The 115343-nt window shown below is 51.2% G+C and carries 108 protein-coding genes, 1 other RNA gene, 2 CRISPR repeat arrays and 1 riboswitch (2 of these 112 running past the window's edge); of the genes, 26 read left to right on the plus strand and 83 right to left on the minus strand.

From position 1 onward, the window contains the following. The 7 genes from ACEPST_RS12825 to ACEPST_RS12855 form a co-directional block, all read right to left on the minus strand. Positions 1–476, minus strand: partial view of a cysteine hydrolase family protein gene (locus ACEPST_RS12825; RefSeq protein ID WP_204120727.1) — the 5' portion only. It extends 22 nt beyond the left edge of the window; the window shows 476 of its 498 coding nt (coding positions 1–476); its start codon is at positions 474–476; its stop codon lies off the left edge, out of view. 155 nt (positions 477–631) lie between these two features. Continuing rightward, entirely contained in the window at positions 632–1282 is a 651-nt protein-coding gene (locus ACEPST_RS12830; protein WP_204120728.1) for an endonuclease III domain-containing protein, read from the minus strand. A gap of 183 nt (positions 1283–1465) precedes the next feature. Beyond that, entirely contained in the window at positions 1466–1825 is a 360-nt protein-coding gene (locus ACEPST_RS12835) for a hypothetical protein (RefSeq protein WP_204120729.1), read from the minus strand. Positions 1826–1957: 132 nt separating this feature from the next. Further along, positions 1958–2140, minus strand: a complete 183-nt coding sequence (locus tag ACEPST_RS12840) for a hypothetical protein (RefSeq protein ID WP_203638253.1) — start codon at positions 2138–2140, stop codon at positions 1958–1960. Continuing rightward, on the minus strand, positions 2140–2520 hold the full coding sequence (locus ACEPST_RS12845; protein ID WP_204120730.1) for a hypothetical protein: 381 nt from the start codon (positions 2518–2520) through the stop codon (positions 2140–2142). The genes ACEPST_RS12840 and ACEPST_RS12845 overlap by 1 nt, the downstream gene beginning before the upstream one ends. A gap of 15 nt (positions 2521–2535) precedes the next feature. Further along, a complete protein-coding gene (locus tag ACEPST_RS12850; protein ID WP_204120731.1) occupies positions 2536–3300 on the minus strand; it encodes a hypothetical protein in 765 nt (254 codons plus the stop codon). Next, on the minus strand, positions 3284–4216 hold the full coding sequence (locus ACEPST_RS12855; RefSeq protein ID WP_204120882.1) for an ABC transporter ATP-binding protein: 933 nt from the start codon (positions 4214–4216) through the stop codon (positions 3284–3286). Before ACEPST_RS12855 ends, ACEPST_RS12850 begins: the two co-directional genes overlap by 17 nt. 151 nt (positions 4217–4367) lie before the next feature. Here ACEPST_RS12855 and ACEPST_RS12860 point away from each other — a divergent pair, with 151 nt between their 5' ends. After that, on the plus strand, positions 4368–5042 hold the full coding sequence (locus ACEPST_RS12860; protein ID WP_204120732.1) for a response regulator transcription factor: 675 nt from the start codon (positions 4368–4370) through the stop codon (positions 5040–5042). A gap of 13 nt (positions 5043–5055) precedes the next feature. Beyond that, positions 5056–5958 (plus strand): sensor histidine kinase, encoded by a 903-nt coding sequence (locus tag ACEPST_RS12865; protein ID WP_204120733.1) that lies wholly within the window; start codon positions 5056–5058, stop codon positions 5956–5958. A gap of 58 nt (positions 5959–6016) precedes the next feature. Here the strand turns inward: ACEPST_RS12865 and ACEPST_RS12870 are convergent, their stop codons facing one another. From ACEPST_RS12870 to ACEPST_RS12900, 7 genes are all read right to left on the minus strand, one after another. Beyond that, complete coding sequence (locus tag ACEPST_RS12870) at positions 6017–7540, minus strand: endonuclease MutS2 (protein WP_204120734.1); 1524 nt, start codon at positions 7538–7540, stop codon at positions 6017–6019. A 381-nt stretch (positions 7541–7921) separates the two neighbouring features. Continuing rightward, on the minus strand, positions 7922–8539 hold the full coding sequence (locus ACEPST_RS12875) for a hypothetical protein (protein WP_204120735.1): 618 nt from the start codon (positions 8537–8539) through the stop codon (positions 7922–7924). After that, on the minus strand, positions 8536–9345 hold the full coding sequence (locus ACEPST_RS12880; RefSeq protein WP_204120736.1) for an ImmA/IrrE family metallo-endopeptidase: 810 nt from the start codon (positions 9343–9345) through the stop codon (positions 8536–8538). Before ACEPST_RS12880 ends, ACEPST_RS12875 begins: the two co-directional genes overlap by 4 nt. After that, a complete protein-coding gene (locus ACEPST_RS12885; protein ID WP_204120737.1) occupies positions 9335–9676 on the minus strand; it encodes a helix-turn-helix domain-containing protein in 342 nt (113 codons plus the stop codon). Before ACEPST_RS12885 ends, ACEPST_RS12880 begins: the two co-directional genes overlap by 11 nt. Positions 9677–9930: 254 nt before the next feature. After that, positions 9931–10446, minus strand: a complete 516-nt coding sequence (locus ACEPST_RS12890; protein WP_204120738.1) for a hypothetical protein — start codon at positions 10444–10446, stop codon at positions 9931–9933. Then, on the minus strand, positions 10443–10799 hold the full coding sequence (locus tag ACEPST_RS12895) for a hypothetical protein (RefSeq protein ID WP_204120739.1): 357 nt from the start codon (positions 10797–10799) through the stop codon (positions 10443–10445). Before ACEPST_RS12895 ends, ACEPST_RS12890 begins: the two co-directional genes overlap by 4 nt. 85 nt (positions 10800–10884) lie before the next feature. Beyond that, positions 10885–11442, minus strand: a complete 558-nt coding sequence (locus ACEPST_RS12900) for a TetR/AcrR family transcriptional regulator (protein ID WP_395390980.1) — start codon at positions 11440–11442, stop codon at positions 10885–10887. Positions 11443–11700: 258 nt separating this feature from the next. On the opposite strand from ACEPST_RS12900, the gene ACEPST_RS12905 reads away from it, so the two are divergent. Further along, on the plus strand, positions 11701–13095 hold the full coding sequence (locus ACEPST_RS12905; protein ID WP_395390982.1) for a YhgE/Pip family protein: 1395 nt from the start codon (positions 11701–11703) through the stop codon (positions 13093–13095). A gap of 356 nt (positions 13096–13451) precedes the next feature. After that, positions 13452–13964 (plus strand): VanZ family protein, encoded by a 513-nt coding sequence (locus tag ACEPST_RS12910; RefSeq protein ID WP_204120742.1) that lies wholly within the window; start codon positions 13452–13454, stop codon positions 13962–13964. Positions 13965–14165: 201 nt separating this feature from the next. Here the strand turns inward: ACEPST_RS12910 and ACEPST_RS12915 are convergent, their stop codons facing one another. Further along, a complete protein-coding gene (locus ACEPST_RS12915; protein WP_204120743.1) occupies positions 14166–15302 on the minus strand; it encodes an alpha/beta hydrolase in 1137 nt (378 codons plus the stop codon). A gap of 136 nt (positions 15303–15438) precedes the next feature. On the opposite strand from ACEPST_RS12915, the gene ACEPST_RS12920 reads away from it, so the two are divergent. Then, positions 15439–16074 (plus strand): TetR/AcrR family transcriptional regulator, encoded by a 636-nt coding sequence (locus tag ACEPST_RS12920; protein WP_204120744.1) that lies wholly within the window; start codon positions 15439–15441, stop codon positions 16072–16074. Positions 16075–16169: 95 nt separating this feature from the next. Here ACEPST_RS12920 and ACEPST_RS12925 read toward each other — a convergent pair whose 3' ends face one another. The 8 genes from ACEPST_RS12925 to ACEPST_RS12960 all read right to left on the minus strand — a co-directional run bounded on the left by ACEPST_RS12925 (position 16170) and on the right by ACEPST_RS12960 (position 22395). Next, positions 16170–16604: a GtrA family protein gene (locus ACEPST_RS12925; protein WP_204120745.1), complete on the minus strand. Its 435-nt coding sequence runs from the start codon at positions 16602–16604 to the stop codon at positions 16170–16172. Positions 16605–16889: 285 nt separating this feature from the next. Beyond that, positions 16890–17432, minus strand: coding sequence for a folate family ECF transporter S component (locus ACEPST_RS12930; RefSeq protein ID WP_203638275.1), 543 nt, complete (start codon positions 17430–17432; stop codon positions 16890–16892). A gap of 24 nt (positions 17433–17456) precedes the next feature. Further along, a riboswitch (THF riboswitch) is annotated at positions 17457–17554 on the minus strand. Between the two features lie 50 nt (positions 17555–17604). Then, complete coding sequence (locus ACEPST_RS12935; RefSeq protein ID WP_203644972.1) at positions 17605–18471, minus strand: DegV family protein; 867 nt, start codon at positions 18469–18471, stop codon at positions 17605–17607. Between the two features lie 291 nt (positions 18472–18762). Beyond that, positions 18763–19026 (minus strand): Txe/YoeB family addiction module toxin, encoded by a 264-nt coding sequence (locus ACEPST_RS12940; RefSeq protein WP_204120746.1) that lies wholly within the window; start codon positions 19024–19026, stop codon positions 18763–18765. Further along, positions 19019–19288, minus strand: a complete 270-nt coding sequence (locus tag ACEPST_RS12945; RefSeq protein WP_239064484.1) for a type II toxin-antitoxin system Phd/YefM family antitoxin — start codon at positions 19286–19288, stop codon at positions 19019–19021. Before ACEPST_RS12945 ends, ACEPST_RS12940 begins: the two co-directional genes overlap by 8 nt. A 120-nt stretch (positions 19289–19408) precedes the next feature. Further along, positions 19409–20662: an MFS transporter gene (locus ACEPST_RS12950; RefSeq protein ID WP_204120748.1), complete on the minus strand. Its 1254-nt coding sequence runs from the start codon at positions 20660–20662 to the stop codon at positions 19409–19411. Beyond that, a complete protein-coding gene (locus tag ACEPST_RS12955; protein WP_204120749.1) occupies positions 20646–21959 on the minus strand; it encodes an alkaline phosphatase family protein in 1314 nt (437 codons plus the stop codon). Before ACEPST_RS12955 ends, ACEPST_RS12950 begins: the two co-directional genes overlap by 17 nt. Positions 21960–21966: 7 nt before the next feature. Then, on the minus strand, positions 21967–22395 hold the full coding sequence (locus ACEPST_RS12960; RefSeq protein ID WP_204120750.1) for a MarR family winged helix-turn-helix transcriptional regulator: 429 nt from the start codon (positions 22393–22395) through the stop codon (positions 21967–21969). A gap of 199 nt (positions 22396–22594) precedes the next feature. On the opposite strand from ACEPST_RS12960, the gene ACEPST_RS12965 reads away from it, so the two are divergent. After that, positions 22595–24301 carry an NFACT RNA binding domain-containing protein gene (locus ACEPST_RS12965; protein ID WP_204120751.1) on the plus strand — a complete coding sequence of 569 codons (1707 nt, stop codon included), beginning with the start codon at positions 22595–22597 and terminating at the stop codon, positions 24299–24301. 696 nt (positions 24302–24997) lie between these two features. Here ACEPST_RS12965 and ACEPST_RS12970 read toward each other — a convergent pair. From ACEPST_RS12970 to ACEPST_RS13010, 9 genes are all read right to left on the minus strand, one after another. Beyond that, a complete protein-coding gene (locus ACEPST_RS12970) occupies positions 24998–27571 on the minus strand; it encodes an ATP-grasp domain-containing protein (protein WP_204120752.1) in 2574 nt (857 codons plus the stop codon). A gap of 2 nt (positions 27572–27573) precedes the next feature. Further along, positions 27574–28653, minus strand: coding sequence for a carbamoyl phosphate synthase small subunit (locus ACEPST_RS12975; protein WP_125762521.1), 1080 nt, complete (start codon positions 28651–28653; stop codon positions 27574–27576). Between the two features lie 22 nt (positions 28654–28675). Further along, the gene (pyrR, locus tag ACEPST_RS12980; RefSeq protein WP_203638285.1) at positions 28676–29209 is read right to left on the minus strand and encodes a bifunctional pyr operon transcriptional regulator/uracil phosphoribosyltransferase PyrR; all 534 of its coding nucleotides are present in this window, start codon (positions 29207–29209) and stop codon (positions 28676–28678) included. A 137-nt stretch (positions 29210–29346) separates the two neighbouring features. After that, positions 29347–30270 (minus strand): RluA family pseudouridine synthase, encoded by a 924-nt coding sequence (locus tag ACEPST_RS12985; RefSeq protein WP_203644983.1) that lies wholly within the window; start codon positions 30268–30270, stop codon positions 29347–29349. Next, on the minus strand, positions 30270–30734 hold the full coding sequence (lspA, locus tag ACEPST_RS12990; RefSeq protein WP_125762514.1) for a signal peptidase II: 465 nt from the start codon (positions 30732–30734) through the stop codon (positions 30270–30272). The genes ACEPST_RS12985 and lspA overlap by 1 nt, the downstream gene beginning before the upstream one ends. A 606-nt stretch (positions 30735–31340) precedes the next feature. Next, on the minus strand, positions 31341–31514 hold the full coding sequence (locus tag ACEPST_RS12995) for a hypothetical protein (protein WP_395425074.1): 174 nt from the start codon (positions 31512–31514) through the stop codon (positions 31341–31343). Between the two features lie 286 nt (positions 31515–31800). Continuing rightward, a complete protein-coding gene (locus tag ACEPST_RS13000; protein ID WP_204120755.1) occupies positions 31801–33375 on the minus strand; it encodes an ATP-binding cassette domain-containing protein in 1575 nt (524 codons plus the stop codon). Positions 33376–34098: 723 nt separating this feature from the next. Beyond that, positions 34099–35754: a formate--tetrahydrofolate ligase gene (locus tag ACEPST_RS13005; RefSeq protein WP_204120756.1), complete on the minus strand. Its 1656-nt coding sequence runs from the start codon at positions 35752–35754 to the stop codon at positions 34099–34101. After that, entirely contained in the window at positions 35754–36170 is a 417-nt protein-coding gene (locus ACEPST_RS13010; RefSeq protein WP_204120757.1) for an EbsA family protein, read from the minus strand. The genes ACEPST_RS13005 and ACEPST_RS13010 overlap by 1 nt, the downstream gene beginning before the upstream one ends. Positions 36171–36207: 37 nt before the next feature. On the opposite strand from ACEPST_RS13010, the gene ACEPST_RS13015 reads away from it, so the two are divergent. Continuing rightward, positions 36208–36612: a ribonuclease HI family protein gene (locus ACEPST_RS13015; RefSeq protein WP_203638299.1), complete on the plus strand. Its 405-nt coding sequence runs from the start codon at positions 36208–36210 to the stop codon at positions 36610–36612. Here the strand turns inward: ACEPST_RS13015 and ACEPST_RS13020 are convergent. The 4 genes from ACEPST_RS13020 to ACEPST_RS13035 all read right to left on the minus strand — a co-directional run bounded on the left by ACEPST_RS13020 (position 36588) and on the right by ACEPST_RS13035 (position 41377). After that, positions 36588–37712 carry an NAD(P)/FAD-dependent oxidoreductase gene (locus ACEPST_RS13020; RefSeq protein ID WP_204120758.1) on the minus strand — a complete coding sequence of 375 codons (1125 nt, stop codon included), beginning with the start codon at positions 37710–37712 and terminating at the stop codon, positions 36588–36590. The two genes, ACEPST_RS13015 and ACEPST_RS13020, sit on opposite strands and share 25 nt — an antisense overlap. A 736-nt stretch (positions 37713–38448) precedes the next feature. Next, positions 38449–39051, minus strand: coding sequence for a nitroreductase family protein (locus ACEPST_RS13025; protein WP_204120759.1), 603 nt, complete (start codon positions 39049–39051; stop codon positions 38449–38451). Positions 39052–39154: 103 nt separating this feature from the next. Continuing rightward, positions 39155–40660 (minus strand): carboxypeptidase M32, encoded by a 1506-nt coding sequence (locus tag ACEPST_RS13030; RefSeq protein ID WP_204120760.1) that lies wholly within the window; start codon positions 40658–40660, stop codon positions 39155–39157. Positions 40661–40858: 198 nt separating this feature from the next. Further along, on the minus strand, positions 40859–41377 hold the full coding sequence (locus tag ACEPST_RS13035; protein WP_204120761.1) for a TetR/AcrR family transcriptional regulator: 519 nt from the start codon (positions 41375–41377) through the stop codon (positions 40859–40861). A gap of 199 nt (positions 41378–41576) precedes the next feature. On the opposite strand from ACEPST_RS13035, the gene ACEPST_RS13040 reads away from it, so the two are divergent. Together ACEPST_RS13040 and ACEPST_RS13045 are read left to right on the plus strand one after the other, a co-directional pair. Continuing rightward, a complete protein-coding gene (locus ACEPST_RS13040) occupies positions 41577–42248 on the plus strand; it encodes a CPBP family intramembrane glutamic endopeptidase (protein ID WP_204120762.1) in 672 nt (223 codons plus the stop codon). 431 nt (positions 42249–42679) lie between these two features. Then, on the plus strand, positions 42680–42781 hold the full coding sequence (locus ACEPST_RS13045) for an IS3 family transposase (protein ID WP_204120763.1): 102 nt from the start codon (positions 42680–42682) through the stop codon (positions 42779–42781). Positions 42782–43141: 360 nt separating this feature from the next. Here ACEPST_RS13045 and ACEPST_RS13050 read toward each other — a convergent pair whose 3' ends face one another. Next, the gene (locus ACEPST_RS13050) at positions 43142–43813 is read right to left on the minus strand and encodes a glycine zipper domain-containing protein (RefSeq protein WP_395409159.1); all 672 of its coding nucleotides are present in this window, start codon (positions 43811–43813) and stop codon (positions 43142–43144) included. Positions 43814–44093: 280 nt separating this feature from the next. On the opposite strand from ACEPST_RS13050, the gene ACEPST_RS13055 reads away from it, so the two are divergent. Beyond that, positions 44094–44420, plus strand: a complete 327-nt coding sequence (locus tag ACEPST_RS13055) for a helix-turn-helix domain-containing protein (protein ID WP_204120764.1) — start codon at positions 44094–44096, stop codon at positions 44418–44420. Positions 44421–44642: 222 nt separating this feature from the next. Here the strand turns inward: ACEPST_RS13055 and ACEPST_RS13060 are convergent, their stop codons facing one another. The 10 genes from ACEPST_RS13060 to ACEPST_RS13105 form a co-directional block, all read right to left on the minus strand. Continuing rightward, complete coding sequence (locus ACEPST_RS13060) at positions 44643–44987, minus strand: hypothetical protein (RefSeq protein ID WP_125762493.1); 345 nt, start codon at positions 44985–44987, stop codon at positions 44643–44645. 233 nt (positions 44988–45220) lie between these two features. After that, positions 45221–45700, minus strand: coding sequence for an 8-oxo-dGTP diphosphatase (locus ACEPST_RS13065; RefSeq protein ID WP_275404327.1), 480 nt, complete (start codon positions 45698–45700; stop codon positions 45221–45223). Beyond that, the gene (locus ACEPST_RS13070) at positions 45697–46782 is read right to left on the minus strand and encodes an acyltransferase (protein WP_204120766.1); all 1086 of its coding nucleotides are present in this window, start codon (positions 46780–46782) and stop codon (positions 45697–45699) included. The genes ACEPST_RS13065 and ACEPST_RS13070 overlap by 4 nt, the downstream gene beginning before the upstream one ends. Before the next feature lie 308 nt (positions 46783–47090). After that, the gene (locus tag ACEPST_RS13075) at positions 47091–47285 is read right to left on the minus strand and encodes a hypothetical protein (RefSeq protein WP_125762487.1); all 195 of its coding nucleotides are present in this window, start codon (positions 47283–47285) and stop codon (positions 47091–47093) included. Positions 47286–47459: 174 nt separating this feature from the next. Then, positions 47460–48770: an ammonium transporter gene (locus ACEPST_RS13080; protein ID WP_204120767.1), complete on the minus strand. Its 1311-nt coding sequence runs from the start codon at positions 48768–48770 to the stop codon at positions 47460–47462. A gap of 610 nt (positions 48771–49380) precedes the next feature. Next, positions 49381–49773 (minus strand): HIT family protein, encoded by a 393-nt coding sequence (locus ACEPST_RS13085; protein ID WP_204120768.1) that lies wholly within the window; start codon positions 49771–49773, stop codon positions 49381–49383. Positions 49774–49776: 3 nt separating this feature from the next. Beyond that, positions 49777–50919: a THUMP domain-containing class I SAM-dependent RNA methyltransferase gene (locus ACEPST_RS13090; RefSeq protein WP_204120769.1), complete on the minus strand. Its 1143-nt coding sequence runs from the start codon at positions 50917–50919 to the stop codon at positions 49777–49779. A gap of 122 nt (positions 50920–51041) precedes the next feature. Next, positions 51042–51421, minus strand: an RNA gene (rnpB, locus tag ACEPST_RS13095) — RNase P RNA component class B. A 19-nt stretch (positions 51422–51440) separates the two neighbouring features. Beyond that, on the minus strand, positions 51441–51794 hold the full coding sequence (gpsB, locus tag ACEPST_RS13100; protein ID WP_125762477.1) for a cell division regulator GpsB: 354 nt from the start codon (positions 51792–51794) through the stop codon (positions 51441–51443). A 55-nt stretch (positions 51795–51849) separates the two neighbouring features. Next, positions 51850–52419, minus strand: a complete 570-nt coding sequence (locus ACEPST_RS13105; RefSeq protein ID WP_203638320.1) for a DUF1273 domain-containing protein — start codon at positions 52417–52419, stop codon at positions 51850–51852. 1507 nt (positions 52420–53926) lie between these two features. Here ACEPST_RS13105 and recU point away from each other — a divergent pair. Beyond that, a complete protein-coding gene (gene recU, locus ACEPST_RS13110) occupies positions 53927–54529 on the plus strand; it encodes a Holliday junction resolvase RecU (protein WP_125762473.1) in 603 nt (200 codons plus the stop codon). 45 nt (positions 54530–54574) lie between these two features. Beyond that, positions 54575–56899 (plus strand): transglycosylase domain-containing protein, encoded by a 2325-nt coding sequence (locus ACEPST_RS13115; RefSeq protein WP_395390434.1) that lies wholly within the window; start codon positions 54575–54577, stop codon positions 56897–56899. A 64-nt stretch (positions 56900–56963) separates the two neighbouring features. On the opposite strand, the gene ACEPST_RS13120 is transcribed toward ACEPST_RS13115, so the two are convergent. From ACEPST_RS13120 to ACEPST_RS13145, 6 genes are all read right to left on the minus strand, one after another. Beyond that, entirely contained in the window at positions 56964–57896 is a 933-nt protein-coding gene (locus ACEPST_RS13120; protein ID WP_204120771.1) for a LacI family DNA-binding transcriptional regulator, read from the minus strand. A gap of 24 nt (positions 57897–57920) precedes the next feature. Continuing rightward, the gene (locus tag ACEPST_RS13125; RefSeq protein WP_204120772.1) at positions 57921–58724 is read right to left on the minus strand and encodes a Cof-type HAD-IIB family hydrolase; all 804 of its coding nucleotides are present in this window, start codon (positions 58722–58724) and stop codon (positions 57921–57923) included. Between the two features lie 734 nt (positions 58725–59458). Beyond that, positions 59459–60163, minus strand: coding sequence for a DnaD domain-containing protein (locus tag ACEPST_RS13130; protein ID WP_204120773.1), 705 nt, complete (start codon positions 60161–60163; stop codon positions 59459–59461). Positions 60164–60239: 76 nt separating this feature from the next. Then, the gene (locus ACEPST_RS13135; RefSeq protein ID WP_395390435.1) at positions 60240–61418 is read right to left on the minus strand and encodes a pyridoxal phosphate-dependent aminotransferase; all 1179 of its coding nucleotides are present in this window, start codon (positions 61416–61418) and stop codon (positions 60240–60242) included. Positions 61419–61442: 24 nt separating this feature from the next. Next, complete coding sequence (locus ACEPST_RS13140; RefSeq protein WP_203638342.1) at positions 61443–61946, minus strand: DUF5590 domain-containing protein; 504 nt, start codon at positions 61944–61946, stop codon at positions 61443–61445. Positions 61947–61995: 49 nt separating this feature from the next. After that, complete coding sequence (locus ACEPST_RS13145) at positions 61996–64836, minus strand: helicase C-terminal domain-containing protein (protein WP_395390436.1); 2841 nt, start codon at positions 64834–64836, stop codon at positions 61996–61998. 939 nt (positions 64837–65775) lie between these two features. Here ACEPST_RS13145 and mvk point away from each other — a divergent pair. From mvk to fni, 4 genes are all read left to right on the plus strand, one after another. After that, the gene (gene mvk, locus ACEPST_RS13150; protein WP_204120776.1) at positions 65776–66723 is read left to right on the plus strand and encodes a mevalonate kinase; all 948 of its coding nucleotides are present in this window, start codon (positions 65776–65778) and stop codon (positions 66721–66723) included. After that, positions 66720–67691, plus strand: a complete 972-nt coding sequence (mvaD, locus tag ACEPST_RS13155; protein WP_204120777.1) for a diphosphomevalonate decarboxylase — start codon at positions 66720–66722, stop codon at positions 67689–67691. The genes mvk and mvaD overlap by 4 nt, the downstream gene beginning before the upstream one ends. Before the next feature lie 411 nt (positions 67692–68102). Next, the gene (locus tag ACEPST_RS13160) at positions 68103–69176 is read left to right on the plus strand and encodes a phosphomevalonate kinase (protein WP_125762458.1); all 1074 of its coding nucleotides are present in this window, start codon (positions 68103–68105) and stop codon (positions 69174–69176) included. Positions 69177–69189: 13 nt separating this feature from the next. Then, positions 69190–70227 carry a type 2 isopentenyl-diphosphate Delta-isomerase gene (gene fni / locus ACEPST_RS13165; RefSeq protein ID WP_204120778.1) on the plus strand — a complete coding sequence of 346 codons (1038 nt, stop codon included), beginning with the start codon at positions 69190–69192 and terminating at the stop codon, positions 70225–70227. Positions 70228–70352: 125 nt separating this feature from the next. Here the strand turns inward: fni and ACEPST_RS13170 are convergent, their stop codons facing one another. Then, positions 70353–71717, minus strand: a complete 1365-nt coding sequence (locus ACEPST_RS13170; protein WP_204120779.1) for an RsmF rRNA methyltransferase first C-terminal domain-containing protein — start codon at positions 71715–71717, stop codon at positions 70353–70355. Between the two features lie 223 nt (positions 71718–71940). Between ACEPST_RS13170 and ACEPST_RS13175 the strand changes: the two genes are divergently transcribed. Beyond that, the gene (locus ACEPST_RS13175) at positions 71941–72753 is read left to right on the plus strand and encodes a Cof-type HAD-IIB family hydrolase (protein WP_204120780.1); all 813 of its coding nucleotides are present in this window, start codon (positions 71941–71943) and stop codon (positions 72751–72753) included. Between the two features lie 59 nt (positions 72754–72812). On the opposite strand, the gene ACEPST_RS13180 is transcribed toward ACEPST_RS13175, so the two are convergent. Beyond that, complete coding sequence (locus ACEPST_RS13180; RefSeq protein ID WP_204120781.1) at positions 72813–73970, minus strand: ArgE/DapE family deacylase; 1158 nt, start codon at positions 73968–73970, stop codon at positions 72813–72815. Positions 73971–74155: 185 nt separating this feature from the next. On the opposite strand from ACEPST_RS13180, the gene ACEPST_RS13185 reads away from it, so the two are divergent. Continuing rightward, complete coding sequence (locus ACEPST_RS13185; RefSeq protein WP_204120782.1) at positions 74156–74683, plus strand: hypothetical protein; 528 nt, start codon at positions 74156–74158, stop codon at positions 74681–74683. Here the strand turns inward: ACEPST_RS13185 and ACEPST_RS13190 are convergent. The 4 genes from ACEPST_RS13190 to ACEPST_RS13205 form a co-directional block, all read right to left on the minus strand. Further along, positions 74680–75054: a hypothetical protein gene (locus ACEPST_RS13190; RefSeq protein WP_204120783.1), complete on the minus strand. Its 375-nt coding sequence runs from the start codon at positions 75052–75054 to the stop codon at positions 74680–74682. The two genes, ACEPST_RS13185 and ACEPST_RS13190, sit on opposite strands and share 4 nt — an antisense overlap. A gap of 90 nt (positions 75055–75144) precedes the next feature. Then, positions 75145–76647, minus strand: coding sequence for a glycerol kinase GlpK (gene glpK / locus ACEPST_RS13195; RefSeq protein WP_204120784.1), 1503 nt, complete (start codon positions 76645–76647; stop codon positions 75145–75147). Positions 76648–76822: 175 nt separating this feature from the next. Beyond that, entirely contained in the window at positions 76823–77011 is a 189-nt protein-coding gene (locus tag ACEPST_RS13200; protein ID WP_011667624.1) for a 2-hydroxymuconate tautomerase, read from the minus strand. Positions 77012–77082: 71 nt separating this feature from the next. Then, on the minus strand, positions 77083–77979 hold the full coding sequence (locus tag ACEPST_RS13205; RefSeq protein WP_204120785.1) for a YitT family protein: 897 nt from the start codon (positions 77977–77979) through the stop codon (positions 77083–77085). 258 nt (positions 77980–78237) lie between these two features. Here ACEPST_RS13205 and ACEPST_RS13210 point away from each other — a divergent pair, with 258 nt between their 5' ends. Both ACEPST_RS13210 and yjeM read left to right on the plus strand, forming a co-directional pair. After that, on the plus strand, positions 78238–79653 hold the full coding sequence (locus tag ACEPST_RS13210) for a C69 family dipeptidase (RefSeq protein WP_204120786.1): 1416 nt from the start codon (positions 78238–78240) through the stop codon (positions 79651–79653). A 45-nt stretch (positions 79654–79698) separates the two neighbouring features. Continuing rightward, the gene (yjeM, locus tag ACEPST_RS13215) at positions 79699–81210 is read left to right on the plus strand and encodes a glutamate/gamma-aminobutyrate family transporter YjeM (RefSeq protein ID WP_203645091.1); all 1512 of its coding nucleotides are present in this window, start codon (positions 79699–79701) and stop codon (positions 81208–81210) included. 411 nt (positions 81211–81621) lie between these two features. Beyond that, positions 81622–82625: a CRISPR direct-repeat array (repeat unit 28 nt; unit sequence GGATCACCCCCACATCCGTGGGGAATAC). A 35-nt stretch (positions 82626–82660) separates the two neighbouring features. On the opposite strand, the gene cas2e is transcribed toward yjeM, so the two are convergent. The 9 genes from cas2e to ACEPST_RS13260 all read right to left on the minus strand — a co-directional run bounded on the left by cas2e (position 82661) and on the right by ACEPST_RS13260 (position 95978). Continuing rightward, positions 82661–83545 carry a type I-E CRISPR-associated endoribonuclease Cas2e gene (gene cas2e / locus ACEPST_RS13220; RefSeq protein WP_204120787.1) on the minus strand — a complete coding sequence of 295 codons (885 nt, stop codon included), beginning with the start codon at positions 83543–83545 and terminating at the stop codon, positions 82661–82663. Then, the gene (gene cas1e / locus ACEPST_RS13225) at positions 83542–84501 is read right to left on the minus strand and encodes a type I-E CRISPR-associated endonuclease Cas1e (protein WP_395390437.1); all 960 of its coding nucleotides are present in this window, start codon (positions 84499–84501) and stop codon (positions 83542–83544) included. Before cas1e ends, cas2e begins: the two co-directional genes overlap by 4 nt. Before the next feature lie 2 nt (positions 84502–84503). Continuing rightward, positions 84504–85178: a type I-E CRISPR-associated protein Cas6/Cse3/CasE gene (gene cas6e, locus ACEPST_RS13230; protein WP_204120789.1), complete on the minus strand. Its 675-nt coding sequence runs from the start codon at positions 85176–85178 to the stop codon at positions 84504–84506. Positions 85179–85180: 2 nt separating this feature from the next. Then, positions 85181–85891: a type I-E CRISPR-associated protein Cas5/CasD gene (cas5e, locus tag ACEPST_RS13235; protein WP_204120790.1), complete on the minus strand. Its 711-nt coding sequence runs from the start codon at positions 85889–85891 to the stop codon at positions 85181–85183. After that, positions 85872–86981, minus strand: coding sequence for a type I-E CRISPR-associated protein Cas7/Cse4/CasC (cas7e, locus tag ACEPST_RS13240; protein WP_204120791.1), 1110 nt, complete (start codon positions 86979–86981; stop codon positions 85872–85874). Before cas7e ends, cas5e begins: the two co-directional genes overlap by 20 nt. Beyond that, a complete protein-coding gene (casB, locus tag ACEPST_RS13245) occupies positions 86974–87570 on the minus strand; it encodes a type I-E CRISPR-associated protein Cse2/CasB (RefSeq protein WP_204120792.1) in 597 nt (198 codons plus the stop codon). Before casB ends, cas7e begins: the two co-directional genes overlap by 8 nt. 10 nt (positions 87571–87580) lie before the next feature. Next, positions 87581–89332: a type I-E CRISPR-associated protein Cse1/CasA gene (locus tag ACEPST_RS13250; protein ID WP_204120793.1), complete on the minus strand. Its 1752-nt coding sequence runs from the start codon at positions 89330–89332 to the stop codon at positions 87581–87583. Next, positions 89325–92126: a CRISPR-associated helicase Cas3' gene (gene cas3, locus ACEPST_RS13255; protein ID WP_395390438.1), complete on the minus strand. Its 2802-nt coding sequence runs from the start codon at positions 92124–92126 to the stop codon at positions 89325–89327. The genes ACEPST_RS13250 and cas3 overlap by 8 nt, the downstream gene beginning before the upstream one ends. A 403-nt stretch (positions 92127–92529) precedes the next feature. Beyond that, positions 92530–93777: direct repeats of the CRISPR family, unit length 28 nt; unit sequence GGATCACCCCCACATCCGTGGGGAATAC. Between the two features lie 197 nt (positions 93778–93974). Beyond that, positions 93975–95978: a KUP/HAK/KT family potassium transporter gene (locus tag ACEPST_RS13260; RefSeq protein ID WP_204120795.1), complete on the minus strand. Its 2004-nt coding sequence runs from the start codon at positions 95976–95978 to the stop codon at positions 93975–93977. A 463-nt stretch (positions 95979–96441) separates the two neighbouring features. Between ACEPST_RS13260 and ACEPST_RS13265 the strand changes: the two genes are divergently transcribed. From ACEPST_RS13265 to ACEPST_RS13285, 5 genes are all read left to right on the plus strand, one after another. Further along, positions 96442–97146, plus strand: a complete 705-nt coding sequence (locus ACEPST_RS13265) for an MFS transporter (protein ID WP_204120796.1) — start codon at positions 96442–96444, stop codon at positions 97144–97146. A 1-nt stretch (position 97147) separates the two neighbouring features. Beyond that, a complete protein-coding gene (locus tag ACEPST_RS13270; protein ID WP_204120797.1) occupies positions 97148–97489 on the plus strand; it encodes an MFS transporter in 342 nt (113 codons plus the stop codon). An 82-nt stretch (positions 97490–97571) separates the two neighbouring features. After that, complete coding sequence (locus ACEPST_RS13275; protein ID WP_204120798.1) at positions 97572–97925, plus strand: YrdB family protein; 354 nt, start codon at positions 97572–97574, stop codon at positions 97923–97925. Positions 97926–98244: 319 nt separating this feature from the next. After that, positions 98245–98409, plus strand: a complete 165-nt coding sequence (locus ACEPST_RS13280) for a hypothetical protein (protein WP_204120799.1) — start codon at positions 98245–98247, stop codon at positions 98407–98409. A 166-nt stretch (positions 98410–98575) separates the two neighbouring features. Further along, on the plus strand, positions 98576–99115 hold the full coding sequence (locus ACEPST_RS13285) for a hypothetical protein (RefSeq protein ID WP_204120800.1): 540 nt from the start codon (positions 98576–98578) through the stop codon (positions 99113–99115). A gap of 56 nt (positions 99116–99171) precedes the next feature. Here the strand turns inward: ACEPST_RS13285 and ACEPST_RS13290 are convergent, their stop codons facing one another. Further along, positions 99172–99654, minus strand: a complete 483-nt coding sequence (locus tag ACEPST_RS13290) for a hypothetical protein (RefSeq protein WP_204120801.1) — start codon at positions 99652–99654, stop codon at positions 99172–99174. Between the two features lie 115 nt (positions 99655–99769). Next, the gene (locus ACEPST_RS13295) at positions 99770–100372 is read right to left on the minus strand and encodes a DJ-1/PfpI family protein (RefSeq protein WP_204120802.1); all 603 of its coding nucleotides are present in this window, start codon (positions 100370–100372) and stop codon (positions 99770–99772) included. A 487-nt stretch (positions 100373–100859) separates the two neighbouring features. Here ACEPST_RS13295 and ACEPST_RS13300 point away from each other — a divergent pair, with 487 nt between their 5' ends. Beyond that, positions 100860–101942 carry an acyltransferase family protein gene (locus tag ACEPST_RS13300; RefSeq protein WP_204120803.1) on the plus strand — a complete coding sequence of 361 codons (1083 nt, stop codon included), beginning with the start codon at positions 100860–100862 and terminating at the stop codon, positions 101940–101942. 621 nt (positions 101943–102563) lie between these two features. Here ACEPST_RS13300 and ACEPST_RS13305 read toward each other — a convergent pair. The 13 genes from ACEPST_RS13305 to ftsY all read right to left on the minus strand — a co-directional run. Then, positions 102564–102818 (minus strand): AbrB family transcriptional regulator, encoded by a 255-nt coding sequence (locus ACEPST_RS13305; RefSeq protein WP_204120804.1) that lies wholly within the window; start codon positions 102816–102818, stop codon positions 102564–102566. A gap of 175 nt (positions 102819–102993) precedes the next feature. Beyond that, the gene (gene rplS / locus ACEPST_RS13310) at positions 102994–103350 is read right to left on the minus strand and encodes a 50S ribosomal protein L19 (RefSeq protein ID WP_048736156.1); all 357 of its coding nucleotides are present in this window, start codon (positions 103348–103350) and stop codon (positions 102994–102996) included. A 128-nt stretch (positions 103351–103478) separates the two neighbouring features. Beyond that, positions 103479–104243, minus strand: coding sequence for a tRNA (guanosine(37)-N1)-methyltransferase TrmD (trmD, locus tag ACEPST_RS13315; RefSeq protein WP_125762415.1), 765 nt, complete (start codon positions 104241–104243; stop codon positions 103479–103481). Beyond that, entirely contained in the window at positions 104243–104761 is a 519-nt protein-coding gene (gene rimM, locus ACEPST_RS13320; RefSeq protein ID WP_203645126.1) for a ribosome maturation factor RimM, read from the minus strand. Before rimM ends, trmD begins: the two co-directional genes overlap by 1 nt. An 88-nt stretch (positions 104762–104849) precedes the next feature. After that, on the minus strand, positions 104850–105110 hold the full coding sequence (locus ACEPST_RS13325; protein WP_125762411.1) for a KH domain-containing protein: 261 nt from the start codon (positions 105108–105110) through the stop codon (positions 104850–104852). 9 nt (positions 105111–105119) lie between these two features. Then, entirely contained in the window at positions 105120–105395 is a 276-nt protein-coding gene (gene rpsP, locus ACEPST_RS13330; RefSeq protein ID WP_020088982.1) for a 30S ribosomal protein S16, read from the minus strand. 87 nt (positions 105396–105482) lie between these two features. Further along, entirely contained in the window at positions 105483–105770 is a 288-nt protein-coding gene (locus ACEPST_RS13335; protein ID WP_239064486.1) for a hypothetical protein, read from the minus strand. Then, positions 105770–107083: a VWA-like domain-containing protein gene (locus ACEPST_RS13340; RefSeq protein WP_204120806.1), complete on the minus strand. Its 1314-nt coding sequence runs from the start codon at positions 107081–107083 to the stop codon at positions 105770–105772. Before ACEPST_RS13340 ends, ACEPST_RS13335 begins: the two co-directional genes overlap by 1 nt. A gap of 3 nt (positions 107084–107086) precedes the next feature. Then, positions 107087–108259, minus strand: coding sequence for an ATP-binding protein (locus ACEPST_RS13345; RefSeq protein WP_204120807.1), 1173 nt, complete (start codon positions 108257–108259; stop codon positions 107087–107089). A gap of 395 nt (positions 108260–108654) precedes the next feature. Further along, entirely contained in the window at positions 108655–111303 is a 2649-nt protein-coding gene (locus ACEPST_RS13350; protein WP_204120808.1) for a cation-translocating P-type ATPase, read from the minus strand. 583 nt (positions 111304–111886) lie between these two features. Next, positions 111887–113344 (minus strand): signal recognition particle protein, encoded by a 1458-nt coding sequence (gene ffh, locus ACEPST_RS13355; RefSeq protein ID WP_203638696.1) that lies wholly within the window; start codon positions 113342–113344, stop codon positions 111887–111889. Positions 113345–113363: 19 nt separating this feature from the next. Next, positions 113364–113705, minus strand: coding sequence for a putative DNA-binding protein (locus ACEPST_RS13360; RefSeq protein WP_203638697.1), 342 nt, complete (start codon positions 113703–113705; stop codon positions 113364–113366). 159 nt (positions 113706–113864) lie between these two features. Beyond that, positions 113865–115343, minus strand: the 3' portion of a protein-coding gene (gene ftsY / locus ACEPST_RS13365) for a signal recognition particle-docking protein FtsY (RefSeq protein WP_395409160.1). It continues 105 nt past the right edge of the window; the window shows 1479 of its 1584 coding nt (coding positions 106–1584); its start codon lies beyond the right edge, outside the window — the gene reads right to left on this strand; it ends in the stop codon at positions 113865–113867.

Below are 115343 nucleotides of genomic sequence, written 5' to 3' on the forward strand. Positions count from 1 at the left end.
AAGCGCTTATCCCAAATGCCCTCAAAGAAGGCAATGGTTTGTTCAGCCGTCATGAATTGGTTGTCCACGGTCGTTGTTAACCCCCGCGTCATTTCCAAGTCATACCCGATACCGTGAGCCACCTTAACCGTGGTGTCGACACAGTATTCCGTTTGGGCCCCACAAATTTCCAATGACTCCGCGGCAAATCCGGTCAGGACGCGCCGTAAATTGGTGTGGTAAAAGGCATTGGCGTGCGTTTTGCTGACAACGGGATCCGTGTCCCGGTAAACCAACTCGGGAATGAATTCCCAATCGTGCGTGCCCTTGACCAGGTCTGCGTCCGTGTGTTGGACGAAAACGATGGGCTTTTTCGCTTGCCGGTACGCCGCAATTCGTGCGTTAACACCAGCGATAACTTGGGGCAAGTTCACAGCGGTTTCGTCGCCGTAACAAACACCATTTTGAAGATCTATGACTAATAAGACATCTGCCATGTTGATGGCCTCCTTCAGGGATCTTTTGCTCACTGTCTATCATAGCGTATTCGACCCCGCAAGTCTCTAAAAATTTATGCAGGTACCATAAATATTATTCATAGCAATTAAGCTAGCAAATTGCCAACAATCTAGACCATCAATCCTAAGATACTCTAGACTTCAGCCTCATTTTCCTCATTCAACTTATCACAATCAATAATCAACTGACAAACTTCCTTGTCTGGCGTCAGCTTCATCGAGTATTTCCGGCCAAACTCGATCATGGTGTGGTGGGCGCGATGTAACTCTTCTGGTTGGAGCACGCTCACGATTTTATTTTCGACCTGTAAGGGGGATGCCGATTGGTCCACAAAATGCAGCCGCTTGGAGATGGCCGAAACGTGGGTATCCACCGCAAAGGTTGGCTGAGCAAAGACATCGCTCAAGACCACGTTGGCCGTCTTCCGCCCCGCCCCTGGCAAGGCCATGATCCCCTTCCGGTCGGTTGGCACCACGTCGTTGAGCTCCTCGTGTACGATGCGTGCCGTCTTGATGATGTTGCGTGCCTTGTTGTGAAAGAGCCCGACACTCTTGATAATCAGTTCAACGTCGGTCACGTTGGCTGCCATTAAATCTTTGGGTTCGGGATACTTGGCAAATAGCGTGGGGGTAACCTTATTCACCGACACATCGGTCGCCTGCGCACTCAGAATCACTGAGACTAAATATTGAAAGGGTGTCCGCGAATCCAAGGATGGCCCAACCGGTCCCATTTCCTCTTCCATTTGGTGAATGGCCCACACAATCTGTTTGTCCGTTAACATACGACTCCCTCGATTTCTTCAACGTATTTGGTGTTTACTTGCTAACTTAAGTTTACCGCAAAATAGGAGCTAGACCGACTAATTCGATGAGAATCTAGCGGTGAGCCAATGCGCGTAAAAAAATTGGCCTCAGAAATCGTTAAATTTCTAAGGCCAATTTTTGTTTTTCAATGTAACCCTGTACTAACCAATTTCGACCTGCAAAAATTTGATCTTATCATCTTGATCAAACTCATAGTTATCAAATCCGTGATAGGCAAACAGCTCGCCACTACGCTTACGGCCCGCGACAACCCATTCAGCCTTGTAAGCGCCATTATCCATCACAACATGACACAGATGGTGTAGCTCTTGATTGTCTTGAAAGAAATGCGTAAAGAAACTCGCGATTGTTACTGGCGTGTTGGCGACAAAACTATTGGCACCTTTAACAACGGCTTTAGCTGAAAAGAGCCCAATTATTTCATGCAGAGCATGCTCATCAGCCGATGCTAAATCTGAAAGCTCAAAATACTTACGGATGATGACTGCTTTCTTGTCCATAGTGGTTCCCTCCTCAATCAATTGTTTAGTCTAAGCGATACCATTGAGAAACAAAACAATCTAATCCCCAGAAATCACAAATAGTTCAGTCAACGACCTATGCCATTGACTGAACTATCGTTTCGAGCTTATCTATTTACCGACACCCGTTAAAAAACAATCGGCAAGATCACCTTCCAACCCAGGACACCAACTAACAGAAAGACTATCAGAACAACCCAAAATAAGTGGAAAAATAATCTGAACATCAGTAATCCCATTCGCAACAAAAATAAAGGTAACTCTAGCAAAAATAGCATTTTCTTTGCCTCCCATCAATCGATTCTGATCAATCGAATGTCCTGCTGCCCCCGATGCCCCTTTTCCGGAACCAGTTTATAATCAATCGTATCCATTTTCATGGCGTACCGGCCCCTAAGACGGCCACTTCTGATGCTTAACACCTGATTATAATCATCAACTGAGTAACGATAGTGATGACTAGAATGGGCGTGGGTGATTTCCATCATTGACTTAGAAAACTTAGCAATTCCGACAGAACCCTGTTTCGTGTTTACATGCCAACTGAATCGTTGCAAAATTTGCTGAGTCGTTAAATGATGTGGCATTCGGGCTATCTTGACGGCTTCAACACCTAAGAACACAACAATTAGGACGGCGATTAACCCTTTCACCTTAACCTTATACTTACTCATCTACCGATATCTCCCCTATAATTCTTTATGCTGTAACATCATCGCCGAAGCCCCACCTGCGGCAATAATAATGGCCAAACACACGACTACGTATGGAACCAGACTAGTGATCTTCAACGTTCCCAAAGCTAGCTTCTGAACAACATCGGTAAAATCAATGTACGTCAGCCACCGCCAACCCAACACGTCCGAACAGGTTGCAATTAAGACCGGCCACAGCGTAATAAATAGCGCGGCGGTCACGATTGAATCGGTCAAAATCAAGACGATGACGCCCATACTGAGAATTGCGTCGGTAAAAAGCAAAATCATCAGTAACATCATGCCCAGCGTCTGTACCAGAGTGAGCAGTGGTGCTCCCGCCGACCAACCGGTTAATCCGCCAACTAGAATAACAACCCCGTAGTAACTAAGTGTCAGGACAAGTACATCGACCAGCAGAGTAATCAGCTTGCTAATCATAAAAGCCAGTCGTGAAATCCCCGAGACTAAGGTGTTTTTATAAACCCTCTTAGAAAATTCCTGACCCATCACCAGCACAAACAAGGCAATCGCTAAGTACAGTAGAATCGTTGCCGATAACGTCGCACTCCTCAGGCCGGTCAACGCCGACCAATTGGCTGCCCCCAGGCGACGCATGGTGGTCGAGCTGACCATGATACCGTAGAAACTGCCATTAAGCGTAATCATGCCACCTAAGAGGATGGCGGCAGCGAGCGTGAAATAACTCCCCCGACTATGAATTTGACGATAAGCATCCGCCTTAATCTGATTCAACATCCACCTGGTCCTCCTCAGCAATCAATTTGGTATAGTACTGTTCCAACGAGCTTTCACGCTGAACGACCGCCGAAACGGCAACCCCATTTTCGACCAGTGCCCGGTTAATCGCTGCGGCCGACAGTGTAGTCCGCTGAACGATGAGATGATGATCATCGAGAATCGCAAATTTGCCGATGGCCGCCTGGTCTAAGACCTGACCTGCGAGTGTTACCCGGTCTACCGTCATCTCCAGACCAGACTGATTGAACACGTCTAACTCCGTCTTGGTCAGCTCCTTGATCAATCGGCCGTGATGAATAATCCCAAATCGGTTAGCGACCTGATACAGTTCCGACAAAATATGACTCGCCATCAGAATGGTTGTGTGGCGCTCTTCATTCAGCCGCTTGATTAATTGACGGAATTCGATAATCCCGCTTGGATCAAGACCATTGATGGGCTCGTCCAGAATCAAAAAATCCGGGCGGGGTAGGATGGCTAGGGCAAGGCCCAGTCGTTGTCGTTGCCCCAGCGATAATTGGCTGGCCTTGGTTGCCTGTTTAGCCGTAAGGTCCACAAACGCTAGTGCTTCCGGAATCAATTGTGGTTCGGCAAGGCCGTGTTGAATCGCACACAGCTTCAAATTTTGTTTAACGGTCAGATTGGGAAAGGCAACGGGATTCTCAATGATGGCCCCCGTTCGCCGTAGCGCATGGCGATAGTGACCCACTGATTCGCCCAACAAGGTAATTTTTCCTGCAGTTAAATGGGATAACCCCGTAATCAACCGCATCAACGTGGTCTTCCCCGCCCCATTTTCACCAATTAAACCGTAAATATCCCCCGCCTTGACGGTCATGCTAATGTCAGTCAGCGCCTGAAATTCCCCGAATTGCTTACTGACATGCTTGACGACTAAAACATTCTCACTAATAATGAATTCCCCCCTCAGCGTTCTCAACACTGATTAATGTACGGTAGCTTTCTAAAGCTCCGGTATAAATAAACCTTAATTTAATCTAAATTGTGACGATGAACCGATTCGACTATAATTGAAACGTACCTTAAGGAGACTTATAAAAACGATGCAAAAAATTCTAATCGTGGAAGACCATACCGATATTCAGGACCTCCTGCACGATGTCCTCAGCCCCACCTACCAAATTTTAACTGCCTTAGATGGCATCAGTGCCTTACAGATTTTTAATGATCAGCAACCTGACTTAATCATTCTAGACCTGATGTTGCCGAACATTACTGGTGAAAGCGTCCTGAAGACGATTCGTAAAACCTCTAGTGTGCCCATTCTGGTCCTGACCGCCATTCAGTCGAAGACCAAAACGGTGGCCTTACTTCAAGCAGGGGCCAACGATTACCTGACCAAACCGTTCGACATCGATGAACTGTTGGCCCGTATTCAAGTTCAACTACGCGCGTTGCCCTCGGCGATTCAGCCAGCGCCTGACGTCCTAAAGTTTAACGAAATTTGCTTGGATAGCAATACCCATCATATCACGGTTGCTAACCAGCCCTTAGTCTTACCTAAAAAGGAATTCAACCTGCTGAAATTGCTCCTCAAGGAACCCCACCAGGTCTTTGAAAAGGCTCAGCTGTACGAAGCGGTCTGGGGTGAACCCTATCAAAATGCCGAGAACACCCTCAACGTTCATCTTAGTAATCTTCGGATCAAACTAAATGAGTTGGCTGAACAGCCACACTATATCGTCTCCGTCTGGGGAATCGGCGTCCGACTGGCTTGATAAGGAGGGACTCATGTTAACTTTTATCATCGGCGTCTTAGTCTTGGTGGTCCTGGTTCTTGTGATTATCCTGAGTCAACTGCTCAGCGCACTACATCGCATCACAACGGATCTCACCTATATCAATACCCACACCACCAACGCCGGCATCACAAGTAATTTTCATTTTGGCGGCATCCAACGACTGGCCTTGGCCCTGAATCACATGCTTAGCCAAACCCAGAACCTCCAGCAAACGGAATACCAGCGTGAACATCACCTGGAGCGAATGCTGCTTAACCTCACGCACGACATCAAAACACCGCTGACCGTGGCTACTGGCTACGTCCAGTTGATTCAGCAAAAACCAACGGCCGCCACCCCAATCAACCTGCAACGCGTGCTAGACAACCTGGCGTCCGTCAACTACTACTTACGCTACTTGATGGATTTTAATTTAGTGCGTACCAAAGCGAATCATTTAAATCTGGAATCGGTGAACGTGTCCCATTTTCTGGAGCAGGAACTGTTTGGCTTCTTTGATGATTTGACTGCAAAACAGATTACTGTGACTCCCCAGATTACACCTAATATCACACTCACGACCGACCAGCTTTTACTCCAAAGAATCGTTCAAAATCTGGTCGGTAACTGGCTCAAATACGCACAGAACTCAGCCACTGTCAGCCTGAAACCGCTGGATGATCAGCATATCTGTCTCGAATTTCAAAATGAAACCGCGGTAACTTCAGTGGAAAATTCCATGACGACTGAGCAGTTCTACACCACCGATGATCACTCCACAGAAAGTCTCGGGTTGGGATTGAACATTGTGCAATCCCTGGTGACTGCCTTGGGCGGGAAACTAGCCATCAAGACCGGCAACCAGCAGTTCACGGTGCGCTTAACTTTCAGGACAACCCGCCCACTAGACTAATTTCCACAGTAAAAGACGGCAACCAGCTCATAGCGGTTACCGCCTTTTTTCGTGATTTTTACTGAGCTTCCTTCGCTGCGAGTCGCTGCCGGGTGTCGGCTAAGATAGCCGGAGACAAGCCCAACCGCTCAGCTAACCACACGGCCTCACTCGCCCCCACCTGGTTAAGTAACAGGTGATACGTGGGCTCCAGCGTTTTCGGATCAAAGGCCATGGTGGCCGTCATAAACGTCGGACAGTCGACCGCGTATTCCTTGATGGCACTGAAGTGGGTCGTCGCAATGATGGTTGCCTTTTTCTGGCGAAGATACTCAATGATAGCAATGCTCAGGGCAGACCCCTCTTCTGGATCGGTCCCGCTCCCAATTTCATCAAGCAAGACCAACGCATTATCCTGAATGTGATCGGTCATGTCGACCAGCGTCGTCATCTCAGCCGCAAAGGTACTGAGCTGCGCCGTGATGCTTTGGTTATCGCCAATGTCGACCCAGAACTGGCTGAAGACGGGCATCTGCGTCCCGGCATCAACTGGCAATTCCAAGCCAAACTGAATCATCAAGGCAAATAGCGCAATTGTCTTCAAAACGACCGTCTTGCCCCCGGAGTTGGCACCAGTGATCATCAGACCCTGTTGCGGCGTCAATTCGATATCGAGGGGCACCGCGTGCTTTAACAAAGGATGACGGCCAGCGACAATCTTAACGTGCTGGTCCGTATTCAGCGTGGGCAGCTGACTGCCGGTTTCCAAACCGTACTGGCCGCGCGCCATAATCTGGTCGAATCGACTGAGGAGGGTTTGGTTCTCGGTCAGGGCGTCCCAATTATCTAAGACGTCTCCCGTTAAGGTCACTAGTAATTGGTAAACTTCAGCGCTCTCGTCCGCAATCACCCCAGCGAGAACGGCGCCCTTCTTCGCCACCGTTGCCGGTTCAAAGAAGACCGTTGACCCAGTCGATGACTGATCAATGATTTGGCCCTTAAACTTGTTTTTCTCGCCAGCCTTCAGCTGGACACAGACCCGGTCGTTGCGGGTAATCAGGCGTTTGCTTTGGACGGAATGGGGATGCTTCTGGACAAACTGCGTCAGCGCTGTCTGCACCTGTTGCCGTTGCTTAACGATTTTTTGGCGAATCTCAGCCAACTCCGGCGTGGCATCATCCGCCACCTGGCCGTGCACGATGACGTGTTCCAAGCGTTGTTGGAGCCCGGTGAGCTGCGTCGATGATGCCAATAGTTCCGTTAGCTGGGTGGCCTGTTGCTGGTTAGCCTGCAGGGTCGTTTTCAAGCGACGTAGGTTAATCAAAAAGTGATTGACGAGGTCCAATTGTGGGGCGTTTAACATCAGCCCTTGATCCAGCTTCGTCTGTAGTGCGTCCATCTGGTCCAAGTCGAAGTAAGTAAAGACCACGTTGTTGGCCAATAGCTGGTGGGCTTCCGCCGTCAGCGCTAGTTCTTTGCGAACGCTAGCGATGGCCGTCTGATTGGTCGCGGTTTGAATGGCCGTAGCCGCCCGGGTACTGTGAGTAAACGAGGCCACCTTTGCCAAGATTTGATCTAATTGGGTAATTTCTTTTAAATTCATTTTCTCTCCTTGCAGCGAACAGCCTGGAGAAACGCTTCATCGGTTCATTGAATTGTTGTCGTGCTGCTTGCTAATCTGTGTACGCGTTCTTGCCGGACATGTCACAGCAACCTGCCACACTCATTAACGTCACTCCTCATTTTTCCGTAGACTCTAACCGTAACATACGGGGTGATTTTGAGCAAACTCAGGCCGGAAAATAGCCCCCGGTGCAGGCCAGCCATCAGTAACGTGGTCATTTCCGCCGTGAAAATTAAACGAAACAAGGGTGGCCATCCTCTCTGTTCTGAGAAGATGGCCTCCTTTGTTTCGTATCGCGTAGCATAAGTTCCTTATCGCACCGCTTTTCGAAAGACTATATTAACTCTCTTTGGAGCGAATTTACTCTCCAAAGCGATCATCTAACGCCGCCAGCTTGTACGCACGAGTAGTTGTATCTTCAAACAAGGTTTTGTAGAAGTGGCGTACCTTTGATTTCGCAACGCCAGCTTCGGTCACGCAATAAACACAAAAATCTTCAGCCGAATCTTGAGCAATCAAATGTTGCGCCCCATCCGTATCAATGTAAGAATAGTGCTCTTGTCTAACAACCGTTTGAATATCCGCGTCATCGCTACAAATAAGTTGAGCATCCTCGAGTAAACAAACGGCTAACGTGGCAATCTCGCCAATATCAGCGGTATTCTTCGCCCGTTTTCCTTGAGCCGCACGCGTTAAGTTCATCTGGCGAAAAGCATTTTTAATTTCAGCCACATAACTGGCGTAAATAACCTTTTCGTTTGCGGTTAGCTTGCTGGTGTCAAAGATCTGCCAATTACGCTGCCGTCTTTCACGTTCCACAATTGCTCGACCTTGTAATAACTCTGCTAGCACATCCATGTGGATCCAGACGTTGCCGTACAGTAAATCAATCCATTCAAAAACATTTTCCTTGTGGTACTGCATAGCAAAAATCAACATATTTGTGTCGATAAATACACGTGCTTTTCGTCTATTCACGCATCGTCCTCACTGAGTCGGTCAACTTGTTCTTGCCGTCTATTCAAAAGGTCAACCGCCAACTGAGGTTCCGTATGTGCCGCCAAGCTTGCGGCTTCCGTCAAGGTGATTTGCTGTTTCGCCACCAACTGGTTAATGAGTTCGGCCATTCCGGCAAATTTTTTAAAATGGACAGCCTGATCTAATGAACTGGGTGGAAAATTTGAGTGGCGGACGTAATCACGCCAGTCGCTTTCCGACAACTTCACTAAGCTTTTGCTTAAGAGAAGTCCTAGCTCTTTCAACCGTCGAGCAACCGCCACATAGGGCATTGATGAAATATTTGCGATACGCACAATACCGGCCTGAGCAACTTGTTTGTCAGGCGATGGTTGTAACCCCACATATTTTGACCAGGTTGCCAGCATGGCTTCCTTAGGCATCATCACTGCAGCAGCAAAATGATCCGCCGCACGTTCCATATCAAATAAGGGCAATTGTACCTGCGCCATAATTTTTTTGTTTTCAGGACCAAAGAGTTCCGCTTTCAGGGCCAAGTGCCATAGTTCATGAGCCGCACTATAATACCGTGCACGTAGTGGCTGCCAAGTGTTTAAGACAACAAAATTTTGCTGACGAAACGAAATTGCCGCACCAGAATATTCTGAATCGTCAACGTCCTGATAAATTACCTGGGCTCTAGCTGATAGGACACTTTCAATATCGGCACCCATGAAGATATCTAGACCAAAGTTCTCCGTAAGAAACGCATTGGCCGCAATCTCGGCAATGTTTTCAGAAAACACGGTCCTAACATCATCTGCCATTAGCACTATCCTCTAGTTCAACGTATCGTTCGATGTCCCAAAGTAACTGATCAAAGGCTTGCTTCGAACTTTCATTTGACAACGATCCGCGTAACTGATAACTAGGTGCCTGCAAATTCCGTTCTGCCTGGCTCATGGTCAGCTCCTCCAAAGGAACGTTAATGACAGTCGCAATGTTAATCAGTTGTTTCGTCTGTAACTTACGCTTACCACTTAAAATTTGACTCATTAATCCCGGGGTAACAGCAATTTGCTCGGCCAACCACTTCTGCGACCGGTTATTAGCCTTTAACCAATCTTGAACATTATTAATCACGACAGCGTTATTCATTTTATTGTCCTCCGTAGACGTTCTTTAACAGTTAGATTCATTCTATCAGATTTGTAAATATTAACAAGAAAAGAATCTTATTTGTTAATTTATAGTTTTAATCGTAACGTTAAGGCCCTGACAGACAAAGGTGCCTATCCTCTCAAACATTTCTGAGAAGATGGACACCTTTTGTTTGGTATTTAACCACCGGCGTTTCAAATGGCGGTAGTTCCCTATCACGTTAATATTTAGGCTTAAAATCTTTAGCCCTACTAATCCACCCGCTGCCCAATCGCAAACGCGTAGAACTTTTCTGCATTCGGACCATTATCAATAGAAGGCTTTCCCTTAACATTTTCCTCGATGTTTAAGCCAATTTCATAATTTTTAAGCTTTCCCAGTTTAGCAGCCGTATAGCCGTAATCGTTGGCCCAAATCTGTTTAACCTTTTTGACCCGTTTCGTCGTGCTGACGGCGTTGCTCGTTGCCAGATATTCGGTCACTTTAGGGAAATAGGTCACGTGCTGATACTTATTTGGTTTCAGCACGCTCTTCTTAACCATTGGCAGTGCTGGATCCTCGTTACCCAGTTTCTGACCAAATTCATACGCAGCGATATTAGTTAAATCATAGGTTAATTTCATGTTAGGTAACGATTTGGCTATCGCCCGGGTAATGCCCTGAGTTGGCGAAAGCTTGAGGTAGTCTTGGTAGTCCCGATTGTTCGTGAACCACCCCATTGGCACGTAACGGCTCTTCAGCCGGTCCAGCGCCAACCCCTGCGTCACGTACCCCCGCCAAACGTAGCCGGCCGTCGCTTTCGGATGGGCCTTGGTCCCACCCGCAACGAGGAGTAGTAAACGGCTTTCGTCTGACCATGCTTTAAAACGACGGTTGAGGCCCGAGCAAAGGTCGTATTCGGTCTATCCGTCAAGTAACCGTGCCGTTTCGTGTGTTTCTTATTCCACATGGCCACCTTTTTATTGGGTGTCTTGGCCCGACAAGTTGGTCGCTGAGTCGGCCACTTTTCTGAAACCACCGTGTACTTCTGCGAAGCCTGCGCGGTCTGAGCCGAAGCTAGCCCCAGTGTCACGCCGACGGTTAATCCCAGAACAATCCCGACTGCCTGTCGTAATTTCATAGTCTCCACCCCTTTGGCACCATCATATCATGGATTGCTGTTCTTTAAAACGCTTACACAACAATATGGTGATCACCTCGTAGACTCACTCGGTGCCTCCTAACAGCTGTTGTGGCGACAGGCTTTTGGTCTGCTTAAAAATCGTGTAAGCCTGCTCTGGCGATGGCACGGGCTCCTGCCCTAACCAATTACCCACAAAATCAAGAATACCTTGCGCCACCAATTCGCGCGCGATAGCTGGTGAAATGGGCGAGGCCGTGGCTGGACCAATAACGGTCAAAATCAGCGTCTTGACCCGCCCACGCAACTGCGACGCCGGGCTATTTAGCAGGACCACGGCCAACTGCCGCTGACGGTACAGGTAGGTGAACAACTGCCCAAAGGCATCCGTCGTAGTGGGTCCCGTCCCTGGCTTTGGATACCGCTGAAAAATCTCCTGGACCTGCGTCACTAGGTCATTTTCTAAATGGGTTAACAGGTCGTACTTGTCTAAGTAATGGAGGTAAAAGGTTCCCCGGTTGATTTGCGCTGCCTGACTCAACCGCTGAACAGTCAGCCGATCAAACCCAACCGTCGTCACCAACTGGATAAAGGCCCGCTGAATTTTGACCTCCGTGGCCAATCTTTTCGCATCCGTTTCCATGATGCACCTCCCTGAACAGATTGTTTAGTCGGCTCCCATTAAAAAACTTTTGAACGTCACCGTCAATCAACATCACCGGCCACAGTGTCGCTGGTTAAGTCAGCTGATTTGATAAGGTTTCGCAAAGAAACGACAGTCGCCCGCTGGTCTGAGTAACTCAACAATTGGTACCAAGATGTTGATTGTCTGAACATTTTCGTGCTGTTATGCTAGCCCCGTTCAATCAACAAGCTGTTAATTTGAAAGGGGCGGTTGCTCATGCTCAAAGCCGAATGGACCTACCTACGCCAACACAAAATGATGTTGGTCGTCTTGTTAATGATTGCGTTGATTCCCGCAATTTACTGTTACTTTTACCTCTCCTCTATGTGGAACACGTACGGCCACTCAGCTGATATCCCGGTTGCCGTGGTCAATCACGACCAGCCCGTTACCGATCAGGGGCACCGCGTCGCTATTGGTCAACAGCTGACCCGTAACCTGGACAAATCCGCGGCGTTAGACTTTCACCACTTGAGTGCTACCACGGCACAACGTCGACTCAAAGCTGGCAAGCTCTATCTGGTAGTCACGATTCCGGCCAGTTTCTCCCGCAACGCGACAACGCTTCTGACTGACACGCCCCACCAACTTCAGCTACACTATGATCTGAACTCAGGCGCCAACTTCATCGTCTCTAAAATGACGACCGGTGCGGCTAACACCATCACGACGAAAGTTAGCCACAACGTCACGCAGTTGGAGACCCAGGTGCTGTTGCAGGCACTCCATGGTGCCGCTGCCGGAATGACGCGGGCAGCAGCCGGGAGTCGGCTGCTCACTAGCGGCACCCAGCGCCTGCAAGCAGGCAACCGTTCCCTGCAAGTCGCCACACAAACGGTCAAGCAACCCGCCCTGATTGCTGGCTTAACCGCCACGCAACAAGGCCTGACGCAACTTCACACCGGCAGTCAATCGCTAGGAACCAGCTTGGCTGTTGGAGGTCAACGGCTGGCGACCCTGGCAACCCGGCCCGCTAACGCTCGGGTCCTCGCTCAACCCGTAATTGCTCACAGCCATGATGTAGCGAGTGTACCCAACAACGGCACTGGTATGGCGCCATTTGCGATTGCCATTGGGCTCTATGTCGGCGGCATTGCCCTCGGTACCATGTACGACGGCCGCCGAACCTACCGTCGGCCACGTAACGCCCTCACCTGGTGGGCCAGCAAGGCCGTCATCATCGGCACGGTCGCCCTGGGGCAAAGTGGTCTGCTCTACGCGACCCTGCGCCAAGCCAATACCTTGACTGTCCAGTCCCGTCTGATGCTCTTCAGTGCCATTTTCGTCGGGTCGCTGCTCTTTCTATCCCTCATTTTCTGCTTACGACTCCTACTAGGCGGCTTCGGAACCTGGCTGATTTCCATCGTCCTGGTCCTGCAGCTGGCCAGTTCCGGTGGTCTTTACCCGCTCCCCTTAGTGAGTCCGCTGGCCCAAGCCCTCAATCCCTGGTTACCGATGACCTACCTGATTCAGGTGCTACGGGCGGCCATTTCTACCAATCTGGCTTTACCTGGCGCCTGGTGGACGATGTTGCTGATGATCATCGGGTTAAATGGCCTGATCATTGCCCGTTTCCAGTTGGATTTGAAACGAAACGCACTCGCTGACTGAATTGAGAGTGGGACAAAAGGCGGTTAGCCGGCGAGCATTAAGGCTGATAACCGAATAATCCTGGTTTTGGGATTGTTTGGTTATCAGTTTTAAGCGGAACCGGCTGCTTTTTGTCGCACGTTTCGACCATATAAACTAGCATAGAAAAAGGGCCTGGGCGTTTTTGTCGGCCGCGCGCTAACCACAAATCCCCGAAAAACTGTGATGTTTCTTTGACCAAGTCCTTACGATTTTCCTAAAGGACCCAAGAAACCTTAAAACTCCGGTCAAAGTTCCCCGTAACTGAGAATTCTGTTGTAGTCTAGGAACATGTTAACGGACACGACAGACACACAAAAATTCATGGAGGTGGTTCGATGCGTTGGGAACCCTTATTACTCATTATCTTAATGGCTGGACTAAGCGGCCTGCTCATCGTCGCAACCGGTGGTAAACATCGCTGGTTCGCCCTCTTAGTGCTAAGCTACTTAACGGGTTTAGCCGCGATTCTTTTTACCCCGATTTCATTTGATGGTACTGGTATCTACATCATGCCGATTGGCATTGGGCGGGTCAATCTGACCAACCTAGACGTCTTCAACCTCGGTTTCTTGGAAAATATCATCTTAACAATTCCACTGGGTCTCCTGCTGAAATGGGCGCTTCCTAAGTTGTCTATCTTCGGCGTCGGCTTCTGCGGGCTCTTCGTTGGCAGCAGTGTCGAGACCATCCAATACGTACTCTCCCACCACTGGCTGATCAACCGGAGCAGCGATATCAATGACGTCCTAGCCAATGCGCTGGGCATCGTCATTGGTGGCCTGGCCGTCGCCGCCTTTTACCGGCTTACGGCTAATCACCGGCAACGTCCGGAACGAGTTGCGGCTTAACACCCGGTAACCACCTGAGCTCTAAGCTATTCACAAATACTCAAAAATCCCATCTAGTTTCTAACGACTGTTAGAAGCTAGATGGGATTTTAGGTTACGGACATAACTTGAAACCTACTGATGATTGAAAGAATCAAGATATTCTGCGCATAACCGGTTTCCTTATTTGAGTAAGTCTTCCACCAAATAGCTGTCAGCGTCTTACCGATTTAGCATTCGTTTACCCATCCAATCGGCCGCTAAAGCACTGGCCGTGTCGTTTTGGTCATTAACACAATGCGTATTACCGGGAAAATCAGCGTAATATTTATCCGTTGATGAACACAGATTATAGATACGTTTAGCACCTGCCACACCCAAGATTGGATCTTCGTGGGAATGAATGATTAGTAGTGGCACAGTGATCTTATACAGGTCATCTGTGATATCTTGGGCTGATGACATTTTTGAACACGTCTCCAAGTCATCGACATTGAATTTCCGTAAAAAACCACTGAGGTAGAAGTTTTCTTGCCCGGCCCAAGGATGTTTCGTCAGCGTATCAGTCTTGTCCGTCCCACCGCGGGAGATAACCCCACAAATGTCATCATTCAAGGCACAGGCCGCTTGCGTTGCTAAGAAGCCACCGTAACTAATCCCGTGAAGGGCAACCTTATCCCCAACCCGATCATCGGCACGAACAAAATCAATGACATTTTTAACAGCGCTTACATAGTTGTCAACGCCTAAGTACATTTGTTTAAAGTACAACGAAGTCCCTTGCCCTGGCCCATCGAAAATAATGAACGGAATGCCTCTGTCATAAAAGTAATGGGCAATGAAATAGTTCTCTTCCTTGAAGCCCGTGGCACCCGGAATGAAGACTAAGACCGGCGTATCTGGCTTGCAATTGTCTGGAATACCGTAATAGCCTTCCATTGTTTTGTCTTCAAATGGGATATTAATCACGGAAACGTTGTCCGGTCCCAGACGTAAATAATTTTGAAATGATGAAACCAATTTTTTGTAGACAGCCAATTTTTCATCCGTAATACCAGGCAACCCGTAATCGGCAACCCGATAGCAGGCACTGGCACGCAGATAGAAATTTGCAGCAGTGACTAAATTATCTTCGCTTTCCATTTGCTTAGCATACTTAAGACGCCGGTCACCAATTTCAGTGGCGACATCGACAAAGTCTTCTCGCTGACTCTCGGGTGTCAATTCATAGGTTGTCCCAACACAGGTGCAGTCGCACTCGGTTCGCTTCGTTAATTCCAAAAAGTCTTCAATATCCATCTTGGAACTGATCATGCGCCCTGGGTTCTGAGCGGCAGGTCGTACTCTAATTGTCGTCATAATCGTTAACCTCACTTTTATTTTTAGTACGCCGTACGGTATCTTTATAGTACACTGTACTATAAAAGCTGTCAAGGGGACTTTGGGTGTTTAACCCCCTAATTATTTGGTAAACTAGGCTTATGGAGATGATTCTTTGAAGAAAACGAAAGATAATATCAGTAGAACCGCTTCTGAATTATTTAATGAAAAAGGCTATAACAATGTTACCTTACGAGAAATTGCGACCGCAGCGGGAACGACCATCGGTAACCTAACCTACTATTTCCCCCAGAAAGATGATTTGTTGGCTTCGCTTCAAGAACAAGCAGAAAGCCATTTTCTATCTGAAATTGATCTAACTGCCGAACCCCAAAAGGTTTTGACCTTATTACTGCAATCATTTTTTGAGGCCAAACAGAACGAAACTGATAATCCTTATTACTATGAAAATATTTCAGCTTTTTATCAGGACTCCGAAAAGGCCCGCACGAACATTGATCGGTTTAGAGAGCACGTGCTTGCGAAATACAGTCAAATATTTGACTATTTAAAAGCTAACGGCGTCTTGAATTCTGAATACACGGCTAAGTCTTACCAAAATTTAGCCTACCTTTGCGTCCTGGCACCCACTTTCTGGGTCTCAAAAGCTGCGCCCTTTTACGCGACGACTTTCCCCAAAGTTACCCTCACGGAATCGGCCTACGAACTGCTTAAGCCTTACATCACTCACGACTATCTGGATACGTATAACCAGATATACGAGCAATTACTTCAAGAAAATGCTAAATAAGCGTTTGTCGTTCAATAAGGGGCTGTAAGCTAATTAGCTCTTTGGCAAAAAAACAAGGCACGCAAACCAATTTTGGCTTGCGTACCTTGTTTTTGTTAATCGTCCACTGAAGACGCTTTGTTTTTCTTAAACACGAACCATTTACTAAAGAAGTAATTTGCCAGCACAACCACCACTTGGTCGACCAGCTTCGTCAGCATTTCATTTTGCTGTAACATCGACACCCCTAACCACATGATGGCCATGTCCATGATCAACGTCGCCCCTCTGGCTAGGAAAAACGAGACGACCTCGTTGACCAAGGCCTTGAACGTTGTGAAGTGGGAATGGAAGACCCACACCCGGTTGGTCAGGTAGGCAAATAGCACGGATAGGAACCAGGCCCAGACGTTGCCGACCTGGTAGTTCCAGCCCCACAGGGTTGCCGTGACGTAGAAAACGACCAAGTTGACCAGCGTCGTTAGGCCCCCGAAAATCAGGTACGCCAAGATATCCTGATATTTAGTATAGAGTTGTAATAGTCGTTTCACGTTGTTCGTCCTCCCTGAATTCTGCTCATCTTATCTTCTCCCGTTATAGTCGAAATCGGTTACCGGCGCAAGCACCCACCCTGATTTCATAGAAAAAGTTAAGGGTTGGGCCGGTGACCTGATTTTTTCGCTAGTGACGGGAGCTGTTTGTTAGTTGGTTTGTGTGATGTCATGGGTGTGGTGGTCAGGTTTGTTATTATAAGTTAAAGTAATTAGTTTATCGCTCTCGCTATAACGGCATTTAAAAACACCGTCCTGGCTTTAACCAAAACGGTGCTCAGATCACTATCGATTTAAACGTTCCTGAATCGTTTGAATCACGCGACTCTGCAACAACAGGTAAACTAACACAATTTGAATTGGCGTCACAATCAGTTGCTTAACCAGCCGAACTGGCAGTAAACCCCAGAATGGTGTGTGGTACATGATGGTTACCCACAAGGTGTTCAACAAAGCGTTGACCAACAAGGAGATAAGCACCGAGGCCAGAATCACCCGGGTCCATGTCACCGGTTTCTGGTAGAGAAAGACCGCGTAAATCAGTGACCCTAGGATTGCTGACACGGTAAAGCCGATAAAGAACGGCCCACCCGTCATTAGGGTCCCCACTACGTCGACGACAGCTGCCGTCATCATCCCCCACCAGGGACCAAACCATTTGGCCAACAACGCCACGATCAGAAAGGTAAAACTGACCTTGATAAAACTGTTGCCGACCGAGAACCGACTGATTACTAATTGCAAAGCCATCAGTAGTCCCATCGTTACCAAACTCAAAGTGTCCAGCTTTGGCAGCTGGGTTTTTGCCATCGTCTTCAATTCAGACATCTCCTAAGGGAGTTGCCACATTGCTGCGGTCAATGCGGAAATAAGATCGCGGGACACATTCCCTTCGTCCGGTGTTCACATTGCGTTCCACCAGCACTTGACGCCTTACTTCCTACTCCGTAAATTTAATTACAGGAGATAGCATACCATATTCATTGCCGACTTGCACGACTTATGCGCGATCAAAATCCTTGATCCAGGCTAAGGCCAAGGCCTTCTCCCCTAAGTGCGCACCAATCACGGGACCGAAGTAAGATTGCTCAACCGGAATTTCCGGATACTGCGTAGCAATCTTGGTGGCCCAGGTCTGACCGCCCTCGGGATCGTTGGCGTTAATTACCAAGGCCCGTAATGGATAATCCACCTGGGCTTGGGCCTCAACGAAGAGGTCCTCGACCCGGGCAAGCGCCTTTTTACGGGACCGAACCTTTTCAAAGGCCACGATTTCGTGAGTCTCATCATCAAACGTCAGTAATGGCTTGATCCGTAATACGCTGCCAATAAAGCCGGATGCGTTAGACAACCGCCCGCCCCGTACCAGGTTCTGTAGGTCATCGACGACGAAGTATTCGCCAATCGTGGACCGCAAGTCGTCTAAGCGCGCGATGATAGCTTCGGGGGTACTTCCCTCAGTAGCCATTCGGGAGGCCTCAATGGCCAAATAACCCATCAATTTAACGGTGATTTGGGAGTCGTACGGAATCACCCGAATATTTTCAATCGTGGGGGCAATATTTTTCAATTGGTTCACAAAGCCAGAAATGGTGCTGGCCAGATGAATACTGATGACGGCGTCGTAGCCCTCATCGGCTAATTGGTTATATAAATTGATCATTTCACCCAGCGGTGGTTGTGACGTGCTGGGGAATGATTTGGAATTGCGTAATTTCTCGTAGAATTCACTGGTGGAGATATCAACATCTTCATCGTAGGAGCGACCATCCATGATCACCGGAATCGGGACAACGTGAATGTGATACCGCTCAACTTCTTCTGCGGACAAATAGCTGGTACTATCGGTGACCACAGCAATCTTCATCTTTACACCTACTTTATCTTTTCATTCGTTTACCTAGAATAACATTTTTCCGGAACGATGGAAACCAACGATTCTAAAAAGCCCCAGTAACAGGCATTCTTAAAATTCCCTTAACCCCCTGTTCGTCACGGTCAAAACTAATTAAAAAGGCCGGTGCATCCCCACAGAAATGAGATGTAGCCGTCCTTTTTGACTCTTACGCTATTTTCCTTAAAGCTGTATTTGCGTGCTAACGGTATTTTGCTTGATATAAAGCTCTTTCAAAAGCCCTTAATGCCATGAGCTTTCTTACTATCTATCGTTATAGTGTGTCCGGCAAGCTAATATGGTAATTACTTCGTCTGCCACTTTGTAGATTAACCGGTCTTTTTCATTAACACGCCTTGACCAATAACCAGCAAGGTTTTCATGTAATGGTTCAGGTTTACCAACACTGGTGAAGGGTGTTCTTGAAACATCCTTCAGCAACATATTAACCCTCTTTAAAGCGCGCTTATCGTTCTTTAGAAGCCACATATAATCTTGCCAAGCATTTTCGGTAAACATTTTATTCATTATCGGCGCCCGGCTCTACCAAATCATGCTTAACTACCTGACCACGCTTTGCCTGATCCAATGAGGTCTGTAGCCATTCACGATTAGCTGGATTATCTAAAATGTACCGGTTCTCAATCATATTGTTATATTCTTCCTCTGAAATAAGCACAGCATTTTGCTGATTCTTACGAGTGATTGTAATCGGTTCAAAATCACCAGTGGCTTTATCCATATATCTCTTCAGATCTTTACGAAAATCCGTGTACGTGGTAGCTTGCATGTCTATCGCTCCTTTCATGCATTTGATACTGCACATCTAATTGATACAATTGTACCATATTAAGTACAGGAGAACAATTTTCAAGACCTAAACGTGAGGCTGACCGACCCAGAGATTCATTCATTTTGAAGTTTCAGTCGCTGATTTAGGAATCGCCCAGAAAATAACGAGCCCCAGGATAAACAGGATCGACAGCGAGGCCGCCCCAATGCGCGACTGTCCGGTCCACTGCGTCACGACCCCCACTAAGATGGGACCCAACACGGCGGAGAACTTGCCCAAAATGTTGTAGAAACCGAAGAATTCACTCGAACGCTCCTTGGGGACTAGTCGACCAAAGTACGACCGGGAAAGCGCCTGAATGCCACCCTGACTGGTACCCACCAGCACGGCCAGCAACCAGAAGCTGCCGACCGTCTTCAAGTTGAGAGCAGCCACACAAATCAACAGGTACATCACAATGGCAATCAGGATGCCCAAACGCGTGCTGGTCTTCTCCGCTAACCACCCATAGAGAATCGAGAACGGAAAGGCCACCAGCTGGACCACCAGGAGCACCACAATCAAGGTGGTACTGGTAATGCCAATGTCTAACCCGATTGAGGTCGCCATGGTAAAGATGGTATCGACGCCATCGATGTAACAGAAGTAGGCCACCAGAAACCAGGCCAGGTATTTGTGCTGGCGAATGTGACTGAGCGTGACCCACACCCGCTGCCAACTCTGCTTGAGCGGTGCCTGAGTCACGGCCAGAGCATGGCGCTGGTGAACGTGACGTTGAATCGGGATAAAGAAGACGACCCACCAGACGGCGGCGAGGACAAAGCCCCACCGAGCCACAGCCGTACTCGAGAGCTGACCGAAGCCGTGGGTAAGCTGCAGGATCATAAATAAAATAAAGGCAATCACGCCACCCAGATAGCCAAAGCCATAACCGACGCTGGAGATACGGTCCATTTGCTGGTCGTCACTCACGTCCGTCAGGAAGCTATCGTAGAACAGGTTCCCGCCGGAATAACCCAAAACGGAGAGAATATAGACGACTAGGAGCCATTGCCACTGGGTTGCGGGCAAGAGGGCCAGCCCCACCGTCATCAGCATCCCCAACGAGGCAAACCCCGTCAGTAAGCGTTTCTTAAATCCCTGGTAATCCGCTAGGGCGCCCAGAAATGGGGCTAAGATGGCCACGAGTAACGTCCCCAAGCTATTGGCATAACCCCAATAGGCCGTGGCGTTGGCCGCCGTGACCCCACTGGCCTCCGCGATGCCCTTGAAGTAGATGGGCAAGACGGCGGTCGTGACGATGATGCCGTAACCGGAGTTGGCCCAATCGTAGAAGACCCAGCTCCATTGTTCCTTATTTAGTCGGCGCATCGGGCACCCCCTTGAAGGCAGCCGTCAGTGCGTGACCGGGCAAGGGTTCGGGAAACTGGAGCCCCAACAGTTTGGCAAACGTCGGCGCCTCATCGATCAACCGTGCTTGGTCGATCGTCTGATTTTCTTTCACGGCCGGTCCGTTCAAGACCAGCGTGGTGAAGTAATCCGGCTTATCGGGATCGTACCCGTGCACGCCATGGTAACGGTCAGGCTGACCCAGACTAGCCGGGTCAACGGCCTCGACCACGGCGGGCCGGTTGGTCTCATCGGTAAAGTAATACCCGGCCTGTGCCTCGACCATGAAGCGACAATGCGGGTCGGCCCCGCGTTCGGTAGCCGCTGGTCCATCAATCACGACCGTGACCCCTTGGGTTGCTTCTAACAGCTCCCGTAAGTTCTTCGTATCCGCAAAATTACGGGTATACACATAGGTACTCCCATCACAGGACTTCGCCAAAACGTGCCAATCATTCTTGACGGTCCCATTCGCGGTCGGCGTTAACCAACCCCGCTGGGCAAAGGCCTGATTCAGGTGGATCATGTGGTCGACGTTGATCTGGTAATGGTCCCCCAGAATGGCAAAATTCGTTTCGGCAAAGGTCCCCGCCGCAATCGTCGCGTCGATCAGCTGACCGACCCGTTTATCCAGGCGCTTCAACGCCACCATGGCCTCAGCCGAGCGCACGCCGTAACGGTGGCGCATGCTGTCCATGTCGACCAGATGAATCAGCGTTAACCACGGTTGCTTATGGGTCAACGTGTCGACCGCACAGGCCGTGATGAAGTCATCGAGTTCGGGCTGCTGAATGCCCCGGCGTAAATGCCCGTACTTTTGGTTCATCCGCAACAAGAAGGCCGGACTACTAGCCTTGAGTGAGACCAACACCTGATTAGTCCAGATGCGGTTGGGGAAGATCTCCGCTAAATTATAGGTAATCTTACTGCCGGCCGTTACGGGCCACAGAAAGGCCGCCGTCTGCTTATGTTGCTGGCGAACCAGATCGTACAACGTCGGTACCTTGACGTCGCGCTGGTACCAGTACCAGTCCGGTGACTGCCGTTGCGGCTGTAATTTGGTATTGTTGACGATGCCGTGGACCCGCGGGTACTGGCCCGTGATAATGGTCGTGTGCGAGGGATACGTCAGCGTGGGATAAATGCCCCGTACCTGGCGGACCCGCGTCCCAGTGACGACCAATCGATGTAAATTGGGCAACTCATCTAAATGCTCATCCAAATCGCGACTGCCCAGCGCGTCCAAAGAAATAACCACTAATCTCTGTTGAATAATCACTCACTCCTTAGTTCTCGACCGACCGGCGACGATCCATACTTTTATCTAACCGGTTCAATAAAATCTGTAATAAATTGCGTTCATCTGTGGACCAGTGTTCAAAAACTTGGTCGGATAGGGCCTCAAAGGCCGTGTTGATCTCTTCGGCGGTATTCTCGCCCTGTTGCGTTATTGTATATACCAACTGACGTTTATCCCGGCCAATGGCCTTCTTGGTCACCATTTCCTTAGCCACCAACCCCTTGAGCTGGCGACTCAGAGTCGAGGTATCCAGCTTGGTTTGTTGCGCCAAGATTTCTTGGGTGTTCTCCCCGCCACCAATGTGGTCGAGTAACTGCCATTCGGAAACGGTCAGGTGATGTTGCTTGGTCATCCGTTGGAGCAACGTTTGTTGAACTTTGTTGATTGCCATCAACGCTGCTAGACTTGATTTCATAAGACCCTCACTCCTTTTGCTTGTATTGTACAACGATTTGGTTGGTGACCACAAGGCCCAGTTGTGGGAAAATTTGTCCCCTCCCGAATAATTCCGAACAATCTTCTTTGCACTTCGGCGGCGAGGCCGTTATACTTTAACTTGTGCCGTTTTTTCGAATTCAAAAATAAATTTATTTAATAGAAAGGTGTGTGCCGCAATGTCTTTTGATGGTTCATTCACCCACGCCATGGTCCACGAGCTGAGTCAGACGCTCACGACCGGTCGCGTTAGTAAAATCAATCAGCCCTACGCCAACGAAATTGTCCTGACGATTCGGGCCAACAGCCACAACTATCCCATCCTTTTGTCGGCCAACCCGACCTACGCGCGGATCCAAGTGACGCAGATTCCTTACGTCAATCCCCCCGTTCCGACCAACTTTACCATGATTCTGCGGAAGTACCTGCAAGGCGCTATCTTAAAGGACGTCAGCCAAGTCGCTAACGACCGGGTCGTCCACCTGCACTTCACCTCCCGTAACGAATTGGGTGACCAACAGGAACTGCTTTTAATCATTGAAATCATGGCCCGTCACAGTAACGTCATCCTCGTCGACGGTGCCTCCATGAAAATCTTAGACGCCATCAAGCACGTCGGCTCCGATCAAAACCGTTACCGGCTCCTGCTTCCGGGTGCGCAATACATCATGCCCCCTAAGCAGGACCTAGATGATCCGTTTGCCGGCGTCCGTGATGACCTGGACCAAACGATTCGGGATTACCCGAACCAGGAAGTCCTCGCCCAAACGCTCCAACACCAATATCAGGGGCTGGGTAAGGATACGGCAGCGGCTCTGGCGGCGACGCTTCACGAGACCGGCAATCACGCCGAACAGTTCCAACGGTTCTTTGCCGGCTTCGATAACCCGCAGCCTACGCTAGAAATCTCACCGAAGAACAAGACCAGCTTCACGGCCTTTCCGTACCCTACGGCGGGGACCCAACAGGCTTCGGCCACGCTTAGCGAGTTACTGGACACCTACTACCAGGACAAGGCTGAACGTGACCGGGTCCAGCAACAAGGCAGTGTCCTGATTCGCGTCGTCCGTAACGAGTTGAAGAAGAACCGTACCAAGCTCAAGAAACTTCAGCGGACCCTGGCCGAGACCGAAAACGCCGACGAGTATCGGATCAAGGGAGAAATCCTCACGACCTACCTGAACCAGGTCACCCGCGGCGAAACCGAGGTCACCCTGCCAAACTTCTACGACGAAAACCGGGACCTAAAGATTCAACTGTCGAACCAGTTGTCCCCTAACCAAAACGCCCAGAAATACTTCAAGCGGTACCAAAAGGCCAAGAACGCGGTCATCTACGTCAACGAACAACTAAAGATCACCCAGACTGACGTGGATTACTTTACCAATATCATGGCGCAAATCGAACTGGCCGCCCCCAAAGACCTGATCGATATTCGCCTGGAGCTCCAACAAGGTGGCTACCTCAGAGACCACGATCATCAGAAGAAGAGCAAGAAGCAAAAACGGCAAAAGGTCAGCAAGCCAGACCGCTTCACGGCGAGCGACGGCACCAAAATCTCCGTCGGGAAGAACAACTTGCAAAACGACCAACTCAGCCTCCACACGGCCAAACGAACCGATATTTGGCTCCACGTGAAGGACATGCCGGGCTCTCACGTGATCATCCACGCGGAACATCCAAGTGACGACACCATTATGGAGGCCGCTAACCTGGCTGCCTACTTCTCTAAGGGCCGCGAGTCCAGCAACGTGCCAGTAGACTACCTGCCCGTTAAACGGCTGCACAAGCCAAATGGGGCCAAACCAGGGTATGTCATCTTCACGGGTCAGCGAACGGTCTACGTCACGCCCCAAAGCGACCTCGTAGAAAAACTGGCTGACTAAATCCACGGTCACAGCGCCTTACCGGGCGGCGAAAATAGGCTGGAACGCAAGGGGCAGGACGGCCGAAGCCAAAGAGCGGTCTTCGACCTCGCTTTGAGCCTCAAGAACCGAGTCTCAAAGTCGCCATTTTCTAATTGACAACCTCAATTAGAAAATCCCCTGGCTGAGACTATTTTCGCTGCCCTCACGGCTGACATGGATTTAGCCCGTATTTTCTACTCATGCTCCATGTAACTATCGTATCTCTTACGCGTAGCCGCTCAATTGTCAGTAACAATCGGCACGTTACACCAAACAAAGTATAATTCAGCAACTAATTGGTAATAACAACTAGTTTAAAACGCAAAAAGGCGTCACACCAAATCGCTGGTGTGACGCCTTTTTGCTATATACATTGTTTGATTAATCTAAAATCCAGCAAATTCTAAGTCCTCGTCGACCAAAATCTTCACCGACCCCAGTTGACCGGCGGGCTAAACCTGTGTTAGCCGCAGGGCTGGTGAAAATGGGCTCAGCCGTGGGAGTTACCTTAGCGGGTTCCCCGCTTAGGTAACTGCTATCTTTGAGACGCGCTTCTCAGCGGCTCAAAGTAAGTCCGAAGACCGCCTCTCAGGCTTCGGACGTGCGCCCACAGCGTCACGGCCCATTTTCACCAGCCCGGAGGCGCTGTCTAAAACAAGTTTAACCAGCCAATGGTCAAATTGTACGGTTGATGATTTGGTCGAGCTCGGAGGTGTCGCTGAGGTTCGTCAGCGTCAGCGCCTCGCTAGACCCAAACGCAATCGTCGCCCCAACTTCCTGATCCGTGGTCCCCGGCCGGTTCAACACGTGTAACTGCCGGAACGGGAAGGCCGCGTTCATCAAGGCGACCCGGGTACTGTTCAGATCAATGCTGATCTTAGCCAGCTCCCCTTCGTCCAGCGTGCCAATGTGTTGCCGCGTCAGCATGCGGACCCAGTTGACGCCGGTGACCTTACTGAGAAAGGCCATTTCAGTCAGCCGCGTCGGCCGAACGCCAACCACGACGAGTTGTTGCGAGTCGTCGCTCTTGGGGGCAAAGAGGACTTGAATCATCCCCGTGACCTGCCGTTCGCTCACGGCCTCCTTGGCCTGTTCGACCAGGTTGACGCGCTTGGCTTTGGGCAGTTCTGCCGGCATCCGAAAGGCCGTGACCTGCGCCAACGACTTGTTGATGCCAGGGGCAATCATGTCCATGACACCGACCGCAATCTTCTGTTGCTTATGCACAAACAGACTGACGCCAATCGTCGCCATTTCTGGAGCGGGTTCGCCCGTTTCCTGATCAGGTGGGAGGACGTGCAGGTTTACTGGCAGCTTGCCCAACTCGCGGGTCAGGTAGTGCCGGTTCCCTGGGACAATCACGATGTCCGGGTGTTCGACCTGAATCACGTTAAGCACATCCCCCAGTTGAATCGGGTCGACATATTGCTTCTCGGTAAATTCCGGTGCCACGCCCACGGCATTGGGGTTGGTATTCATCAAAATGGTATGGTAACCGGCGCGCTTCAGTTGCTTGAGCATTTCCGTCGTGAAGTATTCCGCGGCGGAGTTGGGCCCTAATTGATTACCGCCCCGACCCAAGACCAGTGCCGTCCGGTCGCCCAGGGGCTGACTTTCGTTTTCGTACTCGAAGGTACTGTAGTAGCCACTGAGATGCTCGGGAAATTCCCCGGCGGTCGGTTCGATCATCTTGTAGGTCGGCGTAATCTTGGCCTGCGCCGAGAGATGGCGAATCGTGGCCGTATCCGTTTGCCAGATACGGGCGATCATCCCATCACCGAACCCGTAGTACCGAGCGCGTTGGAGGGTCGCCACGTCTAAGGGATTTTCTTGAATTTCTTTTTCAATCGTTAACAAATGGCGGAGTTTGACGAAATAGTAATTGTCAATTTTCGTTAATTCGCTCAACTCTTCTGGCGCGTATCCCCGCCGCAAGGCTTCAATTAACACCAGAATTCGGTTTGCCAACGGATGGATCAGTTGCCGAATCATTTCCCCGTCGGTCAGATTGCTGACGGAGGGTAAGACATCTCGTGGTGAGAACTGCGAGCTCCGCACGGCCTTTAACATGGCCTCTTCGACCGAGCGACCCACGCCGACGGTCGAGCCCACGGCCTTCATGACGGTGTTCAAATGCTGGTCGGCATCGGGCACCTCTTGAAAGGGCCAAATGGGAATCCGCACGCTCACGTGGTCGATGGTCGGCTCCATGATGGCGGTCTGCTTGACATACTGGCTCGGGAGCTTGACGTCGACGAGCTTTTGCCCCAGGAGTAAGGCCCCGTTGACTAACGCAATCGGGTACCCACTCGTTCGGGCAGCTAGGGCCACGCCCCGGGAGAAGTACGGCGCAATCTTGGTCACGTAGAAGTGTTGGTTGGCCGGGTTCAGGGCAAAGTGGAGGTGTAAGACTCCGACGATACCCAGCTCGGTCGCAATCCGAAACGTGGCGTCCCGCAAGTCTTGATACTCACGGTCGTTGAGCGTTTGGGGTGGCGTCACCAGAATAGAGTCGCCAGAATGAATCCCAATCGTATCGACATTTTCCAAGCCGGCAATCAGGACCTCGGTGTCGGCAATGTCTCTGACGGCCACCATTTCGATTTCCTTGTACCCAATCACACTGCGCTCTAAGGTACACTGGTCAAACCGGGACTGCTGAAAGCCCTGCGTCAACGCGTTAAACATATCGTCCACGTTGTCACAAACGGTCCGGTTGGTGTCCAGTCTGGGCGCTACCGGCTTCACAATCAGGGGGAACCCGATCTTTTCGACCAGGCCCCGCGCCTCATCGAGGGTCCCCACGACTTGAGCCTCAATCACGGGTTCATGAATTTCCTTGAGCGTGGCGTTCAAGTCGGCCGGATTGTTGATCTGCTGTAACGTCGTGGTGGGCATCCCCAGCAGGCGCACATTAAAGTTGGCCAGGTCGCCATTTTCAACGAGTTCCTGGGCGATTCGAATGCCCAGCAGGCCGCCCAGTGTCGGTAAAATCGCATCGGGCCGGTCTTTTTCAATAATGTGGCGGACGTTAGCGGTCGTGACCGCCTGCACGTACATGTTGGTCGGCTGAATCTCTTCCAGCGCCACGGAGAACGGGTTGTTGTCAATGATCAGGGTCCGCACCCCGTGCTTCTTAAAGCTGGTAATGATTTGGACCGTGGCACTATCGAGTTCCGTTTCGTGACCGATCTCGGTTGGCCCGCCGCCGATGATCAAAACTTTTTGAATGTTATCCAAGTTTGGCAAGCTTATCCCTCCCGGCGTGCTGTCATGGCTTCCATAAATTCATCAAATAAATCGCGACTCTCGTGAGGACCCGGGGCGCCGTCAGCAAAGAATTGCACCGAAAAAGCCGGAAAGTCCCGGTGGCGTAACCCTTGGACGGTCCCGTTGATCAGGTCCACGTAGGTGGTGATCAGGCGGTCACGGTCGATTGATTTGGCAATCACCGCGTACCCCTGACCCTGTGTCGCATAAATAATATCGTTGGTAATGATTCGGCGAATTGGATGACTGCTACCGTGATATTCAACCGGTAGCATGGTCAGCTCCGCCCCGTTGGCCAGGGCAAAAAGCTCATGTCCCAGGCCAATCGCAAAGAGTGGGATCTCCGCTTGGACCTCGCGAATCATATCGAGGACCCCTTCACCAAGGTCGAGTGGTGACCCGGGCCCGGTGGAAAGTAAGACCCCGTCCGGATCCAGGTTTAAGACGTCCTGAGCACTGGCCGTCCACGGCAAGACCGTGACGTTACAGCGCCGCTCAGACAACTGCCGCAGAATCCCGTGCTTCAGCCCGAAGTCAATGACGACCACGTTTTTCCCCGTATCCGGGTTCGGATAGGGCTTGGGCGTGGCCACCTGGTCGACTTGCCGGTTCGTCAATACGGTTGCGTTCAGCTGATCAAAGGCATGGGCGTCGGCCACATCCACGATACTCCCCTTCATCGGTCCGTCTTCTTGGCGGAGCTTCCGGATCAGGTGGCGGGTATCGATGCCACTGATGCCGGGAATGTTGTGCTGCTGGAGAAATTCGTCAAGGGACAGCCGGGATAGGCGGTTCGTCGAGATGTTCGTGACGTCTCGAACCACCATCCCCTTGGCCGTGGGCAAAATCGACTCGTAGCTATCGTGGTTGATGCCAACGTTACCAATGGCCGGCTGGGCAAAGATAATAATTTGGTTGTGGTAGATTTGATCGGTAATCGTTTCCTGATAGCCTAATAGATTTAAATTGGAGATAACCTCTCCGCTCGTGGTGGCACCGGCACCGAAGCCTTCACCGGCGTAGGCCGAGCCGTCTTCTAAAATCAAATAGCGTTTTGCCATGTAAAATCGACCCCCTTGCCCCTTATGCCTGTTGAATCTCCACGGCGTCACGGTCGTCAATTTCACTGACGGAGACCTTGATCCGTTCGCGCTGGGAGCTCGGAATATTCTTACCAACGAAGTCCGCCCGAATCGGGAGTTCCCGGTGGCCCCGGTCGACTAAAACGGCCAGATTGATACTCTTGGGCCGGCCTAAGTCCATGACGGCACTCATGGCAGCCCGAATGGTGCGACCGGTGTACAACACGTCATCCACCAGGATCACCTTTTTACCAGCGACTGAGAAATCCATGTTGGTCGCCGTGACTTCGGGTTCTCCCTGAGCATCGTGTTCGATGTCGTCGCGGTACGGCGTGACATCCAGATCACCCACGGGAACCGTGACGTTTTCTAGTTGTTGCAAGCGACTAGCAATCCGTCGCGCGAGGTAAACGCCCCGCGTTTTAATGCCTAAAATGACGAGATCATCGACCCCTTTGTTGCGTTCGATAATTTCGTAAGTAATCCGGGTCAGGGCCCGTTGCATTGCCATTGCGTCCACAACTACCTTTGCCATCTGTATTTCCTCCTTAAAAGTTTCACGGCGTTAGCGTAAGTGCAGGAAACGGGCGCATTTCTTCGGCAAAATGGTGAAGAAACCCGCCCGCCTGATTCGGCAAACCCGTTTATCTGATTAGTGCTAGCTTAAAAAAACTAAATTGCTTTGTCAACCGGTAACCCCGCCTGCTGGCGCAAGTGGCGTACGGCCTTGGCGAAGTTTTCGGGAACCGGCGCGGTGAAGTCTAACTGTTCACCGGTCGTGGGTTGCTTGAAGCCCAATTCACGGGCATGTAGGAACTGACCGGCGCCCTTCAGCGTGTGCTTAGGCCCGTACAATGGGTCACCCGCGACGGGATGATTGATGTAGGCCATGTGGACACGGATCTGGTGGGTCCGGCCGGTTTCCAAGCGACAAGCGACTAGGGAATAATTCCCATAGCGCTCCAGCACCCGGAAATGGGTCACGGCAGGCCGCCCGTCAGCGACGATGGCCTGCTTCTTGCGGTCCTTCGGTGACCGTCCCAGGGGCGCGTTGATGGTGCCGTCCTCTTCCTTGAAGTTGCCGTGCACGATGGCCACGTACTCCCGCAGGTTAGTCTTGGCCTGTAATTGGGCCGACAAACTCTGATGGGCGTGATCATTCTTGGCCACCATCAAGAGGCCCGAGGTGTCCTTGTCGATCCGGTGAACGATGCCGGGCCGCAACGTGCCGTTAATGCTCGACAGCGGGCTGTGGTACAGCAGGGCGTTGACCAACGTGTGGTCTGGGTGTCCGGGTGCGGGATGAACGACCATCCCCTGGGGCTTGTTGACCACGATAACATCGTCATCTTCGTAAACAATGTCTAGGGGAATATTTTCGGGGGTCAGATCCAAGGGAACGGGATCTGGCAGCGCAATGTGGACCGTCGCGCCGACCTTGGGTTTGGCCTTAGGCTTGACTGGCTGCCCGTCGACCGTGATTTGGCCGGCTTCGATGGCATTTTTTGCCTGTGAGCGGGAAATCGTGTCCACGTTATCCGCCACCAATTTATCCAGCCGGTCTGAAGTCGTTACTTGAAAGTCTGTTTCTTGCATCACTGTGCCTCCCGTCGATCGGCTAAGAACACGCCAATCGCGATTAAGATGACGCCGACCGTTAAACAGCTGTCGGCGAAGTTGAAGATTGGAAAATTAATAAAATCGAGTTGGAACATGTCGACTACGTAGCCTTGCAGCAGGCGATCAATAAAGTTGCCAATCGTGCCCGCCATCATCAAGGTCAGGCCGAGTTCCTCTACCCAGTGTTCTTTCTGATTGCGGTACTGCCAGAAAAAGTAGCCCATGATGCCTAACGCCACAATGGCGATGACCGTAAAGAACCACATTTGGCCCTGTAAAATACTCCAGGCGGCCCCGTCGTTACGCAGGTGCGTAAGCGACAGGAAGCCGGGGATGAGTGGGTGCTCGCCACCAAGGGCGATGTTGACCACTACCGCGTGCTTGATCCACTGGTCAATGACCACCAGTAGCACGATTAAGATTGTATCTGCAATCAGCATAAAATCCGGAACACCTTTCCTATAAGTCGTTACCGAAAAGTATACCAGAAAATGGCCCCCCGCGCCCTTCTCCACACTAGAAAATTCCCACTTTGTCTGAATCCTTCCACCGCCGACCAGCGAGATGACTACCTGTGGGGACCAGGTGAAGCCAAAGAACGGTCTTCACCCTCGCCTAAAAGCCCCGAAAACCGCGGGTCTTTCAGGTCGTCCCGGGCTGTAAGACCGGAAGCCCACCGGTCAAACACCCCCGACACAGGTAGTCACCTCACTGGTCTCTGGCTCCAGGATTCAAACAAAGTTAGGCCGTTTCCCTGTCTCAGACTTAGATGATTTCATCAATTTTTAGTTACCGCCCAGTCAAATCCCCCGGCTGGGCCATTTTTGACCACCCGCACGGCTGACGTTGGCGCGTTTGTTTCAAGGAGCAAAGTGACTTTCCGATTTCTCTTGTTCGACTTAACCCCGGATTATTGACGAACAAGATTCTCCACACAAATAGGCCAGTCCGAATCGGAAAAACGCGATTCGGACTGGCCTATTTGACTGACAATGTAAAATTTTAAGAGAGAATCCAGGATTCAGCTTACGACAAAACAATTTGAACTAAGCAGGATCGTAGGCTAATTCAGCCCTATAGAACATTTCCCCACTCTTCTTCTCTTTTACTCCGATAACATAAGTGTCGAAGCCACCCATGTCCGAACCAACTTGTACAAGAACCGAATAGTAGGCTGCTATATGTTTGCCTGAGTATCCCGTACTATCCTTCTTTGCCATTTTGCTTGGAAAGGCAAATACAGCTGCAAATGGATGCAAGTTTTCTAGTATACTCAAACGTACAGCATTCTTAGGAGTAAATGGAACAAAGAGGAGAAGTAAAATCGCTATAACAGTACACGAGGATACTAGAAATCTTTTCACTTTTTTACGTACCAATGTATTTCTCACCGCCCACAACATTTCATTCCGTAATTAAGTGTATATCAAACTAAAAGTAATTAGCAATACCAATGATTTTATTTTATATCCATTTTAATCAATTTTTACTTGTCTCGTTTTCAGCTCACACTTCCGCCGTTAACTGACCGTCCTGTAGCTGATAGACGTGGTCAAACAACGGCCGGACTTCCGGTGGGATGTGATGGTCGACTTCGATGATGGTCTTGGGCAAGCGCAGGAGCGTTTGGTGAATGGCGATTGAGGTTTGCTCGTCCAGGGACGCCGTGCCTTCGTCGATGAAGATCAGCTCGCGGTCGAACAGAATCGCGCGAGCAATCTCTAGCCGTTTCACCTGCCCGCCCGACAGGCTCTGGCCCTCATCCCCGATTTGATAGTCCAAGCCATCGCGGTCGACCAGGTCCAGGAGACCGGCCTCCTGACACGCGTGGGTGACCGCCGCGTCCGTGAAGTCTAAGCCCAACGTCAAATTGAAGCGTAGCGTGTCGTCAAACACAATTGGCGACTGGTTGACCGTGCTCATCCCCGCGTACTGCTTGACGGGGCCGCCGTTGATGGCGACTTCTCCACTGGTCGGCGGCAAGGCGCCATCAAGCAGTCGCAGTAACGTCGTCTTCCCACTGCCGGATTCACCCTGGATCAGAATCTTTTCGCCCCGGGCGACGGCGAGATTAATATCGTGTAGGATTGGCGTCTCCTGTCGGTTGAAGCTGAGTTGCGTTACGGTCAACGTTTCAAAGCCAGACGTGACCGTCGCCGGTTCGCTAACGGGTTGGACCGTGTCCTTGATGCGTTGGCGAATCTTCCCGGTACTGTTCAGCGTATTAAAACTATTCACGACCTCTCCAGCACTGTTGATGATCCAGTTCGACGAGTACTGAATCGCGACAAACTGAGACAAGCTGATGCGGCCCTGAATCGTGGCGTAGATCCCAATACCGATGGGAATCAGCGTACACACGTAGAAAATGGCTTCCACCACCGCGTTGGACAGCGCGATTTCATTTTTCATGGCAGCGTTGGCGTGCTCCACGTTTTGAATGGCCGCCGTCGTTTTCGGTTCGATTCCCGGGAGTGCCCGGTATTGACGTAACGCCAGGGCTCCCTTCAACACGTCCTTCAGTGTGCCCGACCACTGACTGTTGCGCTGTGACCAGGCCTCGCTGCGCACATTGATTCGATTCCGAAATAAGCGGGGAATCGCGGAGGGAAAGACCATAAAGACGATGAAGACCAGCGTCAATTCAACGTTGTTGGCCAGTGAATAGGCCAAGGTCACGACGCAGGTCACCAGCACACTGATCAGGGCAAACAGCTGGCGAATGTAGTTGTCCTCCAGTAATTTCAAATCGTTCATGAAAAAGGACAGGTTCGTCGCCACAAAATCCTTGGAATCCACGGTCCGCCGCTGTAACAATCCCCGCAACAGTTGTGTTTTCAACCGCCGATTGACCGTGACCACATTTTTATTGATCACGACCGTATTCAAATACGTGGCCAGACTGAACCCAAAGTAGCCCAAAATGATGACAATCACAAACGGCACGATCCAACCAATGTGCTTGGTCTCGATAATATGAAAGATAAAGGCGTACATCGCAGCATTAAACGGCGTCGATAACCCCGCCAGCACCGCGGTAAAAATTGCCAGCCCCACTAATTTCTTATTCACAAATTTCATTGGCCCACCCCTTTAAAAACTATCCCAGCTCAAAATGCTTTCTAACCATTTTGAGCTAGCAACCACCCTTTTCGTTAATTATGCCAATCTCCGACCCAAAGGACAGCAAAAAGCGCTAGTTCCCAATCATTTAAAAAGGTAACTAACGCTTTATCGATTATTAGGCGCGCAAAATCACACACGCGATGACTATTTTAATTTAGAACTGGATTCGACCGCTAGCAATTTAACAACTAGTGTCAATTCGGCTGATTTGGCAAACCCTCCTGCCACATTGGAATCAGGCAAGAGTCACAGCAAACACACTGACGTCATTCCAGGCTAAATCCGTGTCAGCCGCAGGGCTGGGAAAACTGGGCTGGGCGTGGGAGTGACCAGAGGCGCGCCAAGGTGCCCGGCTGTGTCTCACGGCAGCCCATGGATTTGCTATCGAAGCCAGCGAGACATCGACACCAGCACACGCAGTCCAATCCTAGAATACTCTGGGAAAGGTCATGGCGTTGTGCCGGGTTAAATCCGTGTTAGCCGCAGGGCTGGTGAAAATGGGCTCAGCCGTGGGAGTTACCTTAGCGGGTTCCCCGCTTAGGTAACTGCTATCTTTGAGACGCGCTCTTCGGCTCAAAGTAAGTCTGGAGACCGCTTCTCAGGCTCCAGACGTGCGCCCACAGCGCCACGGCCCATTTTCACCAGCCCGGAGGCGCTGCAAAAAACAAATTTAACCCCTTAGAACAACCCAGTGATCTTGCCGTCTGCGTCGATATCCATGTCCAGTGCGGCCGGGTGCTTTGGCAACCCAGGCATCGTCAATACGTTCCCCGTCATGGCGACCACGAACCCGGCCCCCAACCGTGGCGCAAACTCGCGCACGTGAATCGTAAAGTCCGTGGGTGCACCCAATTGGTGAGCATCGTCCGTCAGGGAGTATTGGGTCTTCGCCATGCAGACGGGTAACTTGTCCCAGCCATGCTTGGCGAAGGTCTTCAACTGGCGGGCGGCCTTAGCCGACAACTCAACCTTAGCCCCACCGTAGATTTTCTGGGTGATGGCCGTCATTTGCGTCATCAGGTCCGCGCCAGCTGGTGCGAGACGCGTGAAGTGCTTAGGCTGTTGCGTGGCCGTGACGACCTTTTCGGCCAACTCAGTGGCACCGGCACCCCCATCGGCCCAAACGGTCGTGGTGGCGACGGGAACGCCCCAGGCGGTCACGTCAGCGGTTAGGGCCGCAATTTCTGCGTCCGTATCACTGGTGAAGCGGTTGATGGCGACCACGACGGGCACCCCGTACTGTTGCATGCTGGTGATGTGGCGCTTTAGGTTGGCACTCCCTTGTTGTAGAGCATCAAGGTTTTCTGCTTCCAGGTCGGCGCGCTTGACCCCGCCGTTATACTTGAGGGCCCGCACCGTGGCCACGATGACCACGACATCTGGCGTTTGACCGAGCACGGGGGTCTTGATATCCATGAACTTTTCCCCACCGAGGTCGGCCCCAAAGCCGGCTTCCGTGACGGCAAAATCGCCGAGTTGCAGGGCCGTCTGAGTTGCCAGCACTGAGTTACAGCCATGGGCGATATTGGCAAATGGCCCGCCGTGAATGATAGCCGGGTTGTGCGCCAGCGTTTGGACCAGGTTGGGCTTGATGGCGTCCTTCAACAGGAGCGTAATGGCCCCACCGACCTTCAAGTCGCCGACCGTCACCGGTTCCTTGTCATAAGTGTAGCCAATCAGGATGCGGTTGACCCGGCGCTTAAGGTCCGTCAGGTCTTCACTCAAGCACAGCACGGCCATTAATTCACTGGCCACGGTAATGTCAAAACCGTCTTGTCGAGGCACACCAGACGTCCGGCCACCCAGGCCAATAACGGTCTGGCGTAGCTCGCGGTCGTTGATGTCCAAGACCCGTTTCCACACGATTTGACGGGGGTCCAGGTTCAGCTCGTTACCCTGCTGGATGTGGTTATCGATCAGAGCAGCCAGGGTATCGTGCGCTTCGGTCAGCGCGTGCATGTCCCCGGTGAAATGGAGGTTGATGTCTTCCATGGGGACCACTTGGGCGTAGCCACCCCCGGTCGCGCCACCCTTCATCCCCATGACGGGACCCATCGACGGTTCCCGCAAGGCTAAAACGGTTTGGTGACCCAATAGGTTCAGGGCATCCCCCAAACCCACGACCACGGTCGACTTGCCTTCACCAGCGGGTGTGGGGTTGATTGAGGTGACCAGCACCAATTTACCTGGCGTATGCTTGCCCGTCAGTGGCAGATTGATTTTAGCCTTGGTATGGCCGTAGGGTTCGATCTGGTCGGGAGTCAAACCGACCTTGCCCGCCACCTGTTCAATGGGTTCTAACTGTGTTTTTTGTGAAATTTCAATATCGCTCACTAATTTTCCTCCTTCACGCCGTTGGCAACCATCGCGTCCTGCAAGAGGCTGGCGAGTTCGATTGCCGAGTTCCGTGGTAATAAGAATTGATAAATTTTGCCCTGCGCCACAATGCCCAACCGGTACCGGGACTGTTGCACGCTGCGGACCTGGTTCAACGGAATGACCAGGTGGCGGTGATTCAAGACGGTACTGACCGTCAAGACGCCATTGGCCATGGTGATATTTCTAAAATGGATCTCTAACCAGCACAAGAACGCAAAGGCCACGAAGAACCCCAGCGTATACCAGTTAAAATGGGTAACTTCGAGCCAGAAAATGGCCCCTATCAACAGGACGATGAGCGTCCAGCTCCAGTTGATAATGCTACTGAGGGGATTCGGTTGATACAAAAATCGTCGTTCCTGGGTTATCATTGGTTTAAACACCTCACGAAAGAATTGGAGTGATTCCATGTTTTCTCTATATACGGATGCCGCGACACAACCCCAGACGGGTCTGAGTGCCGGGGGCATCTTGATCATTCACGACCACCAGCAGACGCAACTGAGTGCGCCACTGACGGCCACGACCAACCACACCGCCGAGTTTGAAATTGCCCGGTTAGGCTTTGAAAAATTGGCCACGTTAGCGACCGACCCGGCGCACACGACCGTCCTGTTTTATACGGACAGTCAAATCGTCAACGATAGTGTCGCCAAGCATTATGCCAAACACTATCAACAGTTGGTCGACGACCTGTTGGCCGCGCAGGCCCCGTTTCAGCTGGTGCTCACGCAATGGGTTCCCGAGAAGCAGAACCGTGGCGCGCACACCTTAGCCAATCAGGCCCTTCATTCTGCCGAAGACGTTAAGTAAGTCGTCAGTGGCAGCTCGTATTCGCTCCAGTCCGGCGTACCGCCGTACAGCGCGGAGCCCGCCAACAACCGGCCCACTTGCGGCCCGGTCGTTAAGCCGGATGAGCCCAATCCAGAGGCCACGAGGAATTTCTCCTGGTCCGGAATCGGTCCAAAGAACGGCGCGAAGTCGGCCGTGTAGGCCCGTGTTCCCACGCGGACGCCCGTGATATTGTCAGCGGTCACGTCAGCCATCAGTCGTTGGGCACTGCCCAATAGATCGGCGGTGACGGCTGGGTCGGCAGCGAGATTGAACTTGCCGTCGTCCTCGTGGGTCGCCCCGACAATCAGTTTGCCATGGCCAAAGGGTACGAAATCACGTTCACCTTCGGGCATGACGACGGGCATATTTTCATTCAATGGATAATCCTTGACGGCCAACTCAATCAGCTGGCCTTTTTGTGGTCGCACGGCAGCGGTGATGCCCAGGGGTGCCACGAGTTCCTTGAGCCAGGCACCGGCCGCGATAATGACCCGGTCAAACTGCCGGGCCCCCAATGACGTCAGAACTTGGCCCTGAGCGTCGAGACTGACACGTTCGCGACGAATCGTCAGGTTCTTCTGCGTCGCCCGAGCCAGCAAGCCGCTGACCAGCGCTGCGCCATCGACCCGCGCCCCACCGGTGATGAAGACGCCGGGTTGCGCCCGCGACAACAGGGGTACCTTGGCCTGGACCTCGGCGGCATTTAACGTCGTGACGGTTCCCATGGTCGCGGCGTCGTGACGGCGTTCCTGGGCCAAATCAAACAACGTTTCCAAGTCCGTGGGTACCTCACGGGTCACAATGGTCCCGGTCTGTTGATACACGTCGGTGCCCAGCTGGGCGTCGTGAATCAATTCGGGGAATAGATCTGCCCCGGCCTTGGCCAATCGGTACCAGCGTTGATTCCGGCGCTTAGACAGCCACGGCGAAATGATGCCCGCGGCGGCCGTGGTCGCCTGTCCGGTCCCGTCATCAAACAACGTGACCTTCGTCTGCTCGCTTCCGGGCAAGGTGCTTAAATAATACGCAGCGGTCGCACCCACGATACCGCCGCCAATAATGGCAATACGTTTTTCCATAACGATACTGACCCCCTAATTGATGTTAGAAAGCACAAGTTAACGCCCCAACGTTAACTTAACTGGTCTGACCGTTCCCGACGGCGAGTTCAGGATACCCTGCTGTGGGGACCGCTTCCAGCCTGAGAAGCGGTCTTCCAGCTCGCCTTGAAGCCTGGAAAGTTCCCAGTCTCCAAGGTCGTCCCATGGCCTAGGCTGAGTGAGAAACCTCAGCCAACGCCATCGACACAGCTGACCATCCTGACTCGCCTCTGGTCACTGACATCGACCAACTAAGTTAACGTGGCCTTACTGCCTGGTAAATCCGCTCAGATAGGCCGAACCAGCTTGAAACCTGCGTCGGTCAAGGTCAAATCGGAGAGTCCATGTGCGTGACCAGAGGCGGGCCAAGGTCCCCCGCTGTGTCGATGGTCTTAGCTGAGCGATTTTCTCAGCTTAGAGCATGGGACGGCCTTGGAAACGGGCGGTTTTTGCCCGGTTTCAAGCCGAGGCGGAAGACCGCCCCTCAGGCTGGAGTCGGCCCCACAGCAGGGGTCCTTGAGTCCGCCGGCGGGAACAACTGCCACGGACGCTCTGATTTTCACGTTGGCAAAGACCTGGTTGGGGCGCGTGATAGCACGCTTTCATTTTAGCATAACTCATCCCCTGAAAGCGGCCGCAAAGTTTCCCCTAACCACAAAAGAACCCCGAACACGCGCTATGGCGTGGTCCGGGGTTCTCTTTTATTTTGGTTAAATTACTTGAAGACCATGAAGCGATCGTCGTCATTCATGTAATCCTTGGGGTCAGCGGGGCTTTCGATAGAACCGAAGTCCAATTGGGCCCGTAAACGCCAGCTAGCTGGGACGTTGAAGGCTGCACGCACTTCGTCATCGATTAGTGGGTTGTAGTGTTGTAAGTTAGCACCCAAGCCATTTTCAGCCAATGATGTCCAGACGGAGAATTGGGCGTTCCCCTGTGACTGTTCGGACCAGTCTTGGAAGTTGGCCGCGTAGAGTGGGAAGTTGTCTTCAAATTCCTTGACCGTCTTGGTTTCGGTAAAGAAGAGCACCGTCCCGAAGGCTGCCTTGAAACTGTTGATCTTGGCGGTCGTCTTAACGAAGGCTTCTTCGTTAGGCACTTCTTGCTTCAGGCGGTCAATCACGATGTCCCACAACTTTTCGTGAGAGGCGCCGTATAAAATGATGGCGCGCGTCGTTTGATTGTTGAAAGATGATGGGCCGTTCTTGATGTTGTCTTCAATCAGAGCTGTCAATTCGTCAGGCGTTTGCTTAACGTTACGACCTAAGGCGTAGATGCTACGGCGTTGCTTGGCTAGTTCAGTAAATTTCGTTTCCATATTAATAAGTGACCTCACTTTTTAAGTTAGTTCCCCGTTTATGGGCAAGTAGTTTCCTATTAAAACTTAAATTTAGTGTATCACTTACTTTTAGAAAGTAAAGCTATTTGTTCTGAACCTGATACGCTGTCTTGAACGTCTGGGTCATCCAATCCAGCCAGTATTGCGGATTCAGTGGCTCCCCGGTCACCCGTTGAACCAACTCTTGTGGCGTCACGCTAGCGCCCAAGCGGAAAATATTTTCTCGCCGCCACTCGGTGATCGGTGCGTAGTCGCCGCTGGCTAAGATGTCCGCCACTGGGAGTGTCTGGCTCATTTTGTGGTAGAACTGGGCCGCGTAAATTTGCCCCAACAGATACGTTGGGAAGTAGCCGAAGTCCCCACCCGGCCAGTGAATATCCTGTAGAATGCCTTCGGTGTCGTTAGCCGGCGTGATGCCCAGATATTCCTGATACTTCTGGCGCCACAGGGCCGGTAATTCCGCCACCGTGGTTTCCCCATTGAAGAGGGCCTTTTCTAATTCATAACGGACGATGATGTGTAACGGGTACGTCAGGGGATCGGCCTCGGTTCGGATCAGCGTCGGTTTGGTGGCCATGAACCCCTGGTAGAACGTAGGCTCATCGATGTCCGTAAAGATATTGCCAGTGGCGGCCTGGAAGCGACCGTATGCCCCCTGCCAAAACGCCGGGTTCCGGCCGATGAAAATTTCATTGAAGAGTGATTGTGACTCGTGCAGGCCCATCGATGGCGCATTAGACAGCGGCGTGTAGTCAAAGTCCGGGTCAAAGTTTTGCATGTACAGGCCGTGCCCCGCCTCGTGAATCCCGCCTAATAGGGACATTTGAAAATCGTGGACGCCATAACGATTGGTGATTCGAGCATCGTTGCGGTTCAGTGGGACCGTGAACGGGTGAATGCTACGAGACAAATCCCCCTTGTTAAAGTCGTACCCCAAGCGTTTAACAGTGGCTCGGACCACCCGCTCCTGAACATCTTCAGGCACGGCGCGGCTCATGAAGTCCACCCGCGGTTCGGTCCCCGTCGCAATGACCGCGCGAATGCGTTTGATGCCCGCCTTTAACGTTTCCATGATGGGGTCTAACTGGGCGACCGTCATCCCCGGTTCGTACTGGTCGAGCAACACGTCGTAGGGCGTAGCCTGACCATTTTGCCAGTAGGGAATGAATTGCTTTTGGTAGGCGACAATTTTTTCAATGTACGGCTGGAGAACCGTAAAGTCCTGAGCCTCACGCGCCGTCTCCCACACCTGTTGAGCATCCGAAACCGTTCGTTGGTAGGCTGCGTAATCGTCCGCCGGAATATCATGGTTCAGGTCGTACTCGCGTTTGACCAACCGCAAGACCTGTTGGCCCTTGGCATCGAGTGCTTCGGGATGTTCCGTGAAGTCCGCGATAAACGCGCCCATCTCGGGACCCGTGGTCAACGCCATTTCCTTGGCGCCAATGTAGGCCGTCAACTCACCCCGAAAACTCGCCCCATCCTTGGGGAGGTACGTGCGGGCGTCCCAACCCACGAGGGATAAATTCATGTCTAATAAACTAATCTGCTTCACCAAAGCCAGGAAATCCGCTTCCGTTTTTGCCATGGTAACCGCCTCCAAATTTCAAGATGGATTTAGTGTAGCATGGTCACTTCTAAAAAGCCCGTAAATTTTCTCATTATATTCTAATTGACGAGTTCGACTAAAACACTGCCTTGACGCGGATACTGTCATTTTGTGATTATTTCACTTATTTTTATTGTTTCTTGTGAATTGTTAAACTATTCATTTTAATCCGTTCCTCTATAATAAGTGCGTAATCGCTGTCACGACCCAGTCCACAGTAACCTGATCCTGTGGGTATTGAACCAGAACGCCCACTAAGAGTGTCCAAACTGCCTGTCCCGTCTGAGGTGCAACCGTCGTTTGACCTTGTTGGGCAGCATATAAAGTCAGCACGGTCGTTAAGCTGACCGGTGCTGGCAATGGTGCCGTCAAAACAAAAGCCACGGCTTGGGGATGTTGATCCGCGTAAGTTAAAAGATTGCTGACCATGTGTTGGATCATCGTTGTTGCATCCGCTGAATCCAACACATTTTCCCGCAAAGTAGCCGTTAATTCTGCCATGATTTCCGTTCGCAAAGCTGCTAATAAACTCGCCTTGTCTGGGAAATGGCGATAAACTGCTGCCGGTGTCACCGCCAAAAATCGGGCGATTTGCCGCAAAGAAAGCTGCTCGGCCCCAGCCGTTTCGAGTTGCTGTCGGGCCTGTTGCTGAATTGCTGCCGCTAAATTCTCGCGATGATAAGGTAATTTTGTCATAGGAGTGAATTCCTTTCGTAGTAACGTTTATAACCTTATGTTAACATCGATTACTTTATATGTAAACAATGTTAACATAGACTGCTAGTGGGGCTCACTTCCATTTTTAACCAATCCTTACACATTTTTACGCCCCTTCTCACGGCTACTTGTCTTACAATAAAGTTAATGTGTCTATTCAAAGAAAAGAGTGTCGTCTATGTCTGAACCCGTCTCCAATCGTCGTCTTATTTTGCAATTCATCAGTTGTTGGTTCATCTGGCTGGCCGTTCAGGTCGGTCTCAACAGTCCCATCGAAAAGCACCTGACCGGTTGGCCGCAAGAATTGGCGCTCGATACCATTAAGCTAGTCGTCTGGTTAGGGCTGGCCTGGTGGTTTATCCATCAAGCTGACCGCAACCACCAACGTCTCACCCTGAGCAATGCCAAGCAGTGGCATCCAGCATGGCGATTTGCCGCCGGCTATGTCGTCTGGGGCATCATCATTGTTTACCTGCTGGGTGAATTTTGGTTGGCCCATCACGGTCTGAACGTTAATCATACTTTCATCCCTCAATTCTGGGGCCGGTACTTCCTGGTCGTCGGGGTCAGTGAAGAGTTCCTGTTCCGGGGGTACTTCCTAAATGCCCTGTTGCAGAAATTCTCGCTCACCACTGCCAACGTAATTCAGGCACTGGCCTTTGCCAGCATGCACATCCCCCGTTACCTGACGACGGTTCCCGCCATGAGTCCCATGCTATGGATCAGCAATCTGGTCTCCGTTTTCCTATTGGGCTTACTTTTCGGGTGGTTGTACGCCCGCAGTCATTCCCTATGGCCCGGCATCGCTACGCACATGACCTGGGATATCTTGGTCACCCTCTTTGGGTAAAAAGAGTGGGCTTAGTTCTCGGCTGAGCTGACTGCCTTTAGACACACACTTCAGCCATATAGCATTAGATAACAAAAGGTGCCCATGATTTTGGACTATACTCCTACTTAAGCAAACAATCAAAATTTGCTTAAGTAGGAGTTTTTGCATGGAGCAAAGAGACACCCGGTGCCGTCCAGAAGATAAGCTGTACTATATTCATTTGGTTGAGCAAATACAAACTACGACCCAAATCGAACGTTACCAGGTGGAAAAATTCGAGGGTTTGAACCGGTAACATGTCCAGAGATATCTTTTGGGGTTGAAACGAAAAGTGGTCAAATTATACCTGGCTGGTGCTACCTCGCATCCGCAATTAGCCAGGCAGCTTGGTATTTCTAATCCCAGCGTCATCTCTCAGTTGGTGACCCTGTATACTAGTTGCAGGCTTTATGGATTGGTATGACAATTTACGTCGCCAGCCAACAATAAACGGCATGACCCCAGTAGAATACCGGAATCATGCCGCTCAGAAAATTGCACAACGATTTTAATTATTTGGTTGTCTACTTTGACAAGGAGTCCCGCCAGTGAAGTTGAGCTAACACCACTTAGACCTTCAGTGATGACTTTAATTCTAAAATCTAAACCAAACTTAACCGTAGCCCTCAAAAAAGATTGGATTTGCTGCCCAACCTTGGGGGGCGCTTCATTTGCTCTTTTTTGAGGACGATTTTTCAAAATGACCAATATATTACAAACAAACTAAGTAAGAAAAGTAAGACTACACTCCAACAAGTTGTTTGATTGAATTTCTTACGAAATACTCGAATGCTCGCAATTGAAGCTGCAAAAACAACTCCGAAAATACCTAAGATTCCTAAAAAGTTCAAATTACTTCACCTATCCTAATCTTAGAGTTTTCTGATATTCGTTTGCTTTTGAGATCCCAAACTTGCAATTGGAAATTCATCAGTGGCGGTGACACGACATCCACCTTTTGAAGAACCCTTGGAAATCCATTTTTTCATATCTCTTTGTGCCTCATCGAAATGGCTCCCGACTACAGTACCACCGACCATGCCAACTAATGCACCAACAGCAGTACCCAGAGGCCCGACAGTTGACCCCGTGGCTGCTCCAGAGGTCGCTCCTAGTCCTTTAAGAGAAAGCGCAGTTTTACCATAGTAAGAACGTAAGTCAGCCAAACCGGCTTTCTTGTAGGCAAAATCATTCAGTCCCCCATTGACAAACTTCTCAGAAAAAGCATGTCCCCGCGCCTGTGGGCGACCGGTTTCATCTTCAATATCATAATCGATCTGAGCTCCATCAAACTTAGTAATCAGTTCTTGATATTTTGCTTTTTCCTGCTCAGACGTAATTAAAATAGATTGCGAATTAATTTTGCTAGCTTCTTCACTTAATTTATTCCATTTATTATTAGTATGAACTCTTACTCTTAAACCGCGCAATGCCGGTGGAACTAGATCGTATTGCACCGGCACATTCAAAGTTTGTTGCTCAGTTGTAGCAGCTAAAGACTGGGTCGTTGGAACCATGATACCTGATAACGAGAAAGCTGTCATTAAGATTACACTCTACTCTTTTTAATATTCATATTTACAACTCCACCTTACGTTTTTTTGTTGATTCGGATCAACAACTCCAAGACTAGCCAACTTGATTCGACTTAGTAAGAACCGATTGTTTTACGTATCATCTACGATTCGGTATGTAAACTATAGATTTACATCAAAGTAAAAACGTAAAGAGATCGCAAAGAGACGGTAAAATAAGCCACGAATATTTCATGGTAAAATGGTATAGGCCAAATAGAGCTTATTTTTTTTAAGGAGGCAGGTCATTATGAGCGCTATAGGAAAAAATATACGAAATGCACGCACTTCAAATCAAATGTCGCAAGAGGACGTCAGCAATCACTTAAACATTTCACGCCAATCAATTTCAAGATGGGAAAACGACCGTGGATACCCTGATATTGAAAAACTAATCAAGCTAAGCTCACTATACAATGTGACGATAGATTTCTTATTGTTGGGTGAAGAAGATCGAAAAACGACATCTATTTCAAAAATAAGGAAGGAACCGAATTCTTCTTTCTTCAAAATATTCCTAATTTTTGGATGCCTTGGAACATTAATTGGACATGCTTTGATAATGGCATTCATCTGACACTCAATCTAGAGTTCCGTAAACATTTCCATTCAAAAAACTTTGAAGACACCAACCGGACTGCTGAAAAGGTCGGGGAAAAGTCGGAAATCCAACGTTTTTCGACAATAAATCCCTAAAATATGTAGTCAAATAGCCAGCAAAGCGGGAGAATTTATCCGCTTTGCTGGCTATTTTAAAGCTACTGGTTTTCATCCCAGACGCTTTTTTCGTGCAACCAGGCTAGGCCCGGACACGTTGTTTCAAGAACCCTAATAAAACACTTAAAAATGCAAACGGTAAAGCAAAGCTAAACAGAGCCGTGAGTAAGACCGGGGCCACCGTCAACGTTAAGACGACATCGGCGACGCCAACAATAACGCTCACGCCTAGTAACAGCCGCCACCAGCCACGACCAATGCGCGGTTGGTACGTCAGCCCGTACACCAGTAACGTGAGGGCCGTCGTCAACAGTAGTGCCCGATCAATCATTGGAATTGCCAGCAGGCCGGTCATCCCTAGGGCCACGACACTCAGCCCGATAAAGAAGTAACCGTACCAGCGTTGTGTTTGAACAGTTGATTTCACGATTATCGCTCCCTTTATCACAATCTTTACACCTTTAGTTTACCCGTTTTTGTAACCGCTTACAATAGATAAACATTGCTTGCTTGATAAAAATATCATGGCGATGCTCGTATAACCGTCTTGCCAATCTGCTAGCTGACTGGTGATTCCTCTAGGCGTCGAGTCGACAAAAAAGTCGCCAACGTCTCTCGACATCAACGACTCTGCGTCTAGCTATTCTAATCGACTAGCCTTTACGACTCGTCCTGAAGATCATCGACCAACGGCCCGTTCCAGCCATCACTAACCACGGCCGAGACCTCGTGATTGAAGACCCGCAATAATGCCGCCATACTCTCGGCACTCTTTTCCGGCGTCATTTCGCTCAGCGGCAACCAGCCGACCCAGCCCTCATCGCTGGCCTTTAGTTCACCGGTAAATGAATCCCCGCGGTACAGCAAGCCCAGCTTCCGTTTTTGCCGAGATGTGTCGAACCACTCACACGTTCCACAGAAATCAACCGTCGACAACTGCAGGCCCGTTTCCTCGAATACTTCCCTGACAGCCGCCTGAGTACAGGTCTCACCGACTTCTACGTGGCCGCCGGGAAAACTATGGCCCGCCTTCCAGGGCACGTTCACTTTGTCTTCCACCAAAACGCGTTTCGTCTGGGGATCCGTGACCATGATCATCGTGACCAGCTCAACTGGTTGCGTCCTATCACGTGTTGTCATTTTGTCACCATTCCTTTCGTCCATTGCCAAATCCTATGTATGCCGTACGCCGTCGCAAACGACCAGGCCCAGGTCAGCAGGTAGCTCACCAGGATGCCGCTCACGGGATGGGCCGCCGTTAACGCCTGACCGCCGAAGTGCCAAATCAGTGCGAGCCAAAAGACGTTGGACAAGTAGGCGCGGTACGCGTAGGTCGCTAGCCAGTGAATCACCACCAGTCCACGCGCGTGTTGTCGTTGTTGCCACGCGGCCAGGCTTGCCAGCAAGCCAATCACACACAGACCGTAGAAAATCGTTGCCGGCGCGTAGTAGCTACTGCGAGCCAGTACGATTGGCCGTCCCGTGGCCAGCAGATTGCGCACTTGCCAGATCAGCGCACCAATTGCTCCACACAATAGCGGTACCCACGCCCATCGCCACTGCCGAATGCGTGGCCAAGCCAGCCAGAGTAGCATGCCCAAGACCGCGTAAAGGGCAAAGCCCCAGAAGACCCGGTCGAGCAAATACCAGCGACCGACCCGTGCGGCGGGCGTAATCAGTCGTTGATAGCTGACTACCCAGCCAAACATCCAGGCGCCACTCAAACCCGCGGTCCACCAGAAACGGCGGCGCGTCGTGACCTGCCGCCGAATCGCCCACCAGAGGGGCATCAGCAGAATAATCTGCAGCATCATGGTGTTGTACCACAAGTGTGGCGCGGCATTTCCGTTAATCAGTTGCCAGCCAAACTGACCCAGTGTCGTAAACGGCCGATGCTGTTGCAGTTGGGGTTGTAGGAGCAAGTAGGCCAACGACCACCAGACTGTCGGCACGCCTAACGCCGACCACTGTTGCCGCAGATACTGGCCATAGGTCGGCTGCGTCACGTCCGTCGTTCGAATCGTGGTAAAGAGAATCCCACAAATGAAGGCCGGGGCCGTAAATTTCACGGCCAGGTAGACCCAAGCGAGGCCGACCTGCATCGACTGGCCGGCTGGGGTGGTTATTGCCCAGCTCAACACCGTCTGCAGCATGACCGCTGTGCAGGCAAACGCCTTGAGGTAGTCGCCAGCATCCGCCGCCGTTTTTTGTTGTTCTGTCACTTTTCGCTCATCGCCTTTACCTCCTCATTTTAGCAAGCCGAGGCGTGCCCTGTAAAGACGCAAACCAGTACGTTCTTTCGTTACGACAAAAAGTCAAAACTCCAGACGCCGTTTTGCGTACCAGTTTATATGGCCGAAACGTGCGACAAGAGGCAGCCGGTTCCGCTTAAAACTGCTAACCAAACAATCCAAAACCAGGATTATTCGGTTAGTAGCCTTAATGCTCGCCAGCTAACCGCCTTTTGTCCCACTCTCCAACAAAAAAGACGGCTCACCGGCCGTCTTTATTTTTTCGATTCTCTTCAGATTTAAGCTTCGCGATTGTTTTTCTTTGTTAGCTTGGTCATCAAATCTTCGATCCCGTAGCATGCCAGTCCTAAACCAGCAAAGGCTACCGGAAAACCGAAGGCCCACATTGGTGACTTCATGAGTAAGAGCACCAGGCTCAGCCCACAAACCGCTAACACAACTAAGGCAATCAGTGCCCATTGATCTTTATTCATTATAATCCCCCCAAGATTGTTCAAACGCGTGTCCCCTAAACACACCCTTAGTTTAGCAACTTCGGAGGCAAACGGCAATCATCTAGGACAACCTTAAGAAAGTCACTAACTTTACTGAGTGGCCTTTGTTGCGGGAGGCTTTGAATCTGCCGTCAAGAACGGCCAACCCCCAGCTCATTTTTGCAGGTGCTGGAGCTGTCCCTTGAACTCGGGCGCATACAGTTCCTGATCCGGCCGATAATCCGTGAGCTTTTCACTGAGACCAACCGTGTAGTCGACCTGCTCACCATGTTCCCCCTGATCCAGTCCCATGGCCTCTTCGGCCGCATCGACCCGCATCGGCGTCAACCGGCGCAAGAGTAAAATCAAGCCGCTGCCCATCGCGGCGACCAGGACAATCGTCAGGCCCGTTGCCAAGAGTTGAATCCCCAGCAATTGCCAGCCGCCACCGTAGATCAACCCATTTTGGGTGACCGCTGGATTCACAGCCTTGCTGGCGAAGATTCCCGTTAGGATACTGCCAACAATTCCGCTCACCCCGTGACAGCCAAAGGCGTCCAGGGCATCGTCGACTCCCAGCTTGGGTTTTAAAATTGCGATAAAGCCGTAACTGGCCAGGGTCGCCAAGGTGCCAATCGCTACGGACCCCATCACGGTCACGTAACCGGCCGCCGGCGTAATGGCGACGAGTCCGCATAGCGTGCCGGTACAGACACCGACCAGTGTGGGCTTGCCACTCGTCCAAATATCTAAGAACATCCAGACCACCATCGCCGTGGCCGTGGCCACCGTACTGGTAATCGCCGCCTGAACAGCCACGCCATTGACGGCTAAGGCACTGCCCGCGTTGAAACCGTACCACCCGATCCATAAGATGGCCGTCCCTAGCAGGACCCACGGCAAATTGTAGTGCTGACCGGGATGGTCCTTGGCTAACCGCGGCCCCAACCAGGCCGACAGTACTAAAGCCGTTACCCCGGCGTTGATGTGCACCACGGTCCCGCCAGCAAAATCCAAGACACCCAATTTAGCCAGCCATCCCGCCGGACTCCAGACCAGGTGCACCATCGGGTAGTAAATGCAGACGGACCACGCCAATAGAAACAACAATAGAAATTTAAACCGAATCCGGCCAACCACGGCCCCGACGAATAAAGCCGGGGTAATAATGGCAAACATCATTTGAAACAGCGAGTACACGCCGACCGGAATATGACTGGCGGTCAGACTGGCTAGGTTAACGCCAGTCATGAAGGCATGGTGCAAGTTGCCCACGACACCCAACACATTGCCCGAAAATGACAGTGAGTAGCCGACGAACACCCACAACAAAATGGCCACACCGGTCATGATAAAGACCGACAACATCGTGTTGACCACATTTTTCTCGGAGACCAGGCCCCCGTAGAAAAAAGCCAACCCAGGAGTCATAAATAAGACTAAAATACTGGCAATCAACACGAATGCTGTATTTGCAAGATTCATTAGCGGCGCCCTCTTTACGTTTGATGTAAGAAATCCTAACACTCATTTTGGACAAAGTCACGAGTGAGTTTTCAAAAATAACGGGTTGGCTGGAACGTTTAACGAACTAATTCCGTTAGTACCAGTTGTTTTCATGAAATTGTTAAGATTTGGAAACGAGTGACATCTTCTGACATTGCCTGCATTTTTCCTAACAAATTGACACTGACAACAAGAAAAAAGCCCAAGTCCTGGTAAGCTGGCGTCACCACCGCTTACCAGGACTCAGACTATGAGTCGGCTATCGTTTATTTTAGATTCAGTTTTTGCCGACCGTCATAAATGCCATTAACGACTTTATCAGCCTTAGGGCCTTCGTAAGCCAGCGTCGCAAAGGATAGCTCAATTTTACCAATCTTAGTGACCTTTTTTTCTGGAATACAGCAGCATCTCAAATTGACTTTTCTGATGGGGTTTCAAATACGACGACGCCGAATTGGGACCGGCCGTGATTCCTTGCTTGGGGGTCACGTTAACTAACATGTGTTTGCTCTTGCTATTCTTGGCCAAAAAAATAGTCAAACAAAAAAACGAATCCAGACCGTAAAGTCCAAATTCGTTTCGTCAATTTCTATTTTCGTTTCAACCGACTCAAACCCTGAACGGCCCGCGGAATCATCTTACGGATGCCGCCCCGTGGATCCTTGACGTCCCCTTCGTACCGGGGAATCAGGTGAATGTGGGCGTGCATGACCGTTTGACCGGCGGCCGGTGCCACGTTGATGCCAATGTTATACCCGGCCGGCTGAAATTTTTCATCCAGCAAAGCCTTGGCCTCAAAGGTCAACGCATCCATCGCCGCTCGTGTTTCGGCTGGCACATCAAAGTAGGTCGCGTAGTGTTGCTTGGGGACGATCAACAGGTGACCGCGGCGCACGGGATGGTTGTCCCAAAACGCCTTGGCCAAGTCATTTTCTAAGACGATACTGCTTTTCTGGCAAAAGACACAATCCGTCTTAATCATGGCTTAACCCTGGTGCCGTGGCTTGCGCTTGCCCCAGAACTGGAAGTAGTCGGTCCGCAAAGCCCCGTTATACAGCTTTCGCGTCTTAGTGGCCTTTTGACCATAGAAGTGTTCAAACTCTAAATCAGCCGTTAAAATGTACTTCGACCAATCCGTTAATGGCTTGAATACTTGTCCCATTTGTTTGTAAAGTTCACGAACGGAGGCTTGATCACTCAGCCGTTCCCCGTATGGTGGGTTGGCCACGATGACTCCATCTTCCATGTCCGTCTTAAAGTCTTGGACGGCCAATTGGCTAAACGTGATGTCTTGTGACAAGCCCGCCTCTTGGGCGTTACGCTTGGCAATGGCCACCATATTTTCATCAATATCGGTCCCAAAAATCTGCAGAGGCGTATCATAGTCGGCCTTAGCGTCGGCTTCGTCACGTAACTTATCGCTCAACTCTTGGGGCACCCAATCCCAGGTCTCACAGGTGAAGTCCCGGTTAAACCCAGGAGCCAGGTTACGGCCAATCATGGCTGCTTCAATAGGAATGGTCCCAGACCCACACACGGGATCCCAGAACGGCATATTCTTGTGCCAACTGGTCAGGGCAATCAAGGCAGCTGCCATGTTTTCCTTCAATGGCGCGCCACCCTTGCCAACCCGGTAGCCCCGCTTAAACAGACTTGAACCGGTGGTGTCCAGCGTCAACATGACGTGGTCCTTATCGATCATGACTTCCAAGGGGTAAGTGGCGCCGGTTTCAGGCATCCGTGTCCGCCGGTGATAAACGGCCGCCAATTTCGTGGCAACGGCTTTTTTCACGATGGCTTGGGCGTCGGGCACACTGTGGAGCTGAGACTTCTTCGAACGGCCTTCCACTGGGAAAGCAGCGTCCATGGGGAGCAGTTCGTCCCAGGCCACGGCCTTAGTGGCTTCAAACAATTCGTCAAAGGTCACGGCATCAAATTCTGCCACGATGATCCGAACCCGGTCCGCCGTCCGTAACCACAGGTTCGCCCGCAGTACGTCTTCAATCGTCCCGTCAAACCGGACCCGGCCATTTTCAACCTGGGTATCGTACCCGAGGTCTCGTAACTCACGACCGGCAATGGCTTCGATTCCACTGGCAGTGGCCGCGTATAAATGAAATTTCTTCATAACGTCCTCCTTACTTCACTTTACTGAATTGCTAATTTTTACACTGTTCTTGGGCATTTAACCCGATTATAACCATAAAAAAAGGCGGGAGCAAGCTCCCACCCACCTGACATGGTGCAAATCCCTGTAAGCCATGTTTTGTACCACCCAACCGTTTCAGGCAAACGATTGACTGGCAGTAATCATCTATCTCGAGAGTTTCCTCTCCCCCCACATTTCGTTCATTTCCATATGTGAAGCGCCCCTACCAAAAGTTTGGGTTGCCCGCTCGAGGGGTTTACCGCGTTCCACCGCCTAAGTTTCCTTAGACGTATCGTCACTGTGGCACTTTTCAGGGATACTAGGGCATAGCCGAAGCCGTAGCCGTGTTTTCCCGCCGTTACGTTATTGCTAACGTCCCCCGGCTTATTTTTTCACCGAGCACGAACACTACAGACATCTCAGTCTGTGCGAGCATGGACTTTCCTCAGCCGACATAAGCCGACCGCGATTACTCAGGATTTACACCAGTCTTTATAATTCTACAAACGATGTGACTCGTTTGGATCATTATCTAATTGTGAACCGAAAACGTGCCGTTCCAAATTGGAGAGCCGCTTCAAAATGTCCATGTTGGTGACACTTGAAGTGGATTGGCTGGTTGTCGTTGCTGCTGGTTGACTCGCACCCACTTGCACTTGGCGTGTGAGTTCGTCGACCTTAGCCAACAACCGTTCGTTTTCTTCTTGAAGCCGTTGATTCTCCTTCACAAAAGTATCGTAGTCCTTGATAACGTTATCCAAGAAACTGTCGACATCGTCGGGATCATACCCGCGCATCTTTTGACGAAATTGCTTTTGCAAAATCTCTTTAGGAGTAAAATTAACGTTTTCCATTGATCATTACACCTCGTTATCCTAATCAAACCGGCGATATCTATAATACCAGTTTTTACTCAAATTGGGAACCATTATTTTTATTTTCTTGATATTCGTTGGCACTTTCTTGTAACCAATCCATATCTATCAGTGTTAGGGGGTAAGCATGTTGCTCTTGAAACCGCGTCACAGCGCGATAATCATACTTAGGTTTCCCTTCAACCTCTAAATCATAAACCATTGCGGCCTCATCTGTATGGGATAACATAAATTCTTGATAGTTTCTTAACTGTTGGGGCCCATGATAGGGTTGTTCGCTAACTGACTGATGAAAATCAACCTGGCTCGCTAGTTGGGCATACAGCCCCCGGTTATTCTCATTCCAGTTACCGCCAAACTCAGCAAATGGGGTCATCATCGCAATTTTTAATTCAGGATAGTCCGGCTTCAACGCCAGGCCCACCTCAATTGACCATTGCTCGACTCCCAGCTGACCACCCGTGATTAACCAGTCAGTGCCATCTTCAATCTTACCGATCAGCATTTTTCTCAATGCATCCTTGATGACCAGGAGCTTCGGGTCTTGATTGCCAAAAACACCCAGTTCATAACTGCGGTAGCCCGTCAACCATAACCGACTCATCTCGCGGCCTCCTTTACCGGTACCTTACCAGTGTAGCGAAAAAATCCGGCCGACGCAATGAAAAAAGCAGATAGTTGGTAAAACAAGTGGTTTCTAGTGCCTCCGGACTGGTGAAAATGAGCGCTTGGGCTGTCCGTTCCCGACGGCGGGCTCAAGGTGCCCTGCTATGGGGCCGGTTCCAGCCTGGGAAACGGGCTTTCACCTCAACTTTGAGCCTGAGAAACGGTCTCAAAGATTGTCCCACGCTCTAAGCTGAGTAAGAAGCCTCAGCTAAGACCGTCGACACAGCTGGGCACCTTGGCCCGCCTCTGGTCACTGACATTGTCCTCACCAACTCATTTTCACCAGCCCTGCGGCTTACACTTGTTCGGCCCGCAACTATCTGCCTTTTTCTTGCGGTCGGCTGATTGCGTCATTGCGTCATTGCGTCATCCAAATTTTCTAATTTAAATACTGACTAAACTCGGAGCGTCTTAGACCAAATTGATGTTTTCCCTTCTGTTCATACTAATCTATTTTCTTTTCATCCCCTGCAGCCTGCACCTATTTGAAACGTAGCCCACTCCCTTTCTCTTACGACGAATTAACTTCTTCATGCAACTTTGTTTCTATAAATCCCAATGGTCTTTGACTTTCAATACAAATTAAATTTCATCTTACGTTAGCTCAGCGTTCTGTAGCAAAACGAACTTTATGACTGCTGACGTTTAAACCGTAACCGGAATTTTTCTTACGACGATTTCCCCAAAGACCACATAACTTACATCTATAGAAGATTACTTCAAGTCGCAGATGCTTATTAAACGAGTTTGCGCTAGCCAACAGCCCAACGCTCTTCATCAACTCACCAAGCACGCCAAAGAAAAACAATGTCTGCACTCACCACAAATAACATTTCTACAATCCCTAGCCCAACCAAATCCCCCACCTAAATCAGTCCACCCCGTAACCATTCACTTAAGTTCCGTTTAAGTTCGGCCGTTTTAACCATTTATAGACCAGTTAGAGTTTTTATTTCTGGGTCAGCTTGGTATAATATCAATAACTGGGCCACAATCCCATTCGACCAGTTGCTTAAAAATGTCACGCAGGCCTTCATGTGCTGGCTAACCTACTATGTCATAACAAAACACGAAGCACCGGCTTAGTCGTTACCCACCAACGTAGCTGACAGCCAACATGATGTCAGTCGCAGGGCTGGTAAAAATGTGCCCGTTGGGGGAGTGACCAGAGGTGCGCCAAGGTTCCTGGCTGTGTCGGTGCTCTTAGCTGAGTGAACTTCTCAGGTTAGTGCACGGGACAATCTTTGAGACCGCTTCTCAGGCTCAAAGTTGAGGTGGAAGCCCGCCTTCTGGCTGGAACCGGCCCCATAGCCGGGGACCTTGAGCGCACCGCCGGGAACGGATGCGACGCGGCTCATTTTCACCAGCCCGGAGGCACTGCAAAGAACTAAATTTAAAAGTCAACTGCGAATGGGTGGTTGCAAGGCAAGGAGGGTGAGGAGTCAATGACTATTCGGTATCCCAATGGGAATGCCTACCAGGCACCAGCAGCAAAGACGGGGCCCAAGTTCCCCAGCACCTACACCAACTACGGTAAGCGGGGTATGACGCTGGAAGAGGAACTTAACGAAAGTAATACCTACTATGAAACAACCGGGGTTGCCGTCGTTCATAAGAAGCCCACGCCCATCAAAATCGTCAAGGTCGATTACCCCAAGCGTAGCGCGGCCGTCATCAAGGAAGCCTACTTTAGTACGGCCTCCACGACCGACTACAACGGGGTCTATCAGGGCCACTACCTGGACTTTGACGCCAAGGAAACGCGCAACCAGTCGTCGTTTCCCTTGAAAAACTTTCATCAACATCAGATCGATCACATGCGAGCTTGTACCGCTCAAGGCGGCATCTGTTTTGCCATTATTAAATTTGTCACCCGCCATGAGGTTTACTTGTACCGTGGGACCGACCTGTATGATTTCTGGGACGCACAGTTAAAGGGCGGCCGTAAATCCATCCCCTACGCAGAAATTGCGGCGAATGGGATTCAGATTACCGCCGAACTCCAACTGCCCATTCCCTATCTCAAAGCCGTGGATCAGCTTCTCTAATCGCTTCATCCGAGCTGAACACGTTTAAACACAAAGGAGATTACCATGTCTAGTAACAATACCCCTCGACAGACGCGTATGAGTCGTAACGCCGAGCGTAAGCCAAGCGGTCCCAAGAAGCCGCACACTGGCTGGCGGACCTTCCGCCGAATTCTCTTCGTCATCGTCGCCATTGGCGTGTTTGCCATTCTGGCCGGCGCTGGCCTGTTCTTCTTCTATGCGCAGAGCGCGCCCAAGATTTCCGAGGGTGCCCTGTCCAGTGATACCTCAACGCGAGTCTACGACGCCAATGGTACCGTGATTTCGCGGCTAGGCGCCCAGAACCGGAACTACGTGAAGACCAAGAACATTCCCGACACCTTGAAGAATGCCGTCGTTTCCACCGAAGACCGGCGTTTCTACAAGAACAACGGGGTCGACCCTATCCGGATCCTCGGGGCCGCCTTCGCCAACGTCAGTGGGTCTTCGCTGGGGATGCAAGGGGGCAGTACCTTGACGCAACAACTGGTCAAGCTATCCGTCTTCTCCACCGCCGCTTCCGACCGAACATTGAAACGCAAGGCCCAGGAAGCCTGGTTAGCCCTCAAGGTCGACCACGACTACTCCAAGGACCAAATTCTCGAATACTACATCAACAAGGTTTACATGGGGAACGGGGTCTACGGAATGCAGACAGCCGCCCAGTACTACTACGGCAAGACGCTAAAGGGCTTGGATCTCACCCAATTAGCCCTCCTAGCCGGCATGCCACAGTCCCCAACTAATTACGACCCCACCACATATCCAGCCTTAGCCAAGAAACGGCGGGATCTGGTGCTGGAGGCCATGGCCAAGAACAATGCCATCACCTCTGCTCAGGCGCAACAAGCCGAAGCGACCAGCATTACCACTGGTTTGGTCAAGTCCCACAGCAAGTCGACCAGCACCAGTGCCAAGACGACCAAGGTCATCGACGCCTACCTCAAGCAGGTTTACGCCGAACTGAAGTCTAAGGGCTACAACACCACGACCGGTGGGTTGAAAGTTTACACCAACCTGGACATGGGCGCCCAAAAGCAGCTGTACAACATCGTCAACGGGACCGCCTACGTGGCCTTCCCTTCCGATGAGTTCCAAGTGGGTTCCACAATCGTCAACCCGAACAACGGGAAGGTCGTCGCCATGATTGGTGGCCGGAAGACCGGGAACGTCACGTTTGGCCTGAACCGGGCCGTTCAAAAGGACCGGTCCAGCGCTTCGACCGCTAAGCCACTGATGGACTACGGTCCCGCCATCGAACACCTCTACTACCCAACCTACGAGCCCGTGAAGGATACCGCCTTCACCTACCCAGGCACGACTAGAAGCCTCTACGATTGGGACCGCAAGTACCAAGGAACCATCACCATGCGTAAGGCCTTAGTTGAATCACGGAACATCCCCGCTGTCCGGACGCTGCAAAACGTCGGCATCAAGCGCGCCACCTCTTTCCTGAGTGGCTTAGGGATGGACTTTGATAAGACCCTGACCCTGCAAAATGGGATTGGCCTGTACATCTCCTCCGAACAAGAAGCCGCGGCCTACGCTGCCTTCGCTAACGGCGGGAACTACTACAAGCCGTACCTGGTCTCCAAGGTCGTCACGCAAGATGGTAAGGCCCACAAGTATTCCGCCACCCCTAAACGGGCCATGTCCGCCGCGACGGCATTCATGTTGACGGATATGATGAAGGGCGTCATGACCAACGAAAACGGGTCCGGGCGTTCAGCGGCCATTTCTGGGCTGTATCAGGCCGGGAAGACCGGGACCGACTCCTACCCTGACGATTACGCGGACAAGGTGCCTGACGGCGCAACCATGGACTCCTGGTTCACGGGTTACACCAAGAACTACGCCATCTCCGTTTGGACCGGATACGACAAGCAATTCCAGACCGGCCACTACGTGAGTGAAACGCAGACCACGATTGCCCAAGAAATCTACAAGTATGAAATGTCCTACCTAGCCAGCAAGTCGACCAACTCCGACTGGACGGCGCCAAGCACGGTCACCGAGACAACCCAAAATGGGAGTAAAGAATACTACATTACAGGTCACGCCGGGACGGTGGCGGACACCACGGCTACCAGCCAATATGGCTCAACCAACACGACGAGCTCATCGGCTTACAGCAACAACAGTCAAGTCACAACCAACAACAATACCACGCAGGCCAGTTCTTCCACGACGGAATCCAGCACCAGCAAGGAATCCTCGAGCACGGAACAGACGCCTGGTGGCGATGGCAACGATGACGGGGATGATACGGGAACGACTTCAACCGAATCATCGTCGGCAACGACCACTGAGAAGAGCACTTCAACGGCCAAGACCACTGACGATAACAAATAGCCTCAGTTAAGAAAAAGCGCCCCACCGAAATTTTTCGGTGAGGCGCTTTTTAAATCCCATTTATTTAGCGTTGCCACAACAAGTCGGCCGTTACGGGCACGCTGGCCACTCGCCCAGTCGCCGCCAGGTCAAAGGCCGCGGCCCCAATTTGGCGAAAATGATGGTCGATGGTAGGCAGGCCCAGGAGCTGGCCCGACACTTGATTTTCTTGACCCATCAAGGCCGGTACGGCCCGCTGCTGATCCAGGTATCCCTGGCGAATACCGGTGGCGATGTCATCCCCATTACTGAAAATGTAATCCAGGTCGACGTGCTTTGCCAAATCAGTGGCGACGCGGTAGCCGTCCTGATAGGTGGTCACGTCCGTCTCAACAACGGCGGGCGCACACCCAAAGACCCGTTTAAAGGTTGCCAGGGTCGCCCGACTTGTAGCACTCAAGGTGGCGTCACGACTCAGCGTCAGAGCAATGTGCTGGTAACCCTGCCCCTTCAACCAACGAAACGCCTGTAGATAGGCAGCTTCACGCTGGGAGTAGGCCGCTGCCAAGGGCTGGGTCCCCGGATCTTCGCAACAGACCACGGCGCCGTATTGCTGGGCCGCCGCTAGCTCCGTCAAGGGAATCGCCCGCGACGTGAAGATCAAGGCGTCAAAGGCCTTGCGGTGCAGCTGTGCCAGATAGGTCCGTTCTAGGGCCGCATCGTACTTGGATTGCAGCAGGACCACGTTATAGTCGGCCGCAAACGCCGCACTGGAGATACCATTCACAATTTCCGTGAAGAATGGCGCATTCAGATGGGGCACCACCACACCAACGTTGGCCGTGCGTCCCTGACTCAGGTCCCGGGCAATGTCGTTGGGCACGTAATCCAGCTGCGCAATGACCGCCTGAATCTTGGCCGCAGCGGTCGCCGACACATACCCGCTGTGATTGAGGGTCCGTGAGACCGTCGCGGGTGAATACCCGGCCAGCCGGGCGATGTCGCGAATATTTGCCATGGTCATTGCTCCCTTCTGTCCGAGTTAATCCGTTAGTTTCAGATAATGCCGCATCCCATACACGACGCCATCCTCGTCATTGGTCGTGGTGACGTAGCGTCCGGCCCCCTGAATCTCGGCCGTGGAGTTCCCCATCACGACGGGCGTCCCCACCGCTTGGAGCATGGGCAGGTCGTTGTGACCGTCCCCAAACGCTGCGGCATCTGTGGCGGCGAGTTGCCGCTGGGCTAACAAATAGGCCACCCCTTGCGACTTCAAGGCCCGCCGGCTGGTGATCTCTAGGTAGGACTCGCCGGACTGCTGGATATTGACGGGCAAGCCTAGTGCTGTTAATTGCTGCGCTAACTCTAGCCTAACCGCTGGTGCGCTGACAATCAACATAATTTTCATCAACTGCCGGCTCTGCGCGAGTTCGGCCAATGACTGACGTACAATCACCGGGCTCTGATGCGTCAGCGATTGCTCGTGTAAAATACCCGCGTCCACCCGCTGCGTATACCAGGTCGTTTGGTCGTAAACACTGACGCTAACCGTTGGAAACGCCCGTTCAATCAGTCTGAGCAACTGCACGCTGGCTGCCACTGGCAAAGCATGTTGGACCAAAGCCGCTCCGGTCACCGGGTCAAAGATCAGACCCCCGTTAAACGCAATCTGGGGGGCCGTCAGTCCCAACTGCTGAATCGCCGTGGCCATTTCCAGTGGGGCCCGGGCCGAGACCAGGGTGACCGGGACGGGGCTGGTCCGCACCGCCGCAATCGTGCCCGCACTCAGTTCACCCGTGCTGGTTAATAGTGTCCCGTCCATATCTGAAAAAATTTGTTTGATCACGTCGTCCACTCCTCTAATTTTTCTAACTGATTCTAGCTTACCGTGTGGAACGCGTTTCATAGCAAGCGCCAAACGAAAAAAGTTTAGACCAACCCAATTGCGGGCGAGTCTAAACTCTCTTCTTTCACGTCATTGTCAACTTTTAGTCCGTCACTTCAAAGACTTAACCGGTGGGTTTTTGTAGACCATAATTGTCCGGATCAGTGCCAGGACCGCCAAACTTCCAATCAAGAGATTGAAAAACCAATCAGATTGAAACGCCGGTTCTGTAAAAGCATCTTTAAGTTTGAAGGCGAATAAAACCAGAATCCAAAACTTAACTGACTTGAACATACTAAGAGCCCCTTTCAATACAAATCCCGAAACGTCCAACGGTGTGCATGGCGTTATCAGTCATTTTTCTAGTTTTTTTCTGCCAATAATTTTCGTGGTGCACGTGATCATTTTTAATGAGAGGCGATTTTTAACAAGATGTGTTCAAATCACCTACGTTATAAATACCACCAATTTGCAGAGCTTGTCAGAGAAACGCAGAAAAAATCATCTGATGATTAATTGACTTTACATAGACTGTAAAAACCTTACCCAGCAACCTAATCAGATTATTGGGTAAGGTTTTTAGTGAGATATAGAATCTATTTCAACCTGCTTCGGTGCAAGTCCCCCAAGGAATGAGGTCCATTGGTACACTTGCACCCTTTCGTTAGCTAAGTTTCCCCAACACGTCTTCAGGCTTAATTATCCGTTAGCTTAAAGATTGGCACGTCGGGGATTCCTCCATCCGGCTGACCATTGGTCGTTGGTTTGGCCGTGTGTCGGGGTTCTTGCCGTTCCTTTTCGCGTTGGACCTGAGCGGCCGTCTTCAGGTTCTTCCGTTCCCAGCTCAACAGGATGCGGTCCATGTACTTCAGACTGTAGGCCTGACTGAGGACGGCTTCCTTCAAGGCGAGCTGAATCAGTTCTGGACGGTAATGGTCCTGGTCCAGCCACTGGGTAATGCTTTCCATTTCCAGGGGCGATAATGGCCGGCCAAATTCCGTTTCAATCTGGTTGAACACGGCGGAACGGTCATTACTGACCGGCGCCTTGGCCGCCTGCTGGGTGGTCTGAGCCGCCAATTGACTCAGTTTTTCCGTTAACAACCGAAAGTCGTAGGCGTCCTGCTTCTGACCATCGGCGCCAATCACGGTCGTAATCGTCATCAATTTGTGACTGATCATTTCGTGTAACAATTGGTAGACCCTTTGCTTATCCCAGCCTAAATGGGCCGCCATCTCGTCGGCATCCGGCAGCTTGGTGCCCTGGTCCATGTAACGCCGCAACTGGAGGAAGACCAGGAGTTGGTCCGTGGTCATCCCCACCTCGCGAAAATGATCGAGCAGGTAGTTGGCCACACTGGTCTGGCCCGCCTGCACGTAACGTTGGATAAATTCATCCATGTCGAAAGCCTCCTGAAAGTTAGAATCAAAACGACCGAACCCAGCAGTTGCGGTTCGATCGTCAGTTTAAGTCAAATTAGTTCGTCATAAAGTCTTTGAGGCGGGCCATCGCCGGTTCTAACGACTGTAAGTCCGTGGCGTAGCTCAGCCGAACGTGACTCGGCAGGCCAAACGCCTTCCCGGTCACCAAGGCCACGTGGGCCTGGTCCAGGATAGCGGCGACCAAGTCATCGGTCGAAGCCAAGCCCTTTAGCTGCACGGCCTCGCTCACGTCGGGGAACAGGTAAAAGGCCCCCTGCGGCTTGTGGTCCAATTTGAACCCAGGAATGGCCGTCAGCAACGGATAAATCGTGTCTAACCGATCCTGGAAGGCGGCGCGCATCCTGGCAACCGGCGCTTGATCCCCGGTTAAGGCGGCCAGCGCGGCGGCTTGGCTCACGGCGGCCGCGTTGCCCGTCATGTGGGACAACACCGTCTTCAACGCGTCGATGATCCAGGTTGGACCGACGGCATAGCCAATCCGCCAACCGGTCATGGCGTAGGTCTTGGAGACCCCGTTGACCAGCACGGTGTGAGCGGCCACAGCCGCGCCCAGCGTCAGCATGGACGGTGACGGGTTGGGCCCCGCATAGATCAAATCGCCGTAAATTTCATCGGCCACAATGATCAGGTCGTGGGCCACCGCCCAGTCGCCAATTGCCTGTAGTTCAGCCTTGGTGTAGACCAAGCCACTGGGATTCTGTGGTGAATTTAACACAATGGCCTTGGTGGCCGGCGTCACGGCGGCTTCCAACTGTGCCGGGGTGACCTTCAGACTGGCCGTCGGTGCCACCTCAATCGGGTGGCCACCGGCCAATTTGACCTGTTCACTGTAGCTGACCCAGTAAGGCGCTGGCAACAGCACGTCGTCACCGGGATTCAACAGGACTTGAAAGAGCGCATACAACGCCATCTTGGCCCCCGTCGTGATGACGACTTGGTCGGCCGTCACCGTGACGTGTTGGGTCGCTAACAAATGGTCGGCCACCGCTTGACGCAGGGGCAAGACCCCCGCCGTCGCCGTGTAACCGTCCACCTGATTGGCCTGAATGGCCGTGATGGTCGCGTCCTTAATGGCCTGGGGCGTCGGAAAGTCTGGTTGACCCACGCTTAAATTGATCACATCGACCCCGGCGTCGCGAAGCTCTTGGGCCCGCTGCCCAGTCTTCAAGGTTGCGGACGGTTGAACCGCCTGCGCCCGTTTTGCTAATTGCATACACGCACACTCCTCACCACAAACTTAAATATTTGAAATCTGTTGGAGCACCTTCCCATTGGAATACTGGAAGGTGATGTAGCACAATTTACCACTCTTATTTAAATAGCTGACCTGCCAAGCTGGCTTGCCATTAAAGACACACATCGCTGCGGACAAGACCTTCTTAGGGTTCTTGTTCCAGACCTGCTGAAGCACCGTGTTCCGTGAAAGGCCGGCACTCTTCTTAAGCACCGTCACGTCCTTACCGGTTTTCGGCACGATGGCGTACACATCCTGGTTGGCCTTGTTCTTGCCAGCAACCGTGTAGTACGTGGTGTCCAGGTTCGTCCAATAAAACTGGCTGGTACTGGTCAAATGACCGGATTTTTTAGCGACAGATTCCGCGTAAGCCTGGTTCTGACTCAGCGGCTTGGTGGCCTTGTTCACCATGTAAGCCCCCGTAATCAGAATAACCAGAATCACGAGCAGAATGCTCAGCAATACCCAATGATGGGGTCGCTGGCGTCGTTGATACTGTTGTCTCATCAATTTTCCATCGGTCTCCCTTGTCTAATTTCAATCTTTTTCAATTATATCAAACTTCGGGTGGCGTCACGGGATTGTCCGGATTATTTTCGAAAAAATTAACTAAACCTTGCGCAATGGCGCTGGCATCCCCCGTCGTCTGCGGCAATTCGGCCGGTAACGCCCGTAAAATACTTTGCCCGTAATGCTTCTCGAGCAACCGTTGATCCAAAATGACCACGGCCCCGCGGTCATGCGGCGTCCGAATCAGCCGGCCAATCCCTTGGCGCAACTTCAACGTCGCCGCTGGCAATGCGGCACTGTAGAACGGGTTCTTCCCTGCTGCCTCAAGCCGCGCGTAGTTGGCCTTGACGAAGACCCGGTCGGGCGAGTCGAATGGTAAGCGCGTCACAATCAACAGTTCCAGTTGTTCCGCCGGCAAGTCAATACCCTCCCAGAAGCTGGCTGCCCCCAGGAGAATGGCGCCATGACTGGTAGCGAACCGTTTGGCAATCCGTTCACGACTGCCGCTAATGCCTTGCGCAAAGATTTCCCGCTTGGCAAATTCCGGATGCGCACAGAGTTGTTGGTAGACCTGTTCGATCACGCCGAGCGAGTTGAACAGCACCAACGTCTGCTTATCCACCGCCCCTGCCAGCTGGCTAATCGCCGCCGTCAGGTAGGTCACGTAATCGGCCGGCGCAATGCGACTCAGGTTCGGGCCAGCATCGCTGATAAAGAGTTCCGCCTGGTTCGCGTAGTCAAAGCTGGAACGCATCCGATGCGTCACCGTTTGCTCACGGTCCAGGTCAAATTGGTCGAGCACATACTGGGACCGGCCGGAGGAGAACAACGTCCCCCCGGTCAGCAGGACTGGCTGGAAGCCGGCGTATAAATGATTGCGCAGGAATCCTTCCGTTGCTAGCAGGCCACTCGCCAGTTGGAGACTGTTGCGGTCGCCCACGTGGTTGATGGTCAGCCAGAAGAGACTGGCTGGTGCCTGTTCCACGACCTGACGCAGAATCATCAACAGCCGACTCATTTGGTCGTCAAATAAATGAATCCGGGTGTCGACCTGCTCGAACAAGTAGCGTTCGGACGCCGCAAACCGCTCGCTCTGTTGGTCGAAGCGGTGGCGCAGGTCATTTAGGGCCGCCAACAGGTCGTCGGTCGCCGTGGTGGCGGTGGCCATGGCCGACCCCTTAGCCAACTCATTGGCCAGGTCCGCGGCCGGAATCAGTTCTTCAATAATTTGATTGTGATTGTTGGGGCGTTTAGCCGCCAAGAACCGCAAGAACAGGTGGTTGACTAGCTCATTCAACGCCGTTTCTAGGGTCTCACTCGCGGCCAAAATACCGTGGAGCGTGCCCACGGCCTCGGCATCCCCGGCAAATAAATCGAGGAGGCTGGGACCGGTCTCACGACTAATATCGCGGTCGACATGGTGCAGTTCGTTAATCAATTGGGCAAATTTCACCTGGGTCCGCCGCTGTTTCAGCGTGCTATCCGGCAGATGTTGGGCCTCATCGACCACCAAGTATGGCCGGTGCAGGCGTTCGCCCAGGTCAAGCGCATGCTCACTCAAGTAAGCGTGATTGACGATGACAAACTGGGCCTGTTCCATGCGTTGATCCCGTCGCCGTAAGAAATCGTCCTCGTAAAATGGGTTATCCGCGGTGACCGACCCCTCGTGAATAATTTCTTGAAAGTAAGGTGCCCGGTACGTGGCCAAATGCAATTCGTCTAGATCCCCGGTCGTGGTCATGGTCAACCACACCAGCAGGCGCAGCTTCAAGAGCTGGGTCTGCTTGGAAATCTCGGCCACCTTTAACGTGGTGGCGAAGCGCTGGAGGTCCAGGTAGTGTCGACTGCCCTTGACCAATACCGCGTTCACGGGGAACGGCACGATGGACTTCAGGAGCGGCAGCGTTTGGTCCAGCAACTGCTCTTGTAGCAACGTCGTGGCCGTACTGATGACCACGGGCCGCCCCGTTTGGCCCAAATAGGCCATTGGCAGCATATAGCCGAGACTCTTCCCAATACCGGTCGGTGCCTCAACGATCATCTGCTTGACGGGGTGGCGGTCACCCTCGGCATAGTTGTTGTAAATGTAATTCATCATCTTGGCTTGTTCCGGCCGCCATTCCAGGTTGTCCGGCATCAGCTTTTGTTTTTGCTTCTTAGTCTTCGGATACTTGCTAGGTTCAGCCAGCGTGGTTGGGGCATCACTCCCCGGTTTGCGCAGGGCCAAACCGTTTTTCACGTAGAGATAGTCCGGCAACTTGCGCGGCTGTTGCTCATTCAGTCCCCGCGCCACGTCAAAAAGAGCCGCCGTTTGTAGCGGTAGTTCCGGATGCAGATCAATCATGCGTTGCAGCGTCACCTGCGGCAGTGCCCGCAACCGGCGGAACAGGAAAATGAAGAGCTCCGCCGTAGCACTGGCATCACTGTCCGCGGAATGCGGATTGTCGTGTTCAATGTTAAACAAGCCACTCAGGTCCCGCAACCGGAAACTAGCGGCCGTGGGCAAGAGGATTTGACTCAACGACACCGTGTCCAACGCCTCAATCGTCAGCTCTGGATAGCCGACGCGACTGAATTCTGCGTTAATAAAGGGTAAATCAAAATTGACGTTATGGGCCACAAAGACCGTATTCGTCAACAGACTGTAAAGGGTCCCGGCCACGTCGTCAAACAGTGGCGCGTGTCGAACCCGGCGATTCGTGATTCCCGTCAAGCGCGTAATGGCCTGGGGAATCTCTCTGAGCGGATTCACATCCGTTTCAAAGTGATTAATAATTTGATTATGCTGGACGAAGACGCACCCAATCTGGATAATGCGGTCGCCATCTGTCACACTGGTTCCGGTCGTCTCAATATCAACTACCGCGTAAACCGTGTCTTTATCCATATATGCTCACCAATTTCTGCACAATTTGCGATAATAACTGGCACTATGATACACCACTTACGCCGCCAGCGCCACGACTGACTGCGCCATTGGCTAAATTTCCTTGGAATGTTTACTTTGGTTGTTACGCCGCCTCCGGGGACGTGAAAATAGACCGGGACGCTGTGGGCGAACGTCCGGAGCCACAGGGCGGTCTCCGAACTTACTTTGAGCCGCTGAGGAACGCGTCTCAAAGATATCAGTTGCCTAAGCGGTAAACCGCTAAGGCAACTCCCACGGCTGAGTCTATTTTCACGCCCCCTGCGGCTCACATCCTCGGTAAACATTGCGTAAATTTTTCCACTGGCTGCTGTCAGTCTATCCGACCTTCTACTTCTCAAAACGTACAGACCATTTGGTTTGTATTCAACACAAATGGTAAATGGTTCAAGCTCCATGTTCTAAGCTGAGAAAACCACTCAGCTAAGACCATCGACACAGCTGGGCATCTTGGCCCACCTCTGGTCACTCTAAATGGATCGTTCATTTTTCCCATCCCCGAAGGCTAACCATCCTCAGTAAACATTACGCAAATTTTTCCACTGGCTACTGTCAGTCTATCGGGTTTCTATTTTCCTAACTGGACAAAACGTTTGGGTTGTATGCAACATGGCTAAGAAACCGGAGCGGGTGTGCTGGCCCTAACTCAATAACTGGCGACCGTCGACCCCCTGCTCACCGCGTTCCGCCCCATTTCCATTTCGAAAGACACCAACAACGATTAATGCCTAGCTCCAGGGTCCAGTACCAAGTAACTGGATTAGCAGGCAAACTTTCTATAGAAAGGGTTAATTTTTCGTCGATTTTCGGATTTTGACTGCCAAAGCTAGCGCAACGCCAATCAGTAGAGTATGATATTTTTTGGTAAGTAAATTCGATGCAGAAAGTGAGCGAGATAACTTGGGTAGAACGGCAATCGGTAAAAGTAATGCCAAAATTATTCTCATTGGGGACCATAGCGTGGTGTACGGCCAGCCGGCCATTGCGTTACCCCTGCCCTCAGTCACGACTCAGGTGATCATGCGTCACGCCGACAATGGCCAGACCATTACCAGTCGTTACTTTGACGGGCCCATCGCTCAAATGGGACAAAACTTAGCGGGCGTGGCGGCTTTAATCACGACGCTATTAGACCGGTTCGACGGTCAAACGACCCCGTTTACCATGGCCATCACCAGCGACCTTCCCGCCGAACGGGGGATGGGGTCCTCCGCTGCCGTGGCCGTGGCCATCACGCGCGCCATGTACCGCTTCTTCCAGCGTCCCCTCAACCGTGAGCTGTTGCTGAGCACGGTTGACATCGCTGAAAAAATTACGCATGGCAATCCCAGCGGCATTGACGCCGCCACCGTCAGCTCCGACGTGCCCATCTGGTTTGTCCCCCGCCAAGAAACGTTACAGATTCCCTTTACCCTGCGCGGCTACTTAGTCATCGCCGACAGCGGCATCAAGGGCCAAACGGGTCAGGCTGTGGCCGCGGTGGCCCGGCGGAAGATGGCCTTCCCCCAGGAGACCACGCAACAGATTCAACGCCTCGGTGAACTCAGCCACCAGGCCCGCGCTGCCCTAGCTACCCCCGATTTGATGCATCTCGGTCAGATCATGACGGACGCGCAACGGCAATTAAAGGGGCTAGGCGTCAGTTCACCCGAGCTAGACAATTTGACCCAGGTAGCTTGCCAAAACGGCGCCTTAGGGGCAAAATTGACCGGTGGCGGTATGGGCGGCTGTTTGATCGCCCTCTGCCCCAATTTAGCCACGACCCACCAAGTTGAAGATCACCTACGAGCTGCCGGCGCCACGGAAACGTGGACGGAGGCTTTTAACCTTGAGGAGGAACACCAATGACAGCGGTCACCGCAAGAGCGCACACCAACATTGCCCTGGTCAAATACTGGGGTAAGGCCGACACGAAGCTGATGCTGCCACAAACCAGCAGTCTATCGCTAACGCTGGATCAATTCTATACGGACACGACGGTCGCCTTTGTGAGCGACCTCACCGCTGACGAAGTGATGTTAAATGGCCAACGACTGACCCCCACGGCCAGCCAGAAGGTCCGCCACATGTTGGACCTGGTTCGCCAGCAAAGCGGTGAGACGCGGTTTGCACGGGTCAGTTCGACCAATCACGTGCCGACTGCGGCCGGTTTAGCTTCGTCAGCCTCCGCCTTTGCGGCCTTGGCCGGCGCAGCTAGTCGGGCGGCAGGCCTCACGTTGTCACGCACAGACCTGTCCCGGCTGGCTCGCCGTGGCTCTGGTTCTGCGACCCGGTCCATCTTTGGTGGCTTCGTGGAGTGGCAAGCCGGCACCGACGACGCGACCTCGTTAGCCGTGCCGTTTCAAGAACAGGTCGACTGGTCGATTGCCATGGTCGCTCTGGTTTTGGACCCGCGCCATAAGAAGGTCAGCTCGACCCAGGGGATGCAAAGTAGCGTGACCACGTCGCCCTATTATCCCGCCTGGAAAACGGTGGTGGCCGATGACCTAACAGCCATTAAGCCCGCCATCTTGGCCCAGGACTTTACCACGACCGGTGAGATTCTGGAGGCCAATGCCATGCGGATGCACGCCCTAACGTTGAGCGCCAACCCACCCTTCAGCTACTTTAACGGTGAGAGCCTGGCGGCCATGCAAACGGTCCGTGACCTGCGTGCTAGCGGTGTCTCGTGCTACTACACACTGGACGCCGGCCCCAACGTGAAGGTCTTCTGTCAAGAGGCCGACCTCCCCGCCGTCACGACGCGCTTAGCCGCCCAATTTGGCGCCGACCAGGTCATCGTGGCCCATCCCGGACCAGGAATTGCCTTTCTTTAAAGTCATTTAGATAAGGCTGACTGCTAGGACAAATCAGTCACTAGCTAAATGCATACTTAGTGATTAACGCTGAGCTTTAATCACATGAACAACACACTTAATGTGCATCAACTGCTAAACCTCTTTCCACCAAAAAATGAAATAATTGTGATTTAAGTCAATGTTGGCCGTAGGGCTGGTGAAAATGGGCTCAGCCGTGGGAATTCCCTTAGTGGCGTTAGCCGCTTAGGGAATTGATATCTTTGAGACGTGGTCCTCAGCGGCTCAAAGTAAGCTCGGAGACCGCTTCTTGGCTCCGAGCGTTCGCCCGCCGCGTCCCGGCTCATTTTCACCAGTCCGGAGGCACTGACTTCCCCCACATTAAAAACCTGATTCACCTAAAAGATTTGTCACAGAAGGGACCTGATTTTTTTGATTTCCGCGCAAGCACCCGGAAAACTTTATATCGCTGGCGAATACGCCGTGGTCGAACCTGGTTACCCGGCAATTATTGTTGCCCTCAATCAGTTCGTCACCGTCACCATTACCCCCAGCCAGGACTACGGGCGGATCGCGTCCAAACAGTACCAGGAAAACTCGTTGTACTGGCAGCGTCAAGGCAGCGAACTCGTCTTTGACAACCGCGATAATCCGTTTCACTACATTCTCTCGGCCATTCGGTTGACCGAACAGTATGCCCAGGCTTTGGGCAAGCCACTGGCGATGTATCACTTGAACGTCAACAGTGACCTCGACAGCGCCGATGGCAAGAAGTACGGCCTCGGTTCCTCTGCTGCCGTCACCGTCGCCACCGTCAAGGCCCTCTGCCAATTTTATGATATTCAAATGAGCAAGGACCGCCTCTTCAAGTTGGCCGCCATTGCCCATTTAGACGTGCAAGGCAACGGCTCCCTGGGTGACATTGCGGCTTCCGTTTACGGCGGCTGGATTGCCTACCAGGCCTTTGACCGCGACTGGTTAGCCTCCGCACGGCGGGAGCTCACCCTAGAACAATTGCTCGACACCGACTGGCCCGGCTTACAAATTGAACTCCTGACGCCACCGGAATCGCTACGACTGATGATTGGCTGGACGGGGACCCCCGCTTCGACCTCCCATTTGGTCGACAAGATTGCCCTGTTCAAGGCGACCCGCCGTAAGGACTACCACGCCTTTCTCCGTGAAAGTCGCGAGTGCCTGCAACGGATGATTCAAGGATTTCACGACCAAGACCTGGATGCCATTCAACACGAAATTGCCGTCAACCGCGATTTATTAAACCGATTGGCCTGCCTGAGTCACGTCACGATTGAAACCACCCTGTTGAAGACCATGTGTGACATCGCCGTGCATATCGGTGGTGCCGCCAAATCTTCCGGCGCCGGTGGTGGTGACTGCGGCATTGTCATTATCAACGCGGCCAAGGATCTCGCCCGGTTACTCAAGGAATGGGAAACGCGGGGCATCGAGCCACTGAAGTTGAACGTCCACCACGTTATCGAATAAGGAGCACACACTTATGGACCTCACCCGTCACGCCCACCGCAAGGACGAGCACCTGTCGTTGGCGGAAAAATTTTATCAACCCATTGCGGCTAGCCAGTTCGACCAGCTGCGGTTCGTGCACCAGAGCCTGCCAGAAATGGCCAAGGCCGACGTGAACTTACAAACGCAGTTAGGCCCGTTGACGCTGCCGGTACCCCTCATGATTGAGGCCATGACCGGCGGCAGTCCCCGCACGGGTCAGGTCAACGCCCAACTCGGACGGATTGCTGCGGCCACGGGAATGCCCGTCGCTAGCGGTTCACAGAGCATCGCGCTCCAGGATGCCAGCACAGCCGACACCTTCACCCCCTTACGTGAAAACAATCCGGACGGCCTGGTCTTCGCCAACATTGGTGCGGGCCACACGGTCGCTCAGGCACAGGCCGCCGTGGATATGCTGGCGGCTAACGCCTTGGAGATCCACGTCAATACGGCGCAAGAGATTGTGATGCCCGAGGGTGACCGGTCCTTCCATTGGTTGGACGGTATCGGTGAGACCGTGGCGGCGCTCGACGTCCCCGTCATCGTCAAGGAAGTCGGCTTTGGCATGGCTCACGAAACGCTCGATCAGTTAGCCGGCGTTGGCGTCCAGCTGGTCGACCTGGGTGGTCGTGGCGGCACGAATTTCGTCCAAATCGAAAACTTCCGCCGACCTGCCAAGGAACTCAGCTACCTGGACGGTTGGGGCCAAAGTACGGTTGAGTCCCTGCTGGAAGCACGGCAGGTTCCCCAACTTCAATCGATTGCCACTGGGGGCATCCGGCAACCGCTGGACGCCGCTAAGGCCCTCGCGTTGGGCGCCCGCGTCGTGGGAAGTGCGGGTCACATCCTCCACAGTCTGATTAAAACGGATGAAGAAACGACCACGCAGCTGTTACTGGACTGGCAAGAAGGTCTGCGGGACATTTTAACCTTACTTGGGTGTTGCAATTTGGCGGCACTCCGGGAACAACAGCTCCTGTTGAGTCCTGAATTAATGAGCTATCGTCAGCAACGACACCTCACGAACTAGCACTTATTCTCTAAAAAGCACAACTTAAAAGCATTGATTTAACGCTAATTGTATAAGCCAATTGAAAAAGGCGCTTGGGAATTTTCCCAAACGCCTTTTTGCTAGTCAAATTCGACTGGTTTTCTTTACATTTCATTATCGTAAACGGTGAACCGCAATCCCTTGGGGAAGAAATTCTTCACGGTCGTCCCCACGACCTTACCGAACCCGACCGGTTGACTGGCGCACGTTAACAAGTACCAGCCCTTCTGCGGGGCCGTTGCCAACGTGAACGTCTCGCCGTGGACCCAGGCGCGCCACTGCTCAGCCGTAATGGCCAAGGTTTGTGTCACCCGCTGTGGGTCGCTGGCCAGGGCCAAAGCATAAGCTGGTTCGAACCGGTTCTTCTTGAACGTTCCCAGGTGTAACCCAGGCCGAAAGACGTGGCACTTTTTCAGGTTAGGCAGGCCTGCGGGTACGGCGAAGAGTTGGTCCTTGACCGTGACCAGGTCGTTAAAGTCATTGTTGCCTAACACCTGTTGCGCAAAGTCTTGCCAGAGTTTCCGTTGGTCGCCCGTCAATGGCGTGCCCAACTTAGCCACCCCGTGTAATGGGGCGGCTTCCCCAGCATCCCGTTCTAATTTGGCAACGAAATGCCCTTCACCCTTCATCAGGTGTGGGAACAGGCGCGCGGCCTTCTTGAGTTCAGGATTGCCGTCGGCCCACTCTGGCCGGGCATCCACAACGCCACCAACCTTATTGATCGGTGCTAAATGAAAGTCCGGATAGTTTTCCAAGACCCAGGCCATCATCTGCTCGTCTTCCTCGGGGGCAAACGTACAGGTGGAGTAGATCAACTGACCACCGGGCTTGACCATCTTCAGGGCTTCCGTCATGATTTCCCGTTGCCGGGTCGCACATTCCTGCACATAATCCAATGACCAGTAAGACATGGCATCGGGGTCCTTGCGGAACATCCCCTCACCGGAACACGGTGCATCTACCAGGACCTTGTCGAAGTAATCGGGGAACACGGGACTCAGTCGGTCCGGTGATTCGTTTAAAATGAGGGCAGACCGTACGCCAAACCGCTCCACGTTTTCGGCGAGGACTTTTACCCGTTTTCGGTTGATCTCATTGGTCACCAACAGGCCCGTGCCTTGGAGGTAACTGGCCAGATGAGTCGTCTTCCCACCAGGGGCCGCACACAGATCCAAGACCTTATCGCCCGGTTGGGGAGCCGCCGTGGCGCCGACAAACATGGCACTGGGTTCTTGACTGTAGACCGCACCACTCTGGTGCATCAACGTCCGGCCACCAACGGTTCCCAAATGGCCTAACGGTTCATAGGGGACCGTCTCCGGTGCCGTTAGTTCGGCTGGGAGGTCATGGTGGGCGGGATTGACGCGGTAGCCACTGAGGCTGGGCGTGTCAAAGCTGGCAAAGAACTCGGCCGCTGCCGGTCCCAAGAGCCGTTGGTACTTCGTAATAAAATCGTCAGGTAAATTCACCGTTATTCCTCCATTTTGCTAGATACAACTAATCATTTGTTATATACATATTACTAGCCTTCGTCTTAAATTCTGTCCCCATTATACCCGTTTCACCGGGCGAACTCTACCCCGGGTGAAAGTGAAATGGTCGCTATTTTCAGAAAGGTGTGTTAAATTGTAAGGGCGAGTTTTATTTTGAACGTGAATCCAATCAACCAACGAAATTGCGAGGTGTTTCTCTTTGGAAAGAAAATTAATTGCCATTGACCTAGATGGCACAACTTTAAATGCAGAATCTCAACTCTCTGCCAAGACCAAACACGTCTTGACCCAAGCCCGGGAAGCGGGTCACATCGTTAGCATCGTGACCGGCCGACCAAACCGGATCTCGGCCAACTTTTACGATGAGCTGCACCTGGAGGGCCCGATGATCAACTTTAACGGGAGCCTGGGTCATATCCCCCACCAACAATGGTCGGACGAATACCAATATACCTTTAACAAGGAAGTGGCCTTCGATCTGTTGGCCCACCGCGAAGAACTGGGCATCAACATGATTGCCGCGGAAGGCAAGAATCTCTTCCTAGCCGTGCGCGACCAACCCGTTGAAGTGGGCTTCTTCCCTTCCGTCTTACAGTCCAATCAAATCTTGAACCAAAAGACGTTGACTGAAAATCCCACGAGCTTAACGGTCGCGGTCGACCGTAGCCATCAAGAACACCTGCTGAGCTATCTGCGACACAACTTCAGTGATGAAGTCGACGCTGCCCCTTGGGGTGGCCCGAACGCTGTCGTTGAGTTAGGCGTTAAGGGTGTCCAGAAGGCAACCGGCGTGGACTTTCTGGCCCACCAGTACCACGTGGACCGCAAGAACATCATTGCCTTTGGTGATGAGCACAACGATACGGCCATGATCGATTACGCCGGTTGGGGTGTGGCCATGCAAAACGCCACCCCAGCCATCAAGGGCCTGGCTCAGGACGTTACGTCGCTCGACAACGACCACGACGGCCTCGCCACCTACCTACAAGATTATCTAAAATTAGCCGAATAAGCCCAAAAGTCGTCACCCCAAAATCAGTGAGGTGGCGACTTTTTGTTAGATACAATTAATTAATTTAGGTTTAAATAGCCAGGTAACAGCTGCTGGTACAGTTCCGTAAAGTCCAAGAACATTTGTTGGTCAACATATTCATCGACCTGATGGGCCGTGTTGCTACCGGGACCGAAGACGATGAATGGGAACTGGTTGCCCTTGTCCTTTAACAGGTTGGAAGCATCGGTCACGGCGGGCAGTGGCAGCTTGGGAATCGGTTCACCGGCAAATGGCTCCCCCAGCTTAGCCGCTAAATTACTCAGTGGATTGTCCTGCGGTTCCTCGACCGGCCATTGATCCATGTAGATGTCCATGGTCACCTGGGCGCCCTGCGCATTTTGCTGGTCGATCAGGTGTTGGAGCGTCTCGCGGACCGCGGCGTTATCAAATTCTGGAATCGTCCGCACGTTCATCTCGGCCGTCGCCGCTTCGGGAATCGAGTTGACCTGATTACCCCCGGAGAAAATGGTCGTGTTGAAGGCCAATTTACCCAGCAAGGCATTTTCCTGTGACGTTTCCCGGAAGGCTTGGTTGGCCTGGGTCAAAATTGCCAGTAGCGGATCAATCGCGTTGGCCCCTAACTCCGGCATCGAGCTGTGAGCGGCGAGGCCCTTGGCCGTCAACCGCACATCCATCGAGCCCTTGTGTGAGGAGAACAGGTTGTAGCCGGTGGGTTCGCCAATCAATAAGGCATCGACATCGTCCATGGCGCCCGTCTCGTAGAAGGCCTGGGACCCGTACTCGCCGACCTCTTCGCCTACCGTAGCCATGAGGCGAATCGTGCCATGCGTGGGTTGCCCGGCCGCGTGTAGTTCAATCAGGGCAATCGTTAACGCGGCCAGCCCAGATTTCATATCCGCTGCCCCACGACCATATAACCGGTCATCGCGATTCGTTAACGTAAATGGGTCACTTTGCCACTGACTAACTTCACCGGGTGAGACCACGTCCATGTGCCCGGAAACGCCTAAGACTGGCCGGCCACTGCCAATTTCAGCAACCAAATTAGGGCGTTGGACGTTGCCATTTACTGGCAATAATTTTGCCTGAATACCGTGTTCACCCAACAATTGTTGCAGGTAGGTGGCCACCGCCACTTCATTATCGTTGACCGAGTGAATCGCCACCAGGTCACTAAGAATTTGAACTTTCTGTGCCGCCGTCAAGACTGCCATTGCAGATTCCTCCTTCAATGATTCAACAACTTAAGTAATTATCCCCATTGTAACCCGAACGTGCGCACAATTCCCGCAACCCGTTCGGCTAATTTAACGCCTAAAATTTCCGGTAATCGTCAAGCCCCTACACGAATCATCCACGACAATGGTAAACTAGAGCTAAGACCAAAGGAGGTTTCCCCATGCGTCCCACGATTCAAACCCTTTACGACCCCAACCTGCCCACGATCCTCTTTTCCCTGCATCCCCTGCCAACCGAACAGATTCGGCTCGGCGAAAAGGTGCTCGAGTATCGGAAGCATTTTCTCAAACACGCCTTTCAGGGCTTCGTGCACATGACCGGGACCCACGGCGGCGTCACGCTATTCGTGCGCTGCGCTCAGCCACTCACGGCAACACCGGCAAAACTCGCCGAGCTGGGTCAACAGCTCCAGCACGACGATCCGCAGGCCATTCAGGATTACCTGGGCGCGGCGGGCATCGCCATCCCCATTTCGGCCGTGGCGACGCTGCCCACCTTATCGGCGCAGACGTTGCGCGCGGTCGATCCGACGTTCGTGGCACCGCGGACCTTCGTTTACCTGGACAAGCCGCAAAAACAAGCGCTATTAGCCTTTCTGCTCAGCCAACCTTATACCAACTACTTAGAAAACGACTGGTGCACCCGAATCAAAACCGTTCGCGCCATTTTAGGCGATTGTGCTGATTAGTTATCGCGCCACATCTTAGTCACCCGGAACCGAGAAAACAGGCCCAGCGGATCAATCTTTTGCCGGTGGACCTTCACTAACAGATGCCAGTTGGTCCCGGTGATGGTGCCCATGTACCAACTGGCCGGCCAATCGCCATCCGGTTGCACGGTCACCGTGATTTTAGGGTGCTGCTGCAGGCGGCGCAACAGTTGCTGGTCGTTGCCCGTTAAGGTCTTAATCTTGGACCACCTGTGGGCCCGTAAATCCCGGTTGACCGTCCGTTGCGCGTAGGCTTGGCCCTGCGCACTACTGGGGTCGCTTACCACGACCCAGCCCCACAGGCCACCGACAATGAGCACCCCAATCACTAACCACAATCCTTTACGCATCCTCATATCCTCCATCTCTAACGAAAAACGGCTCACCCGTCTGCAATCCGCAGCGGTGAGCCGTTTCGTTTTATCTTCAATTAACTTGGCTTAATCTTGATGGAACGCTTGCGTTGCCTTGATGGCTGCTTGCCAGCCATTGTAGCAGCGTGCCCGCTTGTCTTCGGCCATCTGGGGCACGAACTCGTCACGCGACTTGTGCATCGCGCGAATCGTGTCCATGTCGGGCCAGAAGCCCACGGCCAAGCCGGCCAGGTAAGCCGCACCGAGAGCGGTCGTTTCGTTGATAGCGGCCCGCTTGATCGGCGTGTTTAAAATGTCCGCCTGGAACTGCATCAGGAAGTTGTTGTTGGCGGCCCCACCATCGACACTCAGGGACTGCAGGTTCAACCCGGTCTCCTTGGTCATGGTGTCGACCACGTCACGCGTTTGATAAGCAATGGCTTCAACCGTGGCCCGGACGAATTGCTCCCGCGTGGTGCCACGAGTCAAGCCAAAGACGGCGCCCCGCGTTTCTTGGTTCCAGTATGGCGCTCCCAGCCCGGTAAAGGCAGGGACCACGTAGACATCGCCCGTGGTTTGGGCATCCACGGCCATCTTTTCGGATTCGCTGGCATTTTCAAAGAAACGCATGCCGTCACGGAGCCATTGAATGGCGGAACCGGCCACGAAGATGGACCCTTCCAACGCATAAGTCACCTTGCCATTTAACCCGTAAGCAATCGTGGTCAGTAACCCATTGTGCGACAGCGTGGGTTCTTCACCGGTGTTCATGACGATGAAGGCCCCGGTGCCGTACGTGTTCTTGATCATCCCTTTGTCAAAGGCAGTCTGCCCAAACAAAGCGGCCTGCTGGTCACCGGCAATCCCGGCAATCGGCACCTGAACCCCACTGAACGTGTAGCCCGCAGTGTAGCCGTAGATTTCGGAAGATGACCGAACCTCTGGTAACAGGGATTCGGGGATGTTCAGCCAGCCCAGAATTTCCTTGTCCCAAGCCAGGTCATGGATGTTGTAGAGCATGGTCCGGCTGGCGTTGGTGTAGTCAGTCGCGTGGACCCGGCCCCCGGTCAGCTTCCAGAGAATCCAGGTATCGATGGTCCCAAATAACAGTTCGCCGCGTTCAGCGCGTTCCTGGGCCCCTTCAACGTGGTCTAGGATCCACCGAATCTTGGTGGCGGAGAAGTAGGAGTCGATGACCAGCCCGGTCTTCTCGTGGATGGCATCTGAGTAGCCATCGGCCTTCAACTGGTCCGCAATTTCACTGGTCTGCTTGGACTGCCAAACAACCGCATGGTAAATGGGTTCGCCGGTCTTCTTGTCCCAGATGATCGCCGTTTCCCGTTGGTTCGTGATCCCGATTCCCCGGACCTTGTAAGGTTGTACGTCTGAATCGATTAACGCATCAGAAATAACGGATTGCACTGCATTCCAGATTTCGTTTGCGTCATGTTCGACCCAACCTGGTTGCGGGAAGTACTGGTGAAATTCACGCTGTGCCTGTCCCGCAATTTGGCCGTGCCGGTCGAATAAAATAGCCCGGGTACTCGTCGTCCCTTCGTCAATTGCCATCATGTATTGTTGATCACTCATCGTTCAACTCTCCATTCATTCGTTCGTTAGCGACGGCCTAATTTTGCCGTGATGTCGCACTTGTTACTAGTATACCGAAAACGACCGCGTTAGCCAAACGTTTTTCAAAATGAAACCGCCACCAATACCGGTATATCGGACTTGGTGGCGGTTTATAAGTTTTCGCAAATATTTATTACTTTTCGTCGCTCTTCAAAACGCCGGCCACACCGTAACGGTTAGGCTGCATTTCGCGTAAGATGACGTGCACGTGTTCGGCTGGAGCGCCGGTGTTCTTGGTCACAGCAGTGGTGACGTCTTGAACCAAGGCCTTCAATTGGTCTTGTGAACGGCCAGCAATCAAATCGATGTTAACAATTGGCATTTAATTTCGTTCCCTTCTGTATGTGAATAGTCATATTATACCGGTAAGTCCGCGTCGGAGCAAGAATCAGCTTACTTTTTGACGCTTTCTTGCTTCAACTTCAACTGTTCCGTTTCGTTGTAGAAGTTTCCTTCAATATCCACGGTGTTGACCAGGTTCACGAAGGCGTTGACGTCGACGTCCTTGACCGCGTGCTCCAGGTCGTACAGTTCATACCGGGAAATGACGGTCATTAGGACCGCACTGTCCTTGCGGCTGTAAGCCCCAAACGCTGGCATTACCGTGATGCCGCGAATCAGCGTTTGATTCAGCTCGTCGATGACGGCGTCCTGCTTCGTGGTGACGATGAAGGCCGTCAGCTTTTGGTGCCGGGTGTGAATGCTGTCGACGACCCGCGACATTGCATAAATTGAGATGATCGTGTATAAAGCACTTTCCCAGCCAAATAAAAATCCGGCCAAGATCACGATGCTAAAGTTGATCATCATCATGAGCGTCCCAATCGTCCGGCCGGTCGTCTTCTCCAGTACCACGGCAACGATATCCATGCCCCCGGTCGAGAACCCATTTTTCAAGGGGTAAGCCACGCCGACCCCAGTCAGGATACCGCCAAACAACGCTGCCAACAGGGAATTGTTGGAAATGTTGTTCACGGGGACGACAATGGCCAGCAGCGAGGTCAGGACCGCCACGGCAATCGAGTAGATGGTGAAGCTCCGGCCAACCTTGAACCAGCCTAACAGACCGATGGGGATGTTGAACAGCAGGATGAACCACCCAGTACTCAGGTGAATGCCACCCATTTCTAATAACGTTGAAATAATCTGGGAAATCCCGTTGATTCCGGCACTAAAGATCTTGCCCGGTACCAGGAATTCATTCAGGGCCACGGCCGTAATGATAGCGGACCCAATTAAAATCAAGAGATGCTTCCCAAATTCACGTCTACTTTCTAATGTGTTTCTCATCTTATACTCCTCTCACGCGTTGTGTCGTTTTAATTATTTAACCACAACGACGGGCCGTTGACCAGCGATAGGAGGGGCTTTGCCGGGTCAACTAACCACAAAAGCCCCGGAGCGCTTGCAATCTTTCTGCATAAATATTTATTTTTATGAGAATTATAAACAAAATAATTAAAAACGCCCCGAAATTAATCGAACCTAAAATAAACATGCTAGAATTAGGACTGTAGTCTAATCAAATTTAGAAAGGAGAGCCCCCTATTGAATTATTCCGCATGTACCAGTATTTTAATTGGTCCTCGAGCTACGGTGGATGGCTCGGTCATCATTGGGCGTAACGAAGACGCCAAGGCCGCTTGGCCCAAGCACTTTGTCGTCCACCCAGCGAAGACCGCGACCACGCCGCAACAGTTTGTCAGTACCGACAACGGCTTCACCATGCCCTTGCCCCTGACGGCCGCGAAGTATACCGCCACCCCCGAATGGACCGACAAGTATGGTCTGTTTGAAGAAGACGGCATCAACGCTTACGGTGTGGCCATGAGCGCCACGGAGAGTACCTACTCCAACGAACGCGTCCTCGGCGCAGATCCGTTGGTCAAAGACGGTATCGGTGAGGAAGCCATGGTGACCGTGGTTCTGCCCTACGTGAAGACGGCCAGAGAAGGTGTCTTACGCCTCGGTCAATTGGTCGAAACGTACGGCACCAGCGAGTCCAACGGTATTTTATTTGCCGACCAGCAGGAAGCCTGGTACCTGGAAACGGGTGCGGGTCACTACTGGGTCGCTCAGCGGATTCCGGCTAACGGTTACGCCGTCGTTGCCAATCAAATGGCGATTCAAGCCATTGACTTCCACGATGACGCGAACTTCCTTTACGCCCGGGATCTTCAGAGTTTTGTGGCGACCAACCACTTGAACCCGCACAGTGACCGGTTCATTTGGCGCGACATCTTTGGCACCCAGGATCAGTCGGATCTGTACTACAATACGCCACGGGTTTGGGACGGCCAACGTCGTTTCACCCCACAAGTGGCGCAAGAACCGCAATCATTTAAGCTTCCCTTTATTCAGTACGCCGACCACCTGCTGGCTGTAGACGAGGCCCAGGCCTACCTGAGCAGTCATTTCGAAGGCACGCCGTACGATCCGGTGGGGTCCGGTTCAGCCGCTGAGAAGACCGCGTTCCGGCCAATCAGTTTGGCTAAGACCCAGGAATCTCACGTGCTCCAGCTCCGGCCCGACATGGACCCCGCTTTGGCTGGGATTCAGTGGTTGGCCATGGGTGTCGCCGCACAGAGCGTCTACGTGCCCTTCTACGCCGGCATCGACAGCACGCCAGGCGCGTACCACTTGGGCGCCGAAACCTACGACGACCAGTCTGCTTACTGGGTCTACAAGTTAGTGAGCGTCTTGCTGGATGCCCACTATCACGAGGCTTGGCCAACGGTCAGTGCCGTACAAAAGGACCTGCGGATTGCCTTTAAACAGTCCGTAAAACAAACGGATGCCACCGGTCAACGACTGTCTGGTATCGAGCTCAACCATTACTTAACGCAACAGGCGAACGCGAACGCTGCATTGGGAATTAAGCGCTACCGCGAGCTAGCCGCGACCTTGATCACCAAGGCCACCGACATGGGTCCTTTGAATTATCACCAGGACCTTAATTTATAAGACGGGTGAACCAATCGTCACCACATATAATGGGAGATATTAAAAATGGATAAGCAAAAGAAGATTGGACTTTCGAGTCTGATCTTAATGATCTTCACGGCCATCTATGGCTTTGCCAACACGACGGTCGCCTATGATCAAATGGGTTACGCAAGTATCATTTGGTACATCTTAGCGGCACTCCTCTTCTTCCTGCCAAGTGCGTTAATGCTGGCGGAATACGGGTCTTCGTTTAAGGAAGCCAAAGGTGGGATTTATTCTTGGTTAGCCGGTTCCATCGGTGAAAAATGGGCCTTCATTGGGACCTTCATCTGGTTGTCATCCTGGATTATCTGGATGCTGTCAACCTCGACGAAGGTTTGGATTCCCCTGTCAACGCTGATTTCCGGTTCCGATCAAACGCAAACTTGGTCCTTCTTGGGACTGAGCTCGACGCAAACGATTGGTCTGTTGGGTATCGTGTGGATTCTCGCCGTGACCTTCTTCGCCTCACGGGGAATCAACTCCATCGCTAAGATTTCCTCATTAGGGGGTATCTTCGTGATGATTCTGACCGGGGTCTTCTTCATTGCCAGTATCGTGATCGTCATTTTAAATCACGGTCAACTCGCTGAACCAATCAACGGGATTCACAGCTTCGTGGCCTCGCCAAATCCGCAATTCTCTTCACCAATGGCTCTGCTGTCCTTCGTGACGTACGCGGTTTTCGCCTACGCTGGGATGGAATCCATGGGGGGTATCACCGACAGTATGGACAAGCCTGAAAAGACCTTCCCAAAGGGTTTGATCATTTCAACGATTGCCATTACGATCATGTACTCCCTGTCCATCTTCCTCTGGGGGATCAGTGCGAACTGGACCCAAGTGTTGGGCAAGAGTCAAGTCAACCTGGGGAACATTACCTACGTGTTGATGAACAACTTGGGACTGGTCTTGGGTAAAGCCATGGGCCTCTCCGGTGCCGCATCATTGACAATGGGTCACGTGTTAGCCCGGTTGACTGGGTTGAGCATGTTCATGGCCTACCTGGGTTCCTTCTTCGTTCTGGTCTACTCACCACTGAAGTCCTTCATCGTGGGGTCTTCACCAAAATTGTGGCCAGCCCGGATGACGAAGTTGAACAAGGCTGGGATGCCCGGTTACGCAATGTGGGTCCAAGCTATCGTGGTTGCTGTGTTCATCTTCCTGGTTGCCTTTGGGGGCAACGCGGCTAACGAGTTCTACTTGATCTTGACGGATATGGGGAACGTGTCAACGTCCTTCCCTTACCTGTTCTTGATTGGGGCCTTCCCATTCTTCAAGCGTCGGACGGACCTGGAACGGCCATTCGTCATCTTCAAGAGTCGTCTGTGGACGAACGTTATTGTGACGGTCGTGCTGGTCATCTTGGTCGGTGGGATTGGATTTACCTGTCTCCAACCAATCCTGGACCACGATTACATGACCGCCTTCTGGACGATCATCGGGCCAATCTTCTTCGGGGCTGTCGCATGGATCTTCTACTACAACGCGCAAAAGCGTGCTTCTAAGGACGAACGCCCTGCTGACGAAAATTAATTGATTTTGTGTTTTTTGAGGAAACCCTTTTGTTTTTGGGGTTTCCTTTTTTGTTTGTGCTGAGTTTACACGGCAAATATTCAGGTAGATAACCAAGGTGCCGCTTATAGAACCAGCTTTAACCCATGGAGACGCTTGTCGTGCTTTCAACAAGATAATTGAAATCGCGTCTGGCTTGTTCCCCCGGCAACGATAAATCCTTTAAGGAGACTCTTTGAGTGGTAAGCACGTTTTCTAGGAAAGAATTATACCTAAAAATGGTATGCTCTATTTTTTTAGAATAGAACATACCATTTTTATTTCCAGTCAGGGAGACGATGGATGTAGCTTTGACTCTCCTTAACCGCATGAATAGGCCCTTACACCTGTCGGGAATACCGCGATAGCGCAGTATAGAGATAGGTTCGATAGGAATCACCCACACACCTGTGGGGAATACAAGTTACCAATTTATCCCAATTAAGGAGGATGAGGATCACCCCCACATCCGTGGGGAATACACTTGAAAATCAAAGCTAGTTTTAAGGACCCAGGGATCACCCCCACATCCGTGGGGAATACGATTTGCTGGCCGCAATCCATTCCGGAATATGGGGATCACCCCCACATCCGTGGGGAATACTATTGCCTAAGTACCATACAACTTTTGGCAACGGGATCACCCCCACATCCGTGGGGAATACCTATTTTGATTGCTGAAGGTGTCAAGCGAATCAGGATCACCCCCACATCCGTGGGGAATACACGATTTAGATATTGTTATGCCACAGATAGATGGGATCACCCCCACATCCGTGGGGAATACTTTTGTAATTGATGGAAAACATCTACCATCATAGGATCACCCCCACATCCGTGGGGAATACCTGGCATCAAACGGAGGGATTTTCATGACTATAGGATCACCCCCACATCCGTGGGGAATACCGAAGAACTTTACGCTTTTAAAAAGCATGCTGGGGATCACCCCCACATCCGTGGGGAATACGCCGGAATGACTTACTTAATGGAAGCTAATTGGGGATCACCCCCACATCCGTGGGGAATACTTGAACTATAGCGTTCCACACGTAAAGGATAACGGATCACCCCCACATCCGTGGGGAATACATACAGTGTTGGCATCCATTGTTGCGAACTCAAGGATCACCCCCACATCCGTGGGGAATACTTAAATTCGGTCTTTTTGTCCTCGAAAAGCGTGGGATCACCCCCACATCCGTGGGGAATACAATTGTCGCCAAGACTTCGCCGCCGTCTTGACGGGATCACCCCCACATCCGTGGGGAATACTACCTAGACGACGACAGCGGCCACCCGCAGCGGGGATCACCCCCACATCCGTGGGGAATACTCGCTGACAAAGCAATTGGCTACGGCAAAGTTAGGATCACCCCCACATCCGTGGGGAATACACTAAAGAAACGCCGTCACACCGGGATTTAGTTTTTCAAAAAGTCCCGTTTTCCTTTAACTTGCTCGCCAACGCAAACGTGGCTTCAGCATCTGCTAACGCCTGATGAGGGTGCGGATTTTTAATTTCGTATTCAGCCAGCACCGTTTCTAGCCGATAATTATCCAGAAATCGATTAGCCTTTTTAACCAGCGGCATTAAATCAATCATCCGTGATGACAAGTCATTCTGCTTAACTTTTCTAAAGCCGTTCGTCAAAAACATCTCGTCAAATCTCAGGTTGTAGCCAACTACGGGTGTATCTGCAATAAATTCACGTAACCCTTGGAGAGCATCTGCTAGACTGACCCCTTGATTCTGCAACATTTCATCAGTAATCCCGGTCAGCTCCGCAATCTTTGCTGGAACCTCTTGTTCAATCTGAATCAGCTGATCAAACCGAACAAGTTGATCATCCCGGTCACGTTTAACTGCCCCAATGGAAATGATTTCGTTCTTAGTTGCGTCCAGTCCAGTAGTCTCCAAATCAAGACTGACCGCTTCTAGTTTTTCGGGCGATGGCGTCTTTCTGACAGACTTATGGGACATGATCTTTGCGCGATGAAACTTAGCGGCATCACTAAACCCATGCTTGACACCGCCAGTTGCCTCTTTCAAGTGCATCATCAAAGGAATTCCTTCGAAGTCGACCACCTGTCGATCCTTACGCGTCGTTCTAAACTGATAGCCCAACTCATTTTTTGCGTTGTAAACCATCGTGGCCTCACCACGACCGATATTTTCTAGGATGCGGTCCCATAGTGCATCACGAACCCGGGCGCTAACGTTACCCACGTAAACGCCCGTTTGAATTTCTTGATACCATTTGGTCAGGTCACCACGCAGCGAATTAGGTACCTTCGTTAGGGTAATCACAATCATCGGCTGCCATCCTCTTGCAGCTCATGATACTGCACACCAAATTTCTGCAGACCTAGTCGATCATCCCAGAGACTAACGAGGTCCACCTCACGATCATCAACATCCGTCATGCCCAATAACGCCTTTAAATCCCGGACCATGCGCACCAGTAGCTTGCTTTCAACAAAGACATCACGCATGGCTAGGCGCGTTCGGGAACCAATATCAGAATCTTCGCCATATTTCGCAGCAACACTAAAGGCAACTGGAATCGAGAATTCCGCCTTATATAGATCCGCAAAATCATAGACAAAGGATAGATCATGTCCTGTGTGGACAAAACCTAGCCCCGCCGATGCGCCCAACGCTGAGATAACACTGTAGCTCAATCCATAAAGGGCCTGATGAGCTGCCGTTAGCGCTTTATTAATTGGCGACCCAGAATCAAAATCATCTGGGTTATACTCACGGCGAGACCAAGCCACACCGGTTTTTTCGGACTGATCCAGGTAAACCTGTCGAACCCGTGCGCCTTCCTTGCCACGAAGCTGTTGCATGGTTAGCTGGGAAACATCATCGTCTGGAAACCGCATTTGATACATCTGGCGCGCAACTTTTACGCGTGAACGTTGATTTGAAACCAATTTCGCCTGGGCCATGAGTATAGCTGAGGAGTGGTTGAGCGGCCGACCATAAGCATACTGCCGCACGCCCTGTTCACCAACCCAGACTACCCCCAGACCAGACTCCCCAATCAGCTCCATTGCACGATGTGTCACGTCGACACCAGGACCGAGCATAAGCACGCTAAGCATGGCCGCTGGAACATAAACAATGCCACGGTCATCCAGGACCTGAATGGCACTATCTTTTCGGTTCAATTTGGCATGTTCTAGATACAGAAAAGTGATCCGATCACGCACCCGGCCTAGCTCGTAGCGTTCGGGTTTCTTAGCACCAGCCTGTTTTTTAGCCATGGTTACGCCTCTGGAATAATCGTCATTAGCCCCATGCCAAAGGCCTTTTCACGACCGATTCCTTGCGTCAGTGTCTCTTTAAAACTTGCAATATCACTGATACGGAGCAGGCCTTCAAACGTGACCCGGCTCAAACGAACACCCCGTCCGGTTTTGCGATGAAGGACTGGCCACTCACGGCCAACGATATTGAACGACCAGGTTGACTCACCATCTGGGTCTTCAACAGTTGTTTGCTGAATCAGCTGGAAGCCAGACTTTTCAGCCCGGTCTAACAGCCACTGCCGTTGTTGTTCAATCGTAATATGTGGAACGACCCGTCCTTGCCGGTCACCTGGCTTGGTAATCGTGTGCGTCGGATTCGCTGTCAGGCGAAACTGTAACACCTGGCCACCCTGGAGACTGTTTAGCAGCCCATCATAAGACTTAGTCATCACCGTCCCAGCCACGCCATACTTTGCCAGCTTCTCAGCATCTGGTTTCTCTTCACTTAAGACGAGGAGATACCGCTTGCCATCTAACTGATCGATTCGCCACAAATGGCGCTGACGCTCTCCCGCTTGAATCTCACTGGGAAAGCTTTGTTCGACCCAATTATGGTACGCACCCAGATGTGTCAACTCACGTGTTTTGGCGCGGTCATTACTATCAATTTCTACTCTTGATAAGTAGTACATACTTACTCCTTCCCGAGAGTGCTCATCGCATCATGCTGCGTGTCTAGCTCGCTGCTCTGTGCTTTTAACTCGCTCAATGGTACCGTGATTTTCGAAATAGCCCGGAATCCATGCCGGCGGTCACGCTGGTCAAATGAAACGACCTGGTCTTTAACCAAGGCGCTGGACGGACTGGTGGTTAAATTGGCATCTGCAACAATTTTTAACGTTTCGGATTTCTGCTTTCTTTGATACCACGTTGATGCCTGCCATTGCATCTGTTGAAGTACTTCGACAGGAGTCATCTCTGGAAATTCCTGCAATTTTAAAACGCCAGCAGGGACATTAGAACGCCTGCCCAAAAACAATTGAAACCTTGGATGTTTTAAAGCGAATTTGATGTCATCGACAAAACTATCCTCTTCGCTACCCAGAGCGACAACAAAGACCGCATCCTGAATATAATCTCGGTAGGTTTGTCTACGTTCCCCTGGTTGCCATTCAACAATTTGATAGTCTGTAAAATTACGACCTACCTGATCAATTCTAACCGCAAAATTCAAACGATTTAAACCACGAATTCTTCCATCAGTTCGACGATACCCCAAAGCAGCAGCTATCATACCAATCATTGCACTCTTAGTTGGATAATCACTAGTGGTCCGCCGATCAAAGCTAGCTTCGTCACCATATGACTGTAATGGAGCAGTCAATTTAATCGTTAACGTTTTCATTTGGAACCACCTCTGATAACTTTTCTGTAACTTTCGTCAAAAGATCATCCTTAGTAGTCACGTTGTCGCCAATCTCAGAATCGTTTCCCCAAACCCAATTACCAATTGGCTGGTCGACAAGTCCGGCAAGCTTCGAATACTCCGCTTCAAGTCTTGAAATTGATTTTTGCATATACCCATTCGCAGGTGTTACTGGATTTTCAAATGCAGAGACCAAATTTACCGGCGTATCATCCCGAAGCGTAACCATGACATAACTAGGTAGCGTCTTATTAGCATATGAATTTTCCTTACCTGTTGGCATTGATAGCACAAATTCTTTGATAAATGCCCGGGTAACTTGAAGAGCAGTTTCGCTATCAAGGTTCGCAACTAGCTCATTCACATTCAAATTGGCGTATCGATACAAAGTAGCCGAATTGAAATTATTTGTTCCAATCATGGCAGCTCCAGATTCATTATCTTTCTTTAAATCATCTAGTGCGGTAAAGTAATCAAATTCTGGAACCACCTCATGCGTTGAAATTGCATGTGCCACTTGAGCTGCTGCATTAATATTCAACTCCGGAGCACTGGCAAACATACGCCCAAACAGAGCTAAATCCAGCGTGTTATCCTTCATAATCGAACTAGAAATACCATCCTTAACTTTTTTACCACCCTTATTAGCTTTTTTTAGTTCCTTAAGTAAGATATCACTATTGTCAATTGCATACTGAGCTAGATGTTCAATTTGAACCGGACTAATGTAGAGTAAGGCACTTTTTTTATCATTCGGTTTACTGCCAAGTAACTCAAGAATTTTTTCTGAGAGAAATAAAATATCCTCAGATGACAATACTGAGTCAATATTTTTCATAGCACTTTCTAACAATGTATTTGCTTTTTTTGTCAGGAACCCAATTTCAAGCCCATCCTCATGAACAAACGCATTCCGCATAGCTCTTTTCCAGCTTTGTGAGGAAACCCGAGACCGCATAACACCTCCATAAAGAGCTGTCTTGGGTGACCCAGTATCATCTCTGTTAATATTTGAAGAAGGTACAGTCTGTAAAACATTGATATCGATGTATAAGTTAGATTTAGTCATTAGTCATTTCTCCTTCTTTTTGCGAGTCTGAGTGATTATAAAAATACATTTCACCCCAGCGTAAGCGTACCCACCCAGCTTGCTTATAACCTTGTTGGAAATCACATAAATCCTGGGCTACTTGTGGGAAGTCAATTTTTTGAGCACTTCCACTCGATTTCAACCTCCTGATTAGATGTGTCAATTCATTAATAATGTTGGCAACGTTATTTGCCAAAAGCAATGCATTTACCCGGCCATCAAGCGTGTTTTCTTCACTTTGCAAATTTGCCAGTGCAACAAACAACTGCACACCTCCTGGCTGAACTCCTTTTGAGGGTGCATATGCTAGTTGATCTTGCCCCTGCTGGCAAATAGCATAAAAATGAAGCGCCGCATAAACCGATACTTCTGCTATAGTAGGCTTGCCATCTTGACTTAGCTGGTTTTTCGCTAAATTACGTATGATAGTCTGCAGTGCATCTTGATTTCGCAATTCATTGAGTGTACTCGTATTTTTTAAACTTGATAATACACCACTATTTGGATTACCATCTCGATATACTTCACCAATAATCTGTCTGGTCTCTTCCTTGACGTCATACATCATAGAAATCCCATCATCCTTTCGGTTCCTCAAAAATCTTTCGTAACTTCCCCATTAACCGATTTCTAGCAATAAAAATATTTAGGAGCTTGGGCTCACGCGATTTTTTCCCCTTGGGAGTAACATGAGTTCCTATAATATCTTTAGGAGAACTCTCTTGCATAACCTCATCAATTGCACCAAGCGTAATTTTTCTAAGACTTTTTTCCCACAAGAAAATTTTTTCTTCTCGATTGGTACGATTATCTTTCCCCTTTAATCCTTCCAACCACTCTCTGAAGGGCTCATTTAGTTGACCATAAAACCGTGCGCTCAGTTCTTCAGAAAAACTGCTAATATCATTTACATTTCTTACGATTCCAATATCTCGTGCGAACATGTAGTAGGCAACCCCTACTTTCTTTGTCAAATCAATGACATCTTCAATTCGAATTGGCCAACGCTCCGCAACTTCTGAATCAAATAAAACATCAGCTTGCATTTGCATATTATCTACCACTTCAATAGCCGGCAATTGTGACGAACTTTTCCCCTGATCATATACTAATGCCACCGAATTTAAAATAAGTGGCTTTTCATCAGGAATAATTTCTTCATCTTTAAGCCAGTTCAACCATCTAACGATACCCGGCTCTTGATTATCACTTTCCGAATTGACATTGACATACTTTCCAAAGTTACGCCACATCATTACATCAAGGGTATCCAATCGCCTTACGGCTGGCTTATAAACTTTATCTTTTTTACTCCAGCTCCAAGTCGTCATAGGCTCTATAAAAGCATTATCGTTCTGAAACATTGGAATTCCGGCACTAAAAATTGTTGGCGTATCTTCTTCAGACCATTGAATATGAAGCATCCTAGACCAAACCGTATACAACTCTGCCAAATTGTCTGGCAAAATTTGCAATTTTCTTTGCTCAATATAATCCCGCACAGACTTGTACTCCCAAACGGGCTTTTGCAAAGTGTATTTAGCATTATCACGAGGATCTACTAAAATCAGGTTTAGCATAAGTGTTTCAAAAAGAGTTTCTCCTTTTGCAAACACAGGATTAATGTTATAGATCCATCCTCCTGGATTGGAAAATTTTTTAGACATTTGAACCTTACTTTTATCAGTAACTCCTGTAAAATTTTGATAAGTGATTATCCACCGCACCAACTCGCCTAACGAAACTTCATTTTTAAGTTCACCCCCTAATTTTGGAGAAAAAAGTGCTTTCGTATGGCCGCTCTCAGAAATCCGCCGGTTAATTTGCTTAACGCCAACCTGCCCACTGGAGGTTGCAATTTTCTTCTTTTTTTCCACAAAATAATCATAATCTTCCCCCGTCACCTGATAGAACGGCTTCTCACCAAAAAAGTCAAAGCAATCTGCGTTCACTGCCAAATAACTTATAACTGCTCCAGAAAACTGTCCTGACTGATAAAGGTGCTTCCAAGTACTAAACAAATCTCTTCTATACTTAGATTTACTGAAAGTATCCTGATTAATCTCCCATATCTTCGGTGAACCAGTATTCTCTTTCAGCCATGTATAGGTATCTCCACCAGCATCATAACGGGAATAAACAGTTGTCAAAATTGCTAGCAAAAGTCGTAAAATCGCTAGATCCTGACTATGCATATCACCCGCTAGTTGACGATAATTATTGGCATTTTGAAATACATCAATTAATGAAACTGTTTTTTCTTGATTCGTATCTACTTCAATCACTTTGATCCAAGGCTCAGTTGTTAAATTAAATGTACGCTTATTCATAATCATCCTCCTCAACATATTCTAGCCCTAATTTTGAAGAATAGGAAAGTAACCAACCCTCAAACTCCTGTGATAAGTCTTGTTTCAGTGGAAGAGCTAATGCCCCCTTTAACCATACATCACTTTGCCATCCCGCAAAATAACGACTAGTCCAATCTTCTAATTTCGTAATTGCGTTCTCAATCTTTTTAGGTGTTAGTGTTATAGCCGTGGGGAGTCTAATAATTTGCTTTGCAATTTCTTTTGACGAGGTCTCCTCTAAACGACGCCCGTCTAGAAGAAAAATGCCTTCATTTGTGTACTGTACTAAAATAACCTCTAAAGTTTCTTGAATATCACGTACGGCTGCACTTGCAGCTTGGTAACTTCGATCAGCATCAGGTTGGTCACGGTCCAGCCAACCATGAATAGTCTTTCCCTCCTCAAAATCAGGCTCACCAATCTGAAATGTATTAGCTCGACTTTCTTTACACTTAAGCTCGCAATCAAATTCGTCTCTAACCGCACTAATATTTTCCACTTGATTATCAGTTTTCGAATCATAGACTTGCTGGACTAGTGGCGAAATATCTGTTGGCAATACCACAACGTCTTTTAAAAAGTGATCAGTTTTCATAAGTAAGTATTTACCATAGATTGTCTCATTGCCGCCTCCGTATACGCCAAATTCCTGAATTCCCATTACAAATACTTGTGGTATTTTCAAAGATTCTGGTCGTTTAAGATGATGACGGTGTAGTCGTCCAATCCTTTGAAGAATTAAATCAATCGGCGCAATGTCTGTATAAAGAACATCAAAGTCAATGTCCAGTGACTGCTCCAAGACCTGAGTTCCAATCACAATCATTTTATCTGGACGGTCGCCGTGTTTTCCAATTCTGTCCTGTAATTCAGTTTCTTGCTTCATCCGGTCAGTTGCCAAGAATGCCGAGTGCAGTACCATTAGTTGAATATTATCTGGTACCAATTTTGCTAGTAACTGTGCCCGCTTAACTGTATTAACAATAACTCCAGCAATTCCACCATTACTAATCTGATTCAAAATATGCAAAATAAGTTCTTCATCTGAAATATTGAGTCGGTTTACGCTTACACTGACTGCTTTCTGATCACTTTTCCCTGAAAATGATTTGACCTGCTTTATTTCATTTCCATCCAAAATACTTTGCAAAGGGTATGCCTGAGTCTCATCCCATCCATCTGGCGCTTTTAATTTCTTCTTATAGTTTTCTCCGTACTTCCCTGCTAAATAAGCTTCTAATAATTTACTTCGCTTCTCTTTAGGAAGAGTTGCTGAAAGAATTACGACAGGTACATGGTAAGCACCCAACCAATTCATCGCTTTATATAAATACGAATTCATATAGGCATCATAAGCATGAGCTTCATCAATAACAACAACTTTTCCGCTGAGACCCAAATGCGTTAGGGCTAAGTGCTTTTTCTTTAAGCCCATTAAAAGCAAGTGGTCAATTGTTCCAACAGCGAACTTTGTCAATATTGCCTTTTTCCCGGAGAACCAATCGTTCACAACAACTGAGCTATTCTGCTTTTCATCCCCATAAATACTAACCGCCTGAGGAAGCTGCATGTATTTCTGATTAAATTGATTTTTACCATGGAGCAAGCCAGTATCAAACTCGGCACCTTGCCACTCTGCCTGAAGATCTAACCATTCTTCTACACGACTAAACATTGCATTAGTTGTTGCTTGTGTAGGTAAACCAATAAAAAGGCCATCTCTACCAGTTTTCCTTGCCAATTGCTCAACAGCTATTAGTGCAATTTCAGTTTTTCCAATCCCCATTGGGGCCTCAACAATCACCATTCCCGGGTCTAGTGTCGCATTAATAGCTTCGGTCATCTTCCTTTGGACTGGTCGAGCATCAAACTTCCAACGCTTTTTATACGGATCAAGTACAACATCATTCTTAAGTCCGCCTCTTAGAACATCTTGTTGTGGTGTCCACTCGTCAAATTTCAACCACTCAAGCATAGCATCTGTAAACCGGGAATTTTCATACCTTTTCATATTTTCCCATGTCTGATCAATCTTTATCAATGGAAAAAGTGGTTCTTGATGTGCCTTGTCTAAATATTCTCCAGATGCTAGCCAATCCGCCATAATCAATAGTCCTTCTAAAAGAATTGCTTGTGGTTCTCTGATACTAGGGATTTCTTCAGCATCTTGATACCCAGCTTCTTCTAAGGCGTAATTGAATAGTTCTCTCTGAACCTTTTTCCATGGGGCCTGTATCTCAGAATCACCCTCTTTTTGATAGTAATTAGCCTCATAAGTTTCAATCTGACGTCTAGGGGCACGTGCTGTGGCCACTGGTTTTCCATGATGGCCACCAATAATGGCGCCAACAGATGCTGGCACACCAAACACCTTCGCCGTTACAATCGCCTCTCCGGCCAAGGCATGTGGTGACTTACTAGGTGACAGCAAACGCAAATTTCTAAAATTAGTGAAGCCAGCTCTGGCTAAACGATCTTTTAAATAATCATCCAGCTGAACATCATGGTCATACGATGATTTTGACTGGAATGCAGGTGTTGCTTTTCCAATATCGTGGATAAATCCTACCAGCTTAACTAGTTTTTGCGTATCAGTTTCAGATAATGTTCCCTCCAGCACTTGCTTTTGACCTGAACTTAACCAATTATTGAAAAGCCAGTTTATCACGTTTTTTGTATCAAGAAGATGGGCAATCAAAGGTAACCAATATTCCTGTCCATCCTCCGAACGTTTTTTCGCCCATAAGGCTGAAGCTTGTCTAGAAATTTTCATACGCCGACACTCCTTTGCGTTGAATAGCTACATGCTCTGACTTGAGAATTATTCTTCGAGAGCTTGATAATCACTGGATTCTATCACAAATTTAAAAAAACTAAACTCCCTGTACAATAATGTTCTTTCTTTTCCCTTTTAGCATACCTCAGCGTTAGCCTGTTAACAATTGCTAAAACACTATCTTGAAAATTCGCAATTACTTTGATAATAAAAAGTCGCCTCCGATTTCCCTCAAAGGTGACCTCCTATCTCAAGCATAATTCAATCATTTCTATGCCTAGTTTTCATACTCTATCCATCACCAGGCTAATTCGACGCCTTATAAAAAACTTCCCCAGTTTCTCTGACTCTTACCCTATTGTGAATAAATGTGCCTAGTCCAAAAAGCAATTACGCTTGAGAATCATCCCTACATCCGTGGGGAATACAAAACTTGTCCTTTTCCAGCTGCAACTCGCTTAGGATCACCCCCACATCCGTGGGGAATACTCACGTCCCCCAGATTCACTCAATGCGTACACAGGATCACCCCCACATCCGTGGGGAATACTTGGAAGCAAGACACTCCCACTGTTCACATTAGGGATCACCCCCACATCCGTGGGGAATACACCCACTGGAAGAACCCGTTACTCACAGCCAGAGGATCACCCCCACATCCGTGGGGAATACTTGATGTCGTGAAACAGCTTGGAACGCTGCTGAGGATCACCCCCACATCCGTGGGGAATACGTAATCACCTGTGCCCCTGTGACCCCAGTAACGGGATCACCCCCACATCCGTGGGGAATACCTTTAATTGAGACTTCAGTTGCTTACCCCTGGAGGATCACCCCCACATCCGTGGGGAATACATTTTAAGTAGGTTGACGGTCTTCGCTAGCTCGGGATCACCCCCACATCCGTGGGGAATACATGTAAACCTCAGCTTTCGCCATGGCCCGGTAGGGATCACCCCCACATCCGTGGGGAATACATGTAAACCTCAGCTTTCGCCATGGCCCGGTAGGGATCACCCCCACATCCGTGGGGAATACAAAGCCTACACATGCTGAAGCGCTTGGAGAAAGGGATCACCCCCACATCCGTGGGGAATACGCAGCGAGAGTTTGGCGATCGGTGCGACGGTTGGGATCACCCCCACATCCGTGGGGAATACTCCAGATTTTCCCACGTCTCCGCGCAATCTTAAGGATCACCCCCACATCCGTGGGGAATACGTGAAATGAAAGTCAAGGGTTTTCGTGATATTAGGATCACCCCCACATCCGTGGGGAATACTCCCCGCGATAAACTCTTCTTTTGTCGGGCCATGGATCACCCCCACATCCGTGGGGAATACGCTCATCAGCGGTCCGCGCCAAATTAAAAGTTAGGATCACCCCCACATCCGTGGGGAATACATGATATGGATATGGGGACACTTTTCCCGAAAGGGATCACCCCCACATCCGTGGGGAATACTTATCGCTGCGACTACTGATGCAATTGATGTTAGGATCACCCCCACATCCGTGGGGAATACCAAGGAAACTCAGGTGCTGCGTTAGCTGCACTAGGATCACCCCCACATCCGTGGGGAATACTCCTAAAATGGCCGTGTAAGCTCGTGTAGCACGGGATCACCCCCACATCCGTGGGGAATACACTAAACAAACGCCGCCACACCGGGATCCTATTTTTCCAAAAGTACCATTTTCCTTTAACTTGCTTCTCTAGCATACCCCTACAAGGCAGCGTTAACAATTACAAAATGGGCATCTCCAAAATCCGCAATTAACACAATAATAAAAAAGCCACTTCAGATTTTTCACGTCTAAAGTGGCTCCACTTTCAACCAATCACTACTCCACCCGATTCCGCCGCAAAGTCCGGTCGGGCTGATGGCCAATGAACAATGGCACCCGCTCCTCGACCACGTCGCTGAAGGCCAGGCCGTACCAGCGCTGGGGCGACAATGAAATCCGCTGCAGCAGCAAGCGCCCGCCAATCAGCAGCCGGTCGAGCGTTGGCAGGTCCTCCTGTGCACCCAGGTCCTGGAACTGTTGGTTCAGCATGACAAATTTAAAATTACCCACGCGGCGGCCCGGAATACTGGAATACCGTGGCGTTTGGTCGTCCAGCAAGCCTTCCTTTAACAAGTCATTCACGATTTGGCGCAAGTAGACGTTTAACCGCTGCGGCTTCTTGAATCCCAGGTACAGCTGCACGTCCATCACACTACGCGACCCCAGCTGCTCCACCGTGTACGCGCACTCATACGGCGTATCCGTCTCGTTCACCGTCACGAACCAGTAAACCTTGGCACGCTTCGGCTGCTGGTCCAAAATGGAGTAGACCGTTGCCCGTTTGACCGCGTAATCCGGCCCCACGTGCCCGATGTACACCAAATTGGTCGCAAACGGCGGCACCTGGTCGTCCTGGCTCAACGCGTCTAGTTGCGGCACAAAGTCCATCAGCGACACGTTTTCCGCCTCTGCCAAATGGGCATCCCGCCGCAGATTACCCGCGTGCCAAAAGATCATCACGGTCAAAATTGCCAGCGTAAGCAGCACCGTCACGTACCCGCCGTGCACAAATTTTGCCAGACTGGCCACCAGAAACAAACTTTCCAATAGGCCAAACGCCACCACGTACACCTGCGCCAGGACGCGGTGCCCCCGCTGCAGCAGAAAGGCGTGCAGCAACAACGTTGTCATCAGCATCGTCAGCGTAATGGCCAGGCCGTACGCCGCCTCCATGTGGCTGGACGTTTGAAAAAACCACACGATGCTCAGCGTCACGGCACACAGCAGCCAGTTGACGGCACCGACGTACAGTTGGCTCTTCACGTTCCCTGGAAATTTAATCCGCAGCCGCGGCAACAATTTCAGCCCAATGGCCTCGTGCACCAACGTGTAGGACCCCGTGATCAACGCCTGCGACGCAATGATGGCTGCAACCGTGGCAATGACAATCGCAAACCACTGCCAGTGCGCCGGGACCATCGCGTAAAAGGGATTCACCGGATGAGCCGTTGCCAAGGCCGCCCCGTGGCGAATCACCCACGCACCCTGACCCAGATAGCTCAGCATCAGCATGGCGTACACGAACGGCCAAGTGCCGTAAATATTACGCTTGCCGACCTGCCCCATGTCCGAGTACAGCGCCTCCGCCCCGGTCGTCGCCAGGAAAATACTGCCTAAAATGAAAATGCCCTGACGATTGACCGGACTAAAGAGAAAGCGCACAGCATAAACTGGTGACAACGCCCGCAACATCCCCGGTACCGCCAGCAAATTTTGCAGGCCAATCACCCCAATAAAGCTAAACCAGATCAACATTAACGGGCCAAACGACCAACCAATCATCTGTGTGCCGAAGCGCTGAATCAAAAAGAGCCCCAGCAAGATACCGGTCACCACCAGCAGGACCCAGCCCTGATTGGCGCTGAAATGCACCGGCCCGATAACCTGGCCCTTGAGTCCCTCAATCGCCGAGGTCACGGTCACCGCGGGCGTCAACGTGCCATCCGCTAAAATGGCCGCCCCGCCAATCAGTGCGGGAACAATCAGCCACTTGGCCTGTGTCCGCACCAGCGCGTACAAAGCAAAAATACCGCCTTCATCGCGGTTGTCCGCCCGCATCGCCAGCAGAATATATTTAATCGTGGTAATCAACATCAGCGTCCAAAAAATCAGTGAGACGCTCCCCAACATGATTGGCGTTGCGGCCGTCATCCCCCGCCGGCCTGCCGCATCAATAATCGCGTTCATGACGTAGAGCGGCGAAGTGCCAATGTCCCCGTAGACGATGCCCAGGGTGATCAACATCCCCAGTCCCGATAGCGTGCGCGTCGTGGTTTTCATGGCTCAGACCTCCCTTGAATTCTGATACCCATGATAGCGATTCCGCTGACAAACCCCAAAGATTCAGGGGCAATTACGTTACTCACTAACCGAATTAAGGGGTAAGCTTGCTTTAGGGGAAACTGTTGTCGCTCGGTGATGGCCCAAAATCAGCCCCCTCGGCGTTCCGCAACGCTAAAAAAGCGCAAAAAAATAGCCCCTCGTTCCTTGCGAACGAGCGGACTATTTTAAAATCTAAGAAACTCCGGCTTGCTAACCAATCTCTCTGAATCACGTTATTAGCATCTCTTAAACTCTAATAATTAACTATACACGTGAATCGTCCAATCGTCAAGGATTATTTTGGGGCTTCTGATATTTCCAGCGAATCATCCCCCCACTGAACTTACCAAGTCCCCTGTTCCCACACCCTCTACAACGACCATTATAATGAAACACAATTACATTTGAGGGAGGTAACGCCATGACCCGACTCTTTTACATCCTGTTGGCCGGTGAAACGGTCTCTAGTTTTGGGAATAACCTATTTGATATTGCGATTGCTTGGTACCTATACGATTTGACCAAGAGCTCCTTGTTAGTCGGCGTTATTTCTGGCGCATTCAACTTATTAGTTTTGATGAATCTGATTACCGGTTTTATCGCCGACCGGCACGTGAAAACGCAACTCATGCGCGGTGTCGACGCCTGCCAAATGCTAATCATGGTGGTTGCCGGTGCCATCTACGGACAGCGCACCATCACGCTACTACCCTTCATTTTGATTCTTTTTGCCACCCGTTTTGTCGGGACCTTCTTTAATCCGGCCGAAGACACCCTGATTCCCCAACTGGTGGCTCGTGAGTCGTTGGCCAAGGCAAACGGCCTAAACCAGGGGTGCACCATGGTTGCCCAAATGATTGGCATGCTAGTCGGTAGCACGCTGATTGCGTGGGCCTCCCTGGCCGATTTCATGTGGGTCAACGCCGCCACGTTTGGCATCTCGTTTCTCTGCGTCTCCGTCGTTCACCATCGACACCACGAGGTTCTCGCCACGCCTGCCGCTAGCGACCCACAAGACCATTGGAATGCCGGTCTCAAATATATCAACCGAACCGCTATGCTCCGTGCCATCTGTACGCTGGCCTTGGTCATCAACCTGTGCTCTGAAGATTCCACTCAAGCGTAAAATGATTCTTTCCCTCACGCTAGTCAGCTTGGCCGTCATGGGGATGGTGGCGCTGCCAACCGTCACCATGACCTTTGTCATGCGACTATTCATTGGCCTGGGAGCCGGGACCATCAACGTGGCCGTTTTCACGCTGATTCAGTCGACCACTCCCGCTGGTATCCTAGGCCGCGTCAACGGTGCCATGCTAGCGGCATCTAACCTGGCCCTCCCCGTTGGCATGATGCTGGGTGGCCTGATTTCTGCCGTGATCGGTGTAAGCGGTGTGTTTCTCGTGGGTGCCATTTCCACGCTACTCGCCCTGCTGGGGTTCGCCAGGGTCACCGTGCCTGAGCTTTCATAGCCTTTTCGTCCACACCCCCTTGAAATGTTAAGGCGAGAATGGTAGAAAACAAATCTTGAATTTTTTAAAGGAGTTGAGCCAAATGCATATTCTTTTTCAAATTAATGCGCTGTTAAGATTTTTACTAGAAATGATAACTCTAATAGCATTAGCTTTTGTAGGTTTTACAAAATATAAGTTACCACTTAATTTACTTATGGGGATTTTAGTACCAATTGTAATTTATGTGATTTGGTCTATTTGTATGGCTCCTTTATCACCAAACAGAGTGGGCCTACTTTTGAGAGTAACGATTGAGATTATCATTTTTGGCCTCTGTAGTTATATGATAATAACTAAAATATCACTTCGTGTAGGGACTGTATATGGCGTTATAGTTGCTTTGAATGCAATAATGGCACACATTGGAGATGGAATATATGGCAGTAGTTTATAAAATGGAAAATGTTTATCAAAAATACAAGGGTGAAAAAATTATGCAAATGAAAATATTAGGCACTTGAAATGTTAAACCGTTGTTGTATACTTTTAGCTAGAGACGAATTCTCATCAAATTCTAACACTAGTTGATTGTCTCAACCCTGGCGTGGAACGTTAGGGTTAGCGGCTGGTGCAACTCTATTCAGGGGAAAGAAGCGGGGAAAATGAGTTATCTTTTACGGCCAAGTCTCAAGGGCCTGTTTCGTATTGGTTTTGTGGATTTTTATGCTTTTCTAATTGTAGCAGTGGCGTTGATAATGAGGGCGCCCCAGCACGTGATGGTTCTACTTGGCAGTGGGTTAGCCGTCATCTTTGTGCTATCGAGTGTTTTAACCATCCTGGGCATGATTTTCAATCGACTCTACCAGGAACCGGAGACCTATTCCATCCTAGTTTTACAAGTTGCTTTTAGCATTCTCTTCATCGTCTTATTAACTTAATCATTGAAGGTACGCTGACTCGAATCTGTCAACGTGCCTTTTTAATTCGACCAGCCAGTTAGCTGTAGTTGCCCGTTAATAACCTGACACACGCAATTGCTAAAGTAGCCATCGAGGGATACACTCTAGAAGAACCACCAACCAACTAAAAGGAGAATTAGTATCTATGCATAAGCTAACGAAGCAAGCCCTATTGACCGCGACACTGGTGACCCTGACCCTCGGTGGATTAACCGTAACTGGCACGACCTCGGCATCCGCTGCCTACGCACCACGATATACCGTTCCAACGGCATTGCAGGGTAATTGGTATGCCTACAATGCCAAGGCTAAAAAGTATCAACACATCAAACTAACCGCGAAGACGTACCAGTTCTCCGTGGATCACAGCAAGAAAAGCGCCAATTGGAACTTTCCCTATTTGAAAAAGGGCTTCACCCAGTCACCCACCTTTAAGATCAAGGCCACGGGCGGTAAGGCCTTTACCATGATGAGTGGCAACCACGGCTGGACATCGTTCCTGGCCCACAACGACACGGTCAGTCCCGACTACAAGGTCACCTCGCTGAAATTCAACGGCAAGAAGCAAAAGGTTCTTCTGGCCTACATCCCAACGGCCGGCAACCAGGAATCTGCCTTGGTTTACAGCCATCACAAAACGCACACGCAAAAGGTTATTCACGTAAAGTCTAGCAACCTGTATTAATCGCATCTAAAAACCGGACGCCCGGGTTTAACCCCATCGCGTCCGGTTTTGTCTACTCAATTACCTTGTGCCTTCACCCAGCGGACCGCCCAAACCAGCAGCGACCACGCCACCAGCACGGGGCCAAACAAGATCAATAGAAACGTCGCCCACAAATGTTCGGCAAAGACGAGAATCGGGTTCAGAATTTCGTCGGTACTCTGCGTCTCGCTCTCGGTGTACTCCCAAGGATTCGCCGACACCCCGTTCGTGGTCCACCGCCGATTCACGTGACTGTCACTCATGTCTTGATGATGCATCGTCATCGCGCGGTGTTTGTACGATTCAAAGTGCTCGCCATTCTTACTGTACATGTCCCGATATTTTCTGCGCAACCACGGGTAACCGAGGAGCCAGCTCAGACTTACCCAGGCGGTAAATCCCGAGATAGGCAGCTTCCAGCCGGTTCGGGTATGCTCGAGGGCCCCGGCTAATAAGATGCCCAGGATAAACACCCCCTCGAGTAGGGTCCACAAGTACCACCCGATTTGTTTTTCCATGGTGAACGCCCCCCTCTAACTTGATGCCGGGATGACACCACGGGATGATAACCGGTCGTTAGATATTAGTCCGCGTTAGGTCACCTGTTTTACAAAGGGCCGCGTTCTAGCTGACTTACCCGGCAAAATGATAAGTCAACTCTTCAGCCGTATAAGGTCGATCCGTTCGCGCAGGTTCCAAGAAACGGTCGCCCACCTGAATCCCACAGGCCCGGGCCGCCGCCATCGCAAACTCGCGGAAAAATTGGAAGCTCGACGTGATAATGCCGTTATCAACTACCACTGGCTGACGCACCAGGTTTTGTTTCGGGATAAACGGATTTTTGGCGTACGTTTCCTCAAAGATGCCCCCGGTAAACTTGGTATCTGCCAGGAGTCCCGCCTTGGCTAATAGAATTGGCGAGCTCGACATCGCCGCAATGATGGGTCGCTTTGTGGCTGTCCGCAGTTGCGCCAGAAAGGCCGCGTTACGGGGATCCGCCAGCGGTTCGTGGTAGTCGTCGATACCGGGGAGAATCAGGAGGTCGGCCGCCAAGGGATCCACCTGTGAAAAGTCCTTTTGCGCTAAGATAGCTAATCCATCTTCCCCCTGATAAGCGCGCTGCTCGGCCCCGACCGTCGTCACTTGCCAATCATCTTCAAAGGCCAAGATTTCAGTTAACGCTGCAATTTCAAAGTTGCAAAGCCCTGGGTAGAGCATGACGAGACACTGTTTCATGGTGAACCCCTCCTTTTTGCTTATCATTATATCATTGCTTTATCATTATATTTTAATTTAAATGAATGAAACGGCCAATTTTCTCAGTCAATAGGCCAACACCTACAAATCAGGCCACCCGTCTTGACTTAAGTATTCAGGTTCCATTTCCTTAGGGACACTGACATTTATCGCCCTGAAGGTTACCTTGAGTTAAGCGCCTGGTCGCACCAGTTTTCCTGCGTGATTGTAATCTCGCTCGTTTCTAACTATAATGGTACTTATCCCAAATTAAGAACAGCATACGTTATTTAAGACTCAAACCGACCAAATTGGCCAGTCATATCGCCAATTGATTAAGTTTTAGTCTTAGTATTTTTAGCATTTCGTTTACATAAATACCGGTAATAACGTGACCGTTGTTAAGCCCAACTCAGCGGGCCACCCGTCATTCTGGCAAAAGGGCACGTTAGTCTTTCAAACGTTACGAGGAGAGGTTTTCAGTCAAATGGATTTAATTTTGTTACTCATCATTATCAGTTTCGCAGCGTCACTGCGGTATCGTCCAAGCGGTCCGGACGTGGACGACTTGAACCGTCAAACAACCACGACCATTAACGGATTGTTCCTATTGTTAGTGGTTTTTGGTCACTTCATGACGTACATCCCCCTGCCGCACGACCTGGCTAAGCTCACCCAGATTTGGATGCTGGTCAAGGGTCAACTTATTGTGACGACTTTTCTCTTTTTCTCCGGTTACGGCATCTATGTCCAATTTGAGAAACGGGGCCGCAACTATTTAAAAACTTTCCCCAAACATCGGCTGTTGTTCCTATGGCTAAAATTTGCGGTTGCCGTCACAATCTACCTGGTCATTAGCCTGTTGACCAAGAACGTCGTGACCCTCCCCCACGTCCTGCTAAGTTACCTGGGGCTGGCCACGATTGGGAACAGCGCGTGGTATATCTTCATTATTTTATTTCTCTACCTGTTGACCTACCTGGCATGGGAACTCTTTCCAACCAACAATCGCCGGGCCATCGCGTTTATCATCATCGGCAGCGGTGTCTACATGTTCGTTGCCGGTTGGCTCCTGCCAGAATATTACGCCAGCACCGTCTTCTGCTACGTCGCGGGAATGCTCTACGCCCACTACAAGCCGGCGATTGAACAAGTGGTTTGTCGAAATTGGTTCCGCTATCTAGCCGTGGGACTGGGCGCGTTCCTGATATTTGCCGCCAGTTATCTGGTCTGCGCCAAAACATCTGGTCCGATTCGCCTCGTTAGCTATCAAATTGCGGGAATCATGTTTGCCTTTTGCTTTGTCTGGTTGGCCATGCGCTTTAAGATTCATAACCCGGTTCTCGCCTATATTGGGGGTCCCGGCATGTTCGCCATTTATATCCTGCAGCGCATCCCCATGATGCTCTTGAAACAAACGGGACTGGCTAATCAACCCGTACTTTACTTCATCGCGGTCTTGGTGGCCACCCTACTGCTAGGCTGGCTGTTCGATAAGGCTTACGCTGCCGTCTGGTCACGGACGTTTGGTCGCCGTAAGATTAGCACGCCGCAACAAGTCAGACCTTAAATTTAAAAAAATGGCATGATTCCGATAGTCTTTCGGAGTCATGCCATTTTGTATTTCTTCGTGGAGATTAAAACGCCTAAACTCCGCATGGACAAATCTCATTCAGCTAGTCATGATCTTTTTTAACAAGGCAATCAGAAGTAGCGTGCACGTGACCAGCGGGCCGAACAGGATTAGTAAGAAGCTTACCAATAGATGTTCCAAAAATATGTAGATAAGACTAAAAATTTCGCCAAGACTTCGCGTGCTTCCTATTGCGTATTGCCATGGATACGAGGTAACACCATTTGATGCCATTCTTCTATTTTTATCAGACTTCAGAAACAAGTATCCTAATTTACCTCTTAACCAGGGGTAGCATAATAACCAGCTAAGAAATACCCAGGCTGTATAGGGGGTTATCGAAACCCGCCAACCATTTTGCGTATGCCAATTAAGCAGAATCATCATTGGAACTGCCCCATAGATCAAGGATAACAAGTATCTCAGCACGCTTTTCCGCATCTCAATCTCTCCTCTATCACACCACTTGCTGGGGCCTTCAACCAAATATCTCGGCCTTACAGATACTGGATGCCCAAATTAAAATCAACTTATTTAGTCTTCCTTAGGATAGAAAAATCATAGATCTTCTAGCCTCTTCATCAGGCCTTTATGTTCATCAAACAACCCGTTAGCCGTTTCCAAGACAGTCGTTCTAACTTGCTCGACCTTTCTAAAAGTAACTTCCTTGCCATCCGAGGAGATGATTTTTTCAAAAACAGTCTCACCATCTACGCCTAAAAACGCGCAATCGCTTTTAGAAAGTTGAAAAGCATATGAGTCTCCGCTTTCAAATAACTTTACTGGTCCATTTAGTTTCTCTGGATCAACCATCAAAATGACCTTCTTCTCGCTTATGTGTATCCATTATATCGTCTCGCCCGCACATAAAGCTACATCTAATTCTGTCCCCACTTCACCAACCCCCATACAGCACTCGGTTAGACGAATCCAAACGACAAAACAAAAAAAGCCAACCACCGAAGTGATTGACTTTCTCTGAATGTAACTAGTTGCGACGGCGTTCTGGGATCCGCGCTGCCTTACCGTTAAGTTCACGGAGGTAGTAGAGCTTAGCACGACGTACACGACCTTGACGAATAACGTCAATCTTAGCAACACGTGGGGAGTGTAATGGGAAAATCCGTTCCACACCGACACCGTTACTGATCTTACGTACCGTGTAAGTTGCTTGGATGCCAGCACCCTTACGCTTGATTACGACACCTTCGAACAATTGGATACGTTCGCGGGTACCTTCGACGATCCGGGCGTGAACCCGAACAGTGTCTCCGGCACGGAAGTCTGGAACATCGTCCCGTAATTGTTCTTGGTTGATCTTAGCAATTAAATTGTTTTGGCGCATAATGTATTCTATCCTTTCGCCAACATTCATCCTCAGTTTCGACAGCGGAATGTTGTTTCTGTGGCTAAATAGCCAAAAGTAAGTGTATCATATCTAGAAATGCCTGTAAAGGTTATTTTCTTGACTCCTTACTTTTTGCCCTGCCGTTCTTCCTCTTCGATCCGGACGTCCGCTAATAACCGCTTCTGTTCCGCGGTCAGCTTCCGGTGATCAATCAGGTCTGGACGTCGTTGGTAGGTCCGCCGTAAGGCTTCTTTTTGTTGCCACTCGGCAATCTTACCGTGGTCGCCACTGGTCAGGACGTCTGGCACCTTCATCCCCCGGAAGTCGGCTGGCCGCGTGTATTGCGGGTATTCCAGCAAACCGGACGAGAAGGAATCGCCAGGGGCCGACTCCGAATTGCCCAGCACGCCGGGCAACAGGCGCACCGTGGCGTCGATCATGACCATTGAGGCCAATTCCCCACCAGTCAGGACAAAGTCCCCCAGGGAGACCTCATCCGTCACCAGCGTGCGAATCCGCTCGTCATAGCCCTCATAATGGCCGCACAAGAAGGTTAAATGCTCCTCGTGGGCAAACTCCTCAGCCACGTGCTGATTGAACGTCACGCCGGCTGGATCGAGCAGAATCACGCGCCCCTTGGGTAAGCCCTCGGCTGCGGCTTGTTCCTGCGTGGCTTTTAACGCGTCAAAGATGGGTTGGGCCTGCAGCAGCATCCCCGCACCCCCACCAAAGGGGTAGTCATCGACGTTGCCGTGTTTGTTGGTCGAGTAATCACGGAAATTGGTGACGGGCATGGTCAGATGCCCATTTTGAATGGCCTTGCCCACGATGGAATCGTGCATGGGACCGGAAAACATATCGGGAAATAAACTTAACACATCGATGCGCATTACTCGAGTCCCTCCATCAATTCTACCGTGACCTGACCGGCATCCAAATCAACCTTTTTAACCACGTCGTCGATCTTTGGCAGTAACAGGTCGTCCTTGCCTGGCCGGTCCACGACCCATACGTCGTTGGCGCCCGGTGACAGGATTTCCTTGATTTCGCCCAGTTCTTCACCGTCTTCGGTGACGACCTTCAGGCCCACGATTTGGTGATAGTAGTACTCACCCGGTTGGAGATCGCCGGTTTCTAATTCATTGTCCGTGACCTTGAGCGTGCTCTGCTTGTAAATTTCCACGTCGTTGATCGACGGCTTGCCTTCAAAGCCCAGCAAGTAAAAATTCTTGTGCTTGCGCATGGTCGCCACGGTCAGTGTGACGGGCTTGCTTTGCCCCTGCTGAAACGCATAGAGCGTTGAGCCGACCGCAAAGCGACTCTCTGGGAAGTCCGTGGTCGCAATGACGCGGACCTCACCCTTGATGCCGTGCGTGTTCACGATGGTCCCTACCGTATAATAAGCCAATTTTTTTGCCTCCCTAATTTTGAGTAATTTATTTTAGATGTTAATTTCAAATTTTTTATAACAAAAAACTCGAGGAAACGTTGCCGCCTCACTCGAGTTTCTGTGCGGGACGGTCATCAATGATGAGCCGTACTCGCTTATTGCCTTGAACGCGAACGCTGTAGACAATCGTTCGGATTGCCTGCGCCACGCGGCCTTGTTTACCGATCACCCGTCCGACATCATCGGGGTGAACGGCTAACCGATATTCGTAAAAGCGATCCGTTTCGACCGGTGTCACCACCAGGTCCTCGGGATGCTCCACGAGTGGGCTAACAATTGCTAGAATTAATGCCTTAAAATCGGTCATTGCTAATCACTACTTTTTAGTGTATTTAGCTTCATGATATTGCTTCATGATACCAGCGTTGGAGAGTAAAGTCTTAACCGTATCTGAAGGTTGAGCACCATTGTTCAACCAGTTCATGATAGATTCTTCCTTCAACGTGATTGAAGCAGGTTGGGTAACTGGATTGTACGTTCCAACTTGTTCGATGAAACGACCGTCACGAGGACTCCGTGAGTCGGCAACCACAATCCGGTAGAATGGGCGCTTCTTAGAACCCATTCGCTTTAAACGAATCTTAACTGACATGTAGACACCTCCTGTATTTCTTTCAACGTGTAATAATATACCAGTTTCTGGATATGATGTAAAGGGTTTTTTCTTTACACCTTGAAATTAATCGAAATTCCTTTGCAACCAAGCCAGATCATCCCCGGTCAACGACGAACGATTTGTCGTGATCCAGGCCTGAACGGCGGCATAATCGTCAAAATCGAGTTTAGTCGATACCACACCGGCCGCCTGCAGGTCCCGCGCAAATTTTAAATCCGCAATCGTCATGGGTGCGCGGAACAGCGGGTTTTCCTCGGCCCGCGACGCCCACTCGCCGGTCAGGACGGCCCGCGCATTGCGGTAGGCCGCATCCTGTTGGATCAAGGAACGTAATTCACTAGCCGTTAACATCATTCATCCCTCCTCAACGCTTGCCACTGCGGGTCGGTAGTCAGGCTGACCACGGTCCCCGGAGCTTGTTTCACAGAAAATTGACTGACCGGACTCGTCAGGAGCCATATCACCGTCACCGGTAACGTGGGCCGTAGCCGCTCCTCCCCATAACCATCGGTCAAAATGACGACGATCTGGTTCGGTCTGCCGGCAAACAAACGGGGCAGCGCGTCAAAGACCGCCTGAAACCGGGTGCCACCCCCACCCGTCCGTTGCAGGCGCTGGGGACGCTTCTCCAGGGCAAAGCTGTTCTCTGGGTCCACGACCGTATCAAACGGATAAACCGTCACCTGCGCGGGATAAACGGCCAATAACGTGGCCATCTGCCCCAACAGGTAACTGATTTCACGATTGCCCATGGACCCGGACTCATCGATGAAGACGGCGACCTGCCGCCAGGTCTGCACGATTTCGCCCGGTAGATCCATCCGTACCGGCTGTCGGCGGTTGAAACGACCGTAAGCCGCTTGCCGACCCGTGGGCACCTGCCCCAGCCCCCGTTTCAGCAAGGACTGCCAATCCAAGGGACGTTGCGCCAGTGTCGGCGTGAGGGCTGCCTGAATGCTGCCAGGCAGCGTGCCGCGCTGTTTGGCGGATAAGTCCGTGCTCACGGCCTGAAAGAGCTGAGAGCGCCATTGTTCGCGGTTAGCCGCGGCCTGGTCAGTCGCGCCCTGCCAGCCGGTGTGGCCATCCTGCGTCACGGCCGAGTCCGTACTCGTCGGGCCACCCAGCTGCCGGTCCCGCGTGGTAGCCTTCTGTTGGGCCTGCCACTGCCGGAGCTGACGTAAATAAACCGCTGAATCCTGTCGCGGTAAAAGGGGTTCGCCCAACGCTGTCGCGAGTTTGGCACTGGTCACGGCCGCCGCTGGAAGATCCGTCAGGTAGTCGTTGACCGCCGCATCCGTGGCCCAGCGGACGAGCCCGGCTTGGGTTGACGTTCGAAGCGCCGTGGCATAGCGCTCGGGATGCCGCCATAATAAATGCAATACCGTGTGCCGCAACATCGCTAACCATTGCGGGCCCGTCCAAGTCGTCTGCGCCAGCGCATCGGGACCCAAGGCCAACTGCCAGTCGCGTTCCGTGGGCACCAGACCTAACGGCGCATGCTGATCGGCAACGGTCACCGTTACCCGACTCAGCACGTGTCCATAGAACGGGTCGTGCTGTAACAAATACAAGACGGCGTTTCGGTAGACGCGACGAGCCGCAGCCGGTTGGTCACTGGGTGGGGCCTGCCGAAGTCGCTGCAGGTCCTGCGTCAGACTCGTCATGGTCTACACCTCAATTTCGCTACTGCGTTTGCCAATCACCGTTAACTGTTGATACAGTGCCGTTACGCCGGGGTGGTCCTGAGCAGCGGATAGATTTTCAAATAAGTTTGGCTGAGCCGCCATCTGTTGGGCAATCGCGAACTGGCCATCCGGTGGGCACGCGCTGAGTAACGCCGTGAACCGGCTAGCCGTAGCGTCGACCGTCAGTGGCCAGTCTGGACTATCCAAGCAGTTCTGGAGAATCGTCTGTTGCTGTGCGGCGGCTAGCGTCTGAAAGGTGGTGACCGCGTCCGGGGCCGTCAACACCTGTTCCACCGTCAGGCCGGGCCGCTGAGTGGTCACATAACTGGCAAAGGCCGTTCCCACGGTCATGCCCAGGTTTCCTTGAATAATCGCCGTCATCACGGCCGTTTGGTTGAAGAGTCCCTGTCGTTCCAGCTCGCGGAGGGCCCGAGAAACACGCTCCCAGGCCCGGGGCGTTGGTTGGAGGTCGTCATCCGCCAAATTATCCGTGGCGACCACGTGCAGGTCAGCGGGCGTCTCCTGGAGGTAAGCCGTGACCAACGGATCAATCCGTGGTTGTCCATCAACTAGAGTCGTCGCCCACGCCAGCCAAGACGTAACGTCGGCCTGCAAGACCAGTCGCGTTGTCCGGTCGGCAATCGCCGCATCCCCCGGCGTGACCCCGTAGTGACTCTGGGCAAATCCCGCCATCGTGGCATCCGGGTTCTCCGCCAAGATCAGGTGGACCTGGTCTGGCAGCGTTAGCGTGTTGATTTGCCGTTGGAGCACCAAGTTCATGAGCTCACTCTGAACGGCCTGCGTGCCCCGGTTGAACTCATCCAAGAACCAAATGATTTCCTGGTCGGGATGGGCCTCGGCGTAGCGAATCATGGCAACCAGAGTGTGTGAGTAGCCAAACTGCACGTCGGCCAACGACCCATACTTAGCCGTCTGCACAAAAGAATCGGCGGTCAACGGCGGCACGGGAATCACCAGGTCGCCCTTCTCGACCAAACTCACCACGGTCGTAAACAATTTTGCCTGCCGTCGCTGCGCCAAATCGGCCACCAGCGCGGACTTCCCAATGCCGGCCTCGCCAACAATCGTGGGCACGGCCCCACTGGCCAAAATCACATCGGCAGCCTGTAAACAAGTCGCATAGGTTAATGCCATCGTCCCAACTCCTTTCGGATACTAGAAAGCCCACTCGAAAAAAACACGAGTGGGCAGTTTTTTTGATTGACTTCAAAATTTATTTTAATTGGATAGTGGTAGACAACCTCAAGCTAAACAGAAACGCACACCAATCAGATGCGGTTAACCCGTTTCAAGCCTATCACTACCACACAAAACAATCGCACCCCCGCGGGCTAAACTAGTGTCAGCCGCAGGGTTGGTAAAATGTGCTCAGCCGTGGGAGTGGCCTTAGCGGTTTACCGCTTAGACCACTGCTATCTTTGAGACTCGGGTTAGGAGGCTCAAAGTAAGTCTGGAGACCGCCCTTCGGCTCCAGGCGGCGCCCACCGCGTTCCGGCACATTTTCACCGGCCCGGAGGCGCTGTTAATCTTTATTTTACCACGCGGCGCTGGAAGAACTTAACAATTTCCACAATCACGATCATCATAAACGAAGCCGCCAGCACAATCGCCCATTGGAACCCATCCAGGTGCGCCACGTGGAACATGCCGTTCAAGCCGGGCACCAGAATCGTCATGGCCAGTAAGGCAAAGGCAATCACGATGGCCCAGTTGAAGAACTTGTTCTTGAAGAGACCGACCGTGAAGATCGAGCCGTGAATCGACTTGGAGTTAAAGGCGTGGAACAGTTGGATCAGCCCCAGCGTCGCAAACGCCATGGTTAAGGCATCGGCATGGGCCAGGCTGGCCGTTGCATGGGCCGGGTAGGTCAATGCCAACCAGTAAACGAACAGCGTGATGCCACCCTCTAACAGGCCTTGATAGATGATCCCGCCGAAGACGCCACCGGAGAAGAAGTTCGACTTCCGGCCCCGTGGTGGTTGCTTCATGATGTTACGTTCCATGGGTTCGACCCCCAGCGCAATGGCTGGCAGGGTGTCGGTCACCAGGTTAATCCAGAGAATGTGGACGGGCGCCAAAATTTGCCAGCCCAGCATGGTCATCATGAACAGGGTCAAGACTTCCCCTAGGTTGGCGGACAGCAGGTATTGGATGGCCTTTTGAATGTTGGCAAAGACCTTCCGTCCCTCTTCCACGGCAACCACGATAGTGGAGAAATTGTCGTCGGCCAGGACCATATCGCTGGCCCCTTTGGAAACCTCGGTCCCGGTGATGCCCATCCCAATCCCAATATCGGCGGCCTTCAGAGCGGGAGCATCGTTGACCCCATCCCCGGTCATGGCAACGACCTTGCCGCGCTTCTGCCAGGCATTGACGATGCGGACCTTGTGCTCGGGAGCGACCCGGGCGTACACCGCGTAGTCGCTCACTTTCTTAGCAAATGTGGCATCGTCCATCTCATCGAGTTCGGCCCCGGTAATCACGGCAGCGGTCTCACCCTTGTCGATGATGCCCAGCCGCACCGCAATGGCGGCGGCCGTATCGCGGTGGTCCCCGGTGATCATCATTGGCCGAATTCCAGCAGATTTGGCATCCGCCACGGCCTGGGCCACCTCTGGGCGTTCAGGGTCGATCATGCCGACCATTCCGGCCAAGATCAGGTCATTTTCCACGGCCTCACTGGTCATGTCAGTTGGCACCTGATCCGTGATGCGGTAGGCAAACGCCAGGACTCGTAAGGCCTGGGTAGCCATGTTGTGGTTGGTAGCCAAGATGTGTTGTCGGTCGGCGTCACTCAGCGGAGAAATGGTGCCATCCTTAGCCAACCGCGTGACGCGCTTTAGCAATTCATCCGGCGCCCCCTTGACGGCAATCAAGAAGCGGCCGTCCGCTAAGGGGTGGACCGTCGACATGAGTTTTCGCTCGGAATCAAACGGAATTTCCGCGACCCGGGGCATGGCCGTTAAGACCTGGTCAACCGGGTAGTTGCGGTCCATTTGGTACTGCACCAGCGCCGTTTCGGTGGGATCACCGGCTAAGCCATCCGGCGTCACCTTGGTATCGTTGCTGAGAACCATGACCTGCGCCAACCGGTCCTCGCGGTCAAAATCAACCGTGTGGGCGTCGGCTAAACGTAAATCCTCGTAAACCTTTTCGACGGTCATCTTATTTTGCGTCAACGTCCCGGTCTTATCCGAGGCAATGATGTCGGTGCTCCCCAGTGTTTCCACGGCGGGCAGCTTCCGGACGATGGCGTGGCGTTTCGCCATTCGCTGGGTCCCCAACGCCAATGTAATCGTCACGATGGCGGGTAACCCTTCCGGAATCGCGGCAACGGCCAAGGAAATCGCCGTCAACAGCATATCGATCAGGCTCTCGGCCTGACGCCACATCCCCATCGCAAAGACGATGGCCGCAATCACCAGAATCAAGATGGTCAGCGACTTTCCTAACTGGGTCAAATTGGCCTGGAGTGGCGTGGTCGTCTCATCGGCGGCTTCGATCATGCCGGCGATGCGGCCGACCTCCGTCTGCATCCCAGTCGCGACCACGACCCCGGTTGCCCGCCCATACGTGACGTTAGAATTCATAAACGCCATGTTGTGGCGGTCACCAATAGGCAGGTCCGTACCGGTCAAAAGGGCGTCTGCCTTTTCCACGGGCACCGATTCCCCAGTCAACGCGGATTCTTCGACCTTTAACGAGGCCACGTCGAGCAAACGTAGGTCGGCGGGAATGATATCGCCGGCTTCTAGCAAGACGATATCCCCCACGACCAGCTCGTCGCTCTTAACGGTCATGACCTGACCGTCTCGACGAATCGTGGCGTTGGGCGCCGACATTTCCTTCAGGGCATTGATGGCTTCCTCAGCCTTGGCCTCCTGAAAGACCCCGAAGATGGCGTTTAACACCACCACGACCAGGATGATGACGGCATCCACGACCTCACCCGTCAGCCCAGCAATCAGCGCGGCCACCAGCAAGACGATGATCATGAAGTCCTTGAACTGGGCGAAAAATTTCTGCACCAACGACGTGGTCTTCTGTTGGTTCAAGACGTTGTGTCCATTCGTGGTGAGACGTTCCTGTGCGGTTGCCGAGCTTAACCCGTGCTCACTGGTCTGCAAGCGCTGGTACAAGTCGGTAACGGTTTCCTGATAAAACGGTAATTTGGCCATTTGCCAATTCCTCCTGAGGTGTGCTCGCAAGCCCATCTTTCACCCATTTTCGGGGGTAAAAAAAGAGACTCACGCGTGCACACAAAATAAATTGTGAACACACATAAGTCTCACTATTTAAGGCAATCCCGGATTGGCAACTGGTTGGACACCAGTTCCAAAGAAATCTTGCTGACGGGTATTGCCGCAGAATTGCTCTGCTAGTTACTCCCTTATGGTTGCTTTAGGAACAGTATACCGGAATGATTTCACCGCGTCTACCCAAAAGATATTTAAAAGTTAATAGGGTTAGCCATAAGACTGGTCTTTGCCCGGCCTCCGGGATGGTGAAAATGAACCGGAACGCTGTGGGCGCGCGCCTGGAGCCAAAGGGCGGTCTCCAGGCTTACTTTGAGCCGCTAAGAACCGCGTCTCAAAGATAGCAGTTCCCTGCCGTTAATCTTTCGCCAGCACCGCTTTTGACTACTCAGTCATTATTTTCCGTTAGGTAGCCGCGTGCCACATCCCCGAATCCAAACAAAAAACAGGCCCCAACACAACGATTACGCATCGCCATCCTCGGACCTGCTTAGTCTATCAGAAACTATTTCCGCTTCTTGCCCCGTAAACGTTTCTTCTTGTTTTTCTTCATTTGTCGAGTCATGCGGTTCATGGCCATCTTTTGCATCCGGCCGCTGATACCACCGCCCATGCCGCCACCCATTCCTGAGTTGCCCATGAGTTGTTCCATGCCGGACATGTTACCCTTGGAAACTTGGTTCATCATTTTCTTCATTTGGTTAAACTGCTTGATCATACGGTTCACTTCATGAATTGGCCGACCAGCCCCAGCCGCGATGCGTCGCCGCCGTGACGGGTTCAGCACGTCCGGATTAGTCCGTTCCTGTGGCGTCATGGAGTACACGACCGCCTTCAGGTGATTCATATCCTTGGGGTCGACCTGCGCGTTCTTCAGCGCTGGGTTGTTGGCCATCCCCGGAATCATCTTCATCAACTCATCCATTGGCCCCATCTTTTGAATCTGTTCGATTTGGTCCAAGAAGTCGTTAAAGTCAAAGGAATTCTCCTGAATCTTTTCGGTTAACTCCTTGGCTTGTTTCTCGTCAAAGTCTTTTTGGGTCTTTTCAATCAGGGAGAGCATATCGCCCATGCCCAAGATTCGGGACGCCATCCGGTCAGGGTGGAAGACGTCCAAATCGGTCATCTTTTCGCCTTGCCCGATGAACTTGATTGGCTTACCGGTGACGGAACGAATGGATAAGGCGGCCCCACCACGGGTATCGCCATCCAACTTGGTCAAAACGACCCCGGTCACGTCGAGCTTGCCGTTGAATCCTTCGGCAGTGGCCACGGCATTTTGCCCAGTCATGGCATCAACCGTCAAGAGAATTTCGTCTGGGTGCGCGAGATCCTTGATGTTGGCCAATTCATCCATCAGCTGTTCGTCAATTTGTAAACGACCAGCCGTATCGATGATGACGTAGTCGTTGTGGTCCTTTTCCGCTTGGGCTAACCCTTGGCGAACAATTTCCACGGGATCCACGTCGGTACCCATTTCAAAGACGGGCACGTCAATGCCGGCAGCCACTTGGACCAATTGGTCGATGGCAGCTGGCCGGTAAACGTCGCCGGCAATCATTAAGGGACGGGCGTTTTCTTCGTTCTTTAACTTCAACGCCAGCTTACCGGCAGTCGTCGTTTTCCCGGCCCCTTGAAGCCCAACCATCATGATGATCGTTGGAATCTTAGCCGACTTGTTCAAGGGAACGGCTTCGTCACCCATCGTCTTAGTCAGTTCTTCGTCAACGATCTTCACAATTTGTTGTGCCGGGTTTAAGCCTTCGAGAACATCGGCGCCCATTGCCCGGTCGCGGACCTGCTTAACGAAGTCCTTGACCACGGTAAAGTTAACGTCGGCTTCCAGCAAGGCCAGCCGGATTTCTCGCATGGTTTCGCGTAAATCACTTTCGGAGACCTTGCCTTTGCCCCGAAGTTTGCGCATTGCGTTTTGTAGTCGTTCAGTTAATCCTTCAAACGCCATTCGTATTGCCACCTAACTTTCATTGTTCTTCTAGATTTTCGAGACCCGCCACCAGCCGATTTAACTTGGCATCCTGCGGGTAATTGGCCGCTACGTAAGACTGAATCTCATCAGCCTGGTCGTTGCGCGCCGTGAATTCTTGGTAGAGGTGCAGCTTGCCCTCATAGTCTTCGAGGATTTTTTCCGTCCGTCGCAGATTATCGTAAACCGCCTGCCGACTGACGTTAAACTCTTCGGCGATTTCGCCCAAAGAGTAGTCGTCGCCATAGTACAGCTGCATATAATTATTTTGCTTTGCGGTCAGTAGCGGCTGGTAGAACGCAAATAAGGAATTAATTCGATAGTTTTTTTCAATCTCCATGCTTGGTCCTCCAGTTCGTGTCACACTCTACCAGAATACCGATTTTTAGCGGTTTCGTCAATTTTTTTCGCTGATTTCGGGTAATCTGGTGACGAGCCGTCCCTAACGCAAATTAAAAACGACCCCACCAAATTTCATCGGCGGGGTCGTTTCCTTTAGCTAAGCTTTTTTATCCAACGCCTTCACGTCGATCAAGCCCTTGAACAAGCCGTAAACAAACTCGTTCGGGTCGAACGGCCGTAAGTCGGAAATCTGTTCGCCCAACCCAATAAACTTCACGGGTACGTGGAGCTCGTTGCGAATGGCTAACACAATCCCCCCACGAGCGGTCCCATCCAGCTTGGTCAGAACGATGCCGGTCACGGCGGTAGATTCCTTAAACAGTTTCGCTTGCGTCAAGGCATTTTGCCCCGTCGTTGCGTCCAGCACCAGGAGAACTTCATGCGGCGCGCTGGGAATTTCACGGGTAATGATCCGCTTCATCTTTTCCAGCTCGTTCATCAAGTTGACCTTGTTCTGTAACCGACCAGCGGTGTCGACGAAGAGAATGTCGTAAGCCTCTTCCTTGGCCTTCTTAACGGCATCAAACACCACGGCGGCTGGGTCAGATTGGGGCTTCCCTTTAACAATATCCACGTCCGCACGTTTAGCCCAGACATCTAATTGTTCGGTTGCGCCGGCCCGGAACGTATCGGCAGCGGCCAACAAGACCTTCTTGCCAGACTGGTGGTACCGGTTGGCCATCTTCCCAATGGTGGTCGTCTTACCAACCCCGTTGACCCCCACGAACAGGATCACGGTTGGGCCATCGGTCGCCATGTTCAGCGCGGTGCTCTCCTCGTCGTTGCCGGCGGCGTCATAAATCTCAACCAACTTCTCAACCACAACGTTTTGCACGTCAGCAGACTTCTTAGCGTTCTGTAGCTTGACCTCGTCGCGCAACTCATCGCTGAGCTTCACGGCCATGTCAAAGCCCACGTCGGCACCAATCAGGGTTTCTTCCAAATCATCAAAGAAACTCTCATCCACGTGCCGGAAGTTAGCCAATAAAGCGTTCAACCGTTGGCCAAAGGTCGTCCGGGTCTTTTCCAAACCCTTATCGTACAACTGTTCATCGGTTTGTTCAGCGGGTTCGGTTGAAGCGGACTCAGTCGTCTCTGCCGCAGTTTCTTTTGGTTCTTCAGTTGCGACTGCTTCAGGTTCTGCTTCATCGGCTTTCACTGACGTTACCGACTCGGAAGTCGTTTCAGCTTCTTCAGTCTTTACCGATTCACTGGCCTCAGAAGCTGGTTCATCAGTCGGCTCAGTTGCGGCGGCTGGGGCTTCACTGGCTACTGGTTCAGTCACCGCTTCAGCCTCAGATGGTGCCTCAGAGGTGACCGGTGCTATTGGTTCGGCAACGGGTTGGGCCTCGCTTGCCACTGAGTCTGGTGCTGGTGTTGCCACGACGTCTGCGTCGCTGCTTGATGCAGCTGATTCGGCTGGTTCTTCAGCCGCTGCACTAGTGGCAACCGGCGCTTCACTAGCCGCCACCGAACTTTCGTCAGGCGTTTCAGTAGCTGCTGAGTCTGGCGTTTCCACGTCTGGGGTCGCTGTGACCGGTGCCGCACTAGAGGCGGCTACGGGCGCTTCACTAGC

Origin of the sequence: Levilactobacillus sp. FUA 3915 (assembly GCF_044053135.1) — a bacterium.
GTDB lineage: Bacteria > Bacillota > Bacilli > Lactobacillales > Lactobacillaceae > Levilactobacillus > Levilactobacillus lanxiensis.

Coding starts and splice junctions, on each gene's coding strand:
- ACEPST_RS12830 (WP_204120728.1), bottom strand. CDS start 1,282: ATGTTAACGGACAAACAGATTGTGTGGGCCATTCACCAAATGGAAGAG.
- ACEPST_RS12835 (WP_204120729.1), bottom strand. CDS start 1,825: ATGGACAAGAAAGCAGTCATCATCCGTAAGTATTTTGAGCTTTCAGAT.
- ACEPST_RS12840 (WP_203638253.1), bottom strand. CDS start 2,140: ATGGGAGGCAAAGAAAATGCTATTTTTGCTAGAGTTACCTTTATTTTT.
- ACEPST_RS12845 (WP_204120730.1), bottom strand. CDS start 2,520: ATGAGTAAGTATAAGGTTAAGGTGAAAGGGTTAATCGCCGTCCTAATT.
- ACEPST_RS12850 (WP_204120731.1), bottom strand. CDS start 3,300: ATGTTGAATCAGATTAAGGCGGATGCTTATCGTCAAATTCATAGTCGG.
- ACEPST_RS12860 (WP_204120732.1), top strand. CDS start 4,368: ATGCAAAAAATTCTAATCGTGGAAGACCATACCGATATTCAGGACCTC.
- ACEPST_RS12865 (WP_204120733.1), top strand. CDS start 5,056: ATGTTAACTTTTATCATCGGCGTCTTAGTCTTGGTGGTCCTGGTTCTT.
- ACEPST_RS12870 (WP_204120734.1), bottom strand. CDS start 7,540: ATGAATTTAAAAGAAATTACCCAATTAGATCAAATCTTGGCAAAGGTG.
- ACEPST_RS12880 (WP_204120736.1), bottom strand. CDS start 9,345: ATGGCAGATGATGTTAGGACCGTGTTTTCTGAAAACATTGCCGAGATT.
- ACEPST_RS12885 (WP_204120737.1), bottom strand. CDS start 9,676: ATGAATAACGCTGTCGTGATTAATAATGTTCAAGATTGGTTAAAGGCT.
- ACEPST_RS12895 (WP_204120739.1), bottom strand. CDS start 10,799: ATGAAATTACGACAGGCAGTCGGGATTGTTCTGGGATTAACCGTCGGC.
- ACEPST_RS12900 (WP_395390980.1), bottom strand. CDS start 11,442: ATGGAAACGGATGCGAAAAGATTGGCCACGGAGGTCAAAATTCAGCGG.
- ACEPST_RS12905 (WP_395390982.1), top strand. CDS start 11,701: ATGCTCAAAGCCGAATGGACCTACCTACGCCAACACAAAATGATGTTG.
- ACEPST_RS12910 (WP_204120742.1), top strand. CDS start 13,452: ATGCGTTGGGAACCCTTATTACTCATTATCTTAATGGCTGGACTAAGC.
- ACEPST_RS12915 (WP_204120743.1), bottom strand. CDS start 15,302: ATGACGACAATTAGAGTACGACCTGCCGCTCAGAACCCAGGGCGCATG.
- ACEPST_RS12930 (WP_203638275.1), bottom strand. CDS start 17,432: ATGTCTGAATTGAAGACGATGGCAAAAACCCAGCTGCCAAAGCTGGAC.
- ACEPST_RS12935 (WP_203644972.1), bottom strand. CDS start 18,471: ATGAAGATTGCTGTGGTCACCGATAGTACCAGCTATTTGTCCGCAGAA.
- ACEPST_RS12940 (WP_204120746.1), bottom strand. CDS start 19,026: ATGAATAAAATGTTTACCGAAAATGCTTGGCAAGATTATATGTGGCTT.
- ACEPST_RS12945 (WP_239064484.1), bottom strand. CDS start 19,288: ATGCAAGCTACCACGTACACGGATTTTCGTAAAGATCTGAAGAGATAT.
- ACEPST_RS12950 (WP_204120748.1), bottom strand. CDS start 20,662: ATGCGCCGACTAAATAAGGAACAATGGAGCTGGGTCTTCTACGATTGG.
- ACEPST_RS12960 (WP_204120750.1), bottom strand. CDS start 22,395: ATGAAATCAAGTCTAGCAGCGTTGATGGCAATCAACAAAGTTCAACAA.
- ACEPST_RS12965 (WP_204120751.1), top strand. CDS start 22,595: ATGTCTTTTGATGGTTCATTCACCCACGCCATGGTCCACGAGCTGAGT.
- ACEPST_RS12975 (WP_125762521.1), bottom strand. CDS start 28,653: ATGGCAAAACGCTATTTGATTTTAGAAGACGGCTCGGCCTACGCCGGT.
- pyrR (WP_203638285.1), bottom strand. CDS start 29,209: ATGGCAAAGGTAGTTGTGGACGCAATGGCAATGCAACGGGCCCTGACC.
- ACEPST_RS12985 (WP_203644983.1), bottom strand. CDS start 30,270: ATGCAAGAAACAGACTTTCAAGTAACGACTTCAGACCGGCTGGATAAA.
- lspA (WP_125762514.1), bottom strand. CDS start 30,734: ATGCTGATTGCAGATACAATCTTAATCGTGCTACTGGTGGTCATTGAC.
- ACEPST_RS12995 (WP_395425074.1), bottom strand. CDS start 31,514: ATGGCAAAGAAGGATAGTACGGGATACTCAGGCAAACATATAGCAGCC.
- ACEPST_RS13000 (WP_204120755.1), bottom strand. CDS start 33,375: ATGAAATTTGTGAATAAGAAATTAGTGGGGCTGGCAATTTTTACCGCG.
- ACEPST_RS13010 (WP_204120757.1), bottom strand. CDS start 36,170: ATGATAACCCAGGAACGACGATTTTTGTATCAACCGAATCCCCTCAGT.
- ACEPST_RS13015 (WP_203638299.1), top strand. CDS start 36,208: ATGTTTTCTCTATATACGGATGCCGCGACACAACCCCAGACGGGTCTG.
- ACEPST_RS13020 (WP_204120758.1), bottom strand. CDS start 37,712: ATGGAAAAACGTATTGCCATTATTGGCGGCGGTATCGTGGGTGCGACC.
- ACEPST_RS13025 (WP_204120759.1), bottom strand. CDS start 39,051: ATGGAAACGAAATTTACTGAACTAGCCAAGCAACGCCGTAGCATCTAC.
- ACEPST_RS13030 (WP_204120760.1), bottom strand. CDS start 40,660: ATGGCAAAAACGGAAGCGGATTTCCTGGCTTTGGTGAAGCAGATTAGT.
- ACEPST_RS13035 (WP_204120761.1), bottom strand. CDS start 41,377: ATGACAAAATTACCTTATCATCGCGAGAATTTAGCGGCAGCAATTCAG.
- ACEPST_RS13040 (WP_204120762.1), top strand. CDS start 41,577: ATGTCTGAACCCGTCTCCAATCGTCGTCTTATTTTGCAATTCATCAGT.
- ACEPST_RS13045 (WP_204120763.1), top strand. CDS start 42,680: ATGGATTGGTATGACAATTTACGTCGCCAGCCAACAATAAACGGCATG.
- ACEPST_RS13050 (WP_395409159.1), bottom strand. CDS start 43,813: ATGACAGCTTTCTCGTTATCAGGTATCATGGTTCCAACGACCCAGTCT.
- ACEPST_RS13055 (WP_204120764.1), top strand. CDS start 44,094: ATGAGCGCTATAGGAAAAAATATACGAAATGCACGCACTTCAAATCAA.
- ACEPST_RS13065 (WP_275404327.1), bottom strand. CDS start 45,700: ATGACAACACGTGATAGGACGCAACCAGTTGAGCTGGTCACGATGATC.
- ACEPST_RS13075 (WP_125762487.1), bottom strand. CDS start 47,285: ATGAATAAAGATCAATGGGCACTGATTGCCTTAGTTGTGTTAGCGGTT.
- ACEPST_RS13080 (WP_204120767.1), bottom strand. CDS start 48,770: ATGAATCTTGCAAATACAGCATTCGTGTTGATTGCCAGTATTTTAGTC.
- ACEPST_RS13085 (WP_204120768.1), bottom strand. CDS start 49,773: ATGATTAAGACGGATTGTGTCTTTTGCCAGAAAAGCAGTATCGTCTTA.
- ACEPST_RS13090 (WP_204120769.1), bottom strand. CDS start 50,919: ATGAAGAAATTTCATTTATACGCGGCCACTGCCAGTGGAATCGAAGCC.
- gpsB (WP_125762477.1), bottom strand. CDS start 51,794: ATGGAAAACGTTAATTTTACTCCTAAAGAGATTTTGCAAAAGCAATTT.
- ACEPST_RS13105 (WP_203638320.1), bottom strand. CDS start 52,419: ATGAGTCGGTTATGGTTGACGGGCTACCGCAGTTATGAACTGGGTGTT.
- recU (WP_125762473.1), top strand. CDS start 53,927: ATGACTATTCGGTATCCCAATGGGAATGCCTACCAGGCACCAGCAGCA.
- ACEPST_RS13115 (WP_395390434.1), top strand. CDS start 54,575: ATGTCTAGTAACAATACCCCTCGACAGACGCGTATGAGTCGTAACGCC.
- ACEPST_RS13120 (WP_204120771.1), bottom strand. CDS start 57,896: ATGGCAAATATTCGCGACATCGCCCGGCTGGCCGGGTATTCACCCGCG.
- ACEPST_RS13130 (WP_204120773.1), bottom strand. CDS start 60,163: ATGGATGAATTTATCCAACGTTACGTGCAGGCGGGCCAGACCAGTGTG.
- ACEPST_RS13135 (WP_395390435.1), bottom strand. CDS start 61,418: ATGCAATTAGCAAAACGGGCGCAGGCGGTTCAACCGTCCGCAACCTTG.
- ACEPST_RS13140 (WP_203638342.1), bottom strand. CDS start 61,946: ATGAGACAACAGTATCAACGACGCCAGCGACCCCATCATTGGGTATTG.
- ACEPST_RS13145 (WP_395390436.1), bottom strand. CDS start 64,836: ATGGATAAAGACACGGTTTACGCGGTAGTTGATATTGAGACGACCGGA.
- mvaD (WP_204120777.1), top strand. CDS start 66,720: ATGACAGCGGTCACCGCAAGAGCGCACACCAACATTGCCCTGGTCAAA.
- fni (WP_204120778.1), top strand. CDS start 69,190: ATGGACCTCACCCGTCACGCCCACCGCAAGGACGAGCACCTGTCGTTG.
- ACEPST_RS13180 (WP_204120781.1), bottom strand. CDS start 73,970: ATGGCAGTCTTGACGGCGGCACAGAAAGTTCAAATTCTTAGTGACCTG.
- ACEPST_RS13185 (WP_204120782.1), top strand. CDS start 74,156: ATGCGTCCCACGATTCAAACCCTTTACGACCCCAACCTGCCCACGATC.
- ACEPST_RS13190 (WP_204120783.1), bottom strand. CDS start 75,054: ATGCGTAAAGGATTGTGGTTAGTGATTGGGGTGCTCATTGTCGGTGGC.
- glpK (WP_204120784.1), bottom strand. CDS start 76,647: ATGAGTGATCAACAATACATGATGGCAATTGACGAAGGGACGACGAGT.
- ACEPST_RS13200 (WP_011667624.1), bottom strand. CDS start 77,011: ATGCCAATTGTTAACATCGATTTGATTGCTGGCCGTTCACAAGACCAA.
- ACEPST_RS13205 (WP_204120785.1), bottom strand. CDS start 77,979: ATGAGAAACACATTAGAAAGTAGACGTGAATTTGGGAAGCATCTCTTG.
- yjeM (WP_203645091.1), top strand. CDS start 79,699: ATGGATAAGCAAAAGAAGATTGGACTTTCGAGTCTGATCTTAATGATC.
- cas2e (WP_204120787.1), bottom strand. CDS start 83,545: ATGATTGTGATTACCCTAACGAAGGTACCTAATTCGCTGCGTGGTGAC.
- cas1e (WP_395390437.1), bottom strand. CDS start 84,501: ATGGCTAAAAAACAGGCTGGTGCTAAGAAACCCGAACGCTACGAGCTA.
- cas6e (WP_204120789.1), bottom strand. CDS start 85,178: ATGTACTACTTATCAAGAGTAGAAATTGATAGTAATGACCGCGCCAAA.
- cas5e (WP_204120790.1), bottom strand. CDS start 85,891: ATGAAAACGTTAACGATTAAATTGACTGCTCCATTACAGTCATATGGT.
- cas7e (WP_204120791.1), bottom strand. CDS start 86,981: ATGACTAAATCTAACTTATACATCGATATCAATGTTTTACAGACTGTA.
- casB (WP_204120792.1), bottom strand. CDS start 87,570: ATGATGTATGACGTCAAGGAAGAGACCAGACAGATTATTGGTGAAGTA.
- ACEPST_RS13250 (WP_204120793.1), bottom strand. CDS start 89,332: ATGAATAAGCGTACATTTAATTTAACAACTGAGCCTTGGATCAAAGTG.
- cas3 (WP_395390438.1), bottom strand. CDS start 92,126: ATGAAAATTTCTAGACAAGCTTCAGCCTTATGGGCGAAAAAACGTTCG.
- ACEPST_RS13260 (WP_204120795.1), bottom strand. CDS start 95,978: ATGAAAACCACGACGCGCACGCTATCGGGACTGGGGATGTTGATCACC.
- ACEPST_RS13265 (WP_204120796.1), top strand. CDS start 96,442: ATGACCCGACTCTTTTACATCCTGTTGGCCGGTGAAACGGTCTCTAGT.
- ACEPST_RS13270 (WP_204120797.1), top strand. CDS start 97,148: ATGATTCTTTCCCTCACGCTAGTCAGCTTGGCCGTCATGGGGATGGTG.
- ACEPST_RS13275 (WP_204120798.1), top strand. CDS start 97,572: ATGCATATTCTTTTTCAAATTAATGCGCTGTTAAGATTTTTACTAGAA.
- ACEPST_RS13285 (WP_204120800.1), top strand. CDS start 98,576: ATGCATAAGCTAACGAAGCAAGCCCTATTGACCGCGACACTGGTGACC.
- ACEPST_RS13290 (WP_204120801.1), bottom strand. CDS start 99,654: ATGGAAAAACAAATCGGGTGGTACTTGTGGACCCTACTCGAGGGGGTG.
- ACEPST_RS13295 (WP_204120802.1), bottom strand. CDS start 100,372: ATGAAACAGTGTCTCGTCATGCTCTACCCAGGGCTTTGCAACTTTGAA.
- ACEPST_RS13300 (WP_204120803.1), top strand. CDS start 100,860: ATGGATTTAATTTTGTTACTCATCATTATCAGTTTCGCAGCGTCACTG.
- ACEPST_RS13305 (WP_204120804.1), bottom strand. CDS start 102,818: ATGGTTGATCCAGAGAAACTAAATGGACCAGTAAAGTTATTTGAAAGC.
- rplS (WP_048736156.1), bottom strand. CDS start 103,350: ATGCGCCAAAACAATTTAATTGCTAAGATCAACCAAGAACAATTACGG.
- trmD (WP_125762415.1), bottom strand. CDS start 104,243: ATGCGCATCGATGTGTTAAGTTTATTTCCCGATATGTTTTCCGGTCCC.
- ACEPST_RS13325 (WP_125762411.1), bottom strand. CDS start 105,110: ATGACCGATTTTAAGGCATTAATTCTAGCAATTGTTAGCCCACTCGTG.
- rpsP (WP_020088982.1), bottom strand. CDS start 105,395: ATGTCAGTTAAGATTCGTTTAAAGCGAATGGGTTCTAAGAAGCGCCCA.
- ACEPST_RS13335 (WP_239064486.1), bottom strand. CDS start 105,770: ATGTTAACGGCTAGTGAATTACGTTCCTTGATCCAACAGGATGCGGCC.
- ACEPST_RS13340 (WP_204120806.1), bottom strand. CDS start 107,083: ATGACGAGTCTGACGCAGGACCTGCAGCGACTTCGGCAGGCCCCACCC.
- ACEPST_RS13345 (WP_204120807.1), bottom strand. CDS start 108,259: ATGGCATTAACCTATGCGACTTGTTTACAGGCTGCCGATGTGATTTTG.
- ACEPST_RS13350 (WP_204120808.1), bottom strand. CDS start 111,303: ATGGCCAAATTACCGTTTTATCAGGAAACCGTTACCGACTTGTACCAG.
- ffh (WP_203638696.1), bottom strand. CDS start 113,344: ATGGCGTTTGAAGGATTAACTGAACGACTACAAAACGCAATGCGCAAA.
- ACEPST_RS13360 (WP_203638697.1), bottom strand. CDS start 113,705: ATGGAGATTGAAAAAAACTATCGAATTAATTCCTTATTTGCGTTCTAC.